Below are 112768 nucleotides of genomic sequence, written 5' to 3'. Positions count from 1 at the left end.
TGATCTGGCAGGACGGGCAGCGCAAGGGCGAGCGGCGGATGTCCGACGCGACCGAGGCGACGGAGGCGGCCCCGTACAACGAGCCGTGGATGCTGCCGCAGTGGCGCACGCAGGAGATCCTCCGCGCGCGGCTGGAGGAGCTCGGCGGCGAGGTCGTGTTCGGGCGGGAACTGGTGGGCATCGCGCAGGACCCGGACGGGGTGAGCGCCTCCTTCGCGACGGGCGCGCCGGTGCGGGCCCGCTACGCCGTCGCCGGCGACGGCGGCCGCTCCACGGTGCGGCGCGCGCTCGGCATCGGCATGACCGGCGAGAGCGTGGACCCGAACCCGATGCTGGTGGCGGACGTACGCATCACCGGACTCGACCGCGACGTCATCCACATGTTCCCGCCCACCGGCACGGAGGGCTTCCTCGCGGTCTTCCCGCTGGCCGGGACGGAGGACTTCCAGGTAGCGGCCCAGTTCCCGGAGGGCACGGACGCCGACCTCACCCTCGACGGCATCCGCAGGGTCGTCGCCGCCCGTACGCACCTCTCCCCCGAGGCCGTCACCGAGGTGCGCTGGGCCTCGGACTTCCGGCCGCGTGCGGCGCTGGCCGACCGGTTCCGCGAGGGCCGCGTCTTCCTCGCGGGCGACGCCGCGCACATCCACTCCCCGGCGGGCGGCCAGGGCCTCAACACCAGCGTCCAGGACGCGTACAACCTGGGCTGGAAGCTGGGCGCGGTCCTGCGCGGCGGGGCCGACCCGTCCCTCCTCGACACCTACGAGGAGGAGCGCCTGCCCAACGCCGCCGCGATGCTGGGGCTGACCACGCGGGTGCACCGCGGCGAGGTCCGCCGCGGCGCGGCCACCCACCAGCTCGGCCTGGGCTACCGCAGCTCCTCGCTCACCGTGGAGACCCGGGAGGGGCTGCCGCAGGACGCACTCCACGCCGGCGACCGCGCCCCGGACGGCGCCCACGCCGGCCGCCGCCTCTTCGACGCCTTCCGCGGCCCGCACTGGACCCTCCTCACGGTCGGCACCGACACCCCCCTGCCGACCCTCGCCACCCCCGCCACGGTCCGCACCCTCCGCATCCCCCCGTACGAGGCCTACGGCCAAGGCATCTTCCTCATCCGCCCCGACGGCTACATAGCCTGGGCCGGCACCACAACCACGGGCCTGACCACACACGCCACAACCCTGGGCCTCGCCTGACCCTCTGCCAGGCCGTCCGTACGGCGCTCCGCGCACCGTGGTGCGGAACGCCGTACGCGGTTCATGTCTCGCGTGTTCAGAAGATGTTGGTGATGGTGGTGTCCCAGCCGCCCCATCCGACGAGGTCGGGGGTCTGGTGGGTGGTGGTGTGTCCGCCGGGCGCCGGCGGGAGGGCCGCGCATGAGAGGCTCGGCGGTCAACTCGCCGCGCCCGAAGGGTCGCTCGCCTTGACGGACGTCATACCGCCGCCGGTCCACCTCCACGCGGTGGTGGATGCGCTCGCCGCGAACCCCGCGCTGCCGCCCGAGCTCGTCCGCCGCCCTTTCGCCTACCGCTAGGGCCGTGGCAGCGTCGCCAAGCGCGGCGACCTGACCGCGGGCGACGGACCCGAAGGTACGGGCGGCGCTCGCGCGGTGGTGGACGCCGGCCCCCGAACCGGTGCGGCGGCTCCTGCCGGGCGAGCGCCTGCGCGAGGTACTACGCACGGCTGCCCCGTCCCGTACCGCCTGCCGACCTGCTCCCGGCGTTGCCGGCGGACCCGGTCACGCGCGCCGGGGCGGTGCGCCACTGCGCGCTGGATGCCGACACGGCCCGTTGGCTGGCCGAGGACCCGGACGAGGAAGTGCGCGGGCAGCTCGCCGAGCGGCCCGACCTCCCGTCGTCGCTGCGCGACGCCCTCGCCGGTCGCGGTCCGCGTCTTCGCCCGTCAGGACACCCCCGAGTCGACCCGCGCCGCGATCCACGCGCGGATCCTGTCGGACGTGCCGCCGCTGGTCTGGCTCACCGATCTCCCGGATCTGGACGCCTCGACCGGGGCCGCCGTCCGGAGAGGGGGATCCGGTGGCGGCCGGCCACCGATCCCGACCCGAGGATGCGGGAGCTGCGACCTGACGCGGCTACCGGCCGATCCGTCGGAAAGGGTCGCGCGCGCCGCCGCCGGTCATCCCGACCTGCCGCGCGCGCAGATGGAGCGGATCCTCGCGCTGGCCGGGCTGTGAGGGGCGGGGCGGGCCGGGAGCCCGGGGGAGGGCTCGTACGTATGTGCTGGTGCGCCGGAGGGAGGTTTGGGTTGCAGGGGAAATCGAACAGGTGGCCTAATTTGGGTATGGCGCGCATCGACTTTCCCGACGATCTTCTGACCACACAGACCCGAGTGATCAGGGTCTACGAGGCGCTGGCGCAGCGGGGGCGCGGCGGTTCCACGGTGCTGCGGCGCGAGCTGGCGCGGGAGCTGCGGCTGCTGTATTCGCACCCCTACTGGTCCGACAGCGCCCACTCCTACGCCGATCTGGTGGAGCTGCGCCGCGCCGCGAGGGCCTGCGCGTGGCGGGAGGCGGCGTGAGGGGTGCCGGCCGTCAGGCCGTGGCGGGCGTGCCGGGCGTGCCCGGCGTGGCGGGCGTGCCGGGCGTGCCCGGCGTGGTGGTGCGTCGCGTCAGCAGGGCGGAGATGAGCAGGCCCAGCGCCAGGCAGACCGCCGCGAGCCCCCACAGCATCAGGTGGAACGCGGAGTCGTCGGAGCGGGAGGCGGTAAGGGTGGTGAACACGGATCCGTAGAGGGCGACCGCGACCGCCTCGCTGCCGAGCCGCAGCGTGTTGAGGAAGCCGGCGGCCATGCCCGCCTTCGCGGGGTCGACCAGTTCCAGGGCCTGCCCGTCGACCAGTCCGGCGGCGAGGGCCATGCCCGCACCGGTGACCACCATCGGCATCGCCACGACGGCGACGGACACGTCGGGCCCGAAGAGGGTGAGGGCGGCGTCGCCGACGACGAGGGCGCCCAGGCTGACGTGGATGATGGCGAGGGCGGGGACGCCGCGGGTCACCAGCTTGGCGGCGAGCAGCGGGAACACCAGCATCGGCGCGGTGAGCAGCACCATCAGCAGCCCTGCGGCGCCGGTGCCGCGTCCGGTCACGGTGGTGAGGTAGCTCGGCAGGTAGGTGAGCAGCGTGACGAAGCCGAACGAGCCGGCCACGGGCACCAGGCAGAGCGCGACGAACCGGCGGTCGCGCAGCAGGCTCAGGTCGAGGAGGGGGTGGGCGCGGCGCTTCTCGACGGCGGCGAAGAGGAGCAGCGCGGCGATGGCGCCGGCGAAGAGGCCGAGGACGCCCGGGCTCCCCCAGCCCCACTGCGAGCCCTGCACGATCGCCGTGGTCAGCAGCACCATGGCGGTGACGAAGACGGCGCTGCCGGGGACGTCGATCGTCGCGGCGGTGCGCGGTGTCGCGGGTACCGCCCGTGCGATGACCGGTACGGCGAGCAGTACGACCGCGAGCGCCACCGCGTGCAGGGCGAACACCCAGCGCCAGCTGACCGCCTGGAGCAGCGCGCCGGACAGCGAGGGCCCGATGGCGACTCCCATGCCGGCGACGGTGCCGAACAGTGCGAACGCCTTGGCGCGCCGCGGGCCCTCGTACACCGTGGACAGGATCGCGGCGCCGCAGGAGAAGATCGCGGCGCCGCCGATGCCGGCGAGGGCGCGGGCCGCGTCCAGCAGGAGCGCGCCGGGGGCGAGGGCGCTGGCAAGCGAGGCGACGGCGTAGACGGCGGCGCCGGCCGTGAACGCCCTGGCCCGGCCGACGATGTCGGCGATCGAGCCCCAGACGAGGGTGAAGCAGGCGAAGGCGACGTTGAAGGCGTTCACCACCCACTGCAACGGGGCCTGGCCGGCATGGGTGTCGGCGCCGATGCCGGGCAGCGCGACGGCGGTGCCCGAGATGGACATGGGGACGACGAAGACCGCCAGCAGGATGACGGCGAGCGGCAGCAGGGGCGGCAGCAGGGGTGGTGGGGTCGATGCCGCCGGTGCCTGCCGTGCGGGTGCGGGTGCGGGTGCGGGTGCGGGCTGTGTGGATGGTTCGGGCATGGCGGAGAGACCCCCTGAGAGGTGGGACGGTGAGCGATGAGGTTCTAACAAGATCGAACCTGACTCTGGCACGCCCCAGAGGTACGATGCAAGTAGAACCTGACGGATCCAGCTGGAGGAGCGAGCCCGTGCCCGACGAGGAAGGCCACCCCCGGCCCGACGAAATGGATCTGCGCACGGTCCTGCACGCGCTCGCCGACCCGCTGCGCTTCGCGGTGATCGCCCAGTTCCTGCGCGAGCCCGAAGACACCCCTCACACCTGCGCCTACTTCCGGTTGCCGGTCTCGAAGTCGACGACCTCGCACCACTTCAAGGCGATGCGCGAGGCGGGCCTGCTCCGCATGGTCGACCACGGCAACAGCCGTTCGGCGACGCTGCGCGCGCGGGAACTCGACGCCCGTTTCCCGGGGTTGCTCGACCTGGTGCGCGCCGAGGGTCCGGCGGCAGAATGAGGCGATGACCGGTCGGTACACCGAGGAGGAGCCCATGGCATCGCCGGGCGGCATGTCCGTCACGCACCAGTTGGCGCGGTACACCTGGTCCGACAAGGAGACGGCCGCGTACGAGGCCGCGATCGAAGCGGTGAACGGAGCCGTCGGCGCCTACAGCGCCCTCATCGCCGCCGAGGAGCGCGGGCCGGGCGCCGACCCGAGCGTCATCGCCGGGGCCCGCTCCGCCCAGTCCCGGCTCGCCCGCGAGCGCGAGGGCTTGCGCTCCACCGACCACGGCCAGATCGCCGGGGCGCGCGCCCACTACGCGCGGCTGGCCCTCGACGTCCTGGCGCGCATCGCGTGATCGACGCGGGAGAGATCGAGCGCCATCGGCTCCCGGTGGACGAGAACCGGAGGATCTTCCGGGAGCGCATCGTCCCCGATCTGCTGGAGGGGCGCCTCGGCCAGACGCCCCCGACGGTCGTCTTTCTGGTCGGGCAGCCCGGCGCCGGCAAGAGCCGGGTCACCGAGCTGGTGGCCGCCGTACTGAACCGCAACGGCGGCTTCGTGGACGTCGACAGCGACCTGTACAAGCCCTACCACCCCGCCTACGCCGCGCTGCTGGCGCGGGACGACACCCTGATGGCCGCCTACACGCGCGCGGACGGGCGGGCCTGGATGGCGCGGGCCGAGGAGTACGTCCGCGCCCGCGCTCTGCACGCCGTCATCCAGGAGACCTCGCAGAACGCGGGGGCCGTGGCCGACAAGATGCGCGCCTACCGGCGGAGCGGTGCGCGCGTCGAGGGCCTGTTCCTGGGCGTTCCGCGGGCGATGAGCAACCAGGGCATCCGCCACCGGTACGTCGAACAACTGGCCGACCGGGGGCAGGGACGGCTGACCGTCCAGGCCAATGCCGACGAGTCCTACACCGGGATCCTCGCCCTGGCGGAGCTCGTCGACCGCGAGGCGCTCGTGGACCTGGCGGGCGTGTACCGGCGGGGCGAGGCCCGGCCCCGCTACAGCAACTCCCTGGACAGCCGCGGACGCTGGTCGAGCCCGCCGCGGCTGGCCCGGGCCATCGAAACGGAGCGGGCACGCCCCTGGACGGCGACGGAGGCCGGCAGCTTCAACGCCACCCGATCGGAACTCCGCAAGGCGGGCGGCGCGTTCGGGGCCGACCGGCCGTAGATGCGCGGGAGGCGGGTGCGAGGGTGCGCGGGTGCTCACGCCGGGTCCGCCGGAGCTCGCCTGTCCTCGACGTGGACGACGCGCAGCTCGGTGCAGTCCTGACGACCCCTCCCGTTGGCGGCTACTCCGCGGCCGAGCGCGCCGGGGGCTTCGGCGGCAGGTCGGCGTGCGTGACCGTGTAGCCGCCCTTGGTGACCGGGGCGTACGGGGCGGGGGCCATGCAGGTGCCGACCGTGGCCTCCTCGGTGGGGGCGTCCGTGTCCGGCAGCAGGTTCACCCCGTTCCAGGAGAACCCCACGCGGTCGGCGGAGCGGCCGCCCGCGTCCCGGCCGCCGTCGTAGACGCTGAATCCGAGCCGGCGCCCGACGTCGGGCGGTCCGCCGGCGCTCACCTCGGTGATGACCGCCGTCAGCGTCGCGGTGCCCGGCCCGGTGACCAGGCAGTCCACGCTTCCCTTCGAGGTGTACGTGATGTCGCGCTCGGCCGAGTAGTGGGAGACCACGACCGTGCCGCGCGCGTCGGTGGGCAGCCCCTCGGGGATGCCGGGCAGCGGCCGGCTGTAGGGGACGGCGCGGGCGTCGAAGGTGAACGAGCGGACGTCGTCGTCCTTGTAGTGCGGGAGCCGGAATTCGGCGCTTCCGACGACGCTCGCGCGGACCGACCTCCCCTGCGCGTCCTGCCCGTCCCGCGGGACGGCGACCGCCGAGCCGGACAGGGCGAGCCCCGCGGCGAGTGCGACCAGGACGGCCGTGCCCCTGCCTCTGAACGGTAATGACGTCACGGTGATCTCCTGTTTTCCCGAGCCCGACGGCCCGCACGTGTGTGGTGGGCGACGGGCTCCATCCTGGGCGTTCGCGCCGTCCCGGCCATCACCCTCCGGGCTGGACGTCGCGGCGTCCGATCGCGACGTGCGAGGGAGCGGACGTCAACCTCGGGTAGTACGCGGCGCGTTCGCCGGGGCCGGCGGCTCGGGCGACGGGTGGCCTTCCGGGTCCGAAGGCCCCTGGAGGGTCCAGGCCGAGTCGTGGCGGGTGAAGCCGATGTGCGGGTAGTAGTCGACCGCGGCCGGGGCGGCGAGCAGGATCAGGGTCGCCTGCGGGGCGGCCTCCCCGGTGGCCCGTACGAGGTCGCGTCCCACGCCCCGGCCCTGGTGGGAGGCGTCCACGGCGAGGTCGGAGAGGTACGTCGCGTAGGCGCCGTCGGTGATCGCCCGGGAGATGCCGATGAGCCGGCCGTCCTCGTCACGGGCGACGACGACCAGGTTGGCGCCGGCCAGCATGCGGGCGAACCGCTCCACGTCGGCGACGGGGCGGCGCTCGGCGAGGGTGGACGCCCGGTAGAGGGCGAGGACTTCTTCCACGTCCAGTTCGGCGCCGGCCACCTGTTCACACGTCCACATGCGCGAGCGCTCCCCGTATCCCGACCCATTTATGCACTAGTTCAAACTTGTTTTTTATATATTACATTATGGCCACTGGGGGTCACGCGCCCTCGTCGTAGGTTCCCGCCTCCACTTCGAGGGCGAGCTGCTGGAGCACCTCGATCGAGGTGATGTCGTCGCGGCCGTCGTCGTGCGTGATCGCGAGGCTGGTGAAGGCCAGGCTGAATCCGGCGACCATCGCGTGCAGGGCCGGCCCGAGCGCCTCCGCGACGAGGCGGGCCACCTGCTGCGGGGAGGCGTCGGCCGGGACGCTGATCGAGGGCAGCATCTCGTTCAACAGCTGGGTGACGACGCCCGCTTCGGTGTCGGGACCGTCGTCGTCCTCGCCGGCCTCGGCTGCCCGGCGGATCTCCTGGGCCTCGGTGAGGATGCCGATGACTCGCTTGAGAACCTCTGCGCGTTCCATCCTGGGAGCGTAGCCCCCGCCCCTCGGGGGCGGGGGCGCCCGGAGGCCGCACGCTCGCGTGCCGGTCGGGCCCGGAGGAGACGGCCCGGGCCCGGCCTAAGCCGTCTGCGGGCGGGGCCGGTCGAGGAAGGCGAGTACGGCGCGCTTCTCGGGGAGGTAGACCTCGGGCAGGTCGATCTCCGGCAGGGTGATCTCCCCCTGGCGGACGAAGCCGAGACGGTTCAGCAGCGCGAGCGCCTTGGCGTTGCGGGCGTCCGGCTCGGCCACCGCGCGCCGGATCGCCGGGTCGCGGAAGGCGAAGCGGGTGAGCGACCCGACCAGGGTGCGGCTGAAACCGGGGATGGGCCGGCCGTCGACCGGGGCCAGCATCAGGTGGATGCCGATGTCGCCCTCCCGGACCTCGTAGCACTCGCTGACGCGGTCCTCGGCGGGCTGGTACGTCTGGAACAGCGCCACCGGCTCGTCGTCCAGCCGGACCATGTAGGCGTGATGGGTGTCGCGGCGCTCCACGTCCTCGTAGATCTCCTGGACCACTTCACGGCTCACGCCGTTCATGCCCCAGAATTCCGCGCGCTCCTCGACGACCCAGGCGTGCAGTACGGCGGAGTCCGCCACGGGATCGACGGGGGTGAAGCGGACGGTGCCGAAGCCTTCGACGGCCTCGGCGTAGACGTCCGTGCGCGACGGCACGAGGACGGTGGAGTCGGGTCTCATGCGGTGTTCGTTCCTTCGGGAGGGGCCGGCGAGCGCCGGCGGAGGCCGAATTTCATTAGGTAAGGCTGTCCTAATATAGAGCCTCCGAAGGGGCGGCGGATCGTCACACATATGTCCGGATTGAGCAACACGCTCTGATTAAGTGGCTTTTGGTGGTGATGGGGGGCCAGAGTGTGGCTCCCCGGCAGGACGCCGGGACGTTCGTTGCAGTTGAAGGGGTCATCTCCATGTCTGCTTCTCTCACCACCCGTCGCGCCCTCGCCGCGGTCCTGGCCGCCGGCGCCCTGATCGGCGCCGCCGCGATGCCGGCCGCCGCCGACGGCCACGGCCGCGACAACGGCCGCGACAACGGCCGCAACCACCTGCGCGACCACGACCACGGCCGCGACAACGGGCGCGACAACGGCCGCGATCACGGGCGCGGGCGCGACAACGGGCGCGACAACGGGCGGGACCACCGGGCGCCCTCCTCGATCGCCATCGGCGAGGTCCAGAGCGAGGACGGCGGGCGCGGCGACCGCTCCGGCCGCGCCCTGAACCGGGAATGGGTCGAGGTGAAGAACACCGGCCGCCACGCCGTCAACCTGCGCGGCTACACGCTCACGGACGAGCAGGGCAACCGCTACCGCTTCCCGGACTTCCGCCTGGACGGCCGCTCCAGCGTCAAGGTCCACACCGGCCAGGGCCGCGACACCCACCACGACCTCTACCAGGACCGCCGCCGGCAGGTGTGGGACGACAGCGACACCGCCACCCTCCGCGACGGCCGCGGCAACGTCGTCGACACCGAGTCCTGGGGTCGCCGCGGCCACCACCACCACAACAACGGCTGACCGGCACCGCGAAGACACAGCGAAGGCACAGCGAACGGCGCGCCCCGGCCTCCTGGCCGGGGCGCGCCGCGTCGGCGGGGTCACGCGGACCGAAGGGCCTGCCGGGCGCGGTAGCGCTTCATGAACACGAACATCCGCTGGACGGCGAGGATCGGGACGACCCAGTTGCAGACGACGCCGAGCGCGGTGTTGCCGGGCGCCTGCGAGGCGACGAAATGGGCGAGGGTCATCAGGGCGAAGACGCCTCCCCAGACCGCGGAGAAGAGCCGGTTGGTCTTCTTGAACTGCGGGGAGTCCCAGACGATACGGGGCGCCTCCTCGCGGGCGTACTGCTCGGTGAAGGGCATGAACGGCAGGGTCACCAGGATCAGGAAGGCCAGGGCGCCGGTGGCGACGGTGCGGCCGTGGTCGGTGACGAAGGCCTGGGCCGCGTGGCCGCCGGCGAAGGCGAGGACGCAGAGCGCGGCGAAGGTCACGACGCCCATGGCGTCCAGCAGTTTGGGACGGCCGGCGCGTATCGAGGGGACCGCGGCGGCCAGGGCGACGAGGGCGGCCAGGGCGGCGGACCACTGGGCGGCGACGCCGTTGCCGGCGGCCAGGGTGAAGACGATCCACGGGGCCAGGCTGAGGAGGGGGTTGGACTTCATGTCTTCGCCGTCTCTTTCCGGAGGGGCGGGGTGTCCCTCGCCATGACATTCCAATGTTGACAGGTCGAACTTAGAACCTCCTCACTCGACCTGTCAAGAGTGGAAGGTCAGGGGTACAGTGGTGACCATGAGCCTTCGCCACGCACTCCTCGGGCTGCTGTCCGACCGGCCGTCCAGCGGCTACGACCTGATGAAGCTGTTCGACACCACGCTCGCCAACGTCTGGCGCGCCACCCAGAGTCAGGTCTACGGGGAACTGACCCGGATGACCGACGCCGGCCTCATCGACGTCTCCGCCGAAGGCCCCCGGGGCCGCAAGGAGTACTCGCTCCGCCCCGAGGGGCGCGCCGAACTCCAGCGCTGGCTGACCACGCCCGCCCAGCCGCAGCCGCTGCGCAGCGAATGGATGCTGCGGGTGTTCTTCCTCGGCCTGTTGCCCTCCGCGCAGGCGCGCGAGCAGCTCGCGCGGATCGCCGAGGAGGAGGACGAGCAGATCGCGGAGCTGGAGAAACTCCTCGGCTCGCGCGAGTGGACGGGTGACCGGCTGTCCGTCTCCGGGCGCCTGGTGCTGGAGTACGGCCTCCGGGGCAGCGCGATGAAGCGGGAGTGGGCCCGCTGGGCCCTGGACCAGATCCCGGCGGGCCGCGAGCGCTAGCGCGAGCGGGTCGGCCAGCGGGTCAACGGGCGGGCCGGCGGGCGGGGTCAGCGGGCGGGTCAGCGGGTCAGCGGCGGGCCGTGCGGTGTTCGTACACCGAGAGGGACAGCGCCTTCATCGCCGAGTGGGCGCTCTCGGTGTCGTGGCCCTCGTCGATGGCCTCCAGCGCGGCCGCCGCGGAGACCCGTACTGGCAGGGGCAGGCCCTCGTGGGCGGCGATCCGGTAGGCGACGGTGCGGCGGGCGTCGCGCTCCTCGTCGCTCACCCCGTCCGGGGTGAGCGGGAAGGCCGCCGCCTGGTACGTCGCGATGCCGACGAGGACCGCGTCGGCGATGCCCTGCGCGTACCCGTCGCCGCCGACGGCGTCGGTGGCGTCCGGCCGCAGGAAGGCCAGCACCTGCCGCCGGGCGAGGAACGAGCCGGTCCCCGCGCCCAGTCCGGCCGCGGCCGCGGCGACCAGGGCCGTGATCCAGCCGCCCCAGAGCACCCCGAGGCAGCCGCCGCCCACCGTCCCGCACACCACCAGCACGAAGGTGATCATCAGGTGGAGGCGCTGGGCGAGCGTGGACGTCATGTCCAGCAGTATGCACAGCGCCTAGTGCTGTGACCGGAAAGGTTCACCGGGGCGCGACGCCCGGCACGGCACCTCGCCGCGTTGTCGGACCGGGCAGGTACGTCCAGTGCGAGCCTCGGCCCTCCGCCTTGCGATGCACCGCACCGGACGCCGCGCCCCGGCAAACCTCCCCGGCCACAGCACTAGCGCGGTGTGGTGGCGGTGGGCGTGAACGGGCCGCCGTGCCCGGGGACGATCAGGTCCGCGGCGGCGAGCACCCGCTCGCGGGAGGCGCGCAGGAGGTCGCGGTCGGGGGCGACGGGGTCGTCGGCCGGGCCGTCCGCGTGCCACCACAGGTCGCCGGCGAAGGCGACCACGCCCGAGTCCGTGCCGGCCAGCAGCGTGATGTCCTCCGGGCTGTGGCCCGGGGTGCGGATCAGCCGGAGCGACGGGGTGAGTTCGTACCCCTCGGCGTCCCGGTTGGTCCAGTGGTCGCCCGCGTACTCCACCCGGTGGTCGTGGACCCGGGCCCGTCCGAACAGGCCCGCGTTCATGGTGTTGTCCGGGTGGTGGTGGCTAAGCACCACGTCGGTGATGTCGTCCGGGCCCAGGCCCAGTTCCGCGAGCGGGCCGAGGATGTCGTCGTGGCTCGCCACCATGCCCGGGTCGAAGATCAGGTGCCGGCCGGCGTCGGACACGTAGGAGACGGTGGCGGCGACCCCGGGGCCGGTGGAGCCCGTGTAGCCGGTGGTCAGGATCGTGTAGGCGGCGCTGCGGCCGGCCGGTGCGTCTGTCATGCCCTCAATTCTGTTGAGGGGGGCGGCACTTCACGAGTGGCACGACTGCCCCTGATCGCAGGATTCGTGCCGCCCCGTGCCAGACTGCTGCGATGTCCGCCCCGATACCCGCCCCAATGGCCGCTCCGGTGCCCGCCGCCGCCCCGCCCTTCGCGACCGTCGCCGCGTACGTCCCGGCCGGCGCCGGCATGCTCGCCGTCGGCATCGTCGCCGAGGTGTTCGGGCCCCACGGGGCGCAGGTGCCCGGATTCGACTTCGCCCTGTGCGCCGACCGGCCCGGCCCGGTGCCCACGGACTGCGGGGTGCCGCTCGCCATCACGCACGGGCTGGACCGGCTCGCCTCCGCCGACCTGCTGATCGCCCTGCCGGGGGCCGGTTTCCGCACACCGCCCGCCCCCGCCGTCCTCGACGCGCTGAGGGCCGCGCACGCGCGCGGCGCCGTCGTCGCCGCGCACTGCGTCGGTACGTTCGCGCTCGCCGCCGCCGGCCTGCTCTCCGGCCGGCGCGCGACGACCCACTGGCGGTTCGCGGAACTGCTGGCCGGCCGGCACCCGGACGTCACGGTCGAGCCCGACGCCCTCTACGTCGACGAGGGGAACGTCGTCACGGGCGCGGGGGCCGCCGCGGGCTTCGACCTGTGCCTGCACCTGCTGCGTCGGGAGCACGGCGCCGCGCTGGCCAACGCCGTCGCCCGGGACATGGTGCTGCCGTCCCACCGGGAGGGCGGACAGGCCCAGTACCTGTCCGCGCCGGTCCCCGAGGACGGCCGGGACGACCGGCTGGCCGAGGTCCTGGCCTGGGCGCGCGAGCACCTCCACGAGCCGCTGCCCGTCACGGAGCTGGCCCGGCGCGCCCTGATGAGCAAACGTTCCTTCGCCCGCCGTTTCACCGCCGCGACCGGCACCACCCCGCACGCCTGGCTGCGGAGCCTGCGGCTGAGCCGGGCCGAGGAGCTGCTGGAGACCACGGGGCTCCCGGTCGAGGAGATCGCCCGCCTGGTCGGGTACGGGAGCGCGGCCGTGCTGCGCGAGCAGTTCGTACGGCGGCGGGGGGTGCCGCCCCGCTCGTACCGGCGCGCCTTCGCCCGTACGCCCTCGTGACGGGCCGGAAGGCCCCCGGCAGCCCCTTCGGCGGACCGGGCACGAGCCCCGCGAGCCGAATCTGCCACTTTCGCCGGGGTATGGGGTAATACAGGCGGTGGCGGACGCTCCGGAAGGCCCGCCGGCGGATCCGAGCAGCAAGGGTGGTTCCGGTGGCCGACAGCGAGCCGACCGCGCCCCTGGACGGGCCAGGGGCCGCGATGCTGGACGCCCTGTTCAGCCAGTCCCTCGTCGGCCTGCACCTACTGGACACCGACCTGCGGGTCGTCCGCGTCAACACCGCCACCCCCGCCATGCGGGACGTACCGGTGGAGGACGTGGTCGGACGCCGTGTGGACCAGGTGTACGGACTGCTCGACGCCGACGAGGTGCTGGCGCTCGTCCGTGGAGTGCTGGACAGCGGCGTGCCCTTGGTGGCACACGTCGTACGGGCGCACCGCCGGAGCCGTCCCGGCCACCAGCACTTCCACGAGATCTCCGTCTTCCGTCTGGAGACGCCGTCCGGGGACGTGCTCGGCCTCGCGGTGGCCGTGGTCGAGGTCACCGAGCGGGAGGAGAGCCGGGCGCGCGAGGTGGTGCTGGAGATGACCCGCGAGCACGTGGGGCGCACCCTCGACGTGCTGGAGACGTGCCAGGAGCTCGTGGACGTCCTGGTACCGCGCGTGGCCGACATCGCGGTCGTCGAGGTCGTCGACGCCCTGCTGCGGGGTGACCATCCTCCGCTGGCTCCCCTGCCGCGGGACGTTCCGCTGCGCCGCGCCGCGTTCCGCGCCGGGACCGACGACAGCGGCACGGACGCCGACGCCCCGCAGGCGCATCCGCTGGGCGACGTACGGGCGCTGCCCGGCCCCACCCCGTACACGCAGGCGCTCTCCGACCTGCGGCCCCGGGCGGTCGCGTCCCTGGACGAGGACCTGCCGTGGCTGGCGGCGGACCCGGCCCGCGCGCGGGCGATCCGCGCGGCGGGGGCCCACACCCTGATCACGGCGCCGCTGACCGTGCGGGACACCGTGCTCGGTCTGATCAGCCTCTACCGGACGCGGCAGAGCGACCCGTACGACGAGGACGACGTCAGCCTGCTGCTCCAGGTGGCCGACCACACGGCGCTGTCCATCGACAACGCCCGCCGCTACACGCGCGAGCACACCATCGCGGCGACCGTCCAGCGCCAGCTGCTCCCCCGGCGTCCCAGCTCGCACCCCGCGCTGGAGACGACGCCCCTGCTGCTGCCCCCCGACAGCGGCGGGCAGTGGTACGACACCATCCCGCTGTCCGGGGCCCGGACGGGACTGGCGGTGGGCGGGGTCGTCGGCCGGGGGCTGCACGCCGCCGCCGTGATGGGGCAGTTGCGTACGGTCGTCCGGTCGCTGGCGGCGTTCGACGTGGAGCCCGACGAACTCCTCGCGCGGCTGAACGACACGGCGACGTTCCTGGCGGCCGAGCGGGCGACCCTGCCGACCGCCGACCCCCTGCACCGGCAGGCGCTCGCCGCGCGCTTCGCGTACGCCGTCTACGATCCGCTGACCCTCACCTGCACGGTCGCGGGGGCCGGCTCCCCGAGCCTGGTCGTCGTCCACGCCGACGGGGGCACCGAGGTCCGGAACGTGCCGGCCGGGTCCCTGCTGGGCAGCGAAGACAAGACGCCCTTCGCCGCGACGGCCTTCACGGTCCCGGAGGACAGTCTGCTGATCCTCTCCGACACCCCGCTGCCGGCCCTGGTGGCGTCCGGCGACGCGGACGCGCTGCGCCGGCTGGCCGAGCGCCGCGGCCGCCCGCTGGAGGACCTGCGCGACGACGTCCTGTACGCGCTCGCCGGCACCGCGGAGCCGGGCCCGACCGCGCTGCTGCTGATCCGCACCCACCCCTTCCCCGCCGACCGGGTGGGCGTCTGGCCGCTCCCGGACACCCCGACGGTAGTCGCCACCGCCCGGCGCCTGGTCCGCGACCGGCTCGCCGACTGGGGGGTGGAGCGGGAGACGGCCCACGACACCGAACTCATCGTCAGCGAGCTGGTCACCAACGCGGTGCGCTACGGGAGCCCGCCGCTGGAGCTGCGCGTCATCAACGACCGGGCGCTCACCTGCGAGGTCCGGGACGGCAGCGCGTCCACCCCGCGGCTGCGCCACGCGAGCGTCGTCGACGAGGGCGGCCGCGGGCTGTTCATCGTCGCCCAGCTCGCCCAGGCCTGGGGCACCCGCTACACCCCCGAAGGCAAGATCATCTGGACCGAACAGGGCCCGCCCCCGGGCTGATCCCGGGCCGATCCAGGGCTGACCGCGGGCGGCGCCCGCCGGACGGCCCGGCGCCGGGGGCGGGAGGGGCGCGTGTGACCATGGCCCCTTTGGCAGATCCGCATCACATGGGGGGACCATGCGCACCCGTACCCGTACCCGTACCACCACCGCCGCGGCCGGCCGGGGCGTCGCCGTGGCGCTCGCGGCCGCGCTCGCGCTGGCCGGCTGCACCGCCTCGTCCGGCGACGGTCCGCAGGGGAAGGGCAGCGGCTCCCCCGCCTCCGCCCCGGCGGCGCCCGCGCGGGGCGGAGGCTCCGGGTACGAGGGGCCCAGGCCGCAGGACCAGAACCTGCTGGCGTGGACGGGCGACCCGAACGACGCGGGGCACGTCACCGCCCAGTCCGCCGCCGGGGTCGGCGGCCGCGTCACCCTGGTGCGGATCGTGCTGCGCGAGCAGATCACCTGGTCCAACATCTGGCTGGGGCTGGCCGGCGTCGACCCGAACGCCAAGCTCGCCGACTGCCAACTCGGCGTCTACGACGCCCAGGGCACCCTGCGCGCCTCGACCGCGGACGTCTCGCCGCAGCTGATGACCGAGGCGGTCGCCAAGCCGCTGCCGCTCGCCAAGCCGTTCACCGCCGCCCCCGGCACCTACTTCGTGGCCCTCCTCCTCAACGGCGAATGGACCACCAACGCCCTCACCCTCAAGGCCACCGGCGCCGGGATCTCGGTCAACGCGGGCCTGACCCCGCCGAACCTCCGCTACAGCACGATCCTGACGGGCCAGACCTCCCTGCCGGCCACCGTGAACCTCGCCGAGCAGTCGACGAGCACGATCAACACCGGCTGGGCCAGCCAGTGGTACGGAATCTCCTGAGCCGCTCCGGCCGGGGCGAACAGCCGGGGAAAGGCACCCCGGCGCGGGCCGGAAAGCCCCCGCGGCGGCCTCCCACGGGGCGGCGTCCGCGCGCCCGGCCCGCCCGCGACGCCCGGGGCCACCCGCCGCGCGCAAAGGCGCCCGGGGACGCCCAGAGACCCGTCAAACCCGCTCTGACCTGGGCTTTCTATCCAGGCTCGGTAGAATCGAGGCACCGAGACCAGGGGGGCCACATGGACGACGCGGATCACATCGAGGTGCCGGTGGGGCCGGCGGCCGCGTGGCGCAACACGACGCACGACTGGGCGGGCAGCGTCGACACCGGTCACCTCTCCCGCATCCGCGCCGACGCGGCGGCGTTCGCCCCCGGCGGGCTGCGGCACCTGGTCCTCGAAGTCGTCGCCTACGCGGCCGACGAGGCGGAGTCGAGGGGCGGGGGGCGCTGTACCGTCACCCTCCACGCGGACGGCTCGGTGTCCGTCGCGGACGACGGCCGGGGCACCGACACCCGCTTCGACGACGCCGGGCGGGCGGTGAGGAAGCCGGTGATGGCGACGAAGGACCTCCGGTTCTTCGACCACCCCGAGCCGCCGCCGCTCCCCGACGGCCACCCGCGCCGCGGCATGTCCGTCGTCGCGGCGCTCAGCGCCTGGCTCGTCCACACCAACCGCCGCGCGGGCGGGGCCTGGACCCAGCGCTACGAGTACGGGGTGCCCGCGACCGGCCTGACACCGGTCGCCGACGACGGCACGACCGGGACGCTCGTCCACTTCCGCCCCGCGGAGCCCCTGCCCGCGCCGGGCGCACCGGACGCGCCGGGCGCACCGCGCGGACCGGCCTCCGCCGGGACGGCGGCGTGGGCCGGGAGCTGGCCGTGCCTGTCCGTCGAGGTGGACGACCGCCGGACCGGGGTCAGCCGGCCCCGGCCCCGGCCGCCGCGCGCGGGTCGATCGGGGTGAGGACCCCGAGCCGGTCCTCGACGGCCCGGGCCGCCGCCAGGCACAGGTCCTCGCGGAACGCGCGCCCCACGATCTGGACCCCGGACGGCAGCCCGCCGGCCACTCCGGTCGGGACGGCCACCGAGGGCACGCCGACGAAGCTGGTCACCGTACACAGGCGCATGGCCGAGGCGACCCGGTCGCGCCCCGCCCGGTCGCGGGACTCCAGGCCCGGTTCGACCGGCGGCTCGGTGAAGACCGGGCCGAGCAGCAGGGGGTACGCGTCGAGGAACTCGGCCCACGAGCGGCGGATGTTCAGCCAGGTGCCCATCAGCTTCACGAGCTCGTCGGCGCTCGCGGGCGGGGTGCGCTCCATGGCCATCGCGATGTAGCGGTCCCCGCCCTCGCCGAGCAGGCCGCGCACCACCGGCCAGGTCGGGGCGAACTCGGTCACGGTGATCCGGCCGTACGCCTCCAGGGCCTCGTCCAGTCGCGGGACGTCGGGCACCTCCCGTACGTCGTACCCGGCGTCCCGCAGGGCCTCGGCGGCGGCCTCGACGGCCGCGCGGATCGCGGGGTGGACGCCGTGCCCGCCGGGGTCAGCCACGACGGCGACCTTCACCGGCCCGGGGAGCGGTTCCCCGTAGGCGGGCACCGGTACGGCCCGGGGGTCCCGCGGATCGGTGCCCGCCAGGACCTCGTACGCGAGGCGGAGGTCGGCGACGGTACGGGCCAGCGGGCCGTCGGTGACGAGGAACTGGGACGCCGGGCCGGGGTCGTCCGGGCCGAGGACGCGGTGGTCCGCCGGGAACCGCCCGCTGGTCGGCTTCAGCCCGGCCACGCCGCAGAACTGGGCGGGGATGCGCACCGATCCGCCGGAGTCGTTGCCGAGCCCGAGCGCCGCCATGCCCGTGGCGACGGCGGCCCCGTCGCCGCCGCTGGAGCCGCCGGGGGTCCGGCCGGGGTCCCACGGGTTGACGGTGTCGCCGAACAGTTCGCTGCGCGTGTGCATCCCGGCGAGGATCAGGGTGGGGATGTTGCTGTGCCCGATGGGGACGGCTCCGGCCGCGCGCAGCCGGGCCACCGGGGGCGCGTCGGCCGCTGCGAGGAGGTCGCGGAAGCGCTCCGCGCCGAAGGTGGTCGCCGCGCCTTCGACGGCGGTGCTCTCCTTCACCGTGAACGGCACGCCCGCGAGCGGCCCGAGGGGGTGACCGGCGGCGCGCCGGCGGTCCGTCAGCGCCGCGGCCCCCCGCGCCCGGTCGGCGAAGAGCTGGGTGACCGCGTTGATCCGCGGGTTGACCTCGGCGATGCGCTCCAGGTGACTGTCGAGCAGCTCGACGGCGGACACGTCCCCCGCGCGCACCGCTTCCGCCTGCGCGGTGGCCGGCATCCTCCACAGGTCGTCCCGCATGACGCCCCTCCTTCTCCCGTACACGTGCCCGTTTCCGGATTCCGTTCCGATGCGAGCGCATCGGAACGTCCCGACCGTACCCCGAGAACCGATACGAGCGCATCGGATAAAGTGCGTGACCCAGGACTCCGGGGAGAGGCGGCGGGCATGCCCCGACAGGTGGACCACGCGGACCGGCGCCGCCGGATCGCCGACGCCGTCTGCGAACTCGCCGACGAACGCGGGCTGGAGGGCGTGACCCTGCGCGATGTCGCCGCCCGCGCCGAGGTGTCGATGGGCGCCGTCCAGCGCTGCTTCCGCACCAAGGAGGAGATGCTGGTGTTCGCCCTCGGGCACATCGGCGAGCGGATCGGCGCGCGCGTACGGGCCCGCCTGGTCCGGAGCCCGGCCCAGTCGGCCGGCACCGCCCTGGGGCACGCGGCCACGGAGGTCGCGCTGCTGCGGGAAGAGCACCGCGCCGAGGCCAGGGTCTGGCTCGCCTTCGTGGCGCAGGCGGCCGTCAGCGAGGTGCTGGCCCGCACGGTCCAGGCCAACTACACAGCCCTGACGGAGTCGTTCGCCCGCCTCATCGAGGAGGCCGGCGCGGACACCGGCGGCGCCGCCGAGGCCGGCGCGGACACCGGCCGCGCCGCCCCCCTCGACCCGCGGCGCGAGGCCCGCGCCCTGCTCGCCCTCGCCGACGGCCTCACCACGCACGTCCTCATCGGCCACCTCACCCCCCGGGAAGCCCGGGAAGTCCTCCACACCCACCTGGCGCGCCTCCTCTCGCAGTAGCCGGCGAGGCCTGGCATTCGTCAGAAGAGAGCCCGGCGTACGCGGGCGCGGGAGGGCGCGCGGGGAGCCGGATGCGCCCGATGCCCGAGATTGTCGTGGGTGGGCGTGCACATTCGGGGGGTCCGGGGGCTTGGCTGGTGTGTGTGGGTCCTTCGGTTTCTCCTGCCGAAGGTCCGGGGGACAGGCACACATTCGGCTACCGCACACAACACCGGAAGGATTCGCGCCGACGTGAATCGTGTCGAGAACGCCGCCTCCGTCCTGATAGCGCCCGCGACGCGTGGCCGCCGTGACGAAGATGCAGGCCGCCCCACGGGGGCGGCGACGCCGATGACCAGCCGTGGGTGAACGCATGTGTGAAGGCGAGTTCGACTCGTCCGGGGACCGTGCGGTCTCCAGTGAGCTGGCCGGCGTCCTGCCCGTGGAGTACGTGGCCTTCCACTCCCAGCACCACAGCGCGTACCTGCGCTACGCGCACCTCCAGCTGGGCGGGCGGCAGGGGGCGGTCGCCGTCGTGGACGACGTGTTCACCTTCCTGCTGAAGGTCTGGCCGCAGGCGCTGCGCGAGGAGAACCTGCACGCCTTCGCGTGGGCCGTGCTGCGCGAGCACGTCGAGCGGTGGCTCGCGGTGCTGGACCGGCCGGTGGCCATGGTGGAGACGGCCTGGTTCGCGGCGCTGCGCCACACCTCGCGCAAGCGGCTGGAGCTCCTGGAGTCCAAGCTCGGGCTGTACGCGGCGATCGCCGAGCTGCCGGAGCGGCATTACGACGTCGTCCTGCTGACGTTCCTGGAGGGACTGGAGGGCGAGACGGTCGCGCAGCTGATGGGGATCTCCCCGGCGACCGTCCGCTCCCACATCCGGGGCGCCCGCCGGACCCTGGCCCGAAAGATCGGGCTGGACGTGGCTCCCGGAGAGGAGAAGGACCAGTGACCGACAGCCCCCGCGACCGTGACGCCGTGCTGTGGGAGGTGGCGGAGGCCCTGCGTGACGCGGAGGTCCTCGGCGACGAGTACGCCGGCTACGACGAGGACGCGGCCCGGCGCAGGGTCGCGCGCCGGGTCGTGGCCGACCGGATCCGCGCCCTCGCCGCGCGCCGCCGCACCCGCAGTACGCGGACCCGCCGGCAGCTGCCGGCGCCCCCGCGGTCGCCCCTCTCGGCCGCCGCCGACCGGCAGTTGTTGCTGGACGCGGCCTGCCACGTGCGCGCCGTACGGGCCCTGGACGCGCTGACCCGGGCGCTCGTCGACAGCGACCGGTTCACCGAACACGCGCTCCAGGCGCGGGACTGGCCGCACAGCCAGGAGTCCGCGCTGCTGTTCGGCTGCCTGCTGCACCTGGTCGGCCGGATGGAGGGCGCGCAGTTCTGGTTCCAGTACGCGGCCGGCGCCGGCTCCCGTACCGCCGCCGTCGCCCTGTACCTGCTGCACCTCTCGCGCGCCGAGGTCTCCACGGCCCGGCACTGGAAGCGGCAGGCCGGCGAACTGCCGCTGGACGAGGGGCTTCCGGCGCTGCCGCCGTTCCCGAGCGAGCTGGAGGCGCCGCTGGGGGCCTCGGTCATCTGGACCTCGCCGCCCATCACCACGCAGGACCTCACCGCCGTCGGCCCGCCGCCGCCCGCCGACTCCCGCTCGGCGCGGCAACTGCCGGTGATGCTGCGGCGGGCGGTCACCGCGCTGGTCCCGGAGGAGGACCCGGACCTCGGCGAGGTCTTCACCACCAGCGCCCAGCTGGCCATCGCCCTGGCCCGGTGCGCGCGGCTCAATCCGTTCCGGCTGACGCAGGAGGCGAACCCGTGGGCGTCGCTGCGGCCCGCGCACCTGACGCACGCCCGGCGGCGCGCGCCGGGCGGGCGGGCCCCGACCGCGCTGGCCTCCGTACACCAGGCGCTGCGCGTGCTGGAGGTCGTCAACCGCCATACGGGCGGCGTCAGCCTGGCGCAGATCGCCCGGGAGACCAAGCTCCCGCAGCTGATGCTGGCGCGGGTCATGGAGCACCTCGTACGGACGAACCTGGCGACCCCCGTCGGCCCCGGGGCGTACGTCGCGGGGGCGGCGCTCGTGCTCACGGGGGTCTCGGGCGAGGGCGGGCCGGGGCAGTTGCCGCAGACGCTGGCCTTCGTGCGCGACGCCGTCGGGGCGGCGGTGTACGTGGGGCGCTACTGCGACGGCGAGGTGTCCATCACCCAGTACGCCGACGGGCCCACCGCGCCGGTGGTGGAGGAGTGGGTCGACTTCCGCGCGGCCGCGCACGCCTCGGCGGTCGGCAAGGCGCTGCTGACCCAGCTGGACCACGACGGCCGCAAGGACCACCTGGCGCGGCACCGGGCGGACCGCCTCACCGAACACACCCTGGCCAGCGAGCAGGCCCTGTTCCGCCAGCTCGACGACCGGCGGCCCAACGCCCCGCTGCTGGACCTCCAGGAGTACGCCATCGGCACGGTGTGCGCGGCCGTCCCGCTGACCTCCGGCCCGAACGCGGAGTGCGTGGCGCTGTCCCTGCCGGGCCCGGACCCGCGCCGGCTGCGCCAGGCGGCCCGGGTCCTGCAGAACGAGGCGGCGGCGGTCCTCCTCGCCCTCCTGGTCAGCGGCACCACCCCGGCCCCGCTGACGACGGCGGGCTAGGTCCTGTCGTCAAAGTGGCGCCTGGCCCGCGACGCCCGGCACCGCACCTCGCCGCGTTGTCCAGGCGCCCGAGTACGTCCAGTACACGAGCGTCCCTCCGCCTTGCGATGCACGGCGCCGGACGCCGCGGGCCTGACCGGCGCCACTTTGACAACAGGACCTAGCCGCTTCCCGTCCGGGCGCCGCTGCCGGGCCGTCGCGGGGGCGGCCCGGTACCGTCCGCCGGGCGGGCGCGTTCCGCCAGGAGGACGCAGGCGGCCGCGCCCAGGGAGACGAGCCCGCCGACGTACAGCCCGCTGCGCGCGCCGTGGTGGACGGCGAGCCAGCCGACGGCGAGGGCGCCCAGCGGTGTGGAGCCTTGCAGGATCAGGGTGTAGAGGGCGAGCACCCGCCCCCGGTAGCGCGGGTCGCTGCCCAGCTGGATCCGGTGGTTGGCGGCCTGCGCGAAATAGATCGTCGCAAAACCGGTCAGCCCGGTCAGGGCGACCGCCGCGCCGTACGTCGGGGCCCAGCCGGCCAGCGTCTCCAGCGCCCCGAAGGCGAGCGCGGACCCGGTGACGACGCGGCTGGAGGGGCGTCCCCGGCGGCCGGTGGTGGCGAGGGCGGCGAGCAGCGAGCCCGCCGCGAAGGCGGTGGTGAGCAGGCCGAACGAGGCGGCGTCGGCGTGGAACACGGTCTTGGCGAGCAGCGGCAGGGTGAGCTGGAAGTTGAACCCGAACATGCCGAGGGCCAGCACGAGGCCCAGCGACAGCATCAGGTCCGGGCGGGTCCGTACGTAGCGCAGTCCGTCGCCGACGCTCCCCCGCCCGGCCCGGGGCGCCCGGCGCAGCTCCGCCGGGCGCATCATGCGCAGGGCGACGACGGTGGCCAGGTAGCTGACGGCGTTGAGGACCATGACCGGGCCGGTGCCGAAGGCCGCGATGAGCGCGCCGGCGAGCGCCGGGCCGAGGACGCGGGCCACGTTGAAGTAGACGCCGCTCAGCGCGGAGGCGTTGGGCAGCAGGTCGGCGCCGACCATCTCGCTGACGAAGGCCATCCGCGTCGGCACCTCGGCGGCGTTGACGGTGCCCAGGCACAGCGCGAACAGCAGGACGTGCCACAGCCGGACCGCCCCGGCCAGGACCAGGGCGGCGAGGACGAGGGCGCAGACCCCGGAGAGCAGGTTGCAGACCGTCAGCAGCATGCGTTTGTCGTACCGGTCGGCGAGCCGGCCCCCGTACAGGGTGAGCAGGAGCACGGGGGTGAACTGCAGGGCGGTGACCGCGCCCAGGGCGGCGGCGGAGTCCCCGGTGAGGGCGAGGACGAGCCAGTCCTGGGCGACGACCATCATCCAGGTCCCCCCGACCGACAGCACCTGTCCGGCCGCGAAGAGCCGGAAATTGCGGACGGACAGCGAGCGGAAGGTGCCCGCGAGCGTGGTGCGCATGGTCCTCCGTGGGGGGCGGTTGCCTGGTGGCTACCGGCCAAGGACACCACGTCCCGCCGGAGTCTCAGTCGATCAGGTGCGGCGCGAAGGCGCGGGCGGCGTCCGTGCCGTACGTCTGCTCGATGCTCATGAGGAGATCGGCGGGGGCGAGTTTGTACGTCTGGGTGCCGACGACCTGGAGCACGACGGTCGCGAGCGCGCAGCCGAGCCGGGCCGCCTGCTCGTAGTCCAGGCCCCAGGCGATGGCGGCGAGGAATCCGGAGCGGAAGGCGTCGCCGACTCCGGTGGGGTCGGCGACGGATTCGGCCGGTACGGCGGGTACGTGCAGCCACGGTTCGCCGGAGCGGCCGATGTCGGCGCCCGCCGCGCCGCGGGTGATCACCCAGACGCCGGTGCGCTCCAGGACCTGCTCGATGCTCCAGCCGGTGCGTTCCTGGAGGAGGGCGGCCTCGTACTCGTTGGTGAACAGGAAGCGGGCGCCTTCCACCAGCAGGCGGGTCTGCGGTCCGTCGAGGCGGGCCAGCTGCTGGGAGGGGTCGGCGGCGAAGGGGATGCCCAGGCGCCGGCTCTCCTCGGTGAGGCTGAGCATGGCCCCCGGGTCGTTGGGGGCGATCACGGCCAGGCCCAGGTCCCCGGCCCGCTCCCGGACGGAGGCCAGGGTGATCCGGCCGGCCTCGGCCATGGCGCCCGCGTAGAACGTGGCGATCTGGTTGAGGTCGAGGTCGGTGGTGCACACGAAGCGCGCGGTGTGCAGGGTTTCGCTCCGGTGCACGCTGGAGGTGTCGACCCCGTTGTCCTCCAGCCAGGTCCCGTACTCGCCGAAGTCCTTGCCGGCCGCTCCGGCGAGTACGGAGGTGATCCCGAGGCGGGAGAGGCCGAGGGCGATGTTCGCCGCCACTCCCCCGTAGCGCACCTCCAGGTCGTCCGCGAGGAAGGACAGCGAGACCCGGTCCAGCTGATCGGCGATCAGCTGGTCGACGAACCGGCCCGGGTAGGCCATCAGATGGTCGGTGGCGATCGATCCGGTCACTGCGATGCGCACGGGGAACTCCTTGTGAGTACGGCGGGCGGGTGTCAGAGTCCGGCGGCCTGGCGCAGGGCGTCCACGCGGTCGGTGCGCTCCCAGGTGAAGTCCGGCAGCTCGCGGCCGAAGTGGCCGTAGGCGGCGGTCTGGGCGTAGATCGGGCGCAGCAGGTCCAGGTCGCGGATGATCGCGGCCGGGCGGAGGTCGAAGACCTGGCCGATGGCGTCCTCGATCTTCTGGACCTCGACCTTGGCGGTGCCGAAGGTCTCGACGAACAGGCCCACCGGCTCGGCCTTGCCGATCGCGTAGGCGACCTGGACCTCGCAGCGCGAGGCGAGACCGGCGGCGACCACGTTCTTGGCGACCCAGCGCATCGCGTAGGCGGCGCTGCGGTCGACCTTGGACGGGTCCTTGCCGGAGAAGGCACCGCCACCGTGACGGGCCATGCCGCCGTAGGTGTCGATGATGATCTTGCGGCCGGTCAGACCCGCGTCGCCCATCGGGCCGCCGATCTCGAAACGCCCGGTCGGGTTGACGAGGAGGCGGTAGCCCTCGGTGTCGAGCTTGATGCCGTCCTTCGCCAGCTCCTTGAGCACGTGCTCGACGACGAGTTCGCGGACGTCCGGGGTGAGGAGCTTCTCCAGGTCGACGTCCGCCGCGTGCTGCGAGGAGACGACGACCGTGTCGAGGCGGACGGCCTTGTCGCCCTCGTAGGCGATGGTGACCTGCGTCTTGCCGTCGGGGCGCAGGTAGGGGACGGTCCCGTTCTTGCGGACCTCGGACAGCCGGCGGGAGAGCCGGTGCGCCAGGTGGATGGGCAGCGGCATCAGCTCGGGGGTCTCGTCGGTCGCGTACCCGAACATCAGGCCCTGGTCGCCGGCGCCCTGCTTGTCGAGCTCGTCCTCATCGCCCTCGACCCGGGTCTCGTAGGCGGTGTCGACTCCCTGCGCGATGTCCGGGGACTGCGCGCCGATGGAGATGGACACGCCGCAGGAGGCGCCGTCGAAGCCCTTGGCGGACGAGTCGTAGCCGATTTCGAGGATCTTGTCGCGGACGAGCTGCGCGATCGGGGCGTACGCCTTCGTCGTCACCTCGCCCGCGATGTGCACCTGGCCGGTGGTGATGAGGGTCTCCACGGCCACGCGGGAGGCCGGGTCCTGGGCGAGGAGGGCGTCGAGGATGGTGTCGCTGATCTGGTCGGCGATCTTGTCGGGGTGCCCCTCGGTCACGGACTCCGAGGTGAAAAGGCGGGTGGACATGGAACTCCTCAGGTGGGCAGCGGTGTACGGACGCCCGGGCGGCGGGCCCGGGCACACACGATCCCCGCACCGGTGCGGAGGGGAAGGGGTGGAACCGGTGCGGGGAAGTCTGTGAGGGGAACGCGGTCAGCGTACGGAGACGATGGACCGGTTTTCGTCAGGCGCCTTCACGGGATTGTCAATTCGATGTCAGGGATTGCTGACGTTCCCGGGACGGAGGCGCCGGTGGTGACGGTGACGGTCACCGAGACGGCGCTGCCGCGCAGTTCGTCGGCGTAGGCCTCGGTGACCGCGCGCAGCGCCGCCTCGGCGGCGCCGTACGCGAGCGTGCTGCCGGCGGGGGCCGCGGCCGGGCCGCCGATGTTGACGATCCGGGCCGCGTCCGCCCTGCGCAGCAGCGGCAGCAGCGCGTCGGTCACGGCGATGACGCCGAGGACCCGGCTCTCGTAGGCCCGCCGCGCCTGCCCGGCCCGGGTCCCGCCGGGAGCGCCCGGCGGGCGGGCGCTCCCGGCGTGGTTGACCAGGACGTGCAGCCGCCCCACCTCGGCGTCCAGGCGCATGGCGGCGAACTCGGCCGACGCCTCGTCGGTGACGTCGAGGTGCAGGAAGCGTACGTCCGCTCCCTGGGCGCGCAGTTCGCTCGCGGCGGCGCGGCCGCGCTCGGTGTCCGGGGCGCCGAGGTAGACGACCAGGTCGTGCCCGGCGAGCTGCCGGGCGATCTCGCGGCCGGTCGCCTCGTCTGCTCCGGCGACGACGGCGACGCGGGCGGTGTCCGAGGACATGGGCTGGCTTCTTTCTCCCTGGTGGGCGGCCCGCGCGATCAGTAGCGGTAGTGGTCCGGCTTGTACGGGCCGGCGATGTCCACGCCGATGTAGGAGGCCTGCTCCGGGCGGAGGGTGGTGAGCCTGACGCCCAGGGCGTCCAGGTGGAGACGGGCGACCTTCTCGTCGAGGTGCTTGGGCAGCACGTAGACGTCGGTCGGGTACTCCGCCGGCTTCGTGAACAGCTCGATCTGGGCCAGCGTCTGGTCCGCGAACGAGTTCGACATCACGAACGACGGGTGGCCGGTCGCATTGCCCAGGTTCAGCAGACGACCCTCCGACAGCACGATCAGCACCTTGCCGTCGGGGAACTTCCACGTGTGGACCTGCGGCTTGACCTCGTCCTTCACGATGCCCTCGACCCTGGCCAGCCCCGCCATGTCGATCTCGTTGTCGAAGTGACCGATGTTGCCCACGATCGCCTGGTGCTTCATCTTGGCCATGTCCGCGGCCATGATGATGTCCTTGTTACCGGTCGTCGTGATGAAGATGTCCGCCGTCTCCACCACATCGTCCAGCGTCGCGACCTGGTAACCGTCCATCGCCGCCTGGAGCGCGCAGATCGGGTCGATCTCGGTGACGATGACACGCGCGCCCTGACCCCGGAGCGACTCGGCGCAGCCCTTGCCGACATCGCCGTAACCGAAGACGACCGCGACCTTGCCACCGATGAGGACGTCCGTCGCACGGTTGATGCCGTCGATCAGCGAGTGACGGCAGCCGTACTTGTTGTCGAACTTCGACTTCGTCACCGCGTCGTTCACGTTGATCGCCGGGAAGAGGAGGGCGCCGTCGCGGTGCATCTCGTAGAGGCGGTGCACACCGGTGGTGGTCTCCTCGGTGACGCCGCGGATCTCGGCGGCCAGGGCCGTCCAGTCGAGGGACGAGTCCCGCAGGAGGGCCAGGACCAGGGACATCTCCTCGTTGTCGGCGGTCGACGGGTCCGGGACGGAGCCGGCCTTGGCGTACTCGGCGCCCTTGTGGACGAGGAGGGTGGCGTCACCGCCGTCGTCGAGGATCATGTTCGGACCGGAGTGCCCGGGCCAGGTCAGCGCCTGCTCGGTGCACCACCAGTACTCCTCCAGCGTCTCGCCCTTCCAGGCGAAGACGGGGATCCCGGCCGCGGCTATCGCGGCCGCGGCGTGGTCCTGGGTGGAGTAGATGTTGCACGACACCCACCGCACCTGCGCGCCCAGCGCGACCAGGGTCTCGATCAGCACCGCCGTCTGCACGGTCATGTGCAGGGAGCCGGTGATGCGGGCGCCGGCCAGCGGCTGGGCGGCCGCGTACTCCCGGCGGATCGACATCAGACCCGGCATCTCGTGCTCGGCGAGGGTGATCTCCTTGCGGCCGAACTCCGCGAGGGCCAGGTCGGCGACCTTGAAGTCGGTGAACTCAGCCGTGGGCGAGGGCATGTGCGCTCCTTGATTCGATGATGTTCTGGTGGATCTCTAGCGTGGCGGTCGAGCGGTTGAGGGTGATGTAGTGAAGGCCCGGTGCGCCTTCGGCGAGGAGCCGGTCGGCCATCGCCGTGGCGTACTCGACGCCGATGCGGTGCCCGTCGGCCGGGTTGTCCTTCGCGGCTTCGAGCCGTCCGGCCAGCTCTTCGGGGAAGGCCGCGCCGCTGAGTTCGGCGAAGCGGCCGATCTGGCGGGCGTCGGTGGCGGGCATGATCTCCGGGATGATCGGGGTGTCGCAGCCCGCGGCGGCCACCCGGTCGCGCAGCCGCAGGTAGTCCTCGACGTGGAAGAACATCTGGGTGATGGCGTAGTCGGCGCCCGCCCGGCACTTGGCGACGAAGTGCCGGATGTCGGTGTCCCAGTCGGGCGAGCGCGGGTGCATCTCGGGGAAGGCGGCGACCCCGACGCTGAAGTCGCCCGAGGCCCGGACCAGGGAGACCAGTTCGTCGGCGTGGCGCAGGCCCTGGGGGTGCGCCGTCCAGGTGGCGTTCGGGTTGCCCGGAGGATCGCCGCGCAGGGCGAGTACGTCGCGCACGCCGGCGTCCGCGTACTGGCCGATGATGTGGCGCAGCTCGGCCACCGAGTGCCCGACGGCCGTCAGGTGCGCCACGGGCAGCAGTGTCGTCTCGGCGACCATCCGCTTGGTCACCTCGACGGTCCGGTCGCGCGAGGAACCGCCGGCCCCGTAGGTGACGGAGACGAACGACGGCGCCATCGCCTCGATCCGGCGGATGGCGTTCCACAGGACGCGCTCGCCGGCGTCCGTCTTGGGCGGGAAGAACTCGAAGGAGAACGATCGCTGTCCGCTCGCCAGCAGTTCGCGCAGGCCGCTCATCGTCTGACTCCCGTGTTGAAGTACGTGGCCTCGGGGTGGTGGACGACCATGGCGTCCGTGGACTGCTCGGGGTGGAGCTGGAACTCCTCGGAGAGCTGGACCCCGATCCGCTCCGGCCGGAGCAGGTCGGCGATCTTCGCCCGGTCCTCCAGATCGGGGCAGGCGGGGTAGCCGAAGGAGTAGCGCCGGCCCTGGTACTCGGTGCGGAGCATGCCGCCCAGGTCGGCGGGGTCGTCGGAGCCGATGCCGAGTTCGGCGCGGACGCGGGCGTGCCAGTACTCGGCGAGCGCCTCGGCGAGCTGGACGGACAGGCCGTGCAGCTCCAGGTAGTCGCGGTAGGAGTCGGCCTCGAAGAGCTTGGCGGTGGCCTCGCCGATGCGGTTTCCGACGGTGACGACCTGGAAGCCGATGACGTCGCTCTCGCCGGAGTCCGCGGAGCGGAAGTAGTCGGCGAGGCAGAGCCTGCGGGTGCGCTCCTGGCGGGGGAAGGTGAAGCGGGTCCGCTCGGAGCCGTTCTCGTCGAGGATGATCAGGTCCTCGCCCTTGGACACGCAGCGGAAGTAGCCGTGGACGACGGCGGCCTCCAGGAGGTTGTCGGTCCGCATCCGGTCCAGCCACATCCGCAGCCGCGGCCGGCCCTCGGTCTCGATCGTCTCGCGCCCCAGACCCCACTGGCCCTTGAAGAGGGCGGCCTCGTCGAGCCAGGAGGCGTAGTCCTTGAGCGGGATGCCCTTGACGACGCGGGTGCCCCAGAACGGCGGGGTGGGGACCGGGTTGTCGACGGAGACGTCGGAGCGCGCCGGTACGTCCTGCTCGGGGAGGTCCGGGAGGGGTACGGACCGCCGGGCGACGCGGCGCTGTTTCAGGGGCGGGAGTTCGGCGCCGGGTACACCGCGTTTGACGGCCATCAGGGTGTCCATCAGGCGCAGGCCCTCGAAGGCGTCGCGGGCGTAGCGGACCTCGCCCTGGTAGATCTCGTGGAGGTCCTGTTCGACGTAGGCGCGGGTCAGGGCGGCGCCGCCGAGGATCACCGGGTAGCGCTCGGCCAGTCCCCGGGTGTTGAGCTCCTCCAGGTTCTCCTTCATGATCACGGTCGATTTCACGAGCAGCCCCGACATGCCGATGACGTCGGCCTTGTGCTGTTCGGCGGCTTCGAGGATCGCGGAGACGGGCTGTTTGATGCCGATGTTGGCGACGTTGTAGCCGTTGTTGGACAGGATGATGTCGACCAGGTTCTTGCCGATGTCGTGGACGTCGCCTCGGACGGTGGCCAGGACGATCGTGCCCTTGCCGTCCGCGTCGGTCTTCTCCATGTGCGGTTCCAGGTGGGCGACGGCCGTCTTCATGACCTCCGCCGACTGGAGGACGAAGGGGAGCTGCATCTGGCCGGAGCCGAAGAGCTCGCCGACGACCTTCATGCCCTCCAGGAGGGTGTCGTTGACGATGTCGAGGGCCGGGCGGGTCTGGAGGGCCTCGTCGAGGTCGGCCTCCAGGCCGTTCTTCTCGCCGTCGATGATCCGGCGGCGCAGGCGTTCCTCCAGGGGCAGCGCCATCAGTTCCTCGGCGCGGCCGGCCTTGAGGGACTTGGTGTTGACGCCCTCGAAGAGGGCCATCAGCTTCTGGAGCGGGTCGTAGCCCTCCGCCCGCCGGTCGTAGATCAGGTCGAGGGCGGTGCCCACCTGCTCCTCGTCGAAGCGGGCGATGGGGAGGATCTTGCTGGCGTGGACGATCGCGGAGTCCAGGCCGGCCTTGACGCACTCGTCGAGGAAGACGGAGTTGAGGAGGATACGGGCGGCCGGGTTGAGGCCGAAGGAGATGTTCGACAGGCCGAGGGTGGTCTGGACGTCCGGGTGGCGGCGCTTGAGCTCGCGGATCGCCCCGATCGTGGCGATGCCGTCGCCCCGCGACTCCTCCTGGCCGGTGCAGATGGTGAAGGTGAGCGTGTCGATGAGGATGTCGGATTCGAGGATGCCCCAGTTCTCGGTGAGGTCCTCGATCAGCCGCTCCGCGATCTCCACCTTGTGCTCGATGGTGCGGGCCTGGCCCTCCTCGTCGATGGTGAGCGCGATCAGCGCGGCGCCGTGCTCCCGCGCCAGCCGGGTGACCTTGGCGAAGCGGGACTCCGGGCCGTCGCCGTCCTCGTAGTTGACGGAGTTGATGACGGCGCGGCCGCCGAGCTTCTCCAGGCCGGCCTGGATGACGGGAACCTCGGTGGAGTCCAGGACGATCGGCAGCGTCGAGGCGGTGGCGAACCGGCCGGCGAGTTCCGCCATGTCGGCGACGCCGTCGCGGCCCACGTAGTCCACGCACAGGTCCAGCATGTGCGCGCCCTCGCTGATCTGGTCCCGGACCATCTCCACGCAGTCGTCCCAGCGGGCCTCCAGCATGGCCTCGCGGAACTGCTTCGACCCGTTGGCGTTCGTCCGCTCGCCGATCGCCATGTACGAGGTGTCCTGCCGGAACGGCACCGTCTGGTACAGCGAGGCCGCACCGGGCTCCGGACTCGGTTCGCGCACCGCCGGGGCCAGCCCGCGGACCCGTTCGACGACCTGGCGCAGGTGCTCCGGGGTCGTGCCGCAGCAGCCGCCGACCAGGGACAGGCCGTACTCGCGGACGAAGGTCTCCTGGGCGTCGGCGAGCTCGCTCGCGGACAGCGGGTAGTGCGCGCCGTTCTTGCCGAGGACGGGCAGGCCGGCGTTCGGCATGCAGGACAGCGGGATCCGGGAGTTGCGGGCCAGATAGCGCAGGTGCTCGCTCATCTCCGCGGGGCCGGTGGCGCAGTTCAGCCCGATCATGTCGATGCCGAGGGGTTCGAGGGCGGTGAGGGCCGCGCCGATCTCGGAGCCCAGCAGCATGGTGCCGGTGGTCTCGACGGTGACCGAGCAGATCAGCGGGACCGAGAGGCCGAGGGCCTCCATGGCGCGCCGGGCGCCGATGACGGAGGACTTGGTCTGGAGGAGGTCCTGGGTGGTCTCCACCAGCAGCGCGTCGGCGCCGCCCGTCAGGAGCCCCTCCGCGTTGGCCTGGTAGGCGTCGCGGATCGTCGCGTAGTCGATGTGGCCGAGGGTGGGGAGCTTGGTGCCGGGGCCCATCGAGCCGAGGACCCAGCGCTGCTGCCCGGTGGCGGCGGTGAACTCGTCCGCGGCCTCACGGGCGATCCGCGCGCCCGCCTCCGAGAGCTCGAAGTTGCGCTCCGCGATGTCGTACTCGGCGAGGGCGGCGAAGTTCGCGCCGAAGGTATTGGTCTCCACACAGTCCACGCCGACGGAGAAATACGCCTCGTGGACCGTCCGGACGAAATCGGGACGGGTGACGTTCAGAATCTCGTTGCAGCCTTCGAGGTTCTGGAAATCCTCAAGGGTGGGGTCCTGCGCCTGGAGCATGGTGCCCATGGCGCCGTCGGCGACCACCACGCGGGTCGCGAGCGCCTCACGGAGGGCATTGGAGCGGTTCCGGCTGTCACCGGAAAGGGTTGGCAGCGAGGCCATGGAAAAGCTCCTGTTCAACGAGAGGGCCGCTCAATGTGAAGGAACGTCGACACCGTCAGTCCACCGCGCGGACCACCACGGCCGAGTTGAATCCGCCGTGGCCGCGCGCCAGGACCAGCGCGGTGCGCACCTCGGCGGTGCGCGGCCGGGGTCCGATCAGGTCCAACTGGTACGCGTCGGACAGCCTTACGTTGACCGTGGGCGGGATCAGGCCCTCCTCGATGGCCAGCAGCGCGGCCGCCAGGTCGAGCGGGGCGGCGCCCGAGCACAGCCGGCCCGTCATCGTCTTGGGTGCGGTGACCGCGACGCCGCAGGGGCCGAACACCGCGGTGATGGCCTCGGCCTCGATCCGGTCCAGCTCGGGGACGGCGGCCGCGTCGGCGAAGACCACGTCCACGTCGCCGGGTACCGCTCCCGCGTCGGCAAGGGCCAGCTCGATCGCCGGGCGCAGGCCCGGCTCGTGCCCGCTGCCGGGCCGGGGGTCGGACACCGCTCCGTAGCCGGAGATCTCGCCGTAGACGCGGGCGCCGCGCGCCCGGGCCGCCGCGGCGGACTCCAGGATCAAGATCGCGCCGCCCTCACCGGGGACGTGTCCGGCGGCCTCCGCGTCGAAGGGGAGGTAGGCGCGGGTGGGCTCCGCGCTGCCGCTCAGCCTGCCGCTGACGAGCTGGACGCCCCAGCCGCAGGGGCAGAGCGAGGCGTCCACGGCGCCGGAGACGACCAGGCCGGCGCCCTCGCGGATGCGGCGGCGGGCCTGCGCGACGGCGTCGAGCCCGCTCGCCGCGCAGACCGCGGCCCCGCCGGCGTCCAGCGCGCCGAGGTCGAGCGCGCCGAGGTCCTCGGGGTCCACGCCCGCGTCGGCGAGCGCCCAGCCGGCGGCGACGAGGGCGATCCGGGGCGTCCGGCCGCTCTGCGCCAGCAGCCGGCTCGGCAGTACCCGGCTCGGCGGCCGCCCCTCGGCGGCGAAGCCGGGGACCTGGCCGGCGAGGGTCACCGGGTACGGGGAGGGGCCGAAGCCGGTGATCCGGCCGATGCCGTTCGTACCGGTGCGGGTCGCGGCCCAGAAGCCGTCCGCGCCGAGTCCGTTGGGGGCGGCGACGCCCAGGCCGGTGACGACCACCGAGGTGGCCGTGCCGCGTTCCTCCCGGGACGCGGCGGCCGGGTGGCACAGCGGGATCCGGCCCAGCCGTCGCCGGCACCCGGGGCCGTGATGGAAGGCCGGACGCGAACGTCCGGCGGGCCGTAAGCGGGATCGCGTTCCGGGCCGGGAGTGGGCGGATTCGCGGTCGGCGGGACGCCGCGATCCGGTGAAGGGCTTCACGGCACCGATTGCCGGTGGGGGGTCCGTCCGGACCACTGTCAGCGTGCCGTGCATACCTTCCCTCTCCTTTGACCCACCGCGAAAAGAATGCCGGAGCACGATGTACAGCGTGTTCTGTCACGGGCCCCGGTTCAATACGGGGCCGTGCAGAACTCGGTCAGGTTTCCGTAAGGCCATTGCATACGTGTCGGGTTCAGTTCAGGAGAAGTCCAGGAGAATGTCAGATGTCGAGCAGGGCGCGGCGGTAGCTCTCGGCGAGTTCCTTGAAAGCGGCCTCGAAATCCGGGCCGGGCGTACACCGCAGGTCCCGCCAGACCGGGTCGCTGTCGAACCAGTGATCGCTCGTCAGCATGTCGAGCCCCTGCCCCGGAATGCCCCGGGCGGCGAGCAGCTCGCGGGCGCGCACCGCCGTGAGGTCCTCGGCTGCCGGATCCGCTGCCTGGCCCGCGACGGCGGCGACCGCGCTCAGCAGGGTGCGTACGGTGACGGGTACGGGGTGGGCGGCGTGGTAGACGGACGCCGTCAGGTCCCCGGCCGGGGCGAGGCCGGCGCCGAGCAGGAGCCGGGCCAGGTCGTGCGCGGTGATGACGGACGTACGGGCGGCCCAGCCCTCGACGCTGCCCGGCAGGGCCCGCAGGATCCGGGCCAGGCCCGGGACCACCCAGCGGTCGCCGTCGCCGAGGACGAGGTGCGGGCGCAGGACGACCCCGCCCGCCGCGAGGACGGCGTCCTCGGCGTGGGCCCGGGAGCCCGAGGTGGGCGAGCCCGGGTTGCGGACGAGGTCCTCGGGCCGGGCGGCGCGGAAGGCTCCGCGGCCGTACACGGAGGCGGTGCTGAGGTAGACGACGCGGGAGACCCCGGCGCGCCGGGCCTCGGCCATCAGGGCGGCCGTACCGCGGGCGTTGACGGTCTCGTTGGCCTCGGGGGTGCCGCCGATCTGCGAGGCGCAGTGCAGCAGTACGTCGACCCCCTCGCAGACGCCCCGCAGCGAGCCGGGGTCCGAGAGGTCGGCGCGCACGGTGCGGTGGCCGGGCACCGCGGCGCCGGGGTCGGGGCCGGGGCCGGCCCCCGCCGCGCCGGCCGGCGGTCTGCGGTGGGACATCAGCCGCAGGGACAGGCCGCCCCGGCGCTCGGCCTCGCGGGCGACGTGTCCGCCGATGAATCCGGCCGCTCCCGTGATCATGATGGTGGGCACGCGCGCTCTCCTGTTGGTGGTGATGGCGGGCTCAGCCCGCGCTGGGGCGCAGGGTGAGGTCGGCGGTGAAGACCGGCCGGTCGTGCTGGGTGCCGACGACGCGGACGGCGATGTCCCCCGCCGCGTCGGGGCGTTCGGCGCGGGCCTCGATCCAGCAGGGGGCGTCGAGTTCGGCGTACCGCTCGAAGGTGCTCGCCATGCCGAGGACGAGGGCGTCCGGCAGTCCGGTGACGGCGTGGGCGGCCTGGCGGGCCGACTCCAGCAGCACCATGCCGGGGACGTGGTCGACGGGGTGGTCGAAGAAGATCGGGTGCTCGGTGTCGACCCGGAGCTCCCACTGGTCGTCCGGACCCGCCGGGGCGGGGGCGAGGACGACGTTGCCGGGGGCGGAGGACCTGCCGACCACGGCCGGGTCGACGGCCGGGGGCGGGGTGCGGTCCGAGGTGGTGGGGCGCTCGCCGCGCAGCCGCCGGTGCACGGCCGGGCTGGTGCAGCTGAAGGCGGCGGAGGCGGTGGCGAGCGGCGTTCCGTCGCGCCACACCGAGACCTCGTAGCGCATGCTCGCGATGGTGCGGCCGCGGCGGACGATGTCGCCGCACACGGTGCGCAGTTCGACCTCGGTGGGCACGGGGCTCGCCACGAGCGCCTCGGGGGTGGCTATGAAGGACATGTCCCACATCAGGAACTGGTGCCCGAAGGGGACCCCGTACTCCGAGTGCGCGAGTAAGGCCCCGGTCTGGCGGACCGACTCGATCAGCAGCAGCGGGTCCTGGTAGCCGCCGGCCGGGGCGAAGAGGGAGTGGCCGCGCGGCCACTGTGCCCGCACGACGTAGGAGTCGCTCTGGTCGCGGCCGGCGAGCGGGTCGGGTCCCCAGCCGGTCAGCAGTACTTCGCTGACGGCGGCACGGTGCACGTACTCACGCGGCACCGTGGTGGTGAGCAGGCAGTTCGCCGCCGGAGCGCTGTGGTGGGCGGGGATACGGAGAGCGGTGAGGGACGACATGCGCTGTACTCCTGTTCTGCTGAAGAGCAGGGGTGAGCCACGCACACGTCGGCAGCCCCCCGCTGTGATCGCTTGCAGACCTCTAAGATACAGACAGGTCGGTTCTTTTCTTAAGGAAATCTTCGAGGTTTCCGAAACAACCGCTGACCCGGACCGACGGAATCCCGCCAAGAGGTCGGTTCCGCCCGCGCGAGCGTCGCCGGAACCCTTGACTCCGGCCCCAACTCCACTGGAACAGACAGCACTGCCGGGTTTGCGCGCCCGCAACGCGGGTCGCCGCACCTCTCGTCCGATCACAGAAAACGATCAAACCGGCATCCCAAAGCACCATATTTTTACGATACTTGCTGTTCAGGGGCGCCTCCTGGCGGCCCGACCGAGGCCAACGCGCGGAGCCCGCGCTCCCGTTGACAATCAGACAAGTCTGTTTGGTATCTTCATTCAGCACGAGCGTTCAGCAGTCCGATGGCGCGACTGCGCCTCAGGAGGAGCAGATGAATCGGCAGGCCGCGGATGTCCTCGAACCCCGCTCGGAGCAGATCCGCCCCCAGCGCACCCTGCTTTCCCAGCCGGGCCACTTCCCGCCGCCGCGGGTGGAGCGGCCCGCCGCCGCGGCCGAACCGGCCCTGCGGGTCCTCGTCGTCGAGAACGAGGCGCGCGCGGCCGACACCCTGGTGGTGGGGCTGCGCCGGCACGGCTACCTGGCCGAGAGCGTGGCCACCGGCGCCCTCGCCCTCCAGGCGCACGGCGACGCCGACCTGATCCTCCTCGACCTCGACCTGCCCGACCTCGACGGCCTGGAGGTCTGCCGCGCCATCCGCGCCGTAGGCGACACCCCGCTGATCGCGGTCACCGCGCGCGGCAGCGAGCTCGACCGGGTGCTCGGGCTCCAGGCGGGCGCGGACGACTACCTCGTCAAGCCGTACGGTTTCCGCGAACTGCTCGCGCGGATGGAGGCGGTGATGCGCCGGGCCCGCCCGCGGCCGCAGGCCACCCGGGTCATCACGCACGGACCGCTGCGCATCGACGCCGGCACCCGCGAGGTCCTGCTGGCCGGCCGGCCGGTGGAGCTGACGCGCAAGGAGTTCGACCTGCTCCACCTGCTCGCCTCGCAGCCGGAGGCCGTCATCTCCCGCCGCCAGCTGATGACGCAGGTGTGGGACGACACCTGGTCGCACCGCGGCCGCACCATCGACACCCACGTCAGCAGCCTGCGCGGCAAGCTCGGGGCGAGCGGCTGGATCGTCACGGTGCGCGGCGTCGGGTTCCGCCTCGGCCGGCCGTAGCCGGCCCCGGGCGCCCGGAAGGGGCCGCCCGGGGCCCCTCGTTCCGCAGACCGATACGATTCCGACAGGTCGGTTTGGTTCCAGTCAGTAACGCAAGGACGTGGCATGGCACAGCAAGAACGCGGCAACCGGTCGAGGCGGTCGATCCTGGAGGCCGCCGCGCGCGTCTTCGACGAGCGCGGGTACGACGCCGCGAGCACGAACGAGATCCTCGCGAGCACCGGTCTGACCAGGGGGGCGCTCTACCACCACTTCCCCTCGAAGGAGGCGATCGCCTCCGCGCTGGTGGCCGCGCAGAGCGAGGCGCTGGTGGTGCCCGACCAGCCGGTCAAGCTCCAGGCCGTCATCGACCTCACGCTGGAGTTCGCGCGCCGGCTCCAGCACGACCCGGTGCTGCGGGCGAGCGTACGGCTGGCGGTGGAGCAGACCTCCTTCTCGCGCCCGGCGCAGACCCCGTACGAGCAGTCGAACGCGACCATCCTCGACCTGCTGCGCCAGGCGCGGGAACAGGGCGAGGTGCTGCCCGGCGTGGACCTCCAGGAGGCCACGTCCACGATCGTGGGGGCCTTCACCGGCCTCCAGGTGATGTCGCAGGTGTACAGCAACCGGCAGGACCTGCCGGAACGGGTGTCCGCGCTGTGGCGGTTCCTGCTGCCCGGACTGGCCACGCCCGGCATGCTCGCCCGGCTGCGAACGGCGCCGCTGCCGCAGGCCGTGTCTCAGACCGCATCGCAGGCCGTGTCTCAGACCGCACCGCAGACCGCGCCGTAGGCCCCCGCGCACCCCGTCAGTCCTGACGGCCCGCCGCCCCCAGGGGGCTTCCTCCCCGCGCCGGCCCCCGGGGGGCGAACAGGGGGCGCAGCAGGTCCCAGATCCGCTCCGAGGCGCGCGGTTCCCACCACGTGCCGTCGGTGCGCCCCAGCGACTCCAGCCCGGCGGTGACCACCACCGCGAGGTCGGCCAGTTCGGCCAGTTCCCCGCCGGCCGAGACCAGGTGACGGCGGACCAGGTCCAGGGCGTCGTCCCGCAGTCGCGGCGGCCCGGCGCTGCCGTCCGCCGCCAGCTGCGTGCCCGCCCGTACGAGTTCCTCGTCGCGCAGCGCGGTGCACAGCGAGGAGCAGAACCGGGCGGCGGCCGACTCGGCGGGTCCTTCGAAGGCCTCCTCCGCCAGGGTCGTGGCCCGCTCCAAGGCCTGGCTGTACACGGCGGCGGTCAGCTCCGTGGTGGAGGAGAAGTGGTGGTAGAGCGCTCCTCTGCTCACCCCGGCGGTGCGGCAGATGTTCACCAGCCCGGCGTCGGCGGGCCGGCCGTCCGCGATGATCCTCGCCGCGGCGGAGACCAGGGCCTGGCGGGTCTGTTCGGAACGCTTCTGCATGGCGCGGCACCTGCATCTCTCTTTTCACGGCACACAGAAGCGCGGGGGAACGCCGGGCCGTCGGCACTACACCGAATCATACAACCCTGCCTGTTTTTTGAAACCCCTCGCCCAACGAGAGCCCCTTTACAGCCCCTTTGACCTCCCCAGATACTTGGTATTCGCTAATTTCCCGCAGAGTGATTCAGTAACAACCAGACAAGTCTGTTCGTTATGACGGCGTCGGCCGGCGCCGTGACCTTCCCTCACCGGCCGACGCGGGAGCGCTCCGGCCGGTCAGACCTGCTTCACGGACATCGAGTGCCGGAAGTAGTCGGAGGGGTCCCACCTGGCCTTGACCTGCTGCAGCCGCGCGTAGTTGCCCTTGTAGTACAGCCGCTGCCACGGCACACCGGAGGTGTTCTGCGCCGGATCGGCCATGTCGGTGTCCGGGTAGTTGATGTAGCAGCCGTCGGTCTGGCCGTCGAGGCCCGGGACCCCGCCGGTCGCCGCGTGCATGTTCGCGTACAGGGTGCGCAGCCAGGCGACGTGCGTGCTGTCCTCGGCCGCGCTGTTCCAGAACGTCTGGTAGAGCATCTTGAAGGCCGAGCTGCGCTGCGGGATCGCCGTGGCGTCGGGCGCGACCGCGTTCACCTGGCCGCCGAAGGAGAACAGGATCAGCATGGCGCGCGGGTTCGTGTAGTCCGCCGCCGTCATGGACGCGTACAGCGAGGCGAGCTGCGCGTCCGTGAAGTTGGTGCGCATGTACGCCGACTTGTGGGCCCCGCGCAGCGTGGGGTCGTTGAGCGTGGTGTTGATGGTGCCGATGAGGCTGGCAGCCTGGAGCCACGGCAGTTTGCGGCTCGCGGCGCGCGCGGTGGTGACCCCGTCGAGGATCTGGTTGAGGTAGGTGTCGAGCATCGCGGCCGCGTCGGGGACGCCCGCGTCCACCTGGGTGACCAGGTTCAGCATCCCGCTGGCCTTGGAGTAGACGTTCAGGATGCCGCTCAGGTTGCGCAGCGGCGAGTTGGGGGCGCTGTTCGCCTCGTGCCAGGCGCCGAAGTTCTTCACGAGCCGGCTGAACTTGGCCTCGTCCAGCTGGCTCCAGGGAATGCCCTGGATGTGCATCAGGACGTGGGAGGGCGGGGAGACGAGCTGGTTCTCCGGGGTGGCCGCGGAGCCGCCGGGGGCGTTCGGGGAGCGCAGCCAGTAGCGCGTGACCACGCCGAAGTTGCCGCCGCCGCCGCCCGTGTGCGCCCACCACAGGTCCCGGTTGGGGTCGTTGGGTTCGCGGGTGGCCCGCACGATGCGGGCGGTGCCGGAGGCGTCGACGGTGACGACCTCGACGGCGTAGAGGTGGTCGACGACCAGGCCGTTGCGGCGGGAGAGGAGACCGTAGCCGCCGCCGGCGATGTGGCCGCCCGCGCCGACGCCGTAGCAGACTCCGCCGGGGAGGGTGACGCCCCAGCCCTTGTACAGGGCCTCGTAGACGTTGAGGAGACGGGCGCCGGGCTCGACGGCGAAGGCCCGCATGGCCGGGTCGTAGCCCACGTACGTCATCTCGGAGCAGTCGAGGATGACCTGGACGTCCGGGTTGCAGACGAAGTTGCTGAAGCAGTGGCCGCCACTGCGCACCGAGACCCGCTTGCCGGCCCGGTACGCGGCGGTGATGGCGGCGGCCGCGTCGGGCGCCGACTTGATCATCTTCACGTACGAGGGCGCGGCGACGTACCGCTGGTTGTTGCCGGTGGTGAGCTGCGCGTACCGCGGGTCGCTCGGGGTGATCACGGCCCCGGTCGGCGCCGTCGTACGCGCTCCCATGGCGTCCTGGCCCTCGCCCACGACCTCGTCGGCGACGGCCGGGGCGGCGGTGACGGCGCCGAGCGCCGCGCTGCCGGCGACGGCGGAGACGGTGGCGGCGGCGCCTCTGAAGAGCGCCCGTCTGGCGATGTTGGCCATGCTGGTTTCCCCCTTGGATGTGACGGTGTGTGGGAGGGGCCCCCGGCTGCTGCCGGGGGCCCGTCCGGTGTCGGAGTCGGATGCGGGACGTCAGGAACGGGAAGGGACCGCCGGGGCCCCCGGTGGCCGGGGGCCGGGGCGGCTAGCCCTTGGGGGCCGGGCCGTTGCCCAGCGACGAGGCGCCGCTGGCGTCGATGACCTGGCCGGAGACCCAGCCGGCCTCGCCGGACGCGAGGAACGCGGCGATGCCCGCCACGTCCGCCGGGGTGCCGGTGCGGCCGAACGCCGACCAGCTCTCGGCCGCGGCCCGCATCTGCGGGTACGCCAGCCAGGGGTTGAAGTCGGTGTCGATGATGCCGGGGGCGATCGCGTTGACGGTGATCCCGCGGGGCGCGAGCGCCTCGGCGAGGGTCAGCGTCAGGGTGTTGGCCGCGCCCTTGCTCAGCGAGTACGCGACGACGTTGGGCATGGCGATACGGGTGGTGGCGCTGGAGACGTTGATGATCCGGCCGCCGTCCCGCAGCCGCGTCAGGCCCTGCTGGATGACGAAGAACAGGGACTTGACGTTGACGGCGATCAGCTTGTCGAAGGCCTCCTCCTGCACGCCCTCGATCGGGCCGAGCAGGCCGGCGCCGGCGTTGTTGACCAGGATGTCCAGGCCGTCCGCGTGCCGGTCGAACTCGGCCCACAGCGCGGCCGCGTCGCCGGCCACGCCCAGTTCGGCCTGGACGAGGAAGGCCTGGCCGCCCGCGGCCTCGATGGCGGCGACGACCTCCTTGGCGGCGCCGTCGCTGCTGTTGTAGTGGACGCCCACGCGGGCGCCGTCCGCGGCCAGCCGTTCGGCGACGGCCCGGCCGATGCCCTTGCTCGCGCCGGTCACCAGTGCGGTCTTGCCCGTAAGTGCGGTCATGTTGACATCTCCTGAATTGAGTGGGGACAAAGGTTTTCAATGGGTCCGGGGATAGGCGGGCCGCTTCGGCCGAACCCGGGGTACCACCGGCCCGGGCCGGTGCCGGCCCCGCGCCGGCCCCGGCGCCGGCCCCGCCAGGACGGGGCCGCCGGCGACCGAGCGCACGGTGGTGGTGGCGCACGGCAGGGCGAACCGGATCCGGTGCCCCGGGCCGCCGAACAGCAGGTGCAGCGCCGGATCTGCCCCGGCGGCGGCGGTGTCGGCCCCGTACGCGGCCCCGGTGACGGCGCAGAGGCCCGGGCGGTCCGCGAAGAGCTCCGCCAGGGCCGCCGCGGCCAGGTCGGAGCCGCCCTTCACGGCCCGGACCGGGGCGGCCCGCCCCTCCCGTACCGCCAGCACCAGCGGGTAGCTGATGAGCGGCGCCAGCCGGCGCCGCAGCGCGGCGCGGGCCGCCGGGTCCGCGCCGACGACGACCGGGGCTCCCTTGACCGTCACCCGGCCGTCGGGCACCCCGAGCGAGGCGGCGGTGTCCAGCGCCGGCCACAGGGCCGGTACGGGCCGCACCGCGCCCGGGGTGAACAGCCGCTCCCCGCCCGTCCCGCGCAGCTCGGCCCGCGCGCCGGTCAGCGCCTCGGTGAGGGTGAGCGTCCCGGCGGCGTCCAGGGCGTCCAGCAGCCGCTGTTCGGCCGGCCGGCTCTGGGCGAGGGCCCGCAGCACCCGGCGGATGCCCTCGGCGTGGTCCGCACCGGCGTCCAGCCGGGCGGCGGCGACCGCGGTCCCGGGGCCGAGGTCGCGCGGTCCGGCGGTCAGCAGCGCCTCGTCCGAGGACAGCACCAGCACGTCGGCGTCGGGCCCCGCCTCGGCCAGCAGCGCGGCCGGCGAGGTCCCTTGCCGGGCGGCCAGCACGCGCCGCCCGGCGTGCCGGCCGGTCGGCTCGATCCGCAGCAGCCCGGCGTACGGTTCGGCGGCGATGACGACGGCCCGCCGCCGGCCGGGCGCGGCGGAACGCCATACGGCGGGGCTGACGCTGATCACCGGGCCGGCTCCGCCGCCCGGGGCCGGGCGATGGTCAGGCAGACGACGCCCGCGGCCAGGCCGATGCCGAGGGTCAGCCACCAGCCGCGGTCGAAGGCGGCGACCCGGCCGGCGCCCGTGGTGCCGGCGAGCACGGCGATCAGCACGGCGACCCCGAGGACCGAACCGATCTGACGGGCCATCGTGACGACCGCCGAGCCGGTGGAGAAGGTGCCCGGCGGCAGCGCGGCCACCCCGGCGCCGACCAGCGTCGGCACGGTCAGCCCGACGCCGACGCCGGTGAGCAGCATGCCCGGCAGCAGCCCGGTGACGTACTCGGGCCGGGTGCCGAGCGCCGCCAGCCACCAGCCGATGCCGGCGGCGAAGACCAGGCAGCCGAAGGCGGAGACCGCGCCGGCGCCCCAGCGCTTGGTGAGCGGCCCGGCGCCCATCGCGAGGATCGGCACCATCGACGGGCCGGGGGCGATGGCCAGTCCGGTCTGCAGCGGGGTCCAGTGCCAGACGTCCTGGGACCAGAGCACCGCGGACAGCAGCATCATCGCGAAGGCCACCGCGAAGACCAGGTTGGCCAGCGTCGCGGAGGACATCCCGGGCAGCTTCAGCAGGCCCAGCGGCAGCACCGGCGCGGGGTGGCGCGCGGAGCGCAGGACGAACAGCACCAGGATCACGATCGAGCCGCCCAGGCAGCCGAGCACCTCGTACGAGGACCAGCCCCAGTCCTCGCTGCGGACCACGCCGAGCGAGAGCAGGGCGATGCCGGCGGTGAGCAGGCCGACGCCCAGCAGGTCGGCGCGGGCGGCGGCGGCCCGCCCGGGGGTGGCCGGGATCGCGCGCAGGCCCACGATCCAGGCGACGAGCCCGATCGGCACGTTGACCAGGAAGATCAGGCGCCAGTCGAGTTCGGTGAGCAGACCGCCGGCCAGCGGCCCGAAGGCCGCCGCGAGTCCGCTGATGGCGCTCCACGTACGGATCGAGGGGATCCGCCGCTCCGGCGGCGCCACGGTGAGCAGGATGCCCAGGGAGGACGGGATGAGCAGCCCGGCCCCGACGGCCTGTACGACGCGGGCGCCGACGAGCACCCATACGGTGGGGGCCAGCGCGCACGCCACGGAGGCGAGCGTGAAGACCACCAGTCCGGCCAGGTAGGCGCGGCGCGGCCCGATCCGGTCGGCCAGTCCCCCGGCCGGGATCAGGGAGGCCGCGAAGATCACCGCGTATGCGTTGAGGATCCACGACAGCGAGGCCAGGGAGGCCCCGTCGTAGTGCGCGCCGACGTCGGGCAGGGCGACGTTGACGATGAAGACGTCGAGGTTCGACATCGCCACGCCGGCCGATATCACCCCGAGGACCACGCCGAACCTGGTGGCCTGCCCGGTGGTTGTTGTTGCCATGGGAGTCGTCTCCGGTAGTGGCTGCGGGTTTCGGGTCAGCCGAGGGTGACGGGCAGCCGGTCGTGGCCGCGCTGGACGATCTGGTCGCGGAAGCCGGGGGCGCCGACGACGGCGAGGTCCGGGAAGCGCCGGAACAGCTTGGGCAGCAGGGTTTCGGCGGTCATCCGGGCCAGGGCCGCGCCGAGGCAGTAGTGCGCGCCGGCACTGAAGGTGAGCTGCTTCTGGTTGCCCGGGCGGTCGGGGTCGAAGCGGTCGGGCTCGGTGAAGCGGCGGGGGTCGCGGTTGCCGGAGGCGATCAGCAGGGTGACGGCGCTGCCGCGGGTGACGGTCTCGCCGAAGAACTCCTGGTCCTCCCCCGCGACCCGGTTCAGGGCGTGCACGGGCGGGTCGAAGCGGAGCACCTCTTCCAGGAACCGGGCGGTGAACTCGGCGTCCTCGCGGATCCGTTCGGCGTACTCGGGGTGTTCGGCGGCGATCCGGATCGAGTTGCCGAGGAGGTCCTGCGGGGCCTCGCTGCCGGCGACGATGACCGCCATCAGGTTGGCGACGAGGTCTTCCTCGGTGAGGTCGCTGCCGGCGTCGCGGGCCTTGACGAAGGCGCTGGTGAGGTCGGTGCCGGGGGCGGCGCGGCGCCGGTCGACGAGGTCGGCGACGTACTCGGCGAGCTTGTCCATCGCCGCGTCGCCGGGGTTCAGCTGGCTGAGGTCGCCGCCGACCGGGTCCATCGAGGTGGTGATGGCCTTGATCAGGGGGTGCATCCCCGGCTGGTCCTCGGGGGGTATGGAGAGCAGCTCGCCGAGGACGGCGATCGGCAGCCGGTACGTCAGTTCCTCGACGAGGTCGACGCCTTCGGGGGCTCCTTCGGCGGCGGCCTTCTCCAGGCGGGCGACGGCCTCGTCGGCGAGCCGCTCCACCATGGGGCCGAACGCCGAGACGCTGTGGGCGGAGAAGGCGCTGGAGAAGAACCGGCGCATCCGGTCGTGGTCGGGCTCGTTGCTGAACAGCATGTTCTTGGTGAGCCACTGCCAGGAGGAGTGCTCGCGCCAGCCGGGCATCCGCAGGTCCTGCATGGCCGCGTCGGTCTGCAGCAGCCCGGGGGCGCGCAGGGCGCGGGCGCACTCCTCGTAACCGACGGCGAGCCAGTGTTTGTCCCCGAGGCGGACCAGGCCGCCGTGGGCGCGCAGCTCCTCGTAGAGCGGGTACGGGTTCTGCTTGCCCTCGAACGACAGCAGCCGGATCATCGTGTCCAGCGGTTCGGTCAGGGCCTGGGTCTCGGTCACTTCTGCTCCTGGTGGCTCATCGTTCACAGGGCGCGGCCGTCGCCGCTCACAGCTGTTCCATCACGAAGTCGATCTTCGCGGCGCCGCATTCGGGGCACTCCCAGTCGTCCGGGACGTCCTCCCAGCGGGTGCCCGGGGGGATGCCGTCCTCCGGGGCCCCCAGTTCCTCGTAGTAGACCCATCCGCAGAGCAGGCACATCCACGCTCGTTTGGCGGTCACGACACTCGGTTCGTTCACGGGATCACTTCTTCGTCGCTGGTACCGCGCCCGCCGCCGAAGGCGGACGGGCCTTCGGGGCGGCGCGGCTGTGGATCAGGGAATCGCCGGCGCGTGGCGGCTGGTGTGCGCGGAGACGAACGCCGTGACGGTGGCGCTCACCTCCCGGGAGCTGAGGATCCCGATGTGACCGACGCCCGGGGCCGGCACGAGCCGGACTCCGGGGAGTTCCCGGGCGATGGTCTCGGAGTCCGCGTACGGCACCCAGTCGTCGGCCGGGTCGTGCAGGGACAGCACCGGCCAGCTGAGGCCGGCGCCGCGCCGGACGGCGTCCCAGTGGCTGACCGGGACGCCGTTGCGCCGGTGCAGTTCGTCGTAGACGCGCCGCACCGTCCGCTCGGGGACGCGCATGCCCGCACCGTCCCACCGGTCCAGGACGCCGCCCAGGGTGCAGGCCGGTGCGAGGAGCACCATGGCGTCGAGGTCGGCCCCGCGCAGGGCCAGTCCGCTGAGCGAGGCGATCGTGCCCAGCGAGTGGGTGACGATCACGCGGACCCGGCCTTCCAGGCTGTCCAGTACGGCCGCGACGGCCTGGGTGTACTGGGTCATCGTGGCCTGGGAGCCGTCCCACACGCCGTGGGCCGGCGCGTCGAAGGCGGCGACGGTGAAGCCGAGCCGCCGCATCGGTTCCACGAAGGAGTGCATGCTGCTGCTGTCGGTCGCCCAGCCGTGCACCAGCAGTGCGATCGGCGCTCCGTCGGCCGGATCACCCCAGAGGTAGCCCCCCGAGATGTCCGGTGAGCCGTGCACCGCGAACCGGCGCGCTCCCAGGGGGAGCACGTTGTCGGGTTTGCGGCCCAGCCGGCGGGTGTCGCTGAACGCGTCGGTGGCCCAGCGGGCCCCGGCGCCCGGAGCGATCAGGCTCAGGGCACTGTGTGCCGCCCGGCGCACGGCTCGGCGGCCTGTCACCGCACGGCCTCGGTGAGCTTCGGGTCGGACGGCTTCGGCGGCACCTTGCTGCCGGAGGCGTCACTGTAGAAGCCGGACTCCGTGTCGTAGAAGTGCAGATGGCGGACGATCTGCCACATCTGACGGAAGGAGAACACCTCCTCGCGCACCATCCCCGGGTACTTCTGCTTGAGGGCCTGCTGGGCCTTGGGCAGGTTGTAGAAGGGGATGACCGGTGCCACGTGGTGGGCCGTGTGGATCGAGATGTTGTGCGTGAGGAACAGGAGCCACTTGGGGTAGACGTAGTCCGTCGTCACCAGGAGCCGGCTGGCATTGCGCGTCCAGTGCTCCGCCGTCAGGTAGGGGATGTCGCTGGCGCTGTGGTGCATCAGCGTCGTCGCGCTGAACCAGGCGTGCGTGGCGAGCCACGGCATCACGAAGTACAGCAGGATCCCCGACCAGCCGGTGAAGTAGACGAGCGCGCCGAGGTACGGGAGGGTCACCGCGAGCACGAAGGCGATGGAACGCTTCACGTCGCGGCGGTGGCCCTCCTTGGGGTAGAAGCCGGGCCGGAAGGCCGACTCCAGCCAGTAGTTCACGGTGCCGCCCCAGAAGGCCCAGGTACGGGTGGCCAGGTAGACCGCCTTCTGGCGCAGCGGCATCCGCGCGTACATGCCGGCCGGCAGGGGACGCCAGTCGGTGTCCAGCTCCAGGTGGTTGGTGCTGGAGTGGTGCATGTTGTGAACGTGGCGCCACGCGTGGAACGGGTAGGCCAGCGGCAGCAGGGACAGGTGTCCGATCGCCGTGTTCAGCTTCCGGTTGCGGGAGAAGGAGCCGTGCCCCGCGTCGTGCGCGATGCAGTGCAGGCCCCAGCCCCCCAGCCCGGCCACGATCCACAGCGGCAGGTAGAGCGCCCAGTGCGGGGAGTAGGCCACGCCGACGATCGCGCCGGCGTAGACGAGCCAGCTCACCGCGAACCCGAGCACCCCGCGCCAGACCCGCGGCTCGAAGTAGTCCTTCGGAACCGCCGCCTGGAGCCGTTCACCCTCGATCGCAGCGGACTGCTCAAGGAATTTCTCGAACTGCGCGTCAGGCGCGGTCGGGAAATCAAATGCACCCATGTCGCACCCTCCTAGACTGCCTGCTCCGGGAGCCGGAGCTCCTTGGCCAGGTATCCGCTCAGATCGTCGATGGTCTGGTGCTCGTACAGCAGACCCGGGGAGAGCCGGCGCTCCACGACCTTCTCCAGCGCGCCGGAGACCTGGACGGCGACCCGGGAGTCGAGCCCGTAGGACTCGAAGGTGGTGCCGGTGTCTATGTCGGCCTTGGCGATCTTGAGGTGATCGGCGAGATAGCCCATCAGCCAGTCACGCAGGACCTCCTGCGTCAGCGGGCCGCTCGGCTTCACTGCCTTCTTCCTGAACACGCTCGGCTACTCCGTTCTCGTGGTGGCGGAACGACCGGCGCCGGCCATGGCGGCGGCCTGGTCCCGCTTCTTCTGGATCTGTTCCTTGGTCGGCTCGCGCAGCTCCCGCACGACGCCGATCTTGCCGAGACCCGCGATGATCCATCCGCTGAGGTCCGGCTCCCGCCAGGTCACGCCGTGCCGGTAGGAACCGGGGAAGGCGTGGTGGTTGTTCTGCAGCCCCTCACCGAAGGTGAGCAGTGCGACGGGCCAGTTGTTGGCGCTCTTGTCCTCGTTCTCGAAGGGCCGGCCGCCGATGGCGTGGCAGACCGAACCGACCATCCAGGCGGCCTGGTTGGCGAGGAAGATGCGGGCCAGCCCGCCGAAGGCGACACCGGTGACGAAGGCCATCCAGGTCTGCTCGACCGCGAGGCCGATCAGGCCGGGAAGGATGACGCCGCTGGCGACCCAGGTGAAGTAGGTGCGGTGGAAGTACATGAGCCGGCGGTCGCGCAGGACGTCCGGCGCGAAGACCGACCACTTGGAGTTCTCGTCGCTGAGCATCCAGGGCATGTGGGCGTACCACAGACCGTGCATGCGCTGCTTGAAGGTCCGCCCGTGCAGGTTCGGGGAGTGCGGGTCGCCCTCCTGGTCGCTGAAGCGGTGGTGGCGGCGGTGGGTGGTGACCCACCACATGACGGGGCCCTGGGCTCCCATCGAGGCGGTGATCATCATGATCGCCTCGAACACGGGGCCGCTCTTGAAGGCCTTGTGGGCCAGGTAGCGGTGGAAGCCCACCGTGATGCCGAACATGTGGACGAAGTACATGCCGGCGAACAGCCAGATGTCCGTCGCCGTGAAGTTCCCGGTGAACAGGAACCAGGTCGCCGCCGCGGTGCCGATCAGCGGGAGGGTCATGGTGCTCAGCGCGGACAGCCGCTTGGTCCGGAGGCTGATCGGATCGAGCCGGACGATGCCGGGGTGGGCGACCGCCGCGGGGTTGGCCGTGGCCATCAGGTGACTCCCTTTCTGCTTAACTGCTTGCGGTCCGGATACCGGACCTCGGACACCAGCCCCAGCACGTCCATGGCGCGGATGACGGTCCCGGTCGGGTCGAACTGCCAGAACCCGTGCCGGTTGTGCGCGAGCGACGGCCGGGCGTGGTGGTTGTTGTGCCAGGCCCCGCCGACCGAGATGGGCACCAGCGAGGGCACGTTGCGGCTGCCGTCCCGCGTGGTGTACGGCCGGTTGCCCAGCGTGTGGCCGATGGAGTTGACGGACCAGGTCACGTGGTCGAGGAGGAAGATCCGGACCAGACCGCCCCACAGGAAGCCGCCGACGGCTCCCCGGGCGGTGCCCGTCAGCGCCCAGCCCAGCAGCGCGGGCAGCGCGAGGCCCAGCAGGACCCAGGTGAAGTAGTGCTGGTTCAGGCGCATCACCAGGCGGTTGCGCACCAGGTCGGGGACGCGCTTGGCCCAGTTCTGCCGGCGCACCCGGAACAGCCAGCCCACGTGGCCGTGCCACAGGCCCCGGATCCGGGCGTACCGGCCGGTGCCCAGCGGCCGCGGGGAGTGGGGGTCCCCGTCGCGGTCGGTGAAGGCGTGGTGCTGGCGGTGCGTGGCCACCCAGAACAGGATCGGTCCCTGCGCGGCCATGCTGCCCGCGATGCCCCACAGCGAGGTCATCACCGGCTTCGCGGCGAAGGAGTGGTGGGAGAAGAAGCGGTGGAAGCCGCCCTCGACACCGAGCGAGGTGATCACGTACATCCCGGCGAGGAGGCCGAAGTCGACCCAGGAGAACCCGAAGTTCATCGCGAAGACCACCGCGGCGACCACACCGAGGGTGGGCACCCCCACGGTGACGTACGCCAGCCGGCGGGCCGCGACGTCGATCTCGCCCTCGCCCGGCACGGCCTCGCCCGCGCCGGACTCGGAGGGGCGTCTGACGGTACGCATGGCGCTGTCGCGGTCGCTCATCACACCGCTCCGCTGCCGGCCAGGGCCTTGAAGGTCTTCAGCGACCCGTCCAGGTACGCCGCGCGGGTCGCCTTGCGGCGGACCTTCCCGCTCGTGGTCATCAGCACCGTGCCGGGCGGGCCGAAGTGCAGCACCGTCGGGCGCACGCCGTGGTCGGCGGTGACCGCCGCCGTCACCTCGGCGCGCAGCGCCTTCTCCACGGAGGCGAACTCCGAGGAGGTGCCGCGGTACTCGGCGACGACGATCACCTGCTCGTCCTCGGACCCGGAGGCCCCCTCGACCCCGTCGCCGGGCACCGAGAACACCGCGGAGCGGCGCAGTTCGCCGGCGCAGCGCTCCACCGACACCTCGATGTCCTGCGGGTAGAGGTTGCGGCCGCTGACGACGATGACGTCCTTGAGCCGCCCGGTGACGAACAGTTCCCCGTCGAGTACGAAGCCCAGGTCGCCGGTGCGCAGGTAGGAGGGCTCCGCCGGGTCCGAGCCGGCGGGGCGGACGCCGAAGGAGGCGGCGCTGAGCTCCGGCCGGCGCCAGTAGCCGGTGGCCACGTTGGGGCCGGCCACCCACACCTCGCCGACGCGGCCGTCCGGTACCTCGGCCTCGGTCTGCGGGTCGACCACCCGGACCCGGTGGCCCACCGCGACGACGCCGCAGCTGACGGCCTCTACGGTGTCCGCCGCGTCGGCGCCGGCCGGGGCCCGCAGCGCCGTGCCGGTGGCGAGCGCCGCCTTGTCGAGGCGCTCGCGCCGGATCTGGCCGCCGGAGGCCGGCTTGCCGGTGACGAACAGGGTCGCCTCGGCCAGGCCGTAGCAGGGGATGATCGCCGCCGGGTCGTAGCCCCGGGGCGCGAACCGCTCGCGGAAGCGCTCCAGCGTGGCGGCGGACACGGGCTCGCTGCCGCAGAACACCTGGCGCAGCGAGGAGAGGTCGAGGGTTTCCAGGGCCTCGTCGGGAACGGAGGTGACCGCCAGGTCGAAGGCGAAGTTCGGGCCGACGGTGATCGTGACCTTGTACTCGGTCAGCGCCCGCAGCCAGCGGTAGGGGTCCTGTACGAAGTGCACCGGCGACATCATGACCAGCGGCCAGCCGCCGTGGACGGCGAGCATGATCGTGCCCATCAGGCCCATGTCGTGGTACGGGGGCAGCCACGAGCAGCCGACCCGGTCGGGCTCCATGCCGGTGTGGGCCTCCAGCACCCGGCAGTTGCTGACCAGGTTCTCGTGGGTCAGCACGATGCCCTTGGGCTCGCCCGTCGACCCGGAGCTGTACTGGAGCAGCGCCGGCTCCGCGAGCCGTACGGGCACCTCGGTGTCGTCGTCCTCCTGGAACAGCGCCTCGTCCGGGAAGATCCACTGGACCTTCCCGGTGCCCTCGGGGTACTGGGCCTCGAAGGCCTCCACGTGCGGGCCGAAGCGGCCGTCGGTCAGCACGGCCTGCGGCTCGCAGTCCAGCACGATGCCGAGGAACCGCTCGGTGGCGCGGCGGCCGAAGGGCGGGAAGGAGGGGACGGCGGTGCAGCCGGCGCGCAGGATGCCGAACAGGCCGGCCACGTAGTCGAGTCCGGGGTCGAGCGCCAGGACCACCCGGCTGCCCTCCAGGCCGCGCCGGGTGAGTTCACGGGCCACCGTGCGCGAGCGCAGGTCCAGGTCCCGGTAGGTCCAGTCCACCGGGTGGTCCGTCGTGCCGTCCGGCAGGAACCGGAAGGCGAGGGCTTCCGGTTGCTCCTGCGCCCGGGCCCTGAGGATCTCCGGGAGCGAGGATCCGTCGAGGGGGATGGGGGATGGTGCCATCAGAGAGCGGCCTTTCTGCTCGGTCTGGTCGATCGGCCCGTGCGGGGCCCTTCCGTGCGACCCCCGTGCGGGGGCCCTTGCCGCGGTCCGGGCGCGGGCCGGGTGGTGGGGCCGGGGGTGGTCAGCCGGTGCGGACCATGCGGAGTTGCTGGGCGGAGCCCAGGTGGGCGCCGGCGGCGTCCCAGGCGTCGATCCATTCCACCGACCAGCCGGAGGTGGCGGCCTGGCGGGTCGTGGCCCTCAGCAGCAGCCACGGCGAGGAGGCCTTGGCGAGCCCCGCCCCGGGCCGGACCGTGAGCTCCACGGTCGGCACCAGCGCCAGCGTCGAGAGCACCGCGGCGTAGGAGGGGGCCAGCGCGTCCATCAGGAAGACGAAGCGCAGGACGTCGGGCGGGCTGTCGTCCTCCACGAGGCGGACCCAGGCCACCAGCTCGGCCTCCTCACCTCCGGCGTAGGGCCGCGACGACCCGACCGGGCGGATCTCCATGCTCGTGGTGATCGGTACGAATTCCTTTGGGATCGCGAATGGCTCGCATTCCTCGGGACCCGGCACCTCGGGGATCGGAATTGACACCTCCGGCCAGGAGACATCTCCGCCGGACGGGGCGAACACCGCCCAGGAATCGAGCAGCGGACCGCGGTCCGACTCGGCCCGCCCGGACACGATCGTGCTGGAGCGGCCGGCGTGCGTCAGCTCGGTGGTGATCCGCAGCGGAGCGTCGATCGTACGGCCGAACCGCCCTGTGACACTGACGAGTTCGGTCCCCGGCGCCTTCTCCTGCATGGCCGCGGTCAGCAGCGCGAGCGCCAGCCCGCCGTGCAGCCCGCCGAAGCCCTTGAGGTGCTGCGGGACGGCGATCGGGCCGCCGTGCCAATTCCGCAGAAACCGCCCCGGGGAAATCGCGCCGGGAATCTCTTCGCTCGCATTTTCCTGCATGTGCCCAACCCTATGAGTTTGCCAGCCGCACATGCAAGGGGAATTAATTCCCGAGCGGGCCGGAAAATTGCATGACAAACAGACGCACCGGAATAGCGAATTCTGCTTTCCAGGACGTCCGTGCTGCCCTGACGTTCTCCTGGCGAGGGGTGCTCCCCGCGGCGCGGCCGGGCCGCTCCGCGCCGCGGGGGCGCACCGCGGGGCTACGCCGGGACCGCCTGCGGGAAGGTGAAGAACCCGTAGACGTCGTACTTGTTCTTGACCCGGCTCAGCCGCGCCAGGTTGGAGCCGTAGTAGGCGTCCGCGTAGTTGGTGAGTTCCGTGTCGGGGAAGTTCACGTACGAGTGCCCGTTGGAGTACGGGTCGAACGCGTTGAACAGGCCGTTCAGCCAGCCCGACGCGGCGGCCTCGTCCTCGGCGGCCGGCGTGGAGGAGGCCAGGCTGACGGTCGCCGTCGCGCTGTAGAGCGCGTCGCGGTGCAGCCAGGCCGTGGAGTCGACCGCCGGCTTGTTGGCGTTCTTGCCGAGCCCGAGCAGGCTCACGATGCGGGTCTGCCCGGCCCGCCGGTCCGCGTCGAAGGCGGTCAGGAGCTGGTCCACGCCCGTCTGCGGCATGACGCGGTTGAACATGCGGCCGCGGTTCTTGACCCAGGCCTGGCGCGGCAGCGCGGCCTCGGGGTTGCTGCCGGTGATGTGGCAGGCGTCGGCCGTCTTGTCCTCACAGCCGAAGACCCGCATCATCGCCTTGTCGTACGACAGCTCCTGGACCACACGGGTGGCCGGGGCGGTGCCGACCAGCGAGGTCAGCAGGGCCAGTTCGGCCTCCAGCTGCTCCATCGAGCCGAAGTGCACGCCCGAGACGATGATCGTCGGGAGGTTGCCCGGCGCGGCGTTGGGCAGCCGGATCAGCCCGCCGCAGGCGAGGTCGGCCGAGGCCTGGGCGGACCAGTCGAGGTAACCGGAGACGGCGCGCTGCGCGTTGGCCCAGGTCCAGGTCAGGGTGTAGTGGCCGACCCGGGTGATCTTGGTGGGGGCCACCCGGAAGTCGGTGACCACGCCGAAGTTGCCGCCGCCGCCACCGCGCAGCGCCCACAGCAGGTCGGGGTGGTTGTCCTTGGAGGCGGTGACGATCCGGCCGTCGGCCAGCACCACCTGCGCCGAGACCAGGCGGTCGGAGGCGGGGCCGTACTTGCGGTACTGCCAGCCGGTGCCGCCGCCGGTGATGAAGCCGCCGGGGCTGACCGTCGGGCAGAAACCGGCCGGGACGGTGATGCCGTGCGGGCTCAGCTGGGGCACGACGTCGACGGCCTGGACGCCGGGGCCCACGCTCACGGTGTCCGCGCCCGCGCGGACGTGCTTGATCCGGGTGAGGTTGATGACCAGGCCCTCGGTGGTGGACCAGCCGCCGTAGTTGTGGCCGCCGCTGCGCACGGCGGTGTGGATGCCCTGGTCCTGGGCGAAGCGCATCGCGGTGCGGACGTCGCCCGGGGTCTCGGCGTAGACGACCGCCTGGGGGTAGATGTTGTCGAACTGCGCGTTGGCCAGCTGGCGTGCGCGCTCGTACTGGGCGTCGCCCGGCAGTACGAGGTCGCCGGTGAGCGAGGCGCCGAGGCGTTCCCAGGCACCCGTGGCACGGCGGCGGCGCGGGCCGGCGCTCGCCATGCCGACCGTGGCGGCGGTGGCGGTGATGCCGGCGCCGGCCGCGAGCAGAGTCCTACGGTTGATCATGAGGAAGATCCTTCTGTAGTACGTATGGCATGCCATGGCAGTTGGCTCGTGGGCCGGTCGGCGAGGGCCCGGGCCCGGGCCCTCAGGAGGCGCTGCCAGCGCGGGGCGCGCCCGGCCGGGCCCGCCTCCCGTCCGGTCCCCACCCACTCGGTGACGGGACGGATGCCGTGCAGCGCGTTGACCAGCCAGACCTCTCGGTCGTACAGGTCCTGCGGGGTGGCCCTGGAGCGGCGTACGACCACACCGCTCTCCAGGGCCTGACGGACCAGCAGCGCCCGGGTGACCCCGGGCAGCAGGTGGTCGTCGGTGTCCGGCAGGCACAGTTCGTACCCCTCCCACCACAGGAGGCTGGCCGTGGTCGATTCCGTGGCCAGGCCGTCCCGGGTGGTGAACAGGGCGTCGTCCGCGCCGGCCGCCTGGGCCATCGCCTTGATCTCGGCGAGCACCCCGAGGTCGGGTCCCTTGCGGCGGGGCTGCGCGCGGGGGTCCGCGTGCGGCCAGGTCAGGATCCGGACGCCGCCGAGGAGCTGGGGCGCGCGCCGGATCCACAGCGCGAGGCTCGCGTCCTCGCGCAGTTCGGTACGGGGGAACCAGGACCCGGTCCGGGGCAGTTCGGCGAGGGCGCCCTGCCAGAACCGCTCCAGGGTGGCCAGGTTCAGGCCGAGTTGGACGCAGGCACCGGAGAACCGGCTCACATGGTGCTCGATGCCGCGGACCCGTCCGTCCTCCACCAGCCAGGAGTCGGCCGCGAGGAGGCCGTCCTGCCGGTCGGGGGCGGGGGCGAAACCCGTGACGCTGTCCCACAGGAGCCGGCCTTCGGCGGCTGCGTCCGTCATGTCAGTACTTCCCCTTGCTGCTGTTGGTCGGCGCTCCCGTTCGCGGTCCGTACGGGGCGCGCTCCAGCCACTCGCCCAGGGAGGGCACCACCGGCGAGAGCGCGGCGCCGAGCGCCTGCTTGAACCGGGTGAACTCGCTCTTGGGGCGCAGGTGGGCCAGCGCGGTGCGGGCGGCCTCGCTGTTGAACTGCGCGGCCTGCTTGCGCTCGGAGTTGAACGCGGCGATGGAGCTGACCCGGTCGGCCGGGTTGGCCAGGGCCTTGGCCACCGCGTCGGCGGCCGCCGCCGAGTCGGCGATGCCGCTGTTCATGCCGCGGGCGCCGAAGGGCGGGAAGAGGTGGGAGGCCTCGCCGACCAGCAGGACCCGGTGCCGCGGGTCCGTGAAGGAGTCCGCGACGACGTGCAGGAACTTGTAGCGCGAGACCCACAGCAGCCGGTCGGCGTACTTCTGGCCGACGACCTTGGTCACCCAGCGGCGTGCGGCCTCCTCGTCGGCCCACTCCGCGGGGTCGTCGCCGTCCTTGCACTGGAGGTCGAGCTGGAAGCCGCCGGCGAACGGCACCCGCATCACGCTGCGCCCGCCGAGCGCGGGGTGCTCGTAGACGAACACCCGCTCCAGCGGCATCGGGTCCTCGGGGTCCTCCTCGATGTCGACGACGACGTGGAAGGCCTCGGAACGCTCGCCCACCATGTCGATCCCCTGCGAGCGGCGGACCTGGGAGCGGGCGCCGTCCGCGCCGATCACGTACTGGGCCTCCCAGACGGTGCCGTCCTCGGTGTAGAGGCGGGCGCTGTCCTGGTAGGTCTCCACGCCGGTGACGGCCGCGCCCCACCGGAAGGTGACGCCGGCGTCGAGGCAGGCGGCCAGCAGGTGCCGCTCGGTCTCGATCTGGCGCAGGCTGGTGAAGGGCGGGATGAAGTCGGCGCGCGGCGGCTGCGGCGGGTAGCTGCGCGCGAAGACCTCCTTGTCGCGGTAGATGGTGCGCCGGGTGGGCCACACGACTCCGTTGCTCACCAGGGTGCGGTCCAGCCCCGGGCTGATCCTGCCGAGCAGGTTCAGCGATTCCCGGTGGACGAACAGGGCCCGGCTGCCGGGGCGCACCCGGTCCTCCGGTTCGGCCTCCAGGACGGTGACCGGCAGGCCGTGGCTGCGCAGGGCGAGGGCCGCGGTGAGCCCGACCGGGCCGGCGCCGACGACCAGGGCCGGGATCGGTCCGGGCCCGTTGGGGTTCTGGGACATTGACAGCTCTTCCGCTCTTCCGCTCTTCGGGGGGTTGGGTCCGCAGTTCCGGGCGGATCAGCCGGCCGTGCCGACGGTGGGCGCGGTGTTCTCGCGGAGCATCTTGGTGATCTCCACCCGGCGGACCTTCCAGGTCGAGGTGCGCGGCACCTCGTTGAACGGCCAGTGCAGGGGGGCGGCCAGGGCCGGCAGGTCGGCGGTGGCGCGGGCCCAGCGCTCGGGGTCGAGGGGGGCGTCGCGGCGGGTGCAGATGACGGGGACGGGCTCGCCCTCGGGGCCGATGACGATGATCGCCTCCAGCAGCTCCTCCAGGCGCGACATCAGGACGTCCTCGACTTCGAGGCTGCTGTCGATCGCCTCGATCTGGTCGATCTCGCGGTCGATCAGGTGGAGCTTGCCGAAGCGGCCGAGGTAGCCCATGTCGCCGAGCCGCCACCAGCCGTCGTTGATGTTCTTCAGGTAGCGGTTGTGCTCGCCGAGGTACGTCATGATCGTGCTGCGGCCGCGCAGTTCGAGGTGTCCGGGCTTGCCCTTGGCCACCGGGTGGCCGGACTCGTCGACGACCCGCAGCTTGATGAAGCCGGGCAGGACGTAGCCGACGTCGCGGCCGTCGTTCTTCTCGGCGCTCTTCTCGGTGTACCAGGCGCCGGAGATCGGGCCGGTCTCGCTCTGCCCGTACAGCTGGACCAGCAGCGGGCGGGGCCGCGTGGAGGCCTTGAGCAGGCGCTGGATGGTGCGCGGGTGGATGGCGTCGAAGGTGCTGCTGTAGTAGCGGACGCTGGACAGCGGGGCGCCGGGCGCGTCGGCCAGGTCCTCCCACTGGATGAAGTTGTTCGGGTGGGTCTCGACCAGGCCCGGGCGGTGCCGCACGAAGATCGGGGCGATCTTGTCCGGGTCCGGGTCGTTCAGGATGACCATCGGGTTGCCGTAGTTGAGGAACACGCCGAGGGAGTGGAAGAAGCGCGAGTGCACGAAGGACATGCACAGCGCGACGGTCTCCTTCTTGCGGATCGGCCAGGCGATCATCTGCTGCGGCAGCAGGCGGTGGAACAGGCCGCGCGCGTTGTGGACCATCAGCTTGGAGACGCCCGTGGTGCCCGAGGTGTGCGTGATGAGCGCGGGCTGCGTCGCGTGCAGCTGGACGGCGGGGCGCCTGGAGACGCCCGTGAAGTCCGCGATCCGGCGCAGGCCGCCGAACTCGGCGGTGCCGGCCAGTACGGTCTCGTGCGTCAGCTCCTTGACGGAGACGCCGTCCAGCGGGCCGGTCAGCTTCGTGGCGTCGGAGATCAGCCAGGGCTGGTCGAGGCGGGCCAGCAGCTGGGCCACGATCTCGCCGGGCAGCGCGGAGGACACCATCACGGGGACGGCGCCGACCCGGGCCACGGCGCAGGCCAGCAGGTGGATGTCGAAGTTGTCGTCCTTGTGGACGGCGACGCGCTCGGTGGGCCGGATGCCTATCGCCCACAGCCGGGCCGCGAGGTCGTCGACCACATCGGCCAGGGAGGCGTAGGAGAAGTTCGTGCCGAGATCGGGGAAGGTCGCGAGGGGCTGGTCGAGGGTGACCGGGGTGCCCGGGAACTTGGCGGCGGCCTTCTCCCACAACTGGCCCAGGTAGAAGGCCTGCTCCGGCAGCGGGTTGGCGAACTTCGGGAGAGAGAACATGGACCTGCTGCTTTCTTGGTGGGTGGAGGGGGTGGGGAGGTTCACCAGCTGCCTTGCCGGATGAGGAAGCGCTGAAGTTTTCCGGTGGCGGTGCGCGGCAGGCTCTCGACGACCTGCACGGCGCGCGGCACCTTGTAGGGCTCCAGGACCGCGCGGGCCAGCCCGACGAGTTCGGGCTCCAGCTCCGCCGTGTCGTGGGCGTCCGGCCGCAGGACGACGAAGGCGCGCAGTTTGGAGGCGCCCCGGTCGTTGGGGACGCACGCGACCGCGATGTCGCGGACGGCCGGGTGGCGGGCCAGTACCTGTTCGATCTCCAGGGGCGAGAAGGTGATGCCGCCGACCATTTCGAGGTCGTCGGTGCGGCCGCTGTGGGTGAGGGTGCCGTCCTCGCCCCGCACCACCCGGTCACGGGTGTTGAGCCAGCCCTCGACGAGGGTGCGGGCGGTTTCCTCGGGGAGTCCGAGGTAGCCGCGGGTGACCGTGGGCCCGCGCACCCACAGTTCGCCGGCGACCCCGTCCGGTACGGGTGTGCCGTCGCGGTCGCGGACCTCGGCCTCGAAGCCGGGGACGGGCCGGCCGACGGTGCCGGGCTCGTGGAAGAGGTCGCCGTTGGTGGCGATGGCGTGGCCGGCCTCGGTGGAGCCCAGCTGGTCGTAGAGCGGGGCCCCGAGGAAGGCGGCGGCGCGCTCGCGCAGTTCGTCGGTGAGCCGTTCCCCGGCGGAGACGGCCGCCCGTACGGTGGCGAAGTCCGCGGGGTCGGTCTCCGCGAGGATGTTGGCGTACGCGGAGGGCACGGCGTAGAGGTAGGTGACCCGGTGCCGGGCGACAAGCTCGGCGATCCTGGCGGGCCTGGGGGGCCCGGGTTCCAGGACGGCGGCGCCGCCCGACCAGAGCGGGAACGCCAGGGCGTTGCCCAGCCCGTAGGCGAAGAACAGCTTGGAGACCGACAGGGCGATGTCGTCCGGGCCGAAGCCGATGACCTGCTTGCCGGCGCCGCTGTAGTAGATCTCCATGTCCTCGTGGCGGTGGACGACGCCCTTGGGAAGGCCGGTCGTGCCGGAGGTGTACTGGACGTACAGCGGGTGGTCGGGGCCGAGCCGGACCGCGGGGGCCGGGTCGGCTTCGGCGGCGCGCTCGACGAGCTGGGCGCCCGTCAGGTGCGCCAGGCCCGGGAACCGTTCGGCGAGGCCGGTCTCGGCGACGACCAGGACGGCTTCGCTGTCCTTGGCGACGTAGGCGTGGCGGTCGGCGGTGAGTCCGGGGTTGGCGAGCACCGCCACCGCGCCGAGGCGGGCCGAGGCGAGGAAGGCGACGACCCAGGCGATGCCGTCGGGCAGGGTGATCAGAACGCTGCTTCCCTGGCCGACGCCGTGCCCGGCGAGTACGGAGGCGGCGCGGGCGGCGAGGCTGTGCACCTCTCCGTGCGTGACGGTCCGGTCTCCCTCGTAATAGGCGATCCGGTCCGTCCACCCGCTCCGGAGCGCTTCCTCTCCGAGAGCTGCGGCCATGTTCATAGCGTGTGACTCCTGTGGTCGACTCGTGGCGGAACGTGGGGGTGTGGGGGGTGGTGTGGGGGGGCCGCCGCCCGGCCCGCGGGGGTGACCGGCCGGGCGGCGGAGCTGGGCGGCCGGTCAGGCCGCGAGCGGCTTCTTGACGCGGATCGCGCGCAGCGGGGCGGAGGCCTTGAGGACCATCTCGTCGAACTCCTCGTCGGCGTCCGAGTCGAGGATGATCGCGCCGCCGGCGCCCACCCGCCACTGGTCGCCGACCTTCACGGCGGTGCGGATGACGATGTTCAGGTCCGCGGTGCCGTTGGTGGAGAGCAGCCCGATCGATCCGGAGTAGACCCCGCGGGCCTCGTTCTCCAGCTCGTCGATGATCTCCATCGTGCGGAGCTTGGGGGCTCCGGTCATCGAGCCGCCGGGGAAGCAGGCCCGCACCACGTCGACGGCGTCGGTCCCGGTACGGATCTTGCCGCGGATGGTCGACACCAGCTGGTGCACCGTGGTGTACGACTCGGTGACCATCAGCCTCGGTACGTGGACGGTGCCGACCTCGCAGACGCGCCCGAGGTCGTTGCGGAGCAGGTCCACGATCATCAGGTTCTCGGCGCGGGTCTTGGGGCTGGCGGCGAGCGAGGCGCGCAGGGCCTCGTCCTCCACCGGGTCGGCGCTGCGCGGGACGGTGCCCTTGATGGGCTTGGTCTCCACGACGCCGGACCGGTCGATGGAGAGGAACCGCTCCGGGGAGGAGCTGGCGATCTCCAGGTCACCCAGGCGCAGGTACGCGGCGTACGGCGCGGGGTTGGACCTGCGCAGCGCCCGGTAGTAGTCGTAGCCCTCGCCCTCGGCGGGCAGCCAGGCGGAGGTGGTGAGGCAGACCTCGTAGCTCTCGCCGGAGCGCAGGTTGCGCTGGATCTCGTCGATCCGGGCCCGGTACTCCTCGCGGCCGTGGGTGAGCCAGGGCTCGGGGTCCACGCCCTCGCCGGCCTCGACGGGCTGCGCCGGGCGGAGCGAGAGGAGGGTCGCGGCGGTCGTGTCGAGCCACCGCAGGGCGGCGGACTCGGTGCCCGGCTCGGTGTCGCTGAGGGCCAGCAGGTAGGTGGCGCCCTCCTGGTGGTCGACGACGATGACCCGGTCGGCGAAGATCCAGACGGCGTCGGGGGTCGGCGAGACGTGCTTGTTCACCGAGCCGAGGTCGCCCTTGAGCTCGTAGCCGAAGTAGCCGACGTAGCCGCCCGTGAAGTCGAACGGCAGGTCGGGCACGTCGAGGCGGCGCCGGCGCAGCTGCGCCTGGAGGTAGTCGAAGACCGAGCCGGGGACGCGCTGCGGCAGCCGGCCGGTACGGACGACCTCCACCTCCCCGTCGGTCAGGTGGTACGTGACGGTCTCGGCGAGCGGGCCGGTGGAGTCGCCCAGGTAGGAGAACCGGGAGCGGCCGGGCTCGACGTGGGCGCTGTCCAGCCAGAAGGCCGGGGCGCCGGAGCCCGCGTACAGGTGGGTGAAGGCGGCCTCGGTGTCGATGGCCGTCTCGATGGTGCGCAGGTGGACCCGGTAGCCGGCGGCCGGCTCCTCGGTGGTGGCCTGCACCGGCGCCTTCGCGCCGACGGCCGCGGCGGCCCCGGCGGTCGCCGGCTCGGGGGCGGCGGGGCGGGGGTGGGCGTTCCAGTGGGCCTGGGTGAGGTCCCGGAAGTTCGCCATCATGCCGCGGCCGTGCTCGGTGGAGACCGACTCGGGGTGGAACTGGACGCCCCAGACCGGGCGGGTGCGGTGGCGCAGGCCCATGATGACCCCGTCCTCCGACCAGGCGGTGGCCTCGAGGGAGTCCGGGAGGGGCTCGGCGACGCTCAGCGAGTGGTAGCGCACGGCGGTGAAGCCCTGCGGGAGACCGGCGAAGATGTCGCGCCCGTCATGGGTGATGGGGCTGAGGAAGCCGTGCCGCGGCTCGGGGGCGGGCACGATCTCGGCGCCCTCGCCCTGGCCGATGCCCTGGTGGCCCAGGCACACGCCGAGCACCGGCACGGGGGAGGTCTCCAGGATGTGCGCGGAGACGCCGAAGTCGCGGGGCCGGGCCGGGTGGCCGGGTCCGGGGGAGATCACGACGTTGTCGAAGGCGGCCAGGTCGATGCCGGCGGCGGCGGGGTCGTCGTTGGTCACGACGACCGGTTCGACTCCGTTGACCTCGGCTATCAGCTGGAACAGGTTGTAGGTGTACGAGTCGTAGTTGTCGATCAACAGGGTTCTCATCACGCGGCTTTCTCGGGAGTCGCGGGCGAACGGCAGCACGGCGGTGATCCGGTCAGCCTCGGGAAATGAGCTCGGAGACGGTCCGAGCGGTGAGCAGTGCCTGGTCGTCGTTGAGGCGCGGGTCGCACAGGGTGCGGTAGGCGCGCCGCAGGCCCGCCTCGTCCTTGGGGCCGCCGGCACCGAGGCACTCGGTCACGCGGTCGCCGGCGATCTCCAGGTGCACGCCGCCGGGCCACTGGTCCGCGCCGAACAGCACCTCGAAGAAGCCGGTGATCTCGTCGTGGATGTCGCCCATCCGCCGGGCCTTGAGCCCGCCGGGGGTGGTGATGGTGTTGCCGTGCATCGGGTCGCAGACCCAGGCCACGTCGTGGCCCGCCGCGCGGACGGCCTTGACCAGGCCGGGCAGGACCTCGCGGACCCGGCCGGCGCCGAAGCGTCCGATCAGGGTGAGGCGGCCGGGCCGGCGGTGCCGGTCCAGGCGGGCGCAGAGTTCGACGAGGGCCTCGGGGCTGGTGCCCGGGCCGACCTTGCAGGCCACCGGGTTGGCGACCTGGGCGAGGAAGGCGACGTGGGCGCCGTCCAGGCGCCGGGTGCGCTCGCCGATCCAGGGCAGGTGGGTGGAGAGCAGGTAGTGCTCCCCGGTGTGGGAGTCGCGCCGGACCAGGGACTGTTCGTAGTCCAGTACGAGTGCCTCGTGGCTGGTCCACAGGCCGGTACGGCGCCAGGTGCCGCCCAGCTTGCTGGTCTGGCCGTACTCCTTGAGCACGGACCGCAGGCTGCCGTCCCAGGTGCGGGTGGGCAGGATCTGGCGGCCCTCGCCGCCCCGCGCGTCCCACGGGTGGATCGCGGAGGCGGATTCGTGGGCCATCAGGTGGAGCTCGTTGAGGACGGCACGGGCGGTGCCGTAGGCGGTGAGCATCCGGTACGGGTCGGGAATCCGCGCGGCCGCCTCGGGGGCGGACTCGTTGACCATGTCGCCCCGGTAGACCGGCAGGACCTGGTCGCCGACGGTCTCCTCGGGCTTGGAGCGCGGCTTGGCGTACTGGCCGGCGATCCGGCCGACGGTGACGGTCGGCAGGTCGCCGGTGCCGCTGATGATCTCGGCCATCTCCCCGATGACGCGGTGCTTGCCGCGGACCGCGGCGAGACCGGCGGCGCCGACGGGTTCGGCACAGTCGCCCGCCTGGAGCAGGAAGGCCCGGCCGGCCGCGACGTGCGTCAGGGCGGAGCCCAGCCGGCGCACGTCGGCGGCCGCGGTGAGGGCGGGTGCCAGGGCCAGCTGGTCCTGGACGTGGGCGGCCTTGGAGGGGTCGGGCCACGTGGGCTGCTGGTCGGCCGGCAGGTTGCGCCACTCGGTCGTGGGGAGCGGCAGCCCGGCGGGCACCGGTACGGCCGGCAGGTAATCGGCGAAGGTCACTGCTCATCTCTTCCGTCGGTGTGGCGGCAAGGGGGCATTGAGGACCATGGATGGGCGGCCTGTCAGCCTTCGAATTCGGCGGTGACCAGCCCCTTGGGCTCCAAGAGGAACTGGGCGAGGCTGCCGTCGTGGGGGGTCTCGGGGACACCGGCCCAGGGCTTGACCCGGCCGGTGACCACCTTGCGTACGGAGGGTTCGCGCAGGACCGCCCCGGCGAGTCCGGCGTGGTCGCCGGGCAGGCTCACCACCAGGGACTCGCGCAGCGGGCGGGTGCCGTCGGAGGGCTGCCAGGGGGCCACCACGATGAAGGGGAAGCCCAGTTCGGTGCCGGCCAGCGCGTGGTCGGCGCGGTCCACGGAGACGACCAGCGGCCGCAGCACCGTGGTGCCGTCGCCCGGGTCGGCGAGGACGGAGCCGCCGTAGCGGTGGGTGCTGTGGTCGCGCGCCCCGGCGGTCAGGCCGGTGAGGTGGCCGGCCAGGGCCTCGCCATTGGCGGGGCTGGTGGCCGGCAGGGTGGCGAGCTCGTCGAGCACGGGGCGTACGGGCAGGTCCGCGAGGCGCTCGGCGAGCGCGTCGGCGAGGGCGGCGACCGGCCCGCTGGTGAGCACCAGCGAGATGTTGTTGCAGCGGACGCCGCCGTCCTCGGAGATCCACTGGACGAGGTCGTCGAGCAGTTCCTTGTCGGTCTCGGCACCGGGGCCGACGAGCACCTTGCTGCGGCCGGGGCCGCGGACCAGGACGTCGCCGCGGTGCGCGAACCGGGCGGCGGCGTCCGGGCCGCCGTAGACCAGGCCCAGGTCGGCCTGCTGGAGCAGGTGTTCGCCGACGTCGTGGCCGCCGGGCAGGAAGGCCACGGTGTCCGGGTCGAGTCCGGCGGCGAGCAGCGCGGCGACGAGCCGGCGCGGGGTGAAGGGGTCCTTGCTGCCGGGGCGCACCACGACGCGGGCGCCCATCGCCAGGGCGCGGACCCAGGTGACGTTCGGCTCGGGGTGGTTGTTGGGGACGATCGCGGCGAGGATCCGGCCCCGGGGGACCATGACGGTGCGGTAGCCCCGGGTCTCGTACGGGGCCGGGGTCTCGGCGCCGTTGATGCGCTCGATGATGCCGAGCTGGGTGTGGATGCCCTCGATCGCGCGGGTGATGGCGGCGCCCGGGGTGCCGGTGGCGAGGACGACCCGGCGGCGGTACTCCTCGGGGCTCTCCCCGTTCAGTTCGGCCGTCGCGAAGAGCTCTCCGGCGGCCGCGAACAGCTCGGCGGGCGGGGCGGGCGTGTCGGCGCCGCCTCGCAGCCGGTTGAGGGCGGCCTGGGCGAGCAGCCGGGGGGCCAGGCCGACGGAGACGAGCGGGGTGCCGTCGAGGGCGGTGAGCTCGGAGCGGTCGCGGCTCTCGACGTCCTTGCCGCCGATGACGGGATTGATCGCGGGTAACGCGCCGCTGTCGTGGGCGTTCCCGCCGTGGGGGGCGGCCATCAGTAGACACCCTCGATCACGGCCGGGGCGTCCTTGGTGGTGAGCGGGCCGATGTCGGCGAGGCCGTCGATGTGGTCGCCCTTGGCGGGGCGGACGCGGATCGCGGTGTCGCGCTCCAGCACGTTGGGCAGGAACATGTCCTTGCTGAGCTGGTGCACCAGGACCTGGCCGCGCTCGCCGTACTCGACGGGCTCGCCGGTCTCGGGGTGCAGGAGTTCGACGATCGACTGCGGGAAGTACGGGCGGAAGACGGCGGGGTGGCTGTCGCCGGCCTCGCGGACCCGCTGCGGGGCGATGCCCATCAGGGTGTTGCCGTAGATGGCGGCGACCCGGGCCCGCGGGAAGAACGTTTCCTCGATCTGGTGCAGGGACTCGGGGCTGATGCTGGTGCCGGCCCACAGGATGCCTTCGAGGGAGGCGGCGAGCGCGTCGTAGAGGGCGGGGCGGGCGCAGACCGCCTCCAGCACCGGCGGGGTGATGAACAGGACCTTGATGTTCTGGGAGTTGACCACGAGCTCGATCTGGTCGAGCAGGTACTCGCGGTACTCCGCGGCGAGCTCCGGGCGGCCCGAGCCGATGAGCCGCTTGACCCAGCGCGGGTCGAAGTCGAGCGTGAAGCACATGGAGCCGCGCAGCTGCGCGAGGTGGCGCACGGTGCGGCCGACGACGTGCGGGCCGGTGGGGCCGACGTGCAGCCAGTGCCCCTGGGAGGGGAAGCCGTGGTCGGCGAGGACCTCGCTGACCCACTCCACGTTCTGGCCGCGCGATTCGCTGTCGACGACGCGCTTGGGGGCGCCGACGGTGCCGCCGGACTCGAAGACGTCGAAACTGTTGCCGGCGCTCCCCTCCGGAACCAGGTCCTCGACGGGTACGGTACGCAGTTCACCGCTGACGTCCGGGAAGCGGCGCAGGTCCGCGATCTCGACGATGTCGGTGAGCGGGTCGAAGCCGAGGCCCGGTGCCTTGCGCAGCCAGAACGGGGATCCCGTCGCGGGGTCGAAGTGCCAGCGCATCATCTCGCGCAGGTGCTTCGAGACGGCGTTCGGGTCGTCGGCTCCCAGCACGTCGTTTACCAGCTCAGTCATGTAGATCCAACCGTTTCTTCGGGCAGTGCCACCGGGCACCGGATGTTCAGGTTCTGGGCACGCCCCGGCGCCGGATTGAGGAGCGGGAGTGCGGAGGTGCGGGAGTGCGGGAGTGCGGGTGCAGCGACGGCCGCGCGGCCGGGGCCGGGCAGCACAGGGGACCGCCGATCGGGGTGGCCCGGGATGCGCGGACCTCCTTGGGTCCCGCTGCCCTGTTCGCCATTTACCTTTTCCGCGAGACACCTTGGCTGTCAAGCGCGATGCGCAACGTGACACGGTCTCGTACGGGCCCCACGTACGCGGTGGCGTGCGACGCGGCCGCAAACACGGCCGTTCGCACTCCGTTCCTGTTCAACTGCTGGGCTGCTCACTGGTCATGGCCCGGGCAGGCTCCTATCGTCACTGCCCATGACCACCCGTAACAGCGAGCGCCTCGACCTCAACACCCACTCGGCGCGCACGTACTCCGCCATGCACCGTCTCGCCACCACGGCCGCCCAGGCCGCCACCGACGCGGGCCTGGAAGGCCCCCTGGTCGAGCTGGTGCGCATCCGTGCCTCCCAGATCAACGGCTGCGCCTTCTGCATCGACATGCACACCATCGACGCCCGGTCCGCCGGCGAGGCCGAGCAGCGCCTCTACGCCCTGAACGCCTGGGAGGAGGCCCCCTTCTTCACCGAGCGCGAGCGCGCCGCGCTGGAGTTCACCGAGTCGGTGACCCTCGTCCACGACGGTCACGTCCCGGACGACGTCTACGAGCGCACCGTGAAGGTCTTCGGCGAGGAGCAGCTGGCCGCCCTGCTGTGGATCATCGTCGTGATCAACAGCTACAACCGCGTCGCCATCACCCCCCGTCTCACCCCGGGCAACTACAAGCCCTCTGCCTGACCCGCCGCCGCCGCGTCCGCCCGCCCCTCCGCGAGGCGGTCGCGGCGGCTCCGTGTCCCGACCCAAGAAAACTCCCCCATGCCTGGCACCCACAGAACCCCGGTCAGCCCGCTGCCCCGGCCCGGCATCCGCGCGCAGGACTTCACCGATCCCTTCACCCGCCGCCTGCTGCTCAACGAGGGCTCGACCACCGAGCTCCTGGAGCGCCGCGGCCGCTGCCGGCTCGGACTGCGCGTCGTGGAGCAGACCCTGGCGCCCCTTCACCTCCGGGACGGCCGCCTGCTCGACATGCTGGGCGTCACCCCGCAGACCCCCTGCCTGGTCCGGCGCACCGAACTCGTCTCCCCCGAGGGGACGGCCGTCTCCCGGAACCTGGTGATCGGCCGGCTCCCCCGGTCCGACGAGGTCACCCAGGTCGTCACCCACCACTCCGTGGCCCTCGGCCGGTCCGTCAACCTGCGCGGCATCCCGCAGCGGCGGACCCTGCTGAGCACCGGCCTCACCACCTGGCAGGGCACCGGGCGCACCGTGCCCGCCGTGTCCCGCGGCTACCTGCTGCACCTGGACGACGAGGCCCCGCTGTACGTCGCGGAGACCTTCAACCCCGCCGTCGCCCCGCCCTGGCGGCGCGGGACGGGCACGGCGGCTCCGGTGAGCGCCGTACGAGCGGTCCCCGCCGTCGTCACCACGGCCCTCGGGCGGGCCTCATGAGCGGCTCGGTCGCCGTGGTCGGCGCCGGGCCGGTCGGCCTCGCCGCCGCGCTCGCCGCCCACTCCCTCGGCCTGGAGCCGGTCCTGCTGGAGGCCGGGGCGCGCACCGCCCGGCGGCCCGGCAGCCGCGCCATCTTCATCCACCGCGCCACCCTCGACCGCCTGGAGCGGATCCGCCCCGGCCTGAGCGCGGAGATCTCCGGTCAGGGCCTGGTGTGGGACACCAAGCGCACCCTGTGGGCCGGCCGTCAGGTGCACCTGCGCACCTACCCGACCACCGCGGCCACCGCGCCCTTCAGCAGCCTTCCGCAGACCGTCGTCGAGGACGTGCTGCGCCGCGCCTGTGACGCGGCGGGCATCCGCTCCGTGTGGGGCGATCCCGTCGCCGACGTGGACAGCGGCGCGGCCGGGGTCCGGCTGCGCACCCGCTCCGGCGGCGTGTACGAGGCCGGCCACGTCATCGCCGCCGACGGCTCCCGTTCGACGGTGCGCGAGCGGGTGGGCATCTCCCTGCGGGGCAGCACGTCCGAGACCGAGTTCGTCGTCATCGACGTCGCCGACGGTCCCGTACGGGCCCCCGCCGAGCGGATCTTCCACTACCGCCATCCCGGGGTCGCCGGGCGCAACGTGCTGCTCGTCCCCTTCCGGGGCGGCTGGCGCGTGGACGTCCAGTGCCGGCCCGGCGACGACGCGGCCCGCCTGGTCGCGAACGCGCCCCGGTGGCTGCCGCGGGTGCTGCCGCAGGTACCCGACCCCGAGATCACCTGGTCGTCGGTGTACCGCTTCCAGCAGCGCCTCGCCGACCGCTTCGCCGACGCGAGCGGCCGGGTCCTGCTGGCGGGCGAGGCGGCCCACCTGCTGCCGCCGTTCGGGGCGCGCGGCATGAACTCCGGGATCAGCGACGCCGTGGCCGCGGCCACCGCCGTACGGGAGGGCGCCGTCGCGGACTACGCCCGGGCCCGCCAGGAGGCCGCCGAGGGCAACATCCGCGCCGCCGGGGCCGCCCTGGACCACCTGCTCGCCGTCCGGCCGGCGCAGCGCGGCCGGCAGTGGGCCGCCGCCGCGCTCTCGCCGCTGTGGCCGAAGGCCGGCCACTGGCTGGACGCGGCGCCGTACGGGCCCCGCATCCGCAAGCTGACGTACTGAGAGCCGGCCCACCGAGCTCCGCACGGCGAACGGCCCCGTATCCGTCCATCGGATACGGGGCCGTCGGGCTTGCCGTGCTCTGCAGCTCGCGGTTCAGATCGCGTTCGCGCGCGCCAGGTCGGCGAACTCCCGCCAGAACCGGGCGTACTCCGTCGCGAGCTCCGCCACCGTCTCGGCGCGGTGCGCGGGCACCCCCTCGGCCATGGTGCGCCACTCGCCGGCCGGCAGGGTCAGCGCGCTCAGCAGCCGCAGCAGCGTCCGCCCCGTCTCGCTGTGCCGCAGCGTGGGGTCCTGGCACAGCTTCTGGTAGGCCACCGTCAGTTCCCGCTCCGGCGGCGGTACGAGGCGCACGTGGCCCCGCTTCGGCGCGGCGGGCCGCTGCTGCTGCTGTTGTTGCTGCTGCTTCTGGTGCTGCTGCTGGCGCTGCTTGCGCTCGCCGACCCGCTGGCGCTCCGGCACCGGGTCCTCGCCGCGCTGCATCCGCTGGCGCACGTCCCGGACGGTGGCCGGGGACAGCCCCGTCCGCTTGGCGATCTCCCGCAGCGAGACCCTGGCCGGGTCGGCCAGCAGCCGCTGCGCCTCCCGCCGGCCCTGCGCGGTGCTCAGCGGCCGGACCTTCCCGTCGCGGCCGAGCCGGCCCTCGGCGGGCGCCTGCACCGCGCCGGGGACGCCGCGCCGCAGCGCGGCCACCGTGTGCGCGGACAGCCCCGCGACCGAGGCGATGGCCCGGTCCGCCCAGTGGCCGTGCGTCTGGAGGATCCGTACCGCCGCGGCCGTCCGCTCGGACAGGGTCAGCGGCAGCCCGTGCCGGGTGTTGGACTGCACGGCGTACACGAAGGCGTCCTCCGCGCTGCCGTCGAGGAACTGGACCTCGATCTCCGTACGGCCGCGCAGCAGCGCGGCCCTGAGGCGGTGCATCCCGTCGACGACCCGCATCGAGGGCCGGTGCACGACGATCGGCGGCAGCCGGTTCTCCGAGACGGCCAGGGCCCGCAGGTGCTCCGCGTGCTCGGTGAGGGCGCGCGGGGAATCGGCGGGCTGGAGCGCGGAGATGGGCACCAGGTGCACCGAGGTGAGCCGCTGCGGACGCGACGGCTCCTGGCTCTCGTGGTTGACGGGGCTCCCCGCCCTGGCAGTGGTCATCGCCTGCGCCCTTTCCGAGTGGTGCGGTGGTAACAGCCCGCCGGGGGTGGGCAACCGTGCGCTTCGCACGGTTGCCCACCCCCGGCGGGGTCGTGTCAGCTGAAGCGGCGCAGCAGCGTGACCGCGGCCCCGGCCGCGGTCACGGCTTCCTCGCCGCCGGCTTCGAGCACCGGCAGCAGCGCCCCGAGGACGAGGGCCGGCCGGCCGCCGTTCTCGCGCAGGAAGGCCTCCGAGCCCTCCCAGAACACGGCGCGCACCGCGTCGACGGTGGGCAGGCCGCCCTCCGGGACAGCGGTGAGCAGCTTCGCGGCGAGCACCCGCTCCAGCTCGGTCGGCGCCCAGTCGCCCGCCGACAGGTCGGCGTCCAGGCCCTCGACGGCGGCGCGCAGCTCGGCCGGGGTGCCGCCCGGGGTCGCGGTGCGGGTGCCGATGAGCAGGCCGGGGATCGGGTTGGCCCGGTAGTTGTCCCAGAAGGCGTCGCCGAAGCGCTCGACCGACTCGGCGGGCACCTCCGGCACGTGCCAGGAGTAGGTGGTGAAGCCGGCGGCGGCCAGGCACTCGGCGAAGGCCTCGTACGACCAGCGCGAGGTGGTGATGGTGGAGGTCTCGGTGCCGATGAGGTCGGTGACGAGCACGCCCCGGTCCTCGGCGGGCGTCTCGGAGACCACCCGCAGGCCGTAGGCGTCCCACTCGGGGCCGAACGGGTCGAACTCGGGCCACACGGTGAGCGCGACGAAGGTGCCGCCGGGCACCAGGTTGTCGTGGATGCCGCGCAGCATCGAGGTCAGCTCGTCCTTCGTGGTGGCGTAGTTGAGCAGCCAGACCGCGCTGACCAGGTCGAACTCGCCCAGCCGGGGCAGGTTCACGGCGTCGGCCGCGTGGTAGGTGATGCCCTGGGGGTCCTTCTGCTCCGTCTCGCGGGCCAGCTCGACCATGACGGGCGACAGGTCCACGCCGACGACCTCGGCCGCGCCCGCGGACTTGATCAGGCGGGTGTAGTGGCCGTGCCCGCAGGCGAGGTCGAGGACCCGGGCGCCGGTCAGGTCGCCGAGGTGCTTGAGGACGTTGTGGGCTTCGGGCCCGGCCAGCGGGGCCGTGTCCTTGAAGTCCGAGTAACGGTCGCCGATCACCGCGTACTGGTCGTTCTGCTCGGTCATGTGCGTACTCCCTTGGGTGCGGCGGCGTCAGACGTTCGCGGGGCGGTGGGCGGCGAGGTCGGTGTAACCCACGGCCGCTCCGTCGTGGAAGGTGTCCGGGTCGGGCTCGGTGAGCGGGGCGCCGCTGCGGATCCGCTCGGGCAGGTCGGGGTTGGCGGAGAAGTACCGCGCGAAGCTCACGGCGTCGGCGAGGTCCGCGTCGAGCCGGGCGGCGGCGGTGGCCGGGTCGGTGGGGTCGTCGCCGGTGAACGGATTGGTGATGACGGCGCCCGCCCAGCGCTCGCGCAGCAGCGCCGGGAGCTCCGGGTCCGGGCCCTCGACGATGTGCAGGTAGGCGATCGCCTGGGCGTTGAGGGCGTCCGCGAGCAGGCCGTACGTGGTCGCGGGGTCCTTCTCGACGGTGTCGTTGTAGCCGCTGGCGGGCGAGAGGCGCAGGCCCGTACGGCCGGCCCCGACGGCGGCGGCGACCGCGGCGACGGCCTCGGAGACGAAGCGGACGCGGCCGGCGGCGTCACCGCCGTAGGAGTCCTCGCGCAGGTTGGAGTTGTCGGAGAGGAACTGGTGGAGCAGGTAGCCGTTGGCGCCCTGGAGCTCGACCCCGTCGAAGCCCGCCCCGATCGCGGCGGTGGCCGCGGCGGCGAAGTCCCGGACGGTCGCGGCGATGTCGGCGGGGGTCATCTCGCGCGGCTCCACCGTGTCCACCAGCACCCCGGGCGCGGTACGGGCGTCGCTGAGCGCGGTCACGGCGGACGGCGCCAGCGGGCGGACCCCGGCCGGGAGCAGGTCGGGGTGGGCGATCCGGCCGTGGTGGGACAGCTGCGCCACGATCCGCCCGCCGGCCGCGTGCACGGCCTCGGTCACCCGCTTCCAGCCCGCGATCTGGTCGGCGGTGTGCAGTCCGGGCTGGCCGACCGGCCCGTGCCCGGCGGCGCTGACGCGTACGCCTTCGGTGATGATCAGCCCGGCGGAGGCGCGCTGGGCGTAGTACTCGGCCATCAGGGCGCCGGGGACACCGGCGGCGTCGGCGCGGTTGCGCGTCATGGGCGCCATGACCACGCGGTGGGGGAGCGTCAGCGCGCCCGCGGTGAGGGGGTCGAACAGGGAAGGCATGGGGTCTCCGGAGGGTGGGGCGGGGAAGCGGTGGATCAGTGGGTGTCGTCGGAGGCCAGGGCCCGGTCGACGAGGGCCGGCGCGGCCCCCGTGTAGCGGACCGGGTCGAGGAGTTCACGGAGCCGGTCGGCGCTGAGGTGCTCCTGGACCTCGGGGCGGTCCGCGAGGACCTCCCCCAGCGGCCGGCCGGTGCGCCCGGCCTCCGCCGAGGCCTCGGTGAGCAGGGCCTTGGCCGGGGCGCGGCCCAGCAGCGGGGCGAGGACGGCGGAGATCCGCTCGGAGACGACCTGGCTGCCGGTCAGCGCCAGGTTGGCCCGCATGCGGTCCTCGTTGACCTGGAGGCCCTCGGCCAGCTCCACCGCGGTGTACGCGGCGCCGCCGGCCAGTCGCAGGCATTCGCGCAGCAGCAGCCACTCGGCGTGCCAGGCGCCGCCCGACCGTTCGTCCTCGGCCAGCAGGCACTGGGTCAGGCCCGCCGCCAGCACCGGCACCTGGAGGGCGGCGGAGCGGATCAGCGTGGCCAGCACCGGGTTGCGCTTGTGGGGCATCGCCGAGGAGACGCCCCGGCCGGCCCGGCCGGGCTCGGTGACCTCGCCGACCTCGGTCCGGGTCAGCGACTGCACGTCCACGGCGATCTTCCCGAGCGCCCCGGCCGTGAGGGCCAGCGCGCCCGCGAGGTCGGCGATCGGGGTCCGCAGGGCGTGCCAGGGCAGCGCCGCGTCGGCGAGCCCGGTCTCCTCGGCGAAGGCCTCGGTCAACCGCCGTACGTACGCGCCGGGTTCGACGGGCGCGGCGCCCTCGGGGGCGGCGTACTCCAGGTAGCCGGCGAGGGTGCCCGCGGCCCCGCCGAGCGAGACCGGCAGGCCGCCGTCGAGCAGCCGGCGCAGCCGTGCCGAGGAGTCGAGCAGCAGCTGCCGCCAACCCGCCGCCTTCAGCCCGAAGGTGGTGGGCACGGCCTGCAGGGCGAGGGTGCGCCCGGCCATGGCGGTGTCGCGGTGCCTGGCCGCGAGCGCGCCCAGGGCCTCGGCGGCGCGCTCCAGGTCGGCGGTGACGAGGAGCAGCGCGCGGCGCGCGACGAGCATCGCGCCGGTGTCGAAGATGTCCTGGCTGGTGGAGCCGCGGTGGACGTACTCGGCGGCCTCCGGGTCCCGCTCGGCCACCAGGTCGGTGAGCGCGCGGACCAGGCCCACCACCGGGTTGGCGGTCTCCCGGCTGCCCCGGGCGACGGCCAGCGCGTCGATGTGCTCCGCGCGGGCCGCCTCCGTGATCGCCCGGGCGGCCTCCTTCGGCATGGTGCCGAGCCGGGCCTGGGCCCGGGCCAGGGCCGCCTCGGCGTCCAGCATGGCCTGGAGCCACGCCAGGTCGCCGACGGCGGCCTCGACCGGGGTGCCGGCCCGGACCGGGGACAGCAGCCCCGTGTCCGGTCCGGCGGCCGCGGCCGGGAAGGCGGCCGCGCCGGGGTCCGTGCTCACGGCTTCACCCCGGAGAGGGTGTGCCGCTCCGGGACCGGTGCCGGGACGAGCCGGGTGTCCTCGTGCACCACGGTCATCAGCGCGGACGCGATGGCGTCGGAGTCGCCCAGGGTCACCGAGTCCACGCCGGGGCGGATGCCCGCGGCGGTGGCCCAGTGGACCGCTTCCGTCGGCACGCCGTACGCGAAGCGGCGCGGGTGCGGGCGGCCCTGGGCGTCGATGACGCGGCACGGCCGCTCGGTGACCGCGACGGCCCCGGTCTCGTAGCCGTCCGCGCCACCGGCGCCGGGGACGGTGTGCGGGCGGACCTGACCCGTCTCCAGCAGGTACGCGAGCAGCGGATCGGCGGTGCGCCGCACGTCGGGGACGGGCAGCCGGGCGTCGATCAGCACGCGCGCGGTGATGGTCCGGCCGCCGGTCACCGCCGACTCGGCGGTGAACACGCCGTCGCCGGAGTGCGGGGTGATCCGCAGGTCCGGCCCCAGGACGTCGAGGATCCCGGCCCGGATCAGCGCGATCATCTCCTCGATGCGCGAGGCGGGCGGGCCGATCGAGAGGAACGCGTTGAGCGGGGTGTACCAGCCGTCCAGGTGCTCGCGGTGCGAGGCACCGGTGAGACCGGAGTGGTCGACCGCGAGGCGGATCTCGTTGCGCAGGTCGCGCAGGACGTCGAGGGCCGTCTTGAACGGGCCGCTGACGTTGCCCCGGCGGGCCTCGGCCAGGTCCCGGCCGAGGTAGTCCAGCAGCCAGCCGCGGAACTCGTCGAGGGAGGCGAACCGGCGGCCCTCGGCGGGGTCGTTGATCCGGTCCCAGCTCCAGCGGTCGGCGGCGGCGATGCCGTACCGGTCGAGGACCGCGCCGCGGGCCTCCTCGGTCTCGGCCGCCAGGTAGTCGTCGCACAGCTTCCTGGCGTCCTCGATGCGGCCCGCGCCGCGCAGCAGCACGTCGTAGTAGACGCTCTCGACCTCGCGGGAGACCAGCGGCCACAGCTCGGCCAGGAAGTCCACGCGTTCGCCGGCCGTGGCGCGCTCGCGCAGGACGGCCACGTGGTCGGCCGTCAGCAGGCGCGGGTAGTAGCGGCCGAAGGGGCCCTTCTCGTTCGCCCCGCGCGAGTGGTAGGGGATCCCCCGGCGGGAGCCCGCCACCAGGCGCGGCTCCTGGCCCGAGGGGCGGTAGACGAGCGTGCCGTCGACCCGCTCGAACGCCCCGCCGCGGCCACGGGTGAACAGCGCCATGTGGTCGAAGAAGTTGAGGCCGAGCCCGCGCAGCAGCACCGTCTCGCCGGGTTCGACGAAGGACAGGTCCAGGTCGGCCGGATTGGCGGGCGGCACGTACGCCAGCCTGTGCTCCCGCGCGAACGCCGTGAGCGCGGCCTCGCCCCGGTCGGGCCGGGAGTCGGTGTGGCCGAGGGCGAGCACGACCGCGCCCAGGTCGGGCAGGGCGGTGCCGTCGGCGAGCCGCAGGAGCTGCCCGCCGTCGCGGTCTTCCAGGGCCACGGCACGCGACTGGTGGACGCGGACCGTGATGCCCACCGGGGCGGTCCTGACGACCCGGCGGAACGCCCAGCGCAGGTAGTGCCCGTACAGGGAGCGGGTCGGGTAGTCGTCGGGCCCCAGGACGCGCGCCTCGGCGAGGACCGCCTCGGCGAGCTCCGGCTCGGCGAAGTCGTCGAAGGGGCCCATCAGGGTGAGGAACCGGGCCCACTCGTACAGGCTGGGTCCCTCGACGACCGGACCCGCCATGACGACCGAGTCGTCGGTGAAGACGGTGACCTGGGAGGACACCGTGTTCATCAGCAGGTTGCGGCTCTGGTCGGTGCGCCACACGGCGCCGGCGCCCGCCGGGTGGGGGTCCACGACGTGGACGGTGACCGGGGTGTCCGGCACGGTCCGGGCGAACTGGGCGCAGAACCGCTCCAGTACGGACAGGCCGCGCGGGCCGGCGCCGATGATGGCGAAGAACTGCCGGCGCTTCTCACTCATCGCGGATTCCCGTCCAGGTGGTGACCTCGACGCCGTCCCCGAGCGGGAGGTCGAGGGAGACGTAGCCCAGCCGCCCGTCCCGGATCCGTTCCAGGTAGTCGGCGGGAAGCATGGACAGGTTGTCGGAGACGATCACGGCGCCGGGCGCCATGAGGGGCTCCAGGACCTTCAGGACCGGCAGGTAGAGCTCTTTCCAGCCGTCCAGGAGGATGAAGTCGACGGGCTCGGTGAGCGCGCCGAGCGTGTCGCGGGCGTCGCCCTCCAGCACGGTGACGAGGTCGGCGAGTCCGGCCTCGGCCAGGTTGTCCCGCGTCTTGCGGACCTTGCCGCCGTCGAGCTCGCTGGTGGTGAGGTGACCGCTGCCGTTCTCCCGCAGGGCGGCGGCGATCTGGATGGCCGAGGCGCCGTAGGACGCCCCGAACTCGACGGGGTTGCGCGGCCGCAGGGTGCGGACCAGCAGGTGGAGCAGCCGGCCGATCTTCGGATCGACGGGGAGCAGGGCCTCGGCGCACAGGGCGCTGGCCTCCGCGGGGGTGGGCGGGGCCGATAATCCGGCGGCGCTCGCGTAGGCGCGCTCCATGACGCCCTTGTCGTCACGTTCGGCCATGGAGTACAGCCGGTTGAGAACGGCGCGCACCGCAGGCTCATCGAGCCCTGAGGAGCCCTGTCGTACAGGCAGGACAGACAAGATTTTCTCCCGTTAACATTCGAGCCCGCAGGCCGGCCGTCAGGCCGTGACGCCTTCGAGCAGGTCGCGGCGTATGTAGCTCAGGGCGTTGTAGATGGTCCGGCGGGTGTCGAGGATCGCCCGACGGCCGTGCATGACACGGGTGTTGTCGATGAGGGCGATGTCGCCGTCCTGCCAGTGGATGTCCTCGGTGAGCTCGTCGGTGAGGGTCTTCATCCGGCTGATCAGGCCGTCGGGGAAGCCGGTGCCGTCGGCGTAGCCGATGACCGGCTTCTCGTAGTTGTAGGAGGGGCCGAAGATGCTGTTGGCCCAGGAGGGGCGGTCGCCGAACAGGGTGGTCCGGGCCGCCGGGGTGCGGTACGTGTAGTGGGCGGAGCCGTCCTCCTGGAGGACGAGGGTGGTGCCCTCGCGGTCCTGGACCAGGGCGAGGAAGTCGTCGAAGGTGATGTCCTCGACCTTCTTGTCACCGCCGGACTGGTGCAGGACGAACTGCTTCCACTTGGCTTCCTCGACCCGGCGGGCGTAGGAGATGTCCTGGGCGAAGGCGGCCTGGTCCCCGGCGGGGGTCGCGTCCCACACCCGGTAGCCGTCGCACACCGTGGTCTGCGAGCCGCTGGAGGCGGCCGTCTCGCAGAAGAACCAGGTCAGGTCGGGTCCGAAGGGGCTGTTGCCGTTCTCCAGGTGGAGTCCGACCTCGTCCGTACCGGCATCGACCTTCTGCGCCACGGCGCCTCCGTGAAAGGTGCGCGCGGGGTCCAGGGTCACGCGGTCGGAGTGCGCCTTGACGAAGAGGGAGAAGTCCTCGACGGAGGGGCGGAACCCGCGCAGGACCACGAAGCCCGCCTCCGCGAGCAGGGCGACGGTGTCACGGGGTTCCAGGTCGCCCAGGGTGGGACAGCCCTCGCTGGCCAGGACGAGCTTGCCCGTTCCCGCTCCGAGGGACTGGACGTCCGGCTGACTGTGAGACATGTGTGACCTCTTGACTCATCGCGGTTGATGGGAGAGCAGTGACTCGGCTATCGCCGTGCGCACCGGGCGGCCGGTGACGGTGAAGAGCCGTCGGTACGCCTCGTCGTCGGCGCTCAGCAGGTGCACCACCTCGACGCGTTCCACCTGCGAGAGGTGTTCGGCTCCGAAGGCGGCGATCTCGCGCTCCGCCTCCTGCCGGTCGATGGCGGGGTCGATGACGAACAGGCCGTTCAGGGCGGGCAGATCGTTGCCCACGACGGCCGCGGCCCGGACGAACGGGAGCCGCGCGTACTGGGCCTCGACCCATTCCGGCGCCACGTTGCGCCCGGCGGCGGTGATGATGACGTTCTTCTTGCGGCCGGTGATCCGCAGGAACCCGTCCTCGTCGATGGTGGCCAGGTCACCGGTGTGCAGCCAGCCGTCGACGACGGCGCAGGCCGACGGGTCGGGCCGGGTGTACCCGTCGAACAGCGAGGGGCTGCTGACGAGGACCTCGCCCTCCTCGCTGAGGCGGACGCTGACGTGGCGCAGCGGCCGTCCCACGGTGCCGATCCGGCGGGCGCCGGGGGTGTTCCAGCTGACGACGGAGCTGTTCTCGGAGAGCCCGTACCCCTCGTAGACGGGGATCCCGAAGCCGTCCAGTTCGCGCAGGGTGTCCGGGTGGACGGGCGCGCCGCCGCAGCAGATCAGGGGGGCCCGGTCGGTGCCGAACAGGGCCTGGTTGACGTTGCCGCCGGCCTCCTTCGCCCGGCGCGCGGCCTCGGCGAGGGCCGTGACCAGGGCCGGGGTGGCGACGACGGCGCTCGTGCGCGCGGTGACCAGGTGGGGCAGGGTGGCCTCGACGGCCGATCCGCTGGTGCCCACGAGCGGGGCGTCGGGCGGCAGCAGGGTGACGCAGCCGCCGTCCAGGAGCACCAGGTACAGCCCGGTGACCTGCTCGATGAGCAGGCTGAACGGGACGACGGACAGGTAGCGGGCGAAGGCGTCCGCGGGCATCGCGGCGTGCAGCGAGTCGATGAGCGCGCTGATGCCGCCCGAGCGGATCCGTACGCCCTTGGGGCGCGAGGTGGTCCCCGAGGTGTGGATGATCTTGCAGATCCAGTTCTCGTCCGCGGCGGGCACGGCGTACGGCCGCGCGGCCGCGCCGAGCGCGTCCAGGGACACCTCGACGACCCGGCAGCCGGGCGGCAGTACGCTCTCGCGCCCCCACTCGGCGAGCCGGGCGGCCCCGAGGGAGTCCACGACGCAGACCTCCGCCTCCTCCAGGAGGCTGGCGGCCTGCTCCCGGGTGAAGGCGAGCGGGACCGGGACCTCCGTGGCCCGGGCGGCCAGCAGCGCCAGGTCCGCGACGACGAACTCCGCGGTGTTGCCGCACAGCACGCCGGTGCGGCCGGCCGCCGTGACGAGGGGCGCCAGCTCCTCGCTCAGCGCCCGCGCGGCGCGGGTGATCTGCCGGTAGGTGTACTCGGCGGCGAAGCCGCCCGCTCCGTCCAGGACCCGGACCAGGGTGCGGTCCGTTTCGGCGTAGCGCTCCAGGGCGCTCTCAACGGCTCGCACGGCTGACCGCCTCCTGCGCGGGAGCGGTGGCCCTGGTGTCGGTGAGCAGCTCGACCATCGGCTCCAGGAAGGTGTACCGGCCGGTGGCGTTGGCGAACAGGTCGGCCAGCTTGCGCAGTTCGATGAAGCCGACCTGGGGGAGGTGGTCGTAGTACGTCCCCCAGCTGCCCCGCTCCTGCGGGTCGAGCCGGTCCGGGTCGGCGTCGCCCAGGACGGTGAACCCGATGCCGGCGCGCCGCAGCGACTGGCGCAGCGGGGCGGTGACGGTGCACAGGATGTACTCCATGCCCATGCACCAAGAGATGATCGGGATCAGCCGGACCAGTTCCTGACCGGAGCCGGGCACGCTCGCGAGCGCGCCGATCTCGATGACGTTGGCGCGGTCCACCGGGGTGCCGGTGCGCTCGGCGATGGCCTTCTCGACGGTGGTGTCGAGGTAGCGCTCCGAGAAGAACGGCTCGTCCGAGACGTGGGTGCAGCCGGCGCACCCCACCATGACGGGCTCGCCGCCCTCCTCCTGCCGGACGGCCACGATGAAGGAGTCGGGGTCCGGCTGGATCTTCGCCGCGTGGACCGCGGCGTAGGTGGTGCGGGCGAGGTCGCCCGCCTCGTGCCAGGCACTTGTGTCCCGTAGCGCCAGGGATATCTTCAGCAAGACCGAGTCTCCATTCGCGGATGTCCCGGGCCAGGGAGGCGGTGCGCCCAAGGACGAGCCTGTTCAAGCTGGGCGGCGAGGGCGAACAGGGTCGCCTCGTCGCCGAATCGCCCGGTGGCGTGAACGCCGACGGGGAGGCCCGCTTCGGTCCAGTGCAGGGGGACCGACATGGCGGGCTGGCCCGTGAGGTTCGCCAGCGGAGTCTCGTGGCAGAACTCGACGGCACGCGTGAGCTGCTGCCGGGGAGTGCCGACGGAGAAGGTGCCGAGCGGCGGGGCCGGCTCGGAGGTGACCGGGCCGAGGAGCACGTCGTAGCCCCGGCGGCTGCCCCGGCCCTGGCGCCCGGCCTCGCCCCCGTCCTCGTCCTCGTAGAAGCCGGCGAGGCCCCGGGCGGCCCGCTGGAGGGTGGAGACGGCCAGCAGGTAGCCGGCGGCGCTCAGGGTCCGCCCCTGCTCGTACAGCTCCCAGGTCAGTTCCTCGAACTGGCCGGGCTCCGGGGTGCGGCCGCTGAGCAGCGCGTACGAGCTGATCGCGGAGGAGACCCCGGCGGCCCACAGCACCAGGAACGGTTCGACGAGGTCGGTGAAGGCCACGGCCGGTTCGGCCTCGACGACCTCGTGTCCGAGCTCGGCGCAGAGCGCCGCGGCCTCGCGCACCGCGGTCGCGCAGGCGGGGTCGAGGCGGCCGCCGCTGCCGGCGCGGGTGCTGAAGGCGATCCGCAGGCGGCGTCCGGGGCCTTCGGCCACGGCCCGCGCAAACGTTCCCGCGGCCACCGGCGGCGCCCAGTACGGGTCGCCCGGCGCGGGGCCGGAGATCGCGTCGAGCACGGCGGCGCTGTCGCGGACCGAGCGGCTGACGACGTGCTCGGCCGCGAGGCCGTTCATCAGGTCGCCGACGGCGGGGCCCAGCGGCGTCCGCGCCCGGGTGGGCTTGAGTCCGAACACGCCGCAGTTGGAGGCCGGGATGCGGATGGAGCCGCCCGCGTCGTTGGCGTGCGCGACGGGGACCAGGCCGGCCGCGACGGCCGCGGCGGAACCGCCGCTGGAGCCGCCCGCGCTGCGGGCGTGGTCCCAGGGGTTCACGGTGGCGCCCTGGGCCGTGTTCTCGGTGGTGGGCAGCACCCCGAACTCCGCGGTCCTCGCCTTGCCCAGCACCCGCAGCCCGGCGGCCTCGAAACGGTCGGTCAGCTCACTGCCCTGCGCCGGCACGAACCCCTTCAGGAACCTCGATCCCATCGTCGCCTCCATGCCGGCGACGGTCGGGCCTAAGTCCTTGAGGAGGAAGGGCACGCCGTGCAGGGGCCCCCGCTCCTCTGGGCGCAGGCCATCGGGCTCGTCCGCCTGGGCCAGCGCCCGGTCGAAGGAGGTGACGGCGACGGACCCCAGTGACCCGTCGAGCCTTTCGATGCGCTCGATGGCGGCGCGCAGCAGATCGCCCCGCGACAGCTCACCGGTGCGCACGAGTTCTGCCTGCGCATGCCCGTCGAGCTCACGCAGGCGCTCTGAGAAAGACATGCCATCACCCTTTCGAAATAGCTTTCAATAAAGCTTTCTTGCGAGATGCTAGCTTCTGGTGCGGGGTTCATCAACCGACGACCGGGCCTTGGACGGTGTGTCCTGGGGTGGAAAATCGGACAGATGCCCCCATGAGGTTGGCCACCCGGACCGACCTTTGATGAGATGCGCGTCAGAACCAGGCCCTGGCAAGGCGCGGCAGGCGCGGCACACCGAACCGCCGCGCGGGAGGCGAAACATGAACGACAGAGCTCCGGCCGGCAACGCGATCCCACTGGACCGGCTGGCCCGCCAGGCGACCCGGCTGGCGCAGCTCGTGAACGCGGCCACCCGGGCGGCCTCGGCCTCGGCCGGCCTGACTCATGCGGATACGGACGTACTCCTGGCCCTGTACGGCGCCCCGGGGCACCGGCTCCGGCCCACCGCGCTGTCCACCGCGTGCAACCTCTCCTCGGGCGGCACGAGCAATGTCATCCTCCGGCTGATGCAGGCCGGATACGTGAACCGGGAAGCCGACGCGTACGACGGCCGCAGCACCTGGGTGCAACTCACCATGGAGGGAGAGGCACTCGCGTCCTCGGTTCTGGAATCAGCCACAGCGGCGCACGCCCGGCTCCTCGACCGGCTGCCCGGCGGCATCGCCGTCGCGCTCGACGAACTCCTGGAGATCGCCCTCGGCCACCTCGACGACGGCGCAGGCCGCTAGCCTGGCCCGCCGCGCCTTCTGCCGGCCGGCGGCGGTCCGTTCACCCGGGGCCCGCCGGAGGGCCTTCACCCCGGGCGGGGACGCCGCCGCGGCCGGGGCGGCCGCCGAGGACGCGCGCGGGGAGGACCTGGACAGCGCGATGAGCTTGGCCATCTGCGCCCCGGTGGGAACCCCCTCGACGCGGTACCCGTCGGCCACGACCGTCGGGGCGATCCGCACGGACCGCCGCGGGGTCACCGCTTCCTGGTGCCGTCGTACGTAGTAGGGCGAGCGCACCGCCGCGCGGAAGCGCTCCGGGTCGAGCCCGGCGCGCCGGGCGGCCTCGGCCAGCACCGCGAGGTCCGCGATGTCCTGACCCTCCGTGAAGCGCGCGGAGAAGACCTGGTCGCTGTAGGCGTCGCCGCACCCGTGGTCCGCCGCGTACTGGTAGCCCTGGAGGGCGAGGCGGCTGGACGTGTTCGCGGGGGCGACCGGGCTCACCCGTACCCCCAGCCGGTCGGCGAGCGGACGCAGACCGCGGTCCCAGCGCTGGGCCGACCACACCGGGTCCCAGGCTCCGCGCCGGCTTTCATGGGGATGCCACCGCACCTGAACACCGGAGCCCGCGAGCTCCTCGGTCAGGAAGTGACGGGTGATCATACTGGACGGGCATCCGTAGTCGAACCACGAGTCAATCCCGACAGCCATCGCTAGTGGGCGCCTTCCTGCACCTGGGTGCTGTGCTCTGTTGGCCGGTCACCTCTGGTGCTCCATGGCGGACTTGCACCGCCCGGCCATAGAACCATACCTTCATCCCGGTTTTCAATCAGCTACCGGTATTGACTCAGTGGCGCCTTAACAGCGGCCCTGAGCAGCGAAAATACAAGAGCGTGAACCCCGGGCGTCGAGATTATGGACAGCTTCTCCCGCCTATTCGCGGTGAAGATCCTGGCCAAATGCAGACCGAGAGGTCTCGTTCTGTTCTCCGCGCGCGGTTCAGGAACGGACTCGGGGACACCCGAGCCGGCCCGGAGTCCGGACCGGCGGACCCACGGAGGGCAGATCGGGTTCACTCACACACGTGGGCCGGTTCATAAGTCCCCCTGCTCAGCTCTTTCTTCACCAGCGCCGCCGAATCTACAAACCGTGCCGCCGGTTTGTCAAAGGTCTATCGGGGTCGATATCGGACACAGAACGTGAGCACCGATGCCCTCCATGCCCTTTATGCCAGGAGAAATAACCGGGGATGCGGGAAATACCGGACACGCCCCAACGAGCCCGCTTCACACTGGGTGAGGAATTGACTCTCCCGTAACCCCTATATGAACAGGTTGAAGCCAACCAAGTGGACTGTTTCACGGGGGCGGTGCGAGGCTGTCACGGCGGCCTCGACGCGTGCGGCGACCGGTACGCGGAAGCCTCGCGGAGGCGCTGGGGAGGGGTGACCGATCCAGCCACGGGCGCGAATCTGATCCACTTCGAGGGAAGATAATACCAACGATGCGGTTTAATATTCCCTGTAAATCTTCCTCAGGAGCTCCCGTGACCAAACAGGAACGGGCCGTACGCACCCGCCACGCACTGCTCAGGTCGGCAGCCGCAGCGTTCGATCAGCGCGGATACGCCGCAGCCACACTGAGCCTGATCAGCAACGGCGCGGGAGTGAGCCCGGGCGCCCTCCACTTCCACTTCGAGAACAAGGCCGCCATCGCCGCGGCGGTCGAACTCGAAGCCGCCGACACCCTCTGCATGGTCGCCACCCACGTGTACATGCGGCAGGGGTCCGCGCTCCAGGCGCTGGCCGACACCTCCCACGCGCTCGCCCGGGCCTTCACCACCGACGTGGTGGTGCGGGCCGGCTTCCAGCTCGGCCGTGAGGCGTCCTACGTCAGCTCGCTCGACCTGCACAAAGACTGGGAGCGGTACGTCCACCGGCTGCTGGCCAGGGCCGCCGAGCAGAACACCCTGCAACCGGGCCTGTCGCACCGGCAGATGGCGGCGATGGTCGTCGCGGCCACCGTGGGCTTCGAGGTGCTCGGGCAGGGCGAGCGGGAGTGGGTGTCGGCGCATTCGCTCACCAGTTTCTGGCGGCTGATCCTGCCGTGCCTGGCCACCCCCGAGGCCCTGTGCGAGCTGGATCCCACGGGCGGCCGCCTCGGTGTGATGTCCCGGTCCTGAGCGTACGAACGGTACGGACGAAGACCGGGCCGACGGGCGAACACAAACAGCACCACCGGTTTTTCCGGCAAACGGACCACCAGACGGCAAAAATAAACAGACCATCCGGTCTCTTACCAGAAGTCCCCTCATACCGCGCGAACCGACACGAAGAGGGCCCCGGGCGGTACGCCCAGGGCCCACGATTCGAACGAACGGGTGTACCGGCCCGCCACCCCGGGCCGGTACCCGCCTACACCGCCGCGGCGTCCCGCGCCGGCTCCTCCTCGGCCCCGGCGCCGGCCCCGGCTTCGGCCTCGTCCTCGCAGTCCTCCTGGGCCCGGGCTTCCAGGAGCTTGATCTCCTCGACGACCCGGTCGCCGCGGTCCGCCGCCATGTCCAGGCGCGCGAGGACGGCGGGCGTCGCGATGCCCGGGTAGAGGTGCTGGTAGAGCGCCGAGACCCAGCGCTCCATGTCCTCGCGGGCGCTGAGCGTCTGCGAGTAGACCTGGACGCCGGTCCAGGAGGCGGACATGATCCACGCCGTCTCGGCGGGGTTCACGTGCGGCAGCAACTCCCCCTGCGCCTTGGCCTGGGCCAGCAGTTCCTCCACGACGCCGATCCAGCCGGGCACCGAGCCGCCGCCGAAGATCTCCCGCATCTCGGGCTCCAGGGACAGCCGTGCGCCCGCGCTCAGCAGGGGCTGGCGCCGCATCCGGTGCGCGAGGACCATCGCCACGTCGAAGAGCTCCTGGAGCTTGCTCTCCCGCGGCGGGACTCCCCCCTCGACGAACTGCTCGTCGAGCACGCCCTGGGCCAGCTCCTGCTTGGAGCAGAAGTGGAAGTACAGCGCCCCCTTGGTGACACCCGCCCGGGCGAGGATGTCCGCGATCGTCGCGGCTTCGTACCCGCGCTCGTCGAAGACCGCCGCGGCCGCTTCCAAGATCGCGCGCCGCGTACGAACCGCACGCTCCTGCCGAGCCACATTGCCTCCGAGTGTTCGAGTGCTTCGAGTGCTTCGCGGGTCCGAGCGCACCCCGTTAAAAGGAACCAGCAGGTCCGTATTTTATCAACAAGAACGACAAGTCTTGACACCGGAATCGCCTTGTAAACAAAACCGGAAAGTACATATCTTACGAGGAGTGCTGTCCCATCCGTCGAACGACTGTGTGGAGAGGTCAATGACCCTGTTCACGTCTGAGAACTATGCCCCGGCGTTAGCCCAGGAAGCCGGCGAGCCGTGGACGAGCCCCGCAGAGCTCCCGCAGCTGACGAGTACCGTGCCCCGAGAGTACGTGCACCGCAGCTCCGTCGCCGAAGTCTTCCTGACCGGTTACAAGCGCATCGACGACAACGTTTTCCTGCTCGGCGGCCAGTGGCCGCGGGCCCACACCTTCTTCACCAGCCTCGACGGCACGAGCCACGACCCGGTCCAGGCCGCCGAGACCCTCCGTCAGGCCGGTCTCCTGCTGTGCCATTCGGAATATGGAGTTCCACTGAAGCACAAGATGCTTCTGTGGACCCTGGATTTCACGGCCGATCCCTCGCAGCTGCGCATCGGAACCAGCCCCACCGAACTCGAAATCCTCGCGACGTGCAGGGATTTCGTCTGGAAGGGCAACAAGTTCTCCGGCGTCCTCGAAGTCAGCATCCGCTGTGACGGCAGGGACGCGGCCTCCGGGACCGCGACGTTCAGCTGTGTCTCCCCGGCCGTCTACCGCCGTCTGCGCGGTGAGGCCGGTTTCGAGTCCGCGCTGCGGCCGCTGCCGCGCCAGACTCCCGTCCCCACCGCCGAAGCCGGCCGGCTGCTCGCCGCCGATGTCGTCCTCGCGCCCGCCGACCGGCCCGGCCGCTGGCTGCTCAGCCCCGACCTCGGCCACCCGATCCTCTTCGAGCACGCCAACGACCACCACCCGGGCATGGTCCTCGTCGAGGCCGCCCGCCAGGCCGCGTACGCCACGCTGGCCGACGCCGCCTTCACCCCGACGGGCATCGAGACCGCCTTCCGCAGCTACGCCGAGTTCGACGCCCCCTGCTGGATCGACACCGAGCTCGTCCCCACCGACGACCCGGCGGCCCGCAGGGTGCGCGTGACCGGACACCAAGACGGGCGCACGGTGTTCGAGTCGACCGTCACGGGCACCGTCCCCGTTCTCTGACCCGGCGCGGCCGGGCCTCGCCCCCCGGGCCGGCCGCCACCTCGGGCGGGCGGGGCCCCACACGATCATCTGGAGGTTGGCTGTGCGAGCGTCGCTCCCCGTCGCGGGGAACAGTTCGGGTGTGCTCGCCGGCAAGTCGGCCCTGATCACGGGGGCGAGTTCGGGCATCGGCGCGGCCGCCGCCCGGGTGTTCTGCCGGGAGGGCGCCCGGGTCACCCTGGTGGCCCGCCGGGAGCCCGAACTCGCGGCTCTGACGGCCGAGTTGACAGCCGCCGGACACCAGGCCCAGTACGTCGTCGCCGATGTCACCCGGGCCGGGGACGCGGTCCGCGCGGTCGGCGCCGCCGTCGAGGCCTACGACCGCCTCGACGTGGCCTTCAACAACGCGGGCCTCGGCGCCCTCCCGGGCCCGATGCACCTCCAGGACGACAAGGTCTACGACGAGGTCATGGACGTCAACGTGCGCGGGGTGTGGAACTGCATGCGCGCCGAGCTGACCGCGATGCTGGAGTCCGGCGGCGGCTCCATCGTCAACAACAGCAGCACCGCGGGGCTCGTCGCCACGGCGGCCGGCTCCCCGTACATCGCGTCGAAGCACGCGGTGATCGGCCTGACCAAGGCGGCCGCGAAGGAGTACGCGCAGCACCGCATCCGGGTCAACGCGCTCGCCACGGGCGCCACCCGCAGCGAGATGATCACCGGCTGGATGGCCGAGGACCCGGCGCGCGAGCCCGCGATGGCCCAGAAGGCGATGCTGAGGCGGCTCGCGGAGACCGAGGAGATCGCGGAGGCGGCGGTCTGGCTGTGCGCCGACCGGTCCTCCTACGTCACCGGTACGACGCTGGCCGTCGACGGCGGCCGCCTGTCCCACTGACCCCCCGCCTCCAGCACGCCCCCAGGCCGCCCCTTCAGCCCGCCTGCGGCCCGAACTCCCCCGTCAGCAGCAGCTTCTTCTGCGGCTTGCCCATCGCGTTGCGCGGCACCGCCGCCACGAAGCGCACCTCGCGCGGCCGCTTGTGCACGGAGAGGTGCGCGGCGACGAACTCCGTGAGCTCGGCGCCCGTCACCCCCTCGGCGACGACGAAGGCCACGATCCGCTGCCCCAGGTCCGCGTCCGGAACGCCCACCACCGCGGCCTCGGTGACCCGGGGGTGGTCCAGCAGCGCGTTCTCGATCTCGCCCGCGCCGATCCGGTAGCCACCCGACTTGATCATGTCGATGGAGGCCCGGCCCACGATGCGGTGCACCCCGTCCGCCGGGTCCACGGCCGCGATGTCCCCCGTACGGAACCAGCCGTCCTGCGTGTACGCGGCGGCGGTCGCCTCCGGGCGGCCCAGGTATCCGGAGAACAACGTCGGCCCCGTGAGCTGGAGTTCCCCGATCTCGGCACCCGGCTCGGCCGCGATCCGGGTACGGATGCCGGGCAGCGGGGTGCCGACCGTACCCGGCCGGACCTCGCCGCCCGCGCGGCCGCTGACGGTGATCAGCGTCTCCGTCATCCCGTAGCGCTCCACGGGCCGCAGCCCGGTCAGCCGTTCCAGGTCCCGGAACACGGGCGCGGGCAGGGCCGCGCTCCCCGAGACCAGCAGCCGCGCCCCGCCGAGCGCTTCGGCGGCCGGCGCGTCGGCGGCGATCCGGGACCACACGGTGGGCACTCCGAAGTACAGGCTCCCGCCCGCCTCCGCGTAGGCCTGCGGGGTCGGCCGCCCGGTGTGCACGAGACGGCTCCCGCTGCGCAGCGCCCCGAGCACGCCGAGCACCAGCCCGTGGACGTGGAACAGCGGCAGCCCGTGCACCAGGGTGTCCTCGGCGCTCCACTGCCAGGCCTCGGCCAGCGCGTCCAGGTCGGCGGCGATCGCCGCGCCGGTCAGCACCACCCCCTTGGGCGCGCCGGTGGTCCCGGAGGTGTACAGCACGAGCGCCGGATCCTCGGGAGCGGCCCCCGGAGCGGCCCCCGGAGCGGCCCCCGGCCCCGCCGAACCGGAGGAGCGCCGGTCGAAGTCCACGTCGATCAGCGCCGCCCCGGAGTCCCGCAGGATGTGCTCCCGCTCGGCCGGCCCGGCATCGGGCGGCAGCGGTACGAAGGGCACCCCGGCCAGCAGCCCCCCGACGGCCGCCGCGACGGTCTCCAGCGAGGCCGTCGCCGTCACCGCGAAGGCCGGGGCCCCGGCCACGTCGGAGGCCACCGCGCGCGCCGCGCCCAGCAGTTCCTCGTAGGAGGCGGTCCGTCCGGCGACGCTGAGCGCGTCCTTCCGGTCTCCGTACACCCCATCCAGCGCGGTCAGCACGCGAAGCCTCCTCGGTCACTCCGGCAACACAGGAGCCCAGGCTACGGCGCCGGTCGCGCACACCGACGGCCCGGGCACCTTCTCCCCGGGCCGTCGGGCGCGTCAGCCGCGCTTCAGCCGCGCGTTCAGCCGTGCGTTCAGCCGTGCGTTCAGCCGTGCGTTCAGCCGTGCGTTCAGCCGTGCTTCAGCCGCGCCGGTCGCGCCTCAGCAGCGCTCCACCGGCACGCGATCAGATGACGCCCTGCGCCAGCATCGCGTCCGCGACCCGCTCGAAGCCGGCGATGTTCGCGCCGACGACGTAGTCCCCCGGCGCCCCGTACCGCTCGGCGGTCTCGTGCGCGACGGTGTGGATGGACCGCATGATGCCCGCCAGTTCGTCCTCGACGCGCTGCTCGCTCCACGCGACCCGCCCCGCGTTCTGGGCCATCTCCAGCGCGCTCACCGCGACCCCGCCCGCGTTGGCGGCCTTGCCGGGCCCGAACGCGACCCCGGCCTCCTGCAGGATCCGTACGGCCTCGGGGGTGGTGGGCATGTTGGCGCCCTCGGAGACCGCCTTGACCCCGCTCGCGACGAGGGCGCGGGCGTCCCGCGCGTCCAGCTCGTTCTGCGTGGCGGAGGGGAACGCGACGTCCGCCGGGACGTCCCAGACCCGGCCCCCGGACACGAAGCGGGCCGAGGCCCCGCGCCGCGCGGCGTACTCGCTGACGCGGCCGCGCTCGACCTCCTTGATCTGCTTCAGCAGAGCGAGGTCGATGCCCTTGTCGTCGATGACGTAGCCCTCGGAGTCCGAGCAGGTCAGCGGGTTGGCGCCGAGCCGCTGGAGCTTCTCGATGGTGTAGAGGGCGACGTTGCCGGAGCCGGAGACGACCGCGCTCAGGCCGTCCAGCGCCTCGCCCCGGACGGCGAGCATCTCGGCGGCGAAGAGCACGCTGCCGTAGCCGGTGGCCTGCGGGCGGATCGCGGAGCCGCCCCAGCCCTGGCCCTTGCCGGTGAGCACGCCGGCTTCCCAGCGGTTGGTGATGCGCCGGTACTGGCCGAAGAGGTAGCCGATCTCCCGGCCGCCGACGCCGATGTCCCCGGCGGGCACGTCGGTGTGCTCGCCGATGTGGCGGTGCAGTTCGGTCATGAAGGACTGGCAGAAGCGCATGACCTCGGCGTCGGACTTGCCGTGCGGGTCGAAGTCGCTGCCGCCCTTGCCGCCGCCGATCCCGAGGCCGGTCAGGGCGTTCTTGAAGATCTGCTCGAAGCCGAGGAACTTCACCACGCCGATGTCCACCGACGGGTGGAAGCGCAGGCCGCCCTTGTACGGGCCGAGCGCGCTGTTGAACTCGACCCGGTAGCCGCGGTTGACGTGGACCCGGCCCCGGTCGTCCTGCCACGGGACGCGGAAGAGGATCTGCCGCTCGGGCTCGGTGAGCCGCTCCACCAGCGCCACGGCCGGGTCGGCGTACTCGGGGCGGGCGGCGAACACGGGGGCCAGGGTCTCCAGTACTTCCCGTACCGCCTGGTGGAACTCGGGCTGCGCCGGGTTGCGCCGCTCGATGTCTGCCCGCAGTGCTTCCAGCCTGTCCTTCTGATCCTTCACGTGTGTCCCTCCAGGGGTTCCGTGGTTCCGTGCTTCCGGGGTGCGGAAACGTTCTTCCGTATCGCGGCTCCCGATCGGGAGGCTACCGCGCGACACCCCGGCCGGGAACATCCTCATGGATCACGCGCGACAGGAAGCCTTCCTACTCATAAGACCAACAGCCTTGACGATTAGATGACCCGCGCATGACCAGCAGCAGACCAGAAGATCAGCAGCAGACCACTCGCGGGCGGGTCCGCCGGGGTCCGTGCCCGTCATCGGAACGGGCCAACGGGCCCGCCGCGCTTGCCAGTAGGGTGCCGTCATGAGCACCTCCCCACTGCGCCTGGAGCCGGTCACCGTGGCGAACTTCGACACGGTGTGCGCGATACAGGTCCGCCCCGACCAGGCACATCTCGTCTCACCCGTGGTCAAGTCCCTGGCCGAGGCCCATGTCAACGGTGACAACGCCTGGCCGCGCGCCATCGTCGACGGCGACGAGGTCGTCGGCTTCGTGATGGCCTTCATCGACATCGCCTGGAACCCGGCCGCGGACCCCGGCGACATCCGCTCCGGCATCTGGCGCCTGAACATCAGCGCCGACCGCCAGGGCAAGGGCTACGGCCGCTTCGCGGTCGAGGCCGTCACCGCCGAACTCCGCCGCCGGGGCGCCGACCGCGCGTACGTCACCTGGGAACCGGGCCCCGGTACGCCCGAGCCCTTCTACCTCGGCCTCGGATTCCGCTCCACCGGCGAGCGGAGCGGCGGCCAGGCCGTCGCCGTACTGCCCCTGGACACCGGACAGTACGACGCGGTGGACGCCCGCTAGGCTCCGGGCAGTACGACCGTCCGCGCCGCCCCCGGCATCAGCGGTGGGACGGCCTGGACACCGGCGCCCGTCCGGAACTCCTGCGGACTGACGCCCCGGACCCGCTTGAAGGCCGTCGACAGCGCGAACGCCGATCCGTAGCCCACCCGCCGGGCCACCTTCGCGACCGTCGCGTCCGGCTCCCGCAGCAGATCCGCGGCGAGCACGAGCCGCCAGCCCGTCAGGTACGCCATCGGCGGCTCCCCGACCAGCTCGGTGAACCGGCGCGCCAGCGAGGCCCGGGAGACCCCGGCCTTGACCCCGAGCTCCTCCACCGTCCAGCCGTGGGCCGGGTTCTCGTGGAGCATCCGCAGCGCCGGGCCGACCACCGGGTCGCCCTGCGCCCGGTACCAGGCCGGGGCCCCCGAGCCGGGGTCCGCGAGCCAGGTGCGCAGGACCCCGATGAGCAGCAGGTCCAGCAGCCGGTCCAGGACGATCTCCTGCCCCGGCTCGTCCCGGGAGATCTCCGAGGCGAGCAGCCCGATCAGCGTGGCGTCGGCGGCCGCGGCGGGCCGTACCAGGACCGTCGGCAGCGCGCTCAGCAGCCGGCGGCCGATCTCGCTCGGCGCCTGGTAGGTGCCGCTCAGCATCACCGCCGACCCCGCGTCCTGGAACTCCGCGCCCCACGTGCGCACGCCCAGCGCCATGCTCTCGCTGACGTCCTCGCCCGCCCCGGTGGTACACCGCTGATCGGGGTCCACCGTGATCTGCACCGGGGTGTCCGGCGCGTCCCCGATCGTGTAGGGCTCGGGCCCCCGTATGACGGCCACGTCCCCGGGGCTGATCCGCACCGGCTCGCCGCCGTCGGGGAGCACCCAGCTGGAGCCGCGCACCATCGTGGCCACCGACAGCGGGGCCCGGTCCTCGATCCGTACCGCCCAGGGCGGGTTGTAGACGGCCTTGAGGAGGAAGGCACCCCGGGCCTTGGGGCCTTCGAGGAGGCCGGTCAGCGTGTCCATGGGCCCATCCTCCCTCCGCCGGAGCCGGTCTGACGGAAACTCAGGCGTCCCAGACGCCGGTGGCCGCAGCCTCGCGCGCGAAGTCGGCGAAGTCCCTGGGCCGCCGGCCGAGCACCTCCTCCACCCCGTGCACCAGGTGCGCGTTGCGCCCGTCCAGGATGAGCGTGAACAGGTCGGCGAGTTCCTCCGGCAGGTCGTTCTCGCGGAGCACGACCCGGTAGTCCTCGGTCGAGACGGGGAGGTACGAGATCTCGCGCCCGGTCGCCTTCGACAGCTCGGCGGCGGCGTCGGCGAAGCTGAGCAGCCGCGGCCCGGACAGTTCGTACGTCCGGCCGATGTGGCGGTCGTCCGTCAGCGCGGCCACGACCACGTCGGCGATGTCGTCGGTGTCCACGAAGGGCTCGACGGCGTGCCCGGTGGGCAGGGCGATCTGCCCGGCCAGGACCGGTTCCCGGAAGAAGCCCTCGTCGAAGTTCTGGTTGAACCAGCTGGCCCGGACGACGGTCCAGTCGGCGCCGGACTCCTTCATCCGGTCCTCGGCCACCCGCGCCGCGTCCTCCCCGCGCCCGGAGAGGAGCACGAGCCGGCCCGCCCCGGCGGCGACGGCAGCGTCCGCGAAGGCGCCGATCTGCTCGGGGGCGCCGGGGAAGGCGAGGTCCGGGTAGTAGGTCACGTACACCCGGTCCACCCCGTCCAGCGCCGGCCCCCAGGTGGCGGGCAGGTTCCAGTCGAAGGCGGGGTCGGCGGAGCGTGATCCGACGCGGACCCGGCGCCCCCGCAGGAGGAGCTTCTCGGCGACGCGCCGACCGGTCTTGCCGGTGCCCCCGATGACGAGGGTGACGGCGTCCCCGGTGTTCTTCGCGTTGCTCGTGCTGCTCGTGCTGCTCGCGTTGCTGGCGCTGCTCGCGTTGCTGGATGTGTTCGATGAGTTCGTCATGCCTTCAGTCAACCGCCGCCGCGCGAGACGGAACATAGCCGAAAAGCTCACCTCCATAAGCGAGCGTCCAAGGCGCCGAGCCGCCCTCTCACCGCCCCGCACTCAGCTGCCGGCCCGCACCTCGGTGTTCTGGCAGGCCGTCAGCAGCCAACGCCCGTCCTCGGCACGGGTCATCACGTACAGCGGGCTGCCCTCGGTGTCCCCCTGCGCGGAGTGGTAGACCTGGCGGACCTTGACCGCCGCCACGTCGGGCCGCAGGAAATGGGTGTGGACCACCTCGTAGCTCACCTCCCCGTCCCACTGCGCGGCGGGCAGCACCGCGCGCGTGAACTCGGCTATCGCGTCGAGGCCGATGAGGACCTTGCCGTGGGCCGTGGTCCACAGCGCCTCGGGGTGGAAGAGGGCAAGGAAACCTTCGGCGTCCTTGGCCCGCTGGGTGCGTTCGACGGCGGCGACGACCTCGGCGACCGCCTCGTTTTCTGTAGTCATGTGAGTGAGGATGCTCCCTCACCTATGGTTGAGGTCAATAAATATGATCACATGGCGGCATGACGAGGAATCTCTACTTGTTCTGCTCCGCCGCCCAGCCCGTCTTCGACGTGGCCCATGTGATCGAGGACGCCCAGTCGCGGGGCTGGAACGTCTGCCTGGGGCTTACCCCGACGGCGGCGCGCTGGCTGTCGGTGAGCCTCGACGGACTCGCCGCACTGACCGGCCACCCGGTGCGCTGGGAGTACAAGCTGCCCGGGGAGCCTGACGTCTGGCCGGTGGCCGACGCCCTGCTCTTCGCCCCGGCCACCTTCAACTCGCTCAACGCCTGGGCCCTCGGCCTCACCGACCGGTTCACCCACGGGGTCGCGGCCGAGGCGCTCGGCAAGGGCATTCCCGTGGTCGCCATGCCCTGCACCAACACGGCGCTCGCCGCGCACCCGCAGTTCGACCAGTCCCTCGCGGTCCTGCGCGGCGCCGGTGTCGAACTGCTCTACGGCGAGGGCGGCTTCGTCCCCGGCCCGGCCGGCCAGGACGGCCCGGCGCACTTCCCGTGGCAGGCCGCCCTGGACGCGGTGGACCGGGCGGGCACGGCCCAGGCCTGACGGACCGGGCCTGCGTGGGACCGGGCGCGCGTGGGACCGGGCGCGCGTGGGACCGGGCGCGCGTGGGACCGGGGCCGGCAGGCGGCCCGCTACTCCCCGGTCACCCCGTCGATCGCCTCGCGCAGCAGGTCCGCGTGCCCGTTGTGCCGGGCGTACTCCTCGATCATGTGGGCCAGGACGTAGTGCAGGGAGTACTCCTGATCACCGTGGCGCCCCTTCACGTCCAGGGACTCGGCGGCCTCCACGATCGCCCGCGACCGCGCGCAGGCGTCCTCCCAGATCCCGAACGACTCCGCCGGGTCCGCGTCCTCGACGTGGAACTCCGTCCGCTCCCCCGCCGCGTTCCGCGGGAAGTGGCTCCGGACGTCCTCGCCGCCGAGGACATTGCGGAACCAGCCCCGCTCGACCTCCGCCAGGTGCCGCACCAGCCCGAGCAGGGACAGCCCCGACGGCGCGACGGCCTTCCGCCGCAGCTGCTCGGGCGTCAGGCCCGCGCACTTCACCATCAGGGTGTCCCGCTGCCACTGCAGGACGCTGGTCAGGGTGGCGCGTTCGTCCCCGACCAGCACGGGCGGGGTCCGCTGTTCCTCGTTCATCGGGCGATCATCACAGGCTTACGGTCATCCGCGTCACCGGGTTTCACTGCGTGGACAGCTCCCGGAAGAACGCCCGCACGTCCCCCACCAGCAGATCCGGAACCTCCATCGCCGCGAAGTGCCCACCGCGGTCGTACGAGGTCCAGCGCACGACCGTGTCGGTCCGCGCGGCGACGTGCCGCAGCGGAATGAAGTTGTCGCGGGGGAAGTCGGCGAGCGCGGTCGGCGTGGCCGACACCTCGGGCGGCTGACCGGCGTAGTCGGCGTGCGCGCGCTCGTAGTAGATCCGGGCGGCGGACCCGGCCGTGCCCGTCAGCCAGTACAGCATCACGTTGGTCAGCATCTGGTCCCGGTCGACCGGGCACCGAGGGTCCGCCCACTCGGCGAACTTCTCCCCGATCCAGGCGAGCAGCCCGACGGGCGAGTCGTTCAGCCCGTACGCGAGGGTCTGCGGCCGGGTCGACTGGATGTCGGCGTATCCCTGCCGCTCGCGCGCCCAGACCCGGTACCGCTCCCACGAGGCCAGCGTCCGCTCCCGCTCCCCCGCGCTGAGCGCGGCCAGCTCCTCGGGCTGCGGCTCCGCGGTCGCCCCTCCGCCGGGCAACAGGTTCAGGTGCACCCCGAGTACGTTCCCGGGCCGGATCCTGCCGAGCTCCCGCGAAACGGCGGCGCCCCAGTCCCCGCCCTGGACCCCGTACGTGCCGTACCCGAGCCGCTCCATCAGCACCCCGAAGGCCCGCGCGACCCGCTTGAACTCCCAGCCGGTGTCCCGGGTGGGCCCGGACAGGGCGAAGCCGGGGATGTGCGGCAGGACGAGATGGAACGCGTCAGCGGGATCCCCGCCGTGCGCCCGCGGATCCGTCAGCGGGCCGGCGACCCGCTGGAACTCCACGAAGGACCCGGGCCAGCCGTGGGTCATCAGCAGCGGCGTCGCCCCGGGCTCGGGCGACCGGATGTGCGCGAAGTGCACCCGCGCCCCGTCGATGGTCGTCACGTACTGCGGCCACTCGTTGAGCCTCGCCTCGGCCGCCCGCCAGTCGTAGGCGGTGCTCCAGTACCGCGCGAGCTCCCGGACCTCCCCGAGCGGCATCCCGTACGCCCGCCCCACCCCGGGCAGCTCATCGGGCCACCGCACCCGGTCCAGCCGCTCCCGGAGATCCTCCAGCTCCGGCTCCCCCACCTGAACCCGAAACGGCCGCGCCCACTCCCCGAGATCACCCATACCCGCGATCCTAGGCCGCCCGCCCGCGCGCGGCGTTAACGGCGTTAACGCCGTTACTGACTTCGGCTTGTCAGGGTGAACCTTGGCGAAGTGCCTGATGGGCTTGAGGTGCTGGCTGTATGGACGACCGTGGCAACGGGGTCGCTCGGGCCACCCGTTCTGCCGATGTCCGGCAACCGGACCGGCTCATGGGTGCCGCCAGCAGCGGGTGACCCCGCCGCGGAGCCCCACATACTGTTGCCCCGTACGTGAGCAGGGCATACGGGGGTAGGGAACATGGTGGACGAGACGGTACGTGCAGGCGCCGGGCATCGTACGGAAGTCTTCGTGTGGCTCGGTCTCGCACTACTCCTGGGCGCACTGTCGGCCCTGGTACTGATTCCCCAGGCCCAGCATCTGCGCTCGCTCCGCGACGGTGTGCGCGCCAACGCCACCATGCATACCCGCGGCACGTGCGCGCTGGGACAGTGCTCGGTCGCCTTCGAGGCGCAGGACCGCACCGTCGTGGCGGCCTTGCCCCCAGGCAGTAGTGGCAGCAAATACCCCGTGGGCGCGCACCTCACCGTCCGGTACCGGGCGGACGATCCGCAGACAGTCGCCGCCGCGGCCGACGTGGAGGGCGGTGGGGCGACCTTGCTAGCCGCCTCGACCGGCGCGGGTGCCGTGTTGTTCCTGCTTCTGCCGGTCATGAAGACGGTGGCCCGAGCACGGCGGCGGCGCGCGGCGTCCAGCGCCGTTGGATGACGTGCCCGCCCCACATGCCGATCACCGTGCTACTGACTTCGACTCGTCAAGGTATGCCGGGGCGTCGAGGGTCAGGCCGGTGCCTGCTATGAAGCCGTCGAGTGTGTGGGGCCGGTATTGAAGGCGTTTGAGGCGGTTGCGGACGAGGGTTTCGAGGCGGTCGAGGGCCATGACGGCGAGGTTGGCCAGGCTGCGCTTGACGTGCGCCCAGACGCCTTCGACTGGGTTCAGGTCGGGCGCGTAGGCGGGCAGCAGGAACACTGTCAGCCACGTCCGCTCGGCGACGAGGTCCCGCATCTTTCGCGAGACATGGGTGTTCAGCCGGTCCCAGATCAGCACGATCGGCGCCTTGACCAGCTGATGGACGCTGTCGACCAGCGCGATGAAGTCCCGCTCGTCCATGCTGCGGCGCTTGCCCTTGCCTGCGGGGTGGGTCCGCAGCCGGTGGCACAGCCGGGTCCGGGAGCCGGGCCGCATGGCGATCAGGCCGGCCACCGACAGCCGTCCCGAGCGGCGCCCGCTCACCGTCACGACCGGGGTGCGGCCTCGCCTGCCCCAGGTCCGTCCCCGGGGCGGCCGACGGGTGAAGCCCGCTTCGTCCTCGAAGCAGACGTAGCCCCCGCAGGCCGCCCGGGCCCTTTTACCTCCGCCCAGGTCGCCTCCTTCCATGCGATGACGGCCTGCTCGTCACGCTCGGCGACACGCCGCGCGGGAACCTGCGGGCTGAAGCCGAGCCGGTGCATCAACCGGGTGGCACCCGAGACGCTGTAGGAGACGTGGAACTTCCGGCCGATCAGCGTGGCCACCCTCGACGCGGTCCACACCTGGTCCTCCACCCAGCCGTGCGCCGCCGGACCTTCCTCCAGGAACCTTGTCAGCTTCTCGAGGCAGTACGGCGACAGCCGGCACCGCGAACCACTCGGTCCACACGAGACCAGTGCCGCAGCCCCGCCGTCGCGCCACAGTCGGTGCCATTGGTAGGCCGACTTCAGGCTTACCCGCAGGCGCCGGGCGACCTCCGACGGCTTGGCCTTCTGCTCGAACAGCCCGACCGCCTGTATCCGTACCGATTCACGGCGCTGACGCCCTGCAGGGGTCAGCCCGCCCCCATCCGCATACCTCACACACCACGGGATACAGCCACAGCTCCAAGCCCAGCAGGCACTTCACCAAGATTCACCCCGACCAGCCGAAGTCAGTAACGCCGGGGCGGGGGTCTGTCAATCGAACGGTGTATCGAGGGTGGTTGGGGTTACTGACGGGCTGCGGACAGTCGGCCGTCGAAGGTGATGTCGAAGGCGTTCAGAGCGGTCTTCCAGCGCATGGTCCAGCGGGCCTGACCACGGCCGGTGGGGTCGAGCGACATGATCGCCATGTAGACGCACTTCAGGGCGGCGGTCTCGTTCGGGAAGTGCCCGCGGGCCTTGACCGCCCGCCGGATCCGCGCGTTCACGGACTCGATCGCGTTCGTGGTGCAGACGATGCGGCGGATCTCGGTGTCGAACCGCAAGAACGGGGTGAACTCTTCCCAGGCGTTCTCCCAGAGCCGGACGATCGCCGGATACTTCCTGCCCCAGACGTCTGCGAACTCGGCGAACCGTTCCAGGGCGGCGTCCTCGGTCGCCGCCGTGTAGACGGGCTTGAGGAGCTTGGCGATCTTGTCCCAGTCCTGGCGGGCGGCATAGCGGAAGGAGTTCCGCAGGAGGTGGACCACGCAGGTCTGGACGGTGGTGCGGGGCCAGACGGTCTCGACGGCGTCGGGCAGGCCCTTCAGCCCGTCGCAGACGAGCATGAGGACGTCGTTCACGCCGCGGTTCTTGATCTCGGTGAGGATGTGCATCCAGTGCTTGGCGCCCTCGCCGCCGTCGCCGGCCCACAGCCCCAGGATGTCCCGCCGGCCTTCGGTCGTGACGGCCAGGGCGACATAGATCGGCCGGTTCGCCACGGCGCCGTCGCGGATCTTCACGTGGATCGCGTCGATGAAGACCACCGGATAGACAGCGTCGAGCGGCCGGTTCTGCCACTCGGCCATACCGTCCATGACCTTGTCGGTGATCGTCGAGATCGTCTGGCGGGAGACCTCGGCTCCATAGACCTCTGCGAGGTGGGCCTGGACCTCGCCGGTGGTCAGGCCCTTCGCGGACAAGGAGATGACCATCTCGTCCACGCCGGTCAGGCGCTTCTGCCGCTTCTTGACGATCTTCGGCTCAAAGGATCCCTCACGGTCGCGGGGCACGGATATCTCCACCGGGCCGACATCCGTCAGCACGGTCTTCGCACGAGTTCCGTTGCGGCTGTTCCCGCCGTTCTTCCCGGCCGGATCGTGCTTGTCATAGCCGAGGTGATCGGTGATCTCGCCCTCCAGGGCGGACTCCAGCAGCCGCTTCGTCAGCTGCTGGAGCAACCCGCCCTCGCCGGTCAGCTGCAGGCCCTCAGCCTGGGCGCGGAACACCAACTCGTCGATCAGCCGGTCATCCACCGCCTTCGACAGCTTCGGCTCAGACGGCTCGACAGTCTCGGCCTCGGTCACGTTCTCACTGGTCATCGGTGCATCCTCCATGATCGGGAGTTACACCGAACGATTTACAGTCCCTACCGCGACGATCACCAACCGTCAGCCCCTATGACAAGACGGCTTCAAGGTCAGTAACGGCGTTAACGCCCCCGCCGTTCCACCAACAGCCCCAGCCCGTCCAGGATCCGCTCCAGCCCGTACAACAGCGCCTGGTCCTGCCCCCCTTGCTCCGCGACCGATCCCAACACCGCCGCCAGCGCCGGGTACTCGTCCCCGCGCGCCCTCAACACCTCACCCAGCATCACGACGAGCTGCGCATCGGGCCCTTCGCCCCCGGCCCCGCCGGTCCCGCCGGCCCCGCCGGCCATGGCCCGCTCCTGCTCGGCGATCCCCCGCACGTGCCCCGCCACCAGCACCACCGAGTCCATCGCCTCGGTTCCGCTCAGCCCGCACCCGTCCAGCGCCGCGAGCGCCCGTTCCATCCAGCCGAGTTCCCGCGGCCCCATGACCCGCGCCCCGACCGTCGCCTCCAGCAGCCACGGGTGCGCCCGGAACCCCTCGTACAGCCCCCGCGCCCACACCCCGAGCTGCTCCCGCCATCCCCCACCCGCCGACGCCGCGCCCGCGGCCGCGGCCGCCGCCAGCCCCGCGTCCAGCCCCGCAGGGTCCGGCAGCGCCGCCTCCACCATCAGTGCGACGAGCTCCGCCTTCCCCGGCACGTACCGGTAGAGCGCCATCTTCGTGACCGCCAACTCCGCGGCCACCCGCTGCATCGATACGCCGCCCAGCCCCTCCGCATCGGCGATCCCGACCCCGGCCAGGGCAATGCCCTCCAGGGTGAGCCCCCGCTTCGGCCCCCGCGCGGGCTTGGCCGGCGGCCCCCACAACAGCCGCACCGCCGCGCTCCACTGCTCGCTCGTCATGGGATCCCCTTGCACTCGCACCAAAACTGCGTCTACCGTACACGGAATCCCTTCTGTATCCGCCGGACGCAGTTCTGGTCCCCCCACCACCCCGGAGCCCACCTGTGCCCACACCCCCTCCCCCACCGTCCTCATCTCCGGCGCGAGCATCGCCGGCCCGGCCCTCGCCCACCGCCTCGGCCACCACGGCTTCCGCCCCACCGTCGTCGAACTCGCCCCCGCCCTGCGCGAAGGCGGCCACGCCGTCGACTTCCGCGGCGACACCCACCTCACCGTCCTGCGCCGCATGGGCCTCCTCGACGAACTCCGCCGCCTCCAGACCGGCGGCAGCCCGATGACCTTCGTCGACCAGGACGGCACTCCCCTCCTCCACCTCCCCGCCGCCTTCGCGGGCGGCGACATCGAGGTCCTGCGCGGCGACCTCTCCCGCACCCTCTACGAGGCCTCCCTGCCCACCACCGAGTACGTCTTCGGCGACTCCGTGACCGGCCTCACCGAAACCCCGGCCGGCGTGGACGTCACCTTCCGCCGCTCCCCTCCCCGCACCTTCGACCTCGTCATCGGCGCCGACGGCATCCACTCCCACATCCGCCGGCTCGCCTTCGGCCCGGAGGAACGACACGTCACCCACCTCGGCTACTACGCCGCCACCTGGAGCCTCCCCCACCACCCGCACCCACCCCGGAACCCGAACCCGGACCCCCGCCCCGGCTCCGTCGGCTACAACTCCCCCGGCCGTCTCGCCAGCGTGGGCACCGGCCACGCCAACCCCTCCCGCGCCGGGGCCTTCTTCCTCTTCGCCTCGCCCGAGCTCACCTACGACCGCCACGACCCCGACGCCCAGAAGGCCCTCCTGGAAGCCGCCTTCGCCGGCCTCCCCTGGCGGGTCCGGGAACTCCTCGACACCCTCCCCGCCGCCCAGGACCTCTACTTCGACTCCATCAGCCGCGCCGACGTCCCCGCCTGGTCCACCGGCCGCATCGCCCTCGTCGGCGACGCCGCCTGCGGCGCGACGATCGGCGGGATGGGCACCGGGACGGGCATCGTCGCCGCGTACGTCCTGGCCACCGAACTCGCCCGCTCCCCCGGGGACCACCGGGCCGCCTTCGCCCGCTACGAGTCCCTGCTCCGCCCCTACGCCCGGCGGTGCCAGAAGGGCGGCGACCGCACGGGCCCCTTCCTCGCCCCCGCCACCGCCCTCGGCCTGCGCCTCCGCAACGCCACGCTCGGCCACCCGCGCGGCATGGCCTGGATGCTGAAGCAGGGCCAGAAGGCAGCCTCCCTGAAGAACCTCCCGCGCCAAGCCGACCCGGCTCCGACGCGTTAACGGCGTTAACGCCGTTGTCCTGTCTCACTGACAGTCGGCCGATCTCACCGAAGATTGACCGCTGCGGTGTTGTGTCAACGAAGCGCGATCGAGACATCCCGCTGACAGCCTGGTCACGTGGACGACTTCACCGAGCAAGGGCTTCGCGAGGCGATCACCGCAGCGGAATCGCCGGCCTGGTCCGTGAGGGCCACCGCAGGACGTCGTCTGGCGGCAGCACCGCAGATTGGAGGTGTCGCCGGTGTCCTGCACCGTCTATTGCTGGACGCTCAGGACACCGGTGTGACCTCGGATACTGCGTCAGCTCTCTTGGCTCGGAGAGATCTGGCTGGCCTGCGTGCCGTGCTCGCTGCCCGTGCAGTCGCCTCTGACGAGGGAACCGCCGATCAGCTCGCTGCGGAGCTTGACTGTGACCCACGCTGGGCGACCGGACAGGATGGTGACGAGCTGATCGTGCAGCTTCGGACGTTGGCAGCGGACAGAGACCCAGATGTCCGCAACGAAGCCATGTTGCGACTTACACGCCTGCGCTGACCGGAAGGCACTGGCCAATCTTCGGTGAGATCGGTCAGCCTTCAGTGAGACAGGACAGCCGTTAACGGCGGTGGCGGCGCGGCGGCGTTAACGGCGGTGGCGGCGTTAACGCCGTTAACAATCGGAGGATCCCACTCCACTTCCCGGCGTTAACGGCGTTAACGCCGTTAACGGTCCCCCCGGCGCCGCCAACGCCACTATCGCTCCCACTTCGTTAGCAAAACCCAAGCGTGGCGCCCACATCACCCCCGGAACGTTAGTAAAGTCCCTCTCATGACTTCACCCTCACCTCAGAACGACCGGGAAAAGGTCGTCTCCAAACTCCCCCCGTGGCTGCGCCAGGAGTTGAAGATCCGCACCGCCCAACTGCGGGTCGACATCCAGGACGCCGTCCACCAGGGCATCTCCCACTGGAGCGCCCTCGCCTCCGCCCCCTCCCCCGTCGACACCTCCGGCGCCGAGTCGTTCTCCACCTGGCTGCCCGCGGGCCAGTGGGAGTCCTTCCGCGCCGATGCCAAGGGCCGTGGTGTCTCCCTCATCCAGGGACTGGCCCAAGCCGTCCGTCTCTGGCTGGAGCTGAACCCGGCCCCGACCGTCAAGCGGCCCTCCGTCGTGCGCCGCATCGTGGTGTGCAACCAGAAGGGCGGCGTGGGCAAGACCGCCATCACCGCCGGTACCGCCGAGGCCCTCGCGGAGGACCCGGAGTCCCTCCACCCGGTCCGCATCGCCCGTCAGCTGGCCCGCACCTCGCAGGGCGAGGAGGGCCAGCAGCTCCACCACGAGGCGACGACCCCGCTGGACCTGGAGGACCTCCCGGGCCTCGGGATGCGCGTCCTGCTCATCGACTTCGACCCCCAGGGCCACCTCACCAAGCAGCTCGGCCAACAGCCGCTCCCCATCGGCGGCGACAGCCTCACCTGTCACATGGCCGGCGAGGCCAAGGGCCCCCTCTCCGACCTGATCGTCCCCGTCCCAGACGACCGGTTCGGCGACCGCCTCCACATCCTCCCCGCCTGCACCGACGCCTTCCTCCTCGACGTCCGTCTCTCCACCGTCCGCGCCCGCGAGGCCGCCCTCGAACGCGCGCTGGCTCCGGTCGAGTCCGACTACGACGTCATCCTCATCGACTGCCCCCCGAGCCTCGGCCTCAGCATGGACGCGGCGATCTACTACGGGCGCCGCCGCGACACCGAACAGCCGGGCGCCTCCGGCGCGCTGATCGTCGTACAGGCGGAGGACTCGTCGGCCGACGCGTACGACCTCCTCACCTCCCAGATCAACGACCTCCGCGACGACCTCAGCCTCGACATCGACTACCTCGGCCTCGTCGTGAACCTCTACGACGGCCGGCGCGGCTACATCGCGACCTCCTCGCTCCAGGCCTGGATGGACATAAAGGATCCGCGGGTCGTCGCCATCGTCCCCGACCTCAAGGAACAGCGCGAAGCGGTCCGCGTGAAGCAGCCGCTGTTCGTGTACGCGCCCAAGGGCGACCAGGCCGTCGCACTGCGCGCCCTCGCAAGGGAGATCTCATGAGCAAGGCCGACAAACTCGGAGTCTCGGCGTCCTTCGCGCGGGCCCAGCCCGTCGGCGTCAGCTCCCGCCGCGCGGCGATCGCGGAGGCCACCGGGGCCCCCACCTCCGGGGTGCTCCCCCCGTCCGAGGTGCCCATCGAGGCCCTCGCGCACAACCCGTTGAACCTCCGCGAGGACCTGACGGACCTCGATGAGCTCGCGCAGTCCCTCATCGTCCGGGGCCAGCTCCAGCCCCTCGCGGTGGCCACGCGGATGGCCTTCATGGAGGCCCACCCCGGGCAGACCGACGGACTGGGCCGCGCCCCGTACGTGGTGATCGACGGCAACCGGCGCCTCGCGGCGGCCCAGCTGGCCGGTCTGAAGACCATGCACATCCACGTCAACGACGCCCTGGCCGCCAGCGCCGCCGACATCCTCGAATCCGCCCTGATCGCCAACGTCCACCGGGTCGACGTCGCCCCGCTGGACCAGGCCCGCGCGATTCAGGAGCTCGTCGATGTCCACGGCTCGCAGGCCCAGGTCGCGAAGCGGCTCGGGAAGACGCCGGCGTGGGTCTCCCAGCGGCTGGCCCTGCTGAACCTGACCCCCACCCTCCAGGAGAAGGTGGAGACGGGCGAGCTCAAGGTCGAACCGGCCCGCCGGATCGGCCGCCTCCCGCAGGAGGAACAGGAGACGGCGGCGACCGAGAGCATCAACGCCGTTAACCCCCCGCGCCAACGCACCCGCCCCACGCCCACCGTTAACGGCGTTAACGCCGTTAACGCCGCACCCCCGGCTCCCACCCCCGTTCCCGCCCCCACCCCCCGGATCACGATCGCCACGGACTCCCCGGAAACGATCGCCGACGCCCTGACCGCCCACCTCACCCCTGACGATCTGAAGGCCGTCACGGAACTCCTGGTCACCCGCATCTGAGGCAGACACCACGGCCGGGGGCGTTAACGCCGTTAACGCCGCAACGCCCCCACGTGCGTTTCATGTGCGTTCAGAGGTGCGGTTCGCATAGGCTGCGCCATGGAGGCACCCATGGAAAACGAACAGCAGTCGCTCTTCGCGGCCGTAGACGCCCTGCTCGAAGAAGCGGCCGCGCAGGACCCGCTCCCCCACCCGGACGAGCGCAAGCGCCTGCGCGAGGCGGCCGGTCTGAGCCAGGACCAGATCGCGAAGGCCCTCTCGGTCCGCCGGGAAACGGTCACGTCCTGGGAAACCGGCCGCACCGCCCCCCGCCCTCCCAAGCGCGCGGCCTACGCCCGCCTCCTGGAGGGCCTCGCCACCCTCCACCCCGTTAACGCCGTTAACACCCCGAAGCCTCCACCCCCGACCGTTAACGCCGTTAACGCCGCACCCTCCCCCGCCCCGACCGTTAACGCCGTTAACGCCCAGGAGCCCCTGGCCCCGCCTATTAACGCCGTTAACGCCGGGCCCTCCCCCGCGTCCACCGTTAACGCCGTTAACGCCCCGCGCGCCGAAGGCGCTGCGGTTTCCGGGGCGGAGCCCCAGCCCGCTGGCGCCGAAGGCGCCGCACCCACCCCCCCGGGGTCTGGGGCGGAGCCCCAGTTTCGGGAAGGGGCGGGTAGGGGAACAGCCCCGCAGGGCCCCACCCCCGCACCGGCAGCCCCCACGCCGAAGCCGGCGCCGACCGTTAACGGCGTTAACGCCGTTAACGCCCCGGAGGCCCCGGCCACGGCCCCGAGCCGGACGCCAACGCCAACGCCAACGCCGACCGTTAACGCCGTTAACGCCGTTAACGCCGTTAACGCCGTTAACGCCAAACGCCGCCCCACCCCCCTGGAAGGGAACGGTCCGCTCGTCGTCCTCGACGGCACCGGCCACGCCCACGCCGCCGGCGGCCTGGTCCTCGACCACCCCACCAGCACCCTCCCCGCCCTCATCGCCTGGGCACTCGGCCCCGACGCCGACCTCCGCTCCCCCCGCCTCCACCGCAACGGCAAGGACGGCGACCCCCTCCTCGTCCTCACCGCCGCCGCCACCGAGGCCCTCGGCCTCCCCCTCGTCCTGGAGGACCGCCGCGCCCTCCGCCTCCCGGACAACCACCCCACCCTCAAGCAGCTCGCCAAGAGCAAATGGCAGCTCACCCGCCGCGGCTTCGGCCCCTGGCCCCGTATCTACCGCCCCGCCACCCCCACCACCGGCCGCCAGTGCGTGCAGCTCGCGGTCCTCCCCTGGGGCGCCCTCGACCCCCGCGCCTGGGGCGAGGACACCGCCGAGCTCCCGGCCCCGGAACTGGCCGAGCTCCTCACCACCTACGCCGCCCGCGTCCTGACCCCCCGCGGCTCCACCGCCGTCACCGGTCTGGAACTGATGACGGCCCTGCGCCCGCCCACCCGTGCCGCCCGCAACCCCCAGACCAACACCTGGGAGTCCGCGCCCGTCGCCGGGTCCCTCGTCCGCCCCGTCGACCCGGCCCCGCCCGAGGCCCCCGACGAGCACCCGGTCGTGGCCGCCCTGTACCCCCGCGCCCACCAGCGCACCCCGGACCAGGTCCTCGACGAGGAGGCGTACGACTGGATCCGCGACCCGGAGCTCCTCTCGGACGCCGAGTGCACCCGGACCCACGCCGTCGGCATCGACGTGAACATGGCCTTCGCCGCCGCCGCGAACCGCCTCGCGGTCGGCCTGGGCCCGGCGGTCCACGCCTCGCGCCCCCGCTTCGACCCGAAGACCCCCGGCTGCTGGCTCGCGGACCTCTCCACGCTCGACCTCGACCCGCGCCTGCCCAGCCCGTTCACCCCGCACGGCCGGCGGCCCACCGGGCCCGCCTGGTACGCGACCCCGACCCTGGCCTACGCCCTGGAGCTCGGCCACCCCGTCGAACCCGCCGAGGCCTGGCTCCGCCCGGACAACGGCCCGTACCTCGACGCCTGGTACACCCGCCTCCGTGACGCCTACGTGGCCACGATGGCGGACCTCGGTGTCACCCCGGCGCTCTCCGAGCCCGAGTTCCTCACCGCCATGGCCGCCCTGCCGAGCGGGAACAAGCAGGTGCTGTCGGCCATCAAGTCCACCGTCAAGGGCGGCATCGGCAAGCTCCGCGAGCGCCCCCAGGGCGCCGGCTACCGGCACGGCGAGCCCTGGCCCGCCCTCGAACGCCCCACCTGGCGCCCCGACATCCGGGCCGCCGTCATCTCGACGGCCCGCGTGAACATGCACCGCAAGATGCTCAAGATCGCCACGGCGGCGGGGGAGTACCCCATCGCCGTGCTCTCCGACTGCGCGGTCTACCTCTCCGACGGCCCGAGCCCCCTGGACTTCCTCCCGCACACCCCCGAGGGCAAGCCGCTCCCCGGCGGCTTCCGCCTCGGCGTCAGCCCGGGCATGGTCAAGCACGAGGGCACCCAGCCCCTCCTGTGGGCCGTTCAGATGCTGGACGAAGGCCTCAACCCCGCCCGCCACATCAAGGGCCACGACGCGGCAGCCGACGGAGAATAAGCACCCATGACCCAGATCGACGACAGCCTGACCCGCGCGGACGAACAGAACTTCACCCGCCCGATCCCCAAGTCCGCGGGCGCGCAGATGCGTTTCCTCGTCAAACAGCTCAAGTCCACGCGCGAGGCGGCGCGTCGGCTCGGCGTCTCCCAGCGCACGGTGGAGCGCTACGTCAAGGACCAGATCAGGCAGCCCAAGCCGGCGCTCGCCGCCCGTCTGGAGGCCGAGGTCCGCCGCCACTGGCAGCCCGTCGTCCGCAAGCGCGCCCGCGCGAGGGCCGCTCGTACCACCGGCCTGGTCATCGAGACCCGCGCCCGCTTCGGTTTCACCGCCGCCCCCGGCACCACGGACGACGGCCGCATGCGCCGCATCACGCAGCACCTGCCGCCGGAGTACGCGGGCCGTCTCTTCGACGCCCAGGAATCCGGCGCCACCGAGGCACAGCTGCGCGCCATCGCGGCGGAGGGACTCCAGGAGATCTACTTCAAGGACAACGGCGCCCGCGCCCAGAGCCTCCTGGTCGAGTTCACCGACATCGACTACGTCGACTTCGCCTTCTGATCTCGTACAAGCCCGCACTTGCTCATGCGTGCCCGCGAGCTTTGGGGCGGAGCTGGCGGGCGCACCGGTCGAGTTCTGTCCTCCGGGACGTCCCCTCGGCCGGGAACCTGTTCGCCGCTCACGCGCGGCTGGCCGCCGCGAGGTCATCCGCGGCCGCGTCGAATGCGTGCCTGAGGGACTCCACCGGGTCCGACACGCTGGCCGGCAGGGCCAGGGCCATGCGGCCGTACTCGGTTCCGGACGTGCGGATCATGTCCTCGGCCAGTTGCCGCTTGCCGCCGGGGAAAAGTGGTGGATCGCCTGGAGCGAGCGGCTGCGTGACTTCGACGGTCCGGTACTGGTCGTCTGGGCGGCCGAGGACCGGTTGATGCCGCGTGAGCACGGCCCCCGGCCGGCCGCGCTGTACCCGCGGGGCCGGCTGATCGAGATCGCCGGCTCGTCCACCCTCGTCCCCGAGGACCGGCCCGAACGGCTCGCCCGCGTACTCACCGACTTCCTGATCCAAACCGGAGCGGAGCCGGACCGACACGTCCGCTGAGCCCCGGGACGGCAGGGGCGGCAGGGGACGGCAAGGGACTGGAGAGACCGAAGGGACTGAAGGGACTGATTTTCGCCATTCCCTCAAGAAACGTTTCAGTCACTGCGCCCGGCGCGGCCGGGCACTCCCAGTCCCTGCACGAACGCGCAGGTCACAGCCGTCCGGTCCCCGCGGAAGGGACCGAAGGGACCGAGTCAGGCAACTGTGGGCGTGGACAGCCCCCGCTGTGAGCGCTCGGTCTTGCGGCCGACGTGCCGCGGCTCGATCGTGCGCGGGTCGACGGCCTCGCCCGGCGCACCCTCCCGGTAGAGCCCGTCCGGCTCGGCGTCCCGGTCGTGCGGCAGGAGGTAGAAGACGCGCCGCTTCTGCAGACCGCTGTCCGGGTCCGCTTCCGCGGTGTCCCCGAGCTCGGTGAAGCCGATCATGCGCCCGTCACGGTGGTAGCGCGGTTTGCCCCGGCGCCGGGGGGTCTTGTCCAGGGCCTGCCGGACGTAGTCGAGTTCCTCGGGGTCCTCCAGCCACACCACTTTGACCTCGTGGGCGAGATCGCTTGCTGTCAGTAGCGAGCTCATGGCCGGGATCCTTCCTCGTTCACGTCGGCCCTCGCGGGCCCCTGGTCGCGCCGCGCCGCGAGCGGCGCCGGTGCGGATATGCGGCAGGGACCCGAGGGGCCCCGCCGGCTGGTGGGTCTGTTCATCGTCCTTGTCCATCGTAGGCGTGCCCGTCCCGGGGCGGCAGCACGCGTCGGCCGGTCACGTCGAGCTTGCCCTGTTCGCGTCACGCGGAGTCTGCTCTTCGTCGGCCAACAGGGCCAGTCCTGGGTAGAACTTCTGCCCGTTCGACCGCAGCATCTCGTTGGGGGAGGCGACTCCCACCTCGGCGCGGATGCGCGTGGCGAACGCGCGGGTGGTGGCGGGTCGCAGGCCCTCGCCGTCGAGGCACCAGGCACTGTACGCGCGGTAGAGCGCTCCCTGCTCGACCTTGAGGTCGCGGGGGTCGGGCAGTTCCGCGCCGGTGGTGCAGCATTCGGCGAGAAACCGCCCGATGTGGTCCTCGGTGGTGGCGTAGGCCTGGGTGGCGGTGCGCACGACGCTCGGCCCGGTCAGGGGCGGCTTGCTCGCGAGGTAGGCCTTGGCGCCCTGGATCATCCAGTGGAGGATGCCGGGGCCCTCCTCCTGGACGAGGGTCTCCGCCAGGTTGTCGATCTTGCGGTGGTCGGGGACGACCTTCTCGAAGGGGATGAGCCGGATCCGGCGCCAGAACGCATGGCCGCCGGTGCCGACCTCGGGACGGTGGTTGCCCAGCAGCCACAGCTTGTGCGTGGGCTCGAAGCTGAAGAAGTCCTGTCGCATGCGGCGGGCCTTGAGGCGGTCGCCGCCGGTGAGCAGCTTGACGCGGGCCTCGTCGAACTTGTCGTGCGGCTTGAGCTCGCTGCAGACGAACAGGCGCCGGCCGTGGAGTTCGGTCAGCTCGGTGGAGTGCTCGTTGAACTTGCCGCGCTCCATCAGGAAGCCGGGCGGGGCCACGTCCGCGTAGTCGCCGAGGATCTTGATGACGACGTCGAGGAGGGCCGACTTGCCGTTGGCGCCGACGCCGTAGAGGAAGGGCAGGACCTGGCCGCCGACGTCGCCGGTGATGGAGTAGCCGAGCAGGAGATGAAGGAAGTGGATCATCTCCTTGCCCTTGTCGTCGTCCCCGAACGTCTGCTTGAGGAAGCAGTGGAACCGGGGTGTGGGCATGGCCTCGGGCGCCAGGTGGGTGGCGCGCGAGTGCAGGTCGCGGGTGGGGTCGGGCTTGTGGAGGTCGCCGGTCCGCAGGTCCACGACCCCGGCCGGGGTGCACAGGGCGTACTTGTCGCCGTCCAGCATGTCCGGGTCCAGGGCGAGTTCGGGGGAGGCCTTGGCCTGGGTCAGCATCGCCTTGACGCCCGAGGTGGACATGGTCCGCTTGCGGTGCTGGGCGAGCTCCCGGTCGGTGAAGACCCCGCGCGGGTCGTGGGCGGGCAGGTCCTCCGCCATGTCGCCGGCGGCCCAGATCGCGGCCTTCTCCCCGCCGGTGCGCTTCCACCGGTACTCGTCCCAGACGTACCAGCCCAGTCCCTCCACGTGCCGGAACCGGTCGTGGTGGAGGTGGGCGAAGAGTTTGGCGTTGCCGCGGTCGGTGAGGTTGTGCAGCAGACCGGTCTGGATGAAGTCGGAGGCCGAGGAGGCCGCGGGCACTCCCTTCTGCTGGGCGGGCAGCCGCCGACCCTTCGCGGTGGTGGCGGGCGTGGCCTCCGCGGTGAACGCGGCGAGCTGTTCCGCCGCGGCCTGGGCGTTGAACCCCGTGCTTCCGGCGCTGCTCATGGGCGTTCCTTGGGGTGGATCGGTCGGTCGCTTCCGGCGCGGAGCCCCGCTTCGACGATGAGGACGTTTCGGCGCGGCTGGTGGGGTCGGGCGTGGTCGGCGGCTTCCAGGAGCAGTCGCCGGGCCTCCGGTCCGGTGAGGTGGCCCGCGGCGGCGAGTCCGCCGGCGGTGAAGGCCGCCCGGTTGAGCTTCTCGCTGAAGGCCGTTCCGGAGGGACTGGCCCCGCAGGCGCGCACCTCGTCCAGGAGGCCCGTGAGGAGCCGCTGGCCGCCCTTGGGGGTGGTCTTGGCCCCCCGGGGTCGCGAGGGGGCCACGGGGGCGTCTGACGGCGCCACAGGGACCTCTACGGTGTGGCCGGTGCGGGCGAGTTCGGCGATGAGCCACAGCGGCAGGGCCGCAGGGACCCGGGCGCCGGGCAGCGGCTCGTAGACCCCGGCGGCGGTGCGCGTCGTCGGGGCCACGATGTATCCGCCGACGGCACGGACGTCCACCTGCCAGGCGAGCGCGACCTTCGGGCTGGACCCGCTGGAGCACCGCAAGCTCGGACCGCCCCGGGGGGCCCGGTACCAGATGTGCATCCCTCCGGATGGCGTGCGGACCCGCAAGGTCGACGTGTCCTCGCAGGGGTTGGGCCGGGACCGGTAGGCGGCCAGGAGGGCCAAGGTGTCGAATCCGCTCTGGAGTCCGGTCAGGTCGACACGGTCGTCGATGGGGATGCCCGGCAACAGCCGTTGCCGGTCGGGCAGCTGTTCCGCGTGCGCGTCGACGTCGATGACCACCAGCCCGGCGGGTCCGCAGGCGACGCCGATCCCGAAGCCCGGCTCGGTCTCCCACCACGCGCGCAGGGTACGGAGGTCCGTGGTCGCGGCGTGGAACCCGTGGCACCAGCGGCCCAGGGCGTGGCACGGGCAGTCCTGCGCGGGGTGTCCGCCGCTTCGGCAGTCCGGGCAGTTCGGCGCGGGCGTCTTGGCGCCGGGGGCCAGCGGGTGCACGGGGTAGCCCCGTCCCGCCAGCCAGCTCGCCACGTCCAGTGCCGTCCCGCCACTCACGCCCGGTGGCAGGTTCTCGGAGTGGACGGGCACTGGCTCTTCCTTGACGCGGTGTGAGGGGCGGCGGTTCCGGTTCCCGGACCGGTCCCTGACGTGCGTGTTCACCTGCACCTCAGGGACCAGAGGGACTGAAGATTCACTATCGCGGAGGTTACCGCAGAGTCTGCGGCGAGTCGGGATCAAATTCCGCAGTATCGATAGTTCAGTCCCTTCAGTCCCTCAGTCCCTGAAGTTCTCACCAGGTTCGTCCCTAAAAGTTCGGCCACGGAACCGGGTGTGCGCCCGGGCGTGTCGCGCCCCGGTCGGGAGTTGCGGACGTATGCCTTCCGGTCCCTCTCCGTCCCTCTCGCGCGGTGGACTCCGGACCCTCAGTCCCTTTCAGTCCCTCACCCCCGGGCGGAGCTCGCCCGGGCCGTTTTCTCGCTCCGCACCCCTGCCGGACGGTGCTCAGGTACTGAAGTGGACTGAAGGGCGTTCAGTCCCTCGTGGTTCAGTCCCTGAGGAAAACAGCAGGTCAGAGCGGTTCGATTGGACTGTCAGGGACTGAAGGGACTCAAAGTTGGTACTTCCAGCTCTCATGCGGGTGTGTGTATGCGCGTACGTAAGTAGATCTTGCTATGTGTCTGAGTGGCTCATAACTAGAAAGTTGAGTCCCTTTAGTCCCTGTCCACCGGGGTGCAGGCCCCTGACCAGCAGGTTTGTGCAGTGACTGAAGGGACAGGGACCGAAGGGGCTGAACCGGCGTTCAGTACCTGTCCAGGGGAGGGGGTACCGAGGGAGGGGAGGAGGCTTGGCGGTCCGCTCAGGGACTGGAGGGAGCCCGGGGCACCCGATCTCCGGCCGGCGCCCCGGCAGGGGCTCAGAGCCCGCCCCCGCAGCCTCCACAACCCGCGCAGCCGCCTCCCGCGCCACAGCCCCCGGGCCCGGCCCCGCCGTCGCTCCCGGACCAGCTGCCGCCCCCACCGCCCCCACCGCTTCCGCCGGAGCCCCCGTCCATCAGCCAGGCGAGCAGGACGGAGACGAGTACCGGAGCCACGACCATCGCCAGCACGGCCGCGCCGCTCAGGGCGTCCTGAGCCGGCTGGAGCTTGGGGGCCAGCACGATCAGGACCAGCGCACCCCACGACCCGAGACACAGGTGGACGCTCAGCAGCGCCCACAGCCCCTGCCTCGTCACGAGAACATCAACATCCCGGTCATATCCGGCAGGTTGCCCGTCGCCCCACTACGGAACACCCCGGTCCGCCCACAGGCGCGCGGCTCCCCCCGGCTCCCCGCCGCTCCGGGACGTCCGGGCGCCCCTACGGCGCCGCCGGGCGGGCGCCCGCCCGGCGGACGGCGCCGGAGTCTCAGCTGGCGTCGCCCGCCGCCGAACCGGTCGCGAGCTCCGTGCCCCAGCGCGCGATCGCGGCGGGCAGGTCGAGCGGGCCGGAGCGCAGGTCGGAGTCGGCGGCCGGCCAGTCCTCCCGGGGGACGCGCCACATCAGCTCGAACTCGTTGCCGTCCGGGTCCTTGGCGTAGAAGGACTTGGAAACCAGGTGGTCCGTCGCGCCGACCAGCGCGCCGCGCTCGGTCAGCTCGCGGCCCAGTTCCGCCAGCTCACCGAGTGTGCCGACCTCCCAGGCCAGGTGGTAGAGGCCGACCCGGCCCTGTTCGGGGCCGGGCGCGTCGGAGCCGATCGCGAACAGCCCGAGGTCGTGGTCGTTGAGGCTGCCCGGGGCACTCAGGAAGGCGGCCCGGCCGGGGATCAGGTGGTCCACCTGGAAGCCGAAGACCTCGGTGTAGAAGGCGACGGAGCGCTCGACCTCGCGGATCCAGAGCACGGCGTGGTTCAGACGGCGGACAGACATGCGGCGGGCTCCCGGTTGGCTGGGGCGGTGGCCGGCGCGACGCGGCCGGCACGTGGACGGCCACACCATACAGTTCAAATTCGAACTACTGCCATCCGCGCACGTCAGCGTGACGGCCGCCACCACCGGGGGCCGCTTCGGGGGCGCCGGACCGGGTAGGGGCCCGGTGCGGGGTGCGGCCTTGGCCCTCATGGCCGCGACGGGGGCCGCATCCCGCCCTGGGGGAGGGCCGGGCCGGGATCAGGGGTACCGGCGGGCCAGGAGCTCGGCGAGGAAACCGTCGGCGTCGAAGGTCTCGTCCCCGGGCGTGATGACGGCGTACGTCTCGTCGAGGAAGGCGGAGAGCGCCGACGCGGCGATGAGGAGCACCGCTCCCTCCCCGCCCTCACTGTCGTTCAGCTCGACGCGGACGCCGTCGTCCGCCCACTGCGGCCGGAAGGTGACGTCCCCTTCGCCCACGGGGCGGTGGAGGCCCTCGGCCAGCATCTGGCGGTCGAAGCACCAGGTCGTCAGCACCGTGTCCCGGGTGAGGAACTGGGCCCGCACCGCGTACGGGTCGGCGCTGTCGTAGGAGAACCGGCCGAAGAGGGGCACGCCACCCCCGGCGACCGGCTGGAGATGGACGGCGATCAGGGCGGACACACAGGACTGCAACACGGCCTCCGGGGGTGGACTTCTCATCCGCACCCCGTGTGCC

The 112768-nt window shown here is 72.5% G+C and carries 103 protein-coding genes and 3 pseudogenes (1 of these 106 cut by a window edge); 34 read left to right on the top strand and 72 right to left on the bottom strand.

Annotation, left to right across the window (positions count from 1 at the left end):
- From EES41_RS38175 to EES41_RS38165, 3 genes are all read left to right on the top strand, one after another.
- A protein-coding gene (locus EES41_RS38175) for an FAD-dependent oxidoreductase (protein WP_123083129.1) crosses the window boundary here: on the top strand, positions 1-1196 show its 3' portion. The gene continues 250 nt to the left of window position 1, outside the view; only the last 1196 of its 1446 coding nucleotides appear in the window; its start codon lies off the left edge, out of view; it ends in the stop codon at positions 1194-1196.
- A 578-nt stretch (positions 1197-1774) separates the two neighbouring features.
- On the top strand, positions 1775-2194 hold the full coding sequence (locus EES41_RS43515; RefSeq protein ID WP_254211872.1) for a hypothetical protein: 420 nt from the start codon (positions 1775-1777) through the stop codon (positions 2192-2194).
- 101 nt (positions 2195-2295) lie between these two features.
- Positions 2296-2538, top strand: coding sequence for a hypothetical protein (locus EES41_RS38165; RefSeq protein WP_143196236.1), 243 nt, complete (start codon positions 2296-2298; stop codon positions 2536-2538).
- Positions 2539-2551: 13 nt separating this feature from the next.
- Here the strand turns inward: EES41_RS38165 and EES41_RS38160 are convergent, their stop codons facing one another.
- A complete protein-coding gene (locus EES41_RS38160; protein WP_123083128.1) occupies positions 2552-4057 on the bottom strand; it encodes an MFS transporter in 1506 nt (501 codons plus the stop codon).
- 128 nt (positions 4058-4185) lie between these two features.
- On the opposite strand from EES41_RS38160, the gene EES41_RS38155 reads away from it, so the two are divergent.
- Genes EES41_RS38155 through EES41_RS38145 form a run of 3 tightly spaced genes read left to right on the top strand, consistent with a single transcriptional unit; the run spans position 4186 to position 5676 of the window.
- Entirely contained in the window at positions 4186-4509 is a 324-nt protein-coding gene (locus EES41_RS38155; RefSeq protein WP_123083127.1) for a helix-turn-helix transcriptional regulator, read from the top strand.
- 4 nt (positions 4510-4513) lie between these two features.
- Positions 4514-4852 (top strand): hypothetical protein, encoded by a 339-nt coding sequence (locus EES41_RS38150; RefSeq protein ID WP_123083126.1) that lies wholly within the window; start codon positions 4514-4516, stop codon positions 4850-4852.
- Positions 4849-5676: a zeta toxin family protein gene (locus tag EES41_RS38145; protein ID WP_254211871.1), complete on the top strand. Its 828-nt coding sequence runs from the start codon at positions 4849-4851 to the stop codon at positions 5674-5676. The genes EES41_RS38150 and EES41_RS38145 overlap by 4 nt, the downstream gene beginning before the upstream one ends.
- A 121-nt stretch (positions 5677-5797) precedes the next feature.
- On the opposite strand, the gene EES41_RS43510 is transcribed toward EES41_RS38145, so the two are convergent.
- From EES41_RS43510 to EES41_RS38130, 4 genes and pseudogenes are all read right to left on the bottom strand, one after another.
- Positions 5798-6457 (bottom strand): hypothetical protein, encoded by a 660-nt coding sequence (locus EES41_RS43510; RefSeq protein WP_254211870.1) that lies wholly within the window; start codon positions 6455-6457, stop codon positions 5798-5800.
- A gap of 216 nt (positions 6458-6673) precedes the next feature.
- A pseudogene (locus tag EES41_RS38140) lies at positions 6674-7075 on the bottom strand (GNAT family N-acetyltransferase); the annotation flags it as partial.
- 82 nt (positions 7076-7157) lie between these two features.
- Positions 7158-7523, bottom strand: coding sequence for a hypothetical protein (locus EES41_RS38135; RefSeq protein WP_008740584.1), 366 nt, complete (start codon positions 7521-7523; stop codon positions 7158-7160).
- 96 nt (positions 7524-7619) lie between these two features.
- On the bottom strand, positions 7620-8237 hold the full coding sequence (locus tag EES41_RS38130; RefSeq protein ID WP_123083124.1) for a GNAT family N-acetyltransferase: 618 nt from the start codon (positions 8235-8237) through the stop codon (positions 7620-7622).
- A 227-nt stretch (positions 8238-8464) separates the two neighbouring features.
- On the opposite strand from EES41_RS38130, the gene EES41_RS38125 reads away from it, so the two are divergent.
- Entirely contained in the window at positions 8465-9070 is a 606-nt protein-coding gene (locus tag EES41_RS38125) for a lamin tail domain-containing protein (RefSeq protein WP_254211869.1), read from the top strand.
- An 80-nt stretch (positions 9071-9150) separates the two neighbouring features.
- Here the strand turns inward: EES41_RS38125 and EES41_RS38120 are convergent, their stop codons facing one another.
- Positions 9151-9717 (bottom strand): hypothetical protein, encoded by a 567-nt coding sequence (locus tag EES41_RS38120; protein WP_123083123.1) that lies wholly within the window; start codon positions 9715-9717, stop codon positions 9151-9153.
- A 127-nt stretch (positions 9718-9844) separates the two neighbouring features.
- On the opposite strand from EES41_RS38120, the gene EES41_RS38115 reads away from it, so the two are divergent.
- Complete coding sequence (locus EES41_RS38115) at positions 9845-10372, top strand: PadR family transcriptional regulator (RefSeq protein WP_123083410.1); 528 nt, start codon at positions 9845-9847, stop codon at positions 10370-10372.
- Between the two features lie 67 nt (positions 10373-10439).
- Here the strand turns inward: EES41_RS38115 and EES41_RS41915 are convergent, their stop codons facing one another.
- Both EES41_RS41915 and EES41_RS38105 read right to left on the bottom strand, forming a co-directional pair.
- A complete protein-coding gene (locus tag EES41_RS41915; protein ID WP_164496190.1) occupies positions 10440-10946 on the bottom strand; it encodes a hypothetical protein in 507 nt (168 codons plus the stop codon).
- Positions 10947-11128: 182 nt separating this feature from the next.
- Positions 11129-11722 (bottom strand): MBL fold metallo-hydrolase, encoded by a 594-nt coding sequence (locus tag EES41_RS38105; RefSeq protein WP_123083121.1) that lies wholly within the window; start codon positions 11720-11722, stop codon positions 11129-11131.
- Between the two features lie 188 nt (positions 11723-11910).
- Between EES41_RS38105 and EES41_RS38100 the strand changes: the two genes are divergently transcribed.
- From EES41_RS38100 to EES41_RS38085, 4 genes are all read left to right on the top strand, one after another.
- Positions 11911-12822 carry a GlxA family transcriptional regulator gene (locus EES41_RS38100; RefSeq protein ID WP_123083409.1) on the top strand — a complete coding sequence of 304 codons (912 nt, stop codon included), beginning with the start codon at positions 11911-11913 and terminating at the stop codon, positions 12820-12822.
- 152 nt (positions 12823-12974) lie between these two features.
- Positions 12975-15074, top strand: a complete 2100-nt coding sequence (locus EES41_RS38095) for a SpoIIE family protein phosphatase (RefSeq protein ID WP_254211868.1) — start codon at positions 12975-12977, stop codon at positions 15072-15074.
- 118 nt (positions 15075-15192) lie between these two features.
- Complete coding sequence (locus tag EES41_RS38090) at positions 15193-15933, top strand: hypothetical protein (RefSeq protein WP_123083120.1); 741 nt, start codon at positions 15193-15195, stop codon at positions 15931-15933.
- Between the two features lie 233 nt (positions 15934-16166).
- Entirely contained in the window at positions 16167-16892 is a 726-nt protein-coding gene (locus EES41_RS38085) for an ATP-binding protein (protein ID WP_123083119.1), read from the top strand.
- Here EES41_RS38085 and EES41_RS38080 read toward each other — a convergent pair.
- On the bottom strand, positions 16846-18282 hold the full coding sequence (locus EES41_RS38080) for an amidase (protein WP_123083118.1): 1437 nt from the start codon (positions 18280-18282) through the stop codon (positions 16846-16848). The two genes, EES41_RS38085 and EES41_RS38080, sit on opposite strands and share 47 nt — an antisense overlap.
- A 147-nt stretch (positions 18283-18429) precedes the next feature.
- Between EES41_RS38080 and EES41_RS38075 the strand changes: the two genes are divergently transcribed.
- The 3 genes from EES41_RS38075 to EES41_RS38065 all read left to right on the top strand — a co-directional run bounded on the left by EES41_RS38075 (position 18430) and on the right by EES41_RS38065 (position 21678).
- Positions 18430-19056: a TetR/AcrR family transcriptional regulator gene (locus tag EES41_RS38075; protein ID WP_123083117.1), complete on the top strand. Its 627-nt coding sequence runs from the start codon at positions 18430-18432 to the stop codon at positions 19054-19056.
- Between the two features lie 352 nt (positions 19057-19408).
- Positions 19409-19987: an RNA polymerase sigma factor gene (locus EES41_RS38070; protein WP_254211867.1), complete on the top strand. Its 579-nt coding sequence runs from the start codon at positions 19409-19411 to the stop codon at positions 19985-19987.
- Between the two features lie 887 nt (positions 19988-20874).
- On the top strand, positions 20875-21678 hold the full coding sequence (locus tag EES41_RS38065; protein WP_174261884.1) for an IclR family transcriptional regulator C-terminal domain-containing protein: 804 nt from the start codon (positions 20875-20877) through the stop codon (positions 21676-21678).
- Positions 21679-21838: 160 nt separating this feature from the next.
- Here the strand turns inward: EES41_RS38065 and EES41_RS38060 are convergent, their stop codons facing one another.
- The 10 genes from EES41_RS38060 to EES41_RS38015 all read right to left on the bottom strand — a co-directional run bounded on the left by EES41_RS38060 (position 21839) and on the right by EES41_RS38015 (position 35510).
- A complete protein-coding gene (locus tag EES41_RS38060) occupies positions 21839-23104 on the bottom strand; it encodes an MFS transporter (RefSeq protein ID WP_123083115.1) in 1266 nt (421 codons plus the stop codon).
- A 64-nt stretch (positions 23105-23168) separates the two neighbouring features.
- A complete protein-coding gene (locus EES41_RS38055) occupies positions 23169-24146 on the bottom strand; it encodes a carbohydrate kinase family protein (protein WP_123083114.1) in 978 nt (325 codons plus the stop codon).
- Between the two features lie 32 nt (positions 24147-24178).
- The gene (gene metK / locus EES41_RS38050) at positions 24179-25387 is read right to left on the bottom strand and encodes a methionine adenosyltransferase (RefSeq protein WP_123083113.1); all 1209 of its coding nucleotides are present in this window, start codon (positions 25385-25387) and stop codon (positions 24179-24181) included.
- Positions 25388-25554: 167 nt separating this feature from the next.
- Complete coding sequence (locus tag EES41_RS38045; protein WP_123083112.1) at positions 25555-26169, bottom strand: SDR family NAD(P)-dependent oxidoreductase; 615 nt, start codon at positions 26167-26169, stop codon at positions 25555-25557.
- Positions 26170-26207: 38 nt separating this feature from the next.
- Positions 26208-27623 (bottom strand): adenosylhomocysteinase, encoded by a 1416-nt coding sequence (gene ahcY / locus EES41_RS38040; protein ID WP_123083111.1) that lies wholly within the window; start codon positions 27621-27623, stop codon positions 26208-26210.
- Positions 27604-28503 (bottom strand): methylenetetrahydrofolate reductase [NAD(P)H], encoded by a 900-nt coding sequence (gene metF, locus EES41_RS38035; RefSeq protein WP_008740563.1) that lies wholly within the window; start codon positions 28501-28503, stop codon positions 27604-27606. The genes ahcY and metF overlap by 20 nt, the downstream gene beginning before the upstream one ends.
- Positions 28500-31991 carry a methionine synthase gene (gene metH, locus EES41_RS38030; protein ID WP_123083110.1) on the bottom strand — a complete coding sequence of 1164 codons (3492 nt, stop codon included), beginning with the start codon at positions 31989-31991 and terminating at the stop codon, positions 28500-28502. Before metH ends, metF begins: the two co-directional genes overlap by 4 nt.
- A gap of 55 nt (positions 31992-32046) precedes the next feature.
- Complete coding sequence (locus tag EES41_RS38025) at positions 32047-33111, bottom strand: beta-ketoacyl synthase N-terminal-like domain-containing protein (RefSeq protein WP_254211866.1); 1065 nt, start codon at positions 33109-33111, stop codon at positions 32047-32049.
- A 421-nt stretch (positions 33112-33532) separates the two neighbouring features.
- Positions 33533-34507, bottom strand: coding sequence for an NAD(P)-dependent oxidoreductase (locus EES41_RS38020; RefSeq protein ID WP_123083108.1), 975 nt, complete (start codon positions 34505-34507; stop codon positions 33533-33535).
- Between the two features lie 31 nt (positions 34508-34538).
- Entirely contained in the window at positions 34539-35510 is a 972-nt protein-coding gene (locus tag EES41_RS38015; RefSeq protein ID WP_123083107.1) for a ScbA/BarX family gamma-butyrolactone biosynthesis protein, read from the bottom strand.
- Between the two features lie 494 nt (positions 35511-36004).
- Here EES41_RS38015 and EES41_RS38010 point away from each other — a divergent pair, with 494 nt between their 5' ends.
- Both EES41_RS38010 and EES41_RS38005 read left to right on the top strand, forming a co-directional pair.
- On the top strand, positions 36005-36796 hold the full coding sequence (locus EES41_RS38010; protein ID WP_123083106.1) for a response regulator transcription factor: 792 nt from the start codon (positions 36005-36007) through the stop codon (positions 36794-36796).
- A 105-nt stretch (positions 36797-36901) separates the two neighbouring features.
- The gene (locus EES41_RS38005) at positions 36902-37567 is read left to right on the top strand and encodes a ScbR family autoregulator-binding transcription factor (protein ID WP_123083105.1); all 666 of its coding nucleotides are present in this window, start codon (positions 36902-36904) and stop codon (positions 37565-37567) included.
- Positions 37568-37583: 16 nt separating this feature from the next.
- Here EES41_RS38005 and EES41_RS38000 read toward each other — a convergent pair whose 3' ends face one another.
- From EES41_RS38000 to EES41_RS37890, 23 genes are all read right to left on the bottom strand, one after another.
- Complete coding sequence (locus tag EES41_RS38000; protein WP_123083104.1) at positions 37584-38171, bottom strand: TetR/AcrR family transcriptional regulator; 588 nt, start codon at positions 38169-38171, stop codon at positions 37584-37586.
- A gap of 276 nt (positions 38172-38447) precedes the next feature.
- Positions 38448-40109 (bottom strand): FAD-dependent oxidoreductase, encoded by a 1662-nt coding sequence (locus EES41_RS37995; protein WP_123083103.1) that lies wholly within the window; start codon positions 40107-40109, stop codon positions 38448-38450.
- A gap of 142 nt (positions 40110-40251) precedes the next feature.
- Entirely contained in the window at positions 40252-41019 is a 768-nt protein-coding gene (locus EES41_RS37990) for an SDR family oxidoreductase (RefSeq protein ID WP_008740553.1), read from the bottom strand.
- Between the two features lie 36 nt (positions 41020-41055).
- Positions 41056-42054 carry a hypothetical protein gene (locus tag EES41_RS37985; protein WP_123083102.1) on the bottom strand — a complete coding sequence of 333 codons (999 nt, stop codon included), beginning with the start codon at positions 42052-42054 and terminating at the stop codon, positions 41056-41058.
- Positions 42051-43445, bottom strand: coding sequence for an MFS transporter (locus EES41_RS37980; RefSeq protein WP_123083101.1), 1395 nt, complete (start codon positions 43443-43445; stop codon positions 42051-42053). The genes EES41_RS37985 and EES41_RS37980 overlap by 4 nt, the downstream gene beginning before the upstream one ends.
- 35 nt (positions 43446-43480) lie before the next feature.
- On the bottom strand, positions 43481-44725 hold the full coding sequence (locus tag EES41_RS37975) for a cytochrome P450 (RefSeq protein ID WP_254211865.1): 1245 nt from the start codon (positions 44723-44725) through the stop codon (positions 43481-43483).
- 46 nt (positions 44726-44771) lie between these two features.
- Positions 44772-44924 carry a rubredoxin gene (locus EES41_RS37970; RefSeq protein WP_037792367.1) on the bottom strand — a complete coding sequence of 51 codons (153 nt, stop codon included), beginning with the start codon at positions 44922-44924 and terminating at the stop codon, positions 44772-44774.
- A 114-nt stretch (positions 44925-45038) separates the two neighbouring features.
- The gene (locus EES41_RS37965; protein WP_123083099.1) at positions 45039-45911 is read right to left on the bottom strand and encodes an alpha/beta fold hydrolase; all 873 of its coding nucleotides are present in this window, start codon (positions 45909-45911) and stop codon (positions 45039-45041) included.
- Positions 45908-47011: a fatty acid desaturase gene (locus EES41_RS37960; protein ID WP_073776706.1), complete on the bottom strand. Its 1104-nt coding sequence runs from the start codon at positions 47009-47011 to the stop codon at positions 45908-45910. The genes EES41_RS37965 and EES41_RS37960 overlap by 4 nt, the downstream gene beginning before the upstream one ends.
- Before the next feature lie 11 nt (positions 47012-47022).
- A complete protein-coding gene (locus EES41_RS37955) occupies positions 47023-47316 on the bottom strand; it encodes an acyl carrier protein (protein WP_008740541.1) in 294 nt (97 codons plus the stop codon).
- A 6-nt stretch (positions 47317-47322) separates the two neighbouring features.
- Positions 47323-48309 carry an acyl-CoA desaturase gene (locus tag EES41_RS37950; RefSeq protein WP_123083098.1) on the bottom strand — a complete coding sequence of 329 codons (987 nt, stop codon included), beginning with the start codon at positions 48307-48309 and terminating at the stop codon, positions 47323-47325.
- Entirely contained in the window at positions 48309-49271 is a 963-nt protein-coding gene (locus EES41_RS37945) for an acyl-CoA desaturase (RefSeq protein ID WP_123083097.1), read from the bottom strand. The genes EES41_RS37950 and EES41_RS37945 overlap by 1 nt, the downstream gene beginning before the upstream one ends.
- A complete protein-coding gene (locus EES41_RS37940) occupies positions 49271-51061 on the bottom strand; it encodes a fatty acyl-AMP ligase (protein WP_164496189.1) in 1791 nt (596 codons plus the stop codon). The genes EES41_RS37945 and EES41_RS37940 overlap by 1 nt, the downstream gene beginning before the upstream one ends.
- Before the next feature lie 121 nt (positions 51062-51182).
- Positions 51183-51998: a thioesterase family protein gene (locus tag EES41_RS37935; protein WP_250568759.1), complete on the bottom strand. Its 816-nt coding sequence runs from the start codon at positions 51996-51998 to the stop codon at positions 51183-51185.
- 203 nt (positions 51999-52201) lie between these two features.
- A complete protein-coding gene (locus EES41_RS37930; protein WP_123083094.1) occupies positions 52202-53725 on the bottom strand; it encodes an FAD-binding oxidoreductase in 1524 nt (507 codons plus the stop codon).
- Positions 53722-54561, bottom strand: a complete 840-nt coding sequence (locus EES41_RS37925) for an aminotransferase class IV (RefSeq protein WP_123083093.1) — start codon at positions 54559-54561, stop codon at positions 53722-53724. The genes EES41_RS37930 and EES41_RS37925 overlap by 4 nt, the downstream gene beginning before the upstream one ends.
- A gap of 1 nt (position 54562) precedes the next feature.
- Positions 54563-55801 carry an FAD-dependent monooxygenase gene (locus EES41_RS37920; protein WP_123083092.1) on the bottom strand — a complete coding sequence of 413 codons (1239 nt, stop codon included), beginning with the start codon at positions 55799-55801 and terminating at the stop codon, positions 54563-54565.
- A gap of 57 nt (positions 55802-55858) precedes the next feature.
- Positions 55859-57463 (bottom strand): class I adenylate-forming enzyme family protein, encoded by a 1605-nt coding sequence (locus EES41_RS37915; RefSeq protein ID WP_164496188.1) that lies wholly within the window; start codon positions 57461-57463, stop codon positions 55859-55861.
- Between the two features lie 41 nt (positions 57464-57504).
- The gene (locus EES41_RS37910) at positions 57505-58971 is read right to left on the bottom strand and encodes an AMP-binding protein (protein ID WP_355801362.1); all 1467 of its coding nucleotides are present in this window, start codon (positions 58969-58971) and stop codon (positions 57505-57507) included.
- Between the two features lie 123 nt (positions 58972-59094).
- A complete protein-coding gene (pabB, locus tag EES41_RS37905) occupies positions 59095-61209 on the bottom strand; it encodes an aminodeoxychorismate synthase component I (protein WP_164496187.1) in 2115 nt (704 codons plus the stop codon).
- Between the two features lie 52 nt (positions 61210-61261).
- Positions 61262-62626 (bottom strand): 3-deoxy-7-phosphoheptulonate synthase, encoded by a 1365-nt coding sequence (locus EES41_RS37900; protein ID WP_123083090.1) that lies wholly within the window; start codon positions 62624-62626, stop codon positions 61262-61264.
- Positions 62627-62688: 62 nt separating this feature from the next.
- Positions 62689-64095, bottom strand: a complete 1407-nt coding sequence (locus tag EES41_RS37895) for an aldehyde dehydrogenase family protein (protein ID WP_123083089.1) — start codon at positions 64093-64095, stop codon at positions 62689-62691.
- Entirely contained in the window at positions 64095-65180 is a 1086-nt protein-coding gene (locus tag EES41_RS37890; RefSeq protein ID WP_037792361.1) for an AMP-binding protein, read from the bottom strand. The genes EES41_RS37895 and EES41_RS37890 overlap by 1 nt, the downstream gene beginning before the upstream one ends.
- A gap of 408 nt (positions 65181-65588) precedes the next feature.
- Here EES41_RS37890 and EES41_RS37885 point away from each other — a divergent pair, with 408 nt between their 5' ends.
- The 3 genes from EES41_RS37885 to EES41_RS37875 all read left to right on the top strand — a co-directional run bounded on the left by EES41_RS37885 (position 65589) and on the right by EES41_RS37875 (position 67924).
- Complete coding sequence (locus tag EES41_RS37885; protein WP_123083088.1) at positions 65589-66068, top strand: carboxymuconolactone decarboxylase family protein; 480 nt, start codon at positions 65589-65591, stop codon at positions 66066-66068.
- A 78-nt stretch (positions 66069-66146) separates the two neighbouring features.
- Positions 66147-66779: a hypothetical protein gene (locus tag EES41_RS37880; protein WP_123083087.1), complete on the top strand. Its 633-nt coding sequence runs from the start codon at positions 66147-66149 to the stop codon at positions 66777-66779.
- Positions 66776-67924: an FAD-dependent monooxygenase gene (locus EES41_RS37875; RefSeq protein WP_123083086.1), complete on the top strand. Its 1149-nt coding sequence runs from the start codon at positions 66776-66778 to the stop codon at positions 67922-67924. Before EES41_RS37880 ends, EES41_RS37875 begins: the two co-directional genes overlap by 4 nt.
- A gap of 93 nt (positions 67925-68017) precedes the next feature.
- Here the strand turns inward: EES41_RS37875 and EES41_RS37870 are convergent, their stop codons facing one another.
- From EES41_RS37870 to EES41_RS37825, 10 genes are all read right to left on the bottom strand, one after another.
- The gene (locus EES41_RS37870) at positions 68018-69067 is read right to left on the bottom strand and encodes a helix-turn-helix domain-containing protein (protein WP_123083085.1); all 1050 of its coding nucleotides are present in this window, start codon (positions 69065-69067) and stop codon (positions 68018-68020) included.
- A 95-nt stretch (positions 69068-69162) separates the two neighbouring features.
- Entirely contained in the window at positions 69163-70224 is a 1062-nt protein-coding gene (locus EES41_RS37865; protein ID WP_123083084.1) for a class I SAM-dependent methyltransferase, read from the bottom strand.
- A gap of 27 nt (positions 70225-70251) precedes the next feature.
- Positions 70252-71334, bottom strand: a complete 1083-nt coding sequence (locus EES41_RS37860; RefSeq protein ID WP_123083083.1) for an alkene reductase — start codon at positions 71332-71334, stop codon at positions 70252-70254.
- Positions 71335-71369: 35 nt separating this feature from the next.
- The gene (pcaB, locus tag EES41_RS37855) at positions 71370-72806 is read right to left on the bottom strand and encodes a 3-carboxy-cis,cis-muconate cycloisomerase (RefSeq protein WP_123083082.1); all 1437 of its coding nucleotides are present in this window, start codon (positions 72804-72806) and stop codon (positions 71370-71372) included.
- Complete coding sequence (locus EES41_RS37850; protein WP_123083081.1) at positions 72803-74788, bottom strand: FAD/NAD(P)-binding protein; 1986 nt, start codon at positions 74786-74788, stop codon at positions 72803-72805. Before EES41_RS37850 ends, pcaB begins: the two co-directional genes overlap by 4 nt.
- The gene (locus EES41_RS37845) at positions 74781-75425 is read right to left on the bottom strand and encodes an O-methyltransferase (RefSeq protein WP_123083080.1); all 645 of its coding nucleotides are present in this window, start codon (positions 75423-75425) and stop codon (positions 74781-74783) included. The genes EES41_RS37850 and EES41_RS37845 overlap by 8 nt, the downstream gene beginning before the upstream one ends.
- Before the next feature lie 90 nt (positions 75426-75515).
- Positions 75516-76445: a TauD/TfdA family dioxygenase gene (locus tag EES41_RS37840; protein ID WP_123083079.1), complete on the bottom strand. Its 930-nt coding sequence runs from the start codon at positions 76443-76445 to the stop codon at positions 75516-75518.
- A 15-nt stretch (positions 76446-76460) separates the two neighbouring features.
- The gene (locus EES41_RS37835) at positions 76461-78002 is read right to left on the bottom strand and encodes an AMP-binding protein (RefSeq protein ID WP_123083078.1); all 1542 of its coding nucleotides are present in this window, start codon (positions 78000-78002) and stop codon (positions 76461-76463) included.
- A complete protein-coding gene (locus EES41_RS37830) occupies positions 77989-78657 on the bottom strand; it encodes a thermostable hemolysin (protein WP_123083077.1) in 669 nt (222 codons plus the stop codon). Before EES41_RS37830 ends, EES41_RS37835 begins: the two co-directional genes overlap by 14 nt.
- Complete coding sequence (locus tag EES41_RS37825; protein WP_123083076.1) at positions 78651-80171, bottom strand: amidase; 1521 nt, start codon at positions 80169-80171, stop codon at positions 78651-78653. The genes EES41_RS37830 and EES41_RS37825 overlap by 7 nt, the downstream gene beginning before the upstream one ends.
- Before the next feature lie 238 nt (positions 80172-80409).
- Here EES41_RS37825 and EES41_RS37820 point away from each other — a divergent pair, with 238 nt between their 5' ends.
- Positions 80410-80877, top strand: coding sequence for a MarR family winged helix-turn-helix transcriptional regulator (locus tag EES41_RS37820; protein ID WP_123083075.1), 468 nt, complete (start codon positions 80410-80412; stop codon positions 80875-80877).
- Here EES41_RS37820 and EES41_RS37815 read toward each other — a convergent pair.
- On the bottom strand, positions 80761-81564 hold the full coding sequence (locus EES41_RS37815; RefSeq protein ID WP_123083074.1) for a DsbA family protein: 804 nt from the start codon (positions 81562-81564) through the stop codon (positions 80761-80763). The genes EES41_RS37820 and EES41_RS37815 overlap by 117 nt on opposite strands.
- A gap of 834 nt (positions 81565-82398) precedes the next feature.
- Here EES41_RS37815 and EES41_RS37810 point away from each other — a divergent pair.
- Positions 82399-83034, top strand: coding sequence for a ScbR family autoregulator-binding transcription factor (locus EES41_RS37810; protein WP_123083073.1), 636 nt, complete (start codon positions 82399-82401; stop codon positions 83032-83034).
- Positions 83035-83266: 232 nt separating this feature from the next.
- Here the strand turns inward: EES41_RS37810 and EES41_RS37805 are convergent, their stop codons facing one another.
- Positions 83267-83998 (bottom strand): ScbR family autoregulator-binding transcription factor, encoded by a 732-nt coding sequence (locus EES41_RS37805; protein ID WP_302186196.1) that lies wholly within the window; start codon positions 83996-83998, stop codon positions 83267-83269.
- 283 nt (positions 83999-84281) lie between these two features.
- Here EES41_RS37805 and EES41_RS37800 point away from each other — a divergent pair, with 283 nt between their 5' ends.
- Together EES41_RS37800 and EES41_RS37795 are read left to right on the top strand one after the other, a co-directional pair.
- On the top strand, positions 84282-85172 hold the full coding sequence (locus EES41_RS37800) for a ScbA/BarX family gamma-butyrolactone biosynthesis protein (protein WP_302186202.1): 891 nt from the start codon (positions 84282-84284) through the stop codon (positions 85170-85172).
- Between the two features lie 82 nt (positions 85173-85254).
- Positions 85255-86046: an SDR family NAD(P)-dependent oxidoreductase gene (locus EES41_RS37795; protein WP_164496235.1), complete on the top strand. Its 792-nt coding sequence runs from the start codon at positions 85255-85257 to the stop codon at positions 86044-86046.
- A 34-nt stretch (positions 86047-86080) separates the two neighbouring features.
- Here the strand turns inward: EES41_RS37795 and EES41_RS37790 are convergent, their stop codons facing one another.
- Both EES41_RS37790 and gdhA read right to left on the bottom strand, forming a co-directional pair.
- Entirely contained in the window at positions 86081-87460 is a 1380-nt protein-coding gene (locus EES41_RS37790; RefSeq protein WP_123083069.1) for an AMP-binding protein, read from the bottom strand.
- Between the two features lie 229 nt (positions 87461-87689).
- On the bottom strand, positions 87690-89045 hold the full coding sequence (gene gdhA / locus EES41_RS37785; RefSeq protein WP_123083068.1) for an NADP-specific glutamate dehydrogenase: 1356 nt from the start codon (positions 89043-89045) through the stop codon (positions 87690-87692).
- A 304-nt stretch (positions 89046-89349) separates the two neighbouring features.
- Here gdhA and EES41_RS37780 point away from each other — a divergent pair, with 304 nt between their 5' ends.
- On the top strand, positions 89350-89853 hold the full coding sequence (locus EES41_RS37780; protein ID WP_123083067.1) for a GNAT family N-acetyltransferase: 504 nt from the start codon (positions 89350-89352) through the stop codon (positions 89851-89853).
- Here EES41_RS37780 and EES41_RS37775 read toward each other — a convergent pair.
- The 3 genes from EES41_RS37775 to EES41_RS37765 all read right to left on the bottom strand — a co-directional run bounded on the left by EES41_RS37775 (position 89850) and on the right by EES41_RS37765 (position 92277).
- A complete protein-coding gene (locus EES41_RS37775; RefSeq protein WP_123083066.1) occupies positions 89850-90851 on the bottom strand; it encodes an AraC family transcriptional regulator in 1002 nt (333 codons plus the stop codon). The two genes, EES41_RS37780 and EES41_RS37775, sit on opposite strands and share 4 nt — an antisense overlap.
- Positions 90852-90891: 40 nt before the next feature.
- Positions 90892-91788 (bottom strand): NAD(P)H-binding protein, encoded by an 897-nt coding sequence (locus tag EES41_RS37770; RefSeq protein WP_174261873.1) that lies wholly within the window; start codon positions 91786-91788, stop codon positions 90892-90894.
- 102 nt (positions 91789-91890) lie between these two features.
- Complete coding sequence (locus tag EES41_RS37765; protein ID WP_123083065.1) at positions 91891-92277, bottom strand: SgcJ/EcaC family oxidoreductase; 387 nt, start codon at positions 92275-92277, stop codon at positions 91891-91893.
- A gap of 59 nt (positions 92278-92336) precedes the next feature.
- Here EES41_RS37765 and EES41_RS37760 point away from each other — a divergent pair, with 59 nt between their 5' ends.
- A complete protein-coding gene (locus EES41_RS37760; RefSeq protein ID WP_073776674.1) occupies positions 92337-92882 on the top strand; it encodes a flavoprotein in 546 nt (181 codons plus the stop codon).
- Between the two features lie 89 nt (positions 92883-92971).
- On the opposite strand, the gene EES41_RS37755 is transcribed toward EES41_RS37760, so the two are convergent.
- The gene (locus EES41_RS37755; RefSeq protein WP_123083064.1) at positions 92972-93478 is read right to left on the bottom strand and encodes a DinB family protein; all 507 of its coding nucleotides are present in this window, start codon (positions 93476-93478) and stop codon (positions 92972-92974) included.
- Positions 93479-93521: 43 nt separating this feature from the next.
- Positions 93522-94700 carry an epoxide hydrolase family protein gene (locus EES41_RS37750; protein WP_123083063.1) on the bottom strand — a complete coding sequence of 393 codons (1179 nt, stop codon included), beginning with the start codon at positions 94698-94700 and terminating at the stop codon, positions 93522-93524.
- 276 nt (positions 94701-94976) lie between these two features.
- Between EES41_RS37750 and EES41_RS37745 the strand changes: the two genes are divergently transcribed.
- Positions 94977-95444 (top strand): DUF3592 domain-containing protein, encoded by a 468-nt coding sequence (locus EES41_RS37745; RefSeq protein WP_123083062.1) that lies wholly within the window; start codon positions 94977-94979, stop codon positions 95442-95444.
- A gap of 21 nt (positions 95445-95465) precedes the next feature.
- Here EES41_RS37745 and EES41_RS37740 read toward each other — a convergent pair.
- The 4 genes and pseudogenes from EES41_RS37740 to EES41_RS37725 all read right to left on the bottom strand — a co-directional run.
- Positions 95466-95996, bottom strand: a pseudogene (locus EES41_RS37740) (transposase); the annotation flags it as partial.
- The gene (locus tag EES41_RS37735) at positions 95972-96544 is read right to left on the bottom strand and encodes a winged helix-turn-helix domain-containing protein (RefSeq protein WP_302186201.1); all 573 of its coding nucleotides are present in this window, start codon (positions 96542-96544) and stop codon (positions 95972-95974) included. The pseudogene EES41_RS37740 and the gene EES41_RS37735, both read right to left, overlap by 25 nt.
- A 152-nt stretch (positions 96545-96696) precedes the next feature.
- Positions 96697-97989 (bottom strand): IS256 family transposase, encoded by a 1293-nt coding sequence (locus EES41_RS37730; protein ID WP_123083060.1) that lies wholly within the window; start codon positions 97987-97989, stop codon positions 96697-96699.
- A gap of 110 nt (positions 97990-98099) precedes the next feature.
- A complete protein-coding gene (locus tag EES41_RS37725; protein ID WP_164496185.1) occupies positions 98100-98882 on the bottom strand; it encodes a TetR/AcrR family transcriptional regulator in 783 nt (260 codons plus the stop codon).
- Here EES41_RS37725 and EES41_RS37720 point away from each other — a divergent pair.
- The 6 genes from EES41_RS37720 to EES41_RS37695 all read left to right on the top strand — a co-directional run bounded on the left by EES41_RS37720 (position 98881) and on the right by EES41_RS37695 (position 106289).
- Positions 98881-100209 (top strand): FAD-dependent monooxygenase, encoded by a 1329-nt coding sequence (locus EES41_RS37720; RefSeq protein ID WP_254211863.1) that lies wholly within the window; start codon positions 98881-98883, stop codon positions 100207-100209. The two genes, EES41_RS37725 and EES41_RS37720, sit on opposite strands and share 2 nt — an antisense overlap.
- Positions 100210-100326: 117 nt before the next feature.
- A complete protein-coding gene (locus tag EES41_RS37715; RefSeq protein WP_123083059.1) occupies positions 100327-100743 on the top strand; it encodes a hypothetical protein in 417 nt (138 codons plus the stop codon).
- Positions 100744-101016: 273 nt separating this feature from the next.
- Positions 101017-102279 (top strand): ParA family protein, encoded by a 1263-nt coding sequence (locus EES41_RS37710; protein ID WP_123083058.1) that lies wholly within the window; start codon positions 101017-101019, stop codon positions 102277-102279.
- Positions 102276-103193 (top strand): ParB/RepB/Spo0J family partition protein, encoded by a 918-nt coding sequence (locus EES41_RS37705; protein ID WP_123083057.1) that lies wholly within the window; start codon positions 102276-102278, stop codon positions 103191-103193. The genes EES41_RS37710 and EES41_RS37705 overlap by 4 nt, the downstream gene beginning before the upstream one ends.
- A gap of 111 nt (positions 103194-103304) precedes the next feature.
- On the top strand, positions 103305-105728 hold the full coding sequence (locus tag EES41_RS37700) for a helix-turn-helix transcriptional regulator (RefSeq protein ID WP_123083056.1): 2424 nt from the start codon (positions 103305-103307) through the stop codon (positions 105726-105728).
- A gap of 6 nt (positions 105729-105734) precedes the next feature.
- Complete coding sequence (locus tag EES41_RS37695) at positions 105735-106289, top strand: helix-turn-helix domain-containing protein (protein ID WP_123083055.1); 555 nt, start codon at positions 105735-105737, stop codon at positions 106287-106289.
- 118 nt (positions 106290-106407) lie between these two features.
- On the opposite strand, the gene EES41_RS43965 is transcribed toward EES41_RS37695, so the two are convergent.
- Positions 106408-106542 (bottom strand): hypothetical protein, encoded by a 135-nt coding sequence (locus EES41_RS43965; protein WP_302186195.1) that lies wholly within the window; start codon positions 106540-106542, stop codon positions 106408-106410.
- Positions 106543-106584: 42 nt separating this feature from the next.
- Between EES41_RS43965 and EES41_RS37685 the strand changes: the two are divergent.
- Positions 106585-106827 (top strand): annotated as a pseudogene (locus tag EES41_RS37685) (alpha/beta fold hydrolase); the annotation flags it as partial.
- Positions 106828-107021: 194 nt separating this feature from the next.
- On the opposite strand, the gene EES41_RS37680 reads toward EES41_RS37685, so the two are convergent.
- The 6 genes from EES41_RS37680 to EES41_RS37655 form a co-directional block, all read right to left on the bottom strand.
- Positions 107022-107399 carry a DUF6009 family protein gene (locus EES41_RS37680; RefSeq protein ID WP_008740902.1) on the bottom strand — a complete coding sequence of 126 codons (378 nt, stop codon included), beginning with the start codon at positions 107397-107399 and terminating at the stop codon, positions 107022-107024.
- Between the two features lie 180 nt (positions 107400-107579).
- The gene (locus EES41_RS37675; protein ID WP_123083054.1) at positions 107580-109172 is read right to left on the bottom strand and encodes a phage/plasmid primase, P4 family; all 1593 of its coding nucleotides are present in this window, start codon (positions 109170-109172) and stop codon (positions 107580-107582) included.
- Complete coding sequence (locus tag EES41_RS37670; RefSeq protein WP_254211862.1) at positions 109169-110254, bottom strand: bifunctional DNA primase/polymerase; 1086 nt, start codon at positions 110252-110254, stop codon at positions 109169-109171. Before EES41_RS37670 ends, EES41_RS37675 begins: the two co-directional genes overlap by 4 nt.
- A gap of 826 nt (positions 110255-111080) precedes the next feature.
- Positions 111081-111398, bottom strand: a complete 318-nt coding sequence (locus EES41_RS37665) for a hypothetical protein (protein WP_123083053.1) — start codon at positions 111396-111398, stop codon at positions 111081-111083.
- 172 nt (positions 111399-111570) lie between these two features.
- Positions 111571-112071 (bottom strand): VOC family protein, encoded by a 501-nt coding sequence (locus tag EES41_RS37660; protein ID WP_008740898.1) that lies wholly within the window; start codon positions 112069-112071, stop codon positions 111571-111573.
- 240 nt (positions 112072-112311) lie between these two features.
- Positions 112312-112752 carry an SsgA family sporulation/cell division regulator gene (locus EES41_RS37655; protein WP_123083052.1) on the bottom strand — a complete coding sequence of 147 codons (441 nt, stop codon included), beginning with the start codon at positions 112750-112752 and terminating at the stop codon, positions 112312-112314.
- Positions 112753-112768 lie beyond the last annotated feature (16 nt).

Origin of the sequence: Streptomyces sp. ADI95-16 (assembly GCF_003721495.1) — a bacterium.
GTDB lineage: Bacteria > Actinomycetota > Actinomycetes > Streptomycetales > Streptomycetaceae > Streptomyces > Streptomyces goshikiensis.
The sequence above is the reverse complement of the archived record's forward strand: the minus strand, read 5'-3'. Positions and strand labels throughout refer to the sequence as shown.

Excerpts from the sequence above, each read along its gene's own strand:
- EES41_RS43515 (WP_254211872.1), top strand. The coding sequence starts at position 1,775 with ATGCCGACACGGCCCGTTGGCTGGCCGAGGACCCGGACGAGGAAGTGC.
- EES41_RS38160 (WP_123083128.1), bottom strand. The coding sequence starts at position 4,057 with ATGCCCGAACCATCCACACAGCCCGCACCCGCACCCGCACCCGCACCC.
- EES41_RS38150 (WP_123083126.1), top strand. The coding sequence starts at position 4,514 with ATGACCGGTCGGTACACCGAGGAGGAGCCCATGGCATCGCCGGGCGGC.
- EES41_RS38135 (WP_008740584.1), bottom strand. The coding sequence starts at position 7,523 with ATGGAACGCGCAGAGGTTCTCAAGCGAGTCATCGGCATCCTCACCGAG.
- EES41_RS38130 (WP_123083124.1), bottom strand. The coding sequence starts at position 8,237 with ATGAGACCCGACTCCACCGTCCTCGTGCCGTCGCGCACGGACGTCTAC.
- EES41_RS38125 (WP_254211869.1), top strand. The coding sequence starts at position 8,465 with ATGTCTGCTTCTCTCACCACCCGTCGCGCCCTCGCCGCGGTCCTGGCC.
- EES41_RS38120 (WP_123083123.1), bottom strand. The coding sequence starts at position 9,717 with ATGAAGTCCAACCCCCTCCTCAGCCTGGCCCCGTGGATCGTCTTCACC.
- EES41_RS38115 (WP_123083410.1), top strand. The coding sequence starts at position 9,845 with ATGAGCCTTCGCCACGCACTCCTCGGGCTGCTGTCCGACCGGCCGTCC.
- EES41_RS41915 (WP_164496190.1), bottom strand. The coding sequence starts at position 10,946 with ATGACGTCCACGCTCGCCCAGCGCCTCCACCTGATGATCACCTTCGTG.
- EES41_RS38105 (WP_123083121.1), bottom strand. The coding sequence starts at position 11,722 with ATGACAGACGCACCGGCCGGCCGCAGCGCCGCCTACACGATCCTGACC.
- EES41_RS38100 (WP_123083409.1), top strand. The coding sequence starts at position 11,911 with ATGCTCGCCGTCGGCATCGTCGCCGAGGTGTTCGGGCCCCACGGGGCG.
- EES41_RS38090 (WP_123083120.1), top strand. The coding sequence starts at position 15,193 with ATGCGCACCCGTACCCGTACCCGTACCACCACCGCCGCGGCCGGCCGG.
- EES41_RS38085 (WP_123083119.1), top strand. The coding sequence starts at position 16,167 with ATGGACGACGCGGATCACATCGAGGTGCCGGTGGGGCCGGCGGCCGCG.
- EES41_RS38080 (WP_123083118.1), bottom strand. The coding sequence starts at position 18,282 with ATGCGGGACGACCTGTGGAGGATGCCGGCCACCGCGCAGGCGGAAGCG.
- EES41_RS38075 (WP_123083117.1), top strand. The coding sequence starts at position 18,430 with ATGCCCCGACAGGTGGACCACGCGGACCGGCGCCGCCGGATCGCCGAC.
- EES41_RS38070 (WP_254211867.1), top strand. The coding sequence starts at position 19,409 with ATGTGTGAAGGCGAGTTCGACTCGTCCGGGGACCGTGCGGTCTCCAGT.
- EES41_RS38060 (WP_123083115.1), bottom strand. The coding sequence starts at position 23,104 with ATGCGCACCACGCTCGCGGGCACCTTCCGCTCGCTGTCCGTCCGCAAT.
- metK (WP_123083113.1), bottom strand. The coding sequence starts at position 25,387 with ATGTCCACCCGCCTTTTCACCTCGGAGTCCGTGACCGAGGGGCACCCC.
- EES41_RS38045 (WP_123083112.1), bottom strand. The coding sequence starts at position 26,169 with ATGTCCTCGGACACCGCCCGCGTCGCCGTCGTCGCCGGAGCAGACGAG.
- ahcY (WP_123083111.1), bottom strand. The coding sequence starts at position 27,623 with ATGCCCTCGCCCACGGCTGAGTTCACCGACTTCAAGGTCGCCGACCTG.
- metF (WP_008740563.1), bottom strand. The coding sequence starts at position 28,503 with ATGAGCGGCCTGCGCGAACTGCTGGCGAGCGGACAGCGATCGTTCTCC.
- metH (WP_123083110.1), bottom strand. The coding sequence starts at position 31,991 with ATGGCCTCGCTGCCAACCCTTTCCGGTGACAGCCGGAACCGCTCCAAT.
- EES41_RS38015 (WP_123083107.1), bottom strand. The coding sequence starts at position 35,510 with ATGTCGTCCCTCACCGCTCTCCGTATCCCCGCCCACCACAGCGCTCCG.
- EES41_RS38010 (WP_123083106.1), top strand. The coding sequence starts at position 36,005 with ATGAATCGGCAGGCCGCGGATGTCCTCGAACCCCGCTCGGAGCAGATC.
- EES41_RS38005 (WP_123083105.1), top strand. The coding sequence starts at position 36,902 with ATGGCACAGCAAGAACGCGGCAACCGGTCGAGGCGGTCGATCCTGGAG.
- EES41_RS38000 (WP_123083104.1), bottom strand. The coding sequence starts at position 38,171 with ATGCAGAAGCGTTCCGAACAGACCCGCCAGGCCCTGGTCTCCGCCGCG.
- EES41_RS37995 (WP_123083103.1), bottom strand. The coding sequence starts at position 40,109 with ATGGCCAACATCGCCAGACGGGCGCTCTTCAGAGGCGCCGCCGCCACC.
- EES41_RS37990 (WP_008740553.1), bottom strand. The coding sequence starts at position 41,019 with ATGACCGCACTTACGGGCAAGACCGCACTGGTGACCGGCGCGAGCAAG.
- EES41_RS37980 (WP_123083101.1), bottom strand. The coding sequence starts at position 43,445 with ATGGCAACAACAACCACCGGGCAGGCCACCAGGTTCGGCGTGGTCCTC.
- EES41_RS37970 (WP_037792367.1), bottom strand. The coding sequence starts at position 44,924 with ATGTGCCTGCTCTGCGGATGGGTCTACTACGAGGAACTGGGGGCCCCG.
- EES41_RS37960 (WP_073776706.1), bottom strand. The coding sequence starts at position 47,011 with ATGGGTGCATTTGATTTCCCGACCGCGCCTGACGCGCAGTTCGAGAAA.
- EES41_RS37950 (WP_123083098.1), bottom strand. The coding sequence starts at position 48,309 with ATGGCCACGGCCAACCCCGCGGCGGTCGCCCACCCCGGCATCGTCCGG.
- EES41_RS37945 (WP_123083097.1), bottom strand. The coding sequence starts at position 49,271 with ATGAGCGACCGCGACAGCGCCATGCGTACCGTCAGACGCCCCTCCGAG.
- EES41_RS37940 (WP_164496189.1), bottom strand. The coding sequence starts at position 51,061 with ATGGCACCATCCCCCATCCCCCTCGACGGATCCTCGCTCCCGGAGATC.
- EES41_RS37935 (WP_250568759.1), bottom strand. The coding sequence starts at position 51,998 with ATGCAGGAAAATGCGAGCGAAGAGATTCCCGGCGCGATTTCCCCGGGG.
- EES41_RS37930 (WP_123083094.1), bottom strand. The coding sequence starts at position 53,725 with ATGATCAACCGTAGGACTCTGCTCGCGGCCGGCGCCGGCATCACCGCC.
- EES41_RS37925 (WP_123083093.1), bottom strand. The coding sequence starts at position 54,561 with ATGACGGACGCAGCCGCCGAAGGCCGGCTCCTGTGGGACAGCGTCACG.
- EES41_RS37920 (WP_123083092.1), bottom strand. The coding sequence starts at position 55,801 with ATGTCCCAGAACCCCAACGGGCCCGGACCGATCCCGGCCCTGGTCGTC.
- EES41_RS37915 (WP_164496188.1), bottom strand. The coding sequence starts at position 57,463 with ATGTTCTCTCTCCCGAAGTTCGCCAACCCGCTGCCGGAGCAGGCCTTC.
- EES41_RS37910 (WP_355801362.1), bottom strand. The coding sequence starts at position 58,971 with ATGGCCGCAGCTCTCGGAGAGGAAGCGCTCCGGAGCGGGTGGACGGAC.
- pabB (WP_164496187.1), bottom strand. The coding sequence starts at position 61,209 with ATGAGAACCCTGTTGATCGACAACTACGACTCGTACACCTACAACCTG.
- EES41_RS37895 (WP_123083089.1), bottom strand. The coding sequence starts at position 64,095 with ATGGCCGCCCCCCACGGCGGGAACGCCCACGACAGCGGCGCGTTACCC.
- EES41_RS37890 (WP_037792361.1), bottom strand. The coding sequence starts at position 65,180 with ATGACTGAGCTGGTAAACGACGTGCTGGGAGCCGACGACCCGAACGCC.
- EES41_RS37885 (WP_123083088.1), top strand. The coding sequence starts at position 65,589 with ATGACCACCCGTAACAGCGAGCGCCTCGACCTCAACACCCACTCGGCG.
- EES41_RS37880 (WP_123083087.1), top strand. The coding sequence starts at position 66,147 with ATGCCTGGCACCCACAGAACCCCGGTCAGCCCGCTGCCCCGGCCCGGC.
- EES41_RS37875 (WP_123083086.1), top strand. The coding sequence starts at position 66,776 with ATGAGCGGCTCGGTCGCCGTGGTCGGCGCCGGGCCGGTCGGCCTCGCC.
- EES41_RS37870 (WP_123083085.1), bottom strand. The coding sequence starts at position 69,067 with ATGACCACTGCCAGGGCGGGGAGCCCCGTCAACCACGAGAGCCAGGAG.
- EES41_RS37865 (WP_123083084.1), bottom strand. The coding sequence starts at position 70,224 with ATGACCGAGCAGAACGACCAGTACGCGGTGATCGGCGACCGTTACTCG.
- EES41_RS37860 (WP_123083083.1), bottom strand. The coding sequence starts at position 71,334 with ATGCCTTCCCTGTTCGACCCCCTCACCGCGGGCGCGCTGACGCTCCCC.
- EES41_RS37850 (WP_123083081.1), bottom strand. The coding sequence starts at position 74,788 with ATGAGTGAGAAGCGCCGGCAGTTCTTCGCCATCATCGGCGCCGGCCCG.
- EES41_RS37840 (WP_123083079.1), bottom strand. The coding sequence starts at position 76,445 with ATGTCTCACAGTCAGCCGGACGTCCAGTCCCTCGGAGCGGGAACGGGC.
- EES41_RS37825 (WP_123083076.1), bottom strand. The coding sequence starts at position 80,171 with ATGTCTTTCTCAGAGCGCCTGCGTGAGCTCGACGGGCATGCGCAGGCA.
- EES41_RS37820 (WP_123083075.1), top strand. The coding sequence starts at position 80,410 with ATGAACGACAGAGCTCCGGCCGGCAACGCGATCCCACTGGACCGGCTG.
- EES41_RS37815 (WP_123083074.1), bottom strand. The coding sequence starts at position 81,564 with ATGGCTGTCGGGATTGACTCGTGGTTCGACTACGGATGCCCGTCCAGT.
- EES41_RS37780 (WP_123083067.1), top strand. The coding sequence starts at position 89,350 with ATGAGCACCTCCCCACTGCGCCTGGAGCCGGTCACCGTGGCGAACTTC.
- EES41_RS37775 (WP_123083066.1), bottom strand. The coding sequence starts at position 90,851 with ATGGACACGCTGACCGGCCTCCTCGAAGGCCCCAAGGCCCGGGGTGCC.
- EES41_RS37770 (WP_174261873.1), bottom strand. The coding sequence starts at position 91,788 with ATGACGAACTCATCGAACACATCCAGCAACGCGAGCAGCGCCAGCAAC.
- EES41_RS37765 (WP_123083065.1), bottom strand. The coding sequence starts at position 92,277 with ATGACTACAGAAAACGAGGCGGTCGCCGAGGTCGTCGCCGCCGTCGAA.
- EES41_RS37760 (WP_073776674.1), top strand. The coding sequence starts at position 92,337 with ATGACGAGGAATCTCTACTTGTTCTGCTCCGCCGCCCAGCCCGTCTTC.
- EES41_RS37755 (WP_123083064.1), bottom strand. The coding sequence starts at position 93,478 with ATGAACGAGGAACAGCGGACCCCGCCCGTGCTGGTCGGGGACGAACGC.
- EES41_RS37750 (WP_123083063.1), bottom strand. The coding sequence starts at position 94,700 with ATGGGTGATCTCGGGGAGTGGGCGCGGCCGTTTCGGGTTCAGGTGGGG.
- EES41_RS37745 (WP_123083062.1), top strand. The coding sequence starts at position 94,977 with ATGGTGGACGAGACGGTACGTGCAGGCGCCGGGCATCGTACGGAAGTC.
- EES41_RS37730 (WP_123083060.1), bottom strand. The coding sequence starts at position 97,989 with ATGACCAGTGAGAACGTGACCGAGGCCGAGACTGTCGAGCCGTCTGAG.
- EES41_RS37720 (WP_254211863.1), top strand. The coding sequence starts at position 98,881 with ATGGGATCCCCTTGCACTCGCACCAAAACTGCGTCTACCGTACACGGA.
- EES41_RS37725 (WP_164496185.1), bottom strand. The coding sequence starts at position 98,882 with ATGACGAGCGAGCAGTGGAGCGCGGCGGTGCGGCTGTTGTGGGGGCCG.
- EES41_RS37710 (WP_123083058.1), top strand. The coding sequence starts at position 101,017 with ATGACTTCACCCTCACCTCAGAACGACCGGGAAAAGGTCGTCTCCAAA.
- EES41_RS37705 (WP_123083057.1), top strand. The coding sequence starts at position 102,276 with ATGAGCAAGGCCGACAAACTCGGAGTCTCGGCGTCCTTCGCGCGGGCC.
- EES41_RS37700 (WP_123083056.1), top strand. The coding sequence starts at position 103,305 with ATGGAAAACGAACAGCAGTCGCTCTTCGCGGCCGTAGACGCCCTGCTC.
- EES41_RS37695 (WP_123083055.1), top strand. The coding sequence starts at position 105,735 with ATGACCCAGATCGACGACAGCCTGACCCGCGCGGACGAACAGAACTTC.
- EES41_RS43965 (WP_302186195.1), bottom strand. The coding sequence starts at position 106,542 with ATGATCCGCACGTCCGGAACCGAGTACGGCCGCATGGCCCTGGCCCTG.
- EES41_RS37680 (WP_008740902.1), bottom strand. The coding sequence starts at position 107,399 with ATGAGCTCGCTACTGACAGCAAGCGATCTCGCCCACGAGGTCAAAGTG.
- EES41_RS37675 (WP_123083054.1), bottom strand. The coding sequence starts at position 109,172 with ATGAGCAGCGCCGGAAGCACGGGGTTCAACGCCCAGGCCGCGGCGGAA.
- EES41_RS37660 (WP_008740898.1), bottom strand. The coding sequence starts at position 112,071 with ATGTCTGTCCGCCGTCTGAACCACGCCGTGCTCTGGATCCGCGAGGTC.
- EES41_RS37655 (WP_123083052.1), bottom strand. The coding sequence starts at position 112,752 with ATGAGAAGTCCACCCCCGGAGGCCGTGTTGCAGTCCTGTGTGTCCGCC.